Source organism: Halomonas saccharevitans, assembly GCF_900116405.1.
Classification (GTDB): Bacteria; Pseudomonadota; Gammaproteobacteria; order Pseudomonadales; family Halomonadaceae; genus Halomonas; species Halomonas saccharevitans.
In genome coordinates, this window is record NZ_FPAQ01000002.1 from 56131 (window position 1) to 139130 (window position 83000).

At 68.5% G+C, this 83000-nt stretch carries 77 protein-coding genes, 1 pseudogene and 1 riboswitch (1 of these 79 running past the window's edge); of the genes and pseudogenes, 47 read left to right on the plus strand and 31 right to left on the minus strand.

All coding sequences use genetic code 11. From position 1 onward, the window contains the following. From BM388_RS01420 to BM388_RS01475, 12 genes are all read left to right on the plus strand, one after another. Positions 1 to 727, plus strand: partial view of an NnrS family protein gene (locus BM388_RS01420; protein ID WP_089846438.1) — the 3' portion only. The gene continues 485 nt to the left of window position 1, outside the view; only the last 727 of its 1212 coding nucleotides appear in the window; the start codon falls outside the window, past its left edge; its stop codon occupies positions 725 to 727. 33 nt (positions 728 to 760) lie between these two features. Further along, the gene (locus BM388_RS01425) at positions 761 to 1147 is read left to right on the plus strand and encodes a SirB2 family protein (RefSeq protein WP_089846680.1); all 387 of its coding nucleotides are present in this window, start codon (positions 761 to 763) and stop codon (positions 1145 to 1147) included. Between the two features lie 119 nt (positions 1148 to 1266). Then, positions 1267 to 1584, plus strand: a complete 318-nt coding sequence (locus BM388_RS01430) for a carboxymuconolactone decarboxylase family protein (protein WP_089846440.1) — start codon at positions 1267 to 1269, stop codon at positions 1582 to 1584. Positions 1585 to 1711: 127 nt separating this feature from the next. Next, positions 1712 to 2740, plus strand: coding sequence for an amino acid ABC transporter substrate-binding protein (locus BM388_RS01435; protein ID WP_089846442.1), 1029 nt, complete (start codon positions 1712 to 1714; stop codon positions 2738 to 2740). An 86-nt stretch (positions 2741 to 2826) separates the two neighbouring features. Then, complete coding sequence (locus BM388_RS01440) at positions 2827 to 4005, plus strand: amino acid ABC transporter permease (RefSeq protein WP_089846444.1); 1179 nt, start codon at positions 2827 to 2829, stop codon at positions 4003 to 4005. Between the two features lie 34 nt (positions 4006 to 4039). Then, entirely contained in the window at positions 4040 to 5122 is a 1083-nt protein-coding gene (locus tag BM388_RS01445) for an amino acid ABC transporter permease (protein ID WP_089846682.1), read from the plus strand. A 58-nt stretch (positions 5123 to 5180) separates the two neighbouring features. After that, a complete protein-coding gene (locus BM388_RS01450) occupies positions 5181 to 5909 on the plus strand; it encodes an amino acid ABC transporter ATP-binding protein (protein ID WP_089846684.1) in 729 nt (242 codons plus the stop codon). A 190-nt stretch (positions 5910 to 6099) separates the two neighbouring features. After that, positions 6100 to 6552 (plus strand): c-type cytochrome, encoded by a 453-nt coding sequence (locus BM388_RS01455; RefSeq protein WP_089846446.1) that lies wholly within the window; start codon positions 6100 to 6102, stop codon positions 6550 to 6552. 61 nt (positions 6553 to 6613) lie between these two features. Beyond that, on the plus strand, positions 6614 to 7969 hold the full coding sequence (locus BM388_RS01460; RefSeq protein WP_089846448.1) for a cbb3-type cytochrome c oxidase subunit I: 1356 nt from the start codon (positions 6614 to 6616) through the stop codon (positions 7967 to 7969). A gap of 57 nt (positions 7970 to 8026) precedes the next feature. Then, positions 8027 to 8839 (plus strand): CbbQ/NirQ/NorQ/GpvN family protein, encoded by an 813-nt coding sequence (locus BM388_RS01465; protein ID WP_089846450.1) that lies wholly within the window; start codon positions 8027 to 8029, stop codon positions 8837 to 8839. A gap of 297 nt (positions 8840 to 9136) precedes the next feature. Beyond that, positions 9137 to 11083: a nitric oxide reductase activation protein NorD gene (locus BM388_RS01470; protein WP_089846452.1), complete on the plus strand. Its 1947-nt coding sequence runs from the start codon at positions 9137 to 9139 to the stop codon at positions 11081 to 11083. Between the two features lie 65 nt (positions 11084 to 11148). Then, a complete protein-coding gene (locus BM388_RS01475) occupies positions 11149 to 11367 on the plus strand; it encodes a hypothetical protein (RefSeq protein WP_089846454.1) in 219 nt (72 codons plus the stop codon). A gap of 78 nt (positions 11368 to 11445) precedes the next feature. On the opposite strand, the gene BM388_RS01480 is transcribed toward BM388_RS01475, so the two are convergent. The 7 genes from BM388_RS01480 to BM388_RS01510 all read right to left on the minus strand — a co-directional run bounded on the left by BM388_RS01480 (position 11446) and on the right by BM388_RS01510 (position 19138). Continuing rightward, positions 11446 to 11736 carry a hypothetical protein gene (locus BM388_RS01480; RefSeq protein WP_089846455.1) on the minus strand — a complete coding sequence of 97 codons (291 nt, stop codon included), beginning with the start codon at positions 11734 to 11736 and terminating at the stop codon, positions 11446 to 11448. A gap of 102 nt (positions 11737 to 11838) precedes the next feature. Then, entirely contained in the window at positions 11839 to 12420 is a 582-nt protein-coding gene (locus tag BM388_RS01485) for a cytochrome c oxidase subunit 3 family protein (RefSeq protein WP_089846457.1), read from the minus strand. Then, positions 12417 to 12881, minus strand: coding sequence for a DUF4870 family protein (locus BM388_RS01490; protein WP_245781428.1), 465 nt, complete (start codon positions 12879 to 12881; stop codon positions 12417 to 12419). The genes BM388_RS01485 and BM388_RS01490 overlap by 4 nt, the downstream gene beginning before the upstream one ends. Before the next feature lie 217 nt (positions 12882 to 13098). Continuing rightward, the gene (locus tag BM388_RS01495) at positions 13099 to 14481 is read right to left on the minus strand and encodes an MFS transporter (RefSeq protein ID WP_089846459.1); all 1383 of its coding nucleotides are present in this window, start codon (positions 14479 to 14481) and stop codon (positions 13099 to 13101) included. A gap of 163 nt (positions 14482 to 14644) precedes the next feature. Next, the gene (locus tag BM388_RS01500; protein ID WP_089846461.1) at positions 14645 to 16297 is read right to left on the minus strand and encodes an MFS transporter; all 1653 of its coding nucleotides are present in this window, start codon (positions 16295 to 16297) and stop codon (positions 14645 to 14647) included. 275 nt (positions 16298 to 16572) lie between these two features. Then, positions 16573 to 17235, minus strand: coding sequence for a two-component system response regulator NarL (gene narL, locus BM388_RS01505; protein WP_089846463.1), 663 nt, complete (start codon positions 17233 to 17235; stop codon positions 16573 to 16575). A gap of 16 nt (positions 17236 to 17251) precedes the next feature. After that, positions 17252 to 19138, minus strand: coding sequence for a histidine kinase (locus tag BM388_RS01510; RefSeq protein WP_089846466.1), 1887 nt, complete (start codon positions 19136 to 19138; stop codon positions 17252 to 17254). Between the two features lie 150 nt (positions 19139 to 19288). On the opposite strand from BM388_RS01510, the gene BM388_RS01515 reads away from it, so the two are divergent. The 18 genes from BM388_RS01515 (at position 19289) to BM388_RS01600 (ending at position 41148) form a co-directional block, all read left to right on the plus strand. Next, the gene (locus tag BM388_RS01515) at positions 19289 to 20623 is read left to right on the plus strand and encodes an MFS transporter (protein ID WP_089846468.1); all 1335 of its coding nucleotides are present in this window, start codon (positions 19289 to 19291) and stop codon (positions 20621 to 20623) included. Between the two features lie 204 nt (positions 20624 to 20827). Continuing rightward, complete coding sequence (locus tag BM388_RS01520; RefSeq protein ID WP_089846470.1) at positions 20828 to 24610, plus strand: nitrate reductase subunit alpha; 3783 nt, start codon at positions 20828 to 20830, stop codon at positions 24608 to 24610. Further along, entirely contained in the window at positions 24607 to 26181 is a 1575-nt protein-coding gene (gene narH / locus BM388_RS01525) for a nitrate reductase subunit beta (protein WP_089846472.1), read from the plus strand. Before BM388_RS01520 ends, narH begins: the two co-directional genes overlap by 4 nt. Further along, on the plus strand, positions 26174 to 26959 hold the full coding sequence (gene narJ, locus BM388_RS01530; RefSeq protein WP_089846473.1) for a nitrate reductase molybdenum cofactor assembly chaperone: 786 nt from the start codon (positions 26174 to 26176) through the stop codon (positions 26957 to 26959). The genes narH and narJ overlap by 8 nt, the downstream gene beginning before the upstream one ends. Before the next feature lie 12 nt (positions 26960 to 26971). Then, positions 26972 to 27655, plus strand: a complete 684-nt coding sequence (gene narI, locus BM388_RS01535; RefSeq protein ID WP_089846474.1) for a respiratory nitrate reductase subunit gamma — start codon at positions 26972 to 26974, stop codon at positions 27653 to 27655. A 193-nt stretch (positions 27656 to 27848) separates the two neighbouring features. Further along, the gene (locus BM388_RS01540) at positions 27849 to 28670 is read left to right on the plus strand and encodes a peptidylprolyl isomerase (protein WP_089846476.1); all 822 of its coding nucleotides are present in this window, start codon (positions 27849 to 27851) and stop codon (positions 28668 to 28670) included. Positions 28671 to 28785: 115 nt separating this feature from the next. Further along, positions 28786 to 29379, plus strand: a complete 594-nt coding sequence (gene moaB / locus BM388_RS01545) for a molybdenum cofactor biosynthesis protein B (protein ID WP_089846477.1) — start codon at positions 28786 to 28788, stop codon at positions 29377 to 29379. Continuing rightward, positions 29376 to 29795, plus strand: a complete 420-nt coding sequence (locus tag BM388_RS18150) for a molybdopterin-binding domain-containing protein (protein WP_281245165.1) — start codon at positions 29376 to 29378, stop codon at positions 29793 to 29795. The genes moaB and BM388_RS18150 overlap by 4 nt, the downstream gene beginning before the upstream one ends. After that, positions 29711 to 30640: a molybdopterin molybdotransferase MoeA gene (locus BM388_RS18155; protein ID WP_281245166.1), complete on the plus strand. Its 930-nt coding sequence runs from the start codon at positions 29711 to 29713 to the stop codon at positions 30638 to 30640. Before BM388_RS18150 ends, BM388_RS18155 begins: the two co-directional genes overlap by 85 nt. Next, positions 30606 to 31343: a Crp/Fnr family transcriptional regulator gene (locus BM388_RS01555; protein ID WP_089846479.1), complete on the plus strand. Its 738-nt coding sequence runs from the start codon at positions 30606 to 30608 to the stop codon at positions 31341 to 31343. The genes BM388_RS18155 and BM388_RS01555 overlap by 35 nt, the downstream gene beginning before the upstream one ends. A gap of 28 nt (positions 31344 to 31371) precedes the next feature. After that, the gene (locus tag BM388_RS01560) at positions 31372 to 31755 is read left to right on the plus strand and encodes a putative zinc-binding protein (RefSeq protein ID WP_089846481.1); all 384 of its coding nucleotides are present in this window, start codon (positions 31372 to 31374) and stop codon (positions 31753 to 31755) included. 473 nt (positions 31756 to 32228) lie between these two features. Next, the gene (gene hglS, locus BM388_RS01570; protein ID WP_089846484.1) at positions 32229 to 33596 is read left to right on the plus strand and encodes a 2-oxoadipate dioxygenase/decarboxylase HglS; all 1368 of its coding nucleotides are present in this window, start codon (positions 32229 to 32231) and stop codon (positions 33594 to 33596) included. Positions 33597 to 33698: 102 nt separating this feature from the next. Beyond that, positions 33699 to 34469, plus strand: coding sequence for a sulfite exporter TauE/SafE family protein (locus tag BM388_RS01575; protein ID WP_089846493.1), 771 nt, complete (start codon positions 33699 to 33701; stop codon positions 34467 to 34469). A 128-nt stretch (positions 34470 to 34597) separates the two neighbouring features. After that, positions 34598 to 37471, plus strand: a complete 2874-nt coding sequence (locus tag BM388_RS01580) for an HD domain-containing phosphohydrolase (RefSeq protein ID WP_089846496.1) — start codon at positions 34598 to 34600, stop codon at positions 37469 to 37471. A gap of 222 nt (positions 37472 to 37693) precedes the next feature. Then, complete coding sequence (locus BM388_RS01585; protein ID WP_089846498.1) at positions 37694 to 39103, plus strand: serine hydrolase; 1410 nt, start codon at positions 37694 to 37696, stop codon at positions 39101 to 39103. 109 nt (positions 39104 to 39212) lie between these two features. Then, positions 39213 to 40103, plus strand: a complete 891-nt coding sequence (locus BM388_RS01590; protein WP_245781430.1) for a DMT family transporter — start codon at positions 39213 to 39215, stop codon at positions 40101 to 40103. A 177-nt stretch (positions 40104 to 40280) separates the two neighbouring features. Then, positions 40281 to 40559 carry a PepSY domain-containing protein gene (locus BM388_RS01595; protein ID WP_089846500.1) on the plus strand — a complete coding sequence of 93 codons (279 nt, stop codon included), beginning with the start codon at positions 40281 to 40283 and terminating at the stop codon, positions 40557 to 40559. A gap of 13 nt (positions 40560 to 40572) precedes the next feature. Continuing rightward, positions 40573 to 41148 (plus strand): cytochrome b/b6 domain-containing protein, encoded by a 576-nt coding sequence (locus BM388_RS01600; RefSeq protein ID WP_217641028.1) that lies wholly within the window; start codon positions 40573 to 40575, stop codon positions 41146 to 41148. A gap of 145 nt (positions 41149 to 41293) precedes the next feature. Here the strand turns inward: BM388_RS01600 and BM388_RS01605 are convergent, their stop codons facing one another. Then, positions 41294 to 41956: a DUF1826 domain-containing protein gene (locus BM388_RS01605; protein ID WP_089846502.1), complete on the minus strand. Its 663-nt coding sequence runs from the start codon at positions 41954 to 41956 to the stop codon at positions 41294 to 41296. A 101-nt stretch (positions 41957 to 42057) separates the two neighbouring features. Here BM388_RS01605 and BM388_RS01610 point away from each other — a divergent pair, with 101 nt between their 5' ends. From BM388_RS01610 to hisI, 3 genes are all read left to right on the plus strand, one after another. Continuing rightward, positions 42058 to 43383: a TonB-dependent receptor gene (locus BM388_RS01610; protein WP_089846504.1), complete on the plus strand. Its 1326-nt coding sequence runs from the start codon at positions 42058 to 42060 to the stop codon at positions 43381 to 43383. Between the two features lie 115 nt (positions 43384 to 43498). After that, positions 43499 to 44395: a GTP cyclohydrolase FolE2 gene (gene folE2, locus BM388_RS01615; RefSeq protein WP_089846506.1), complete on the plus strand. Its 897-nt coding sequence runs from the start codon at positions 43499 to 43501 to the stop codon at positions 44393 to 44395. Beyond that, complete coding sequence (hisI, locus tag BM388_RS01620; RefSeq protein WP_089846508.1) at positions 44395 to 44805, plus strand: phosphoribosyl-AMP cyclohydrolase; 411 nt, start codon at positions 44395 to 44397, stop codon at positions 44803 to 44805. The genes folE2 and hisI overlap by 1 nt, the downstream gene beginning before the upstream one ends. A 99-nt stretch (positions 44806 to 44904) precedes the next feature. On the opposite strand, the gene BM388_RS01625 is transcribed toward hisI, so the two are convergent. Further along, a complete protein-coding gene (locus tag BM388_RS01625; RefSeq protein ID WP_089846510.1) occupies positions 44905 to 45738 on the minus strand; it encodes a metal ABC transporter permease in 834 nt (277 codons plus the stop codon). After that, positions 45738 to 46511, minus strand: coding sequence for a metal ABC transporter ATP-binding protein (locus tag BM388_RS01630; RefSeq protein ID WP_089846512.1), 774 nt, complete (start codon positions 46509 to 46511; stop codon positions 45738 to 45740). Before BM388_RS01630 ends, BM388_RS01625 begins: the two co-directional genes overlap by 1 nt. Before the next feature lie 144 nt (positions 46512 to 46655). Here BM388_RS01630 and BM388_RS18195 point away from each other — a divergent pair. Next, positions 46656 to 48240, plus strand: a pseudogene (locus tag BM388_RS18195) (metal ABC transporter solute-binding protein, Zn/Mn family). Positions 48241 to 48323: 83 nt separating this feature from the next. Here the strand turns inward: BM388_RS18195 and thiE are convergent. From thiE to dauA, 4 genes are all read right to left on the minus strand, one after another. Beyond that, entirely contained in the window at positions 48324 to 48938 is a 615-nt protein-coding gene (gene thiE, locus BM388_RS01640; protein WP_089846514.1) for a thiamine phosphate synthase, read from the minus strand. After that, positions 48928 to 49734: a hydroxyethylthiazole kinase gene (gene thiM / locus BM388_RS01645; protein ID WP_089846516.1), complete on the minus strand. Its 807-nt coding sequence runs from the start codon at positions 49732 to 49734 to the stop codon at positions 48928 to 48930. Before thiM ends, thiE begins: the two co-directional genes overlap by 11 nt. A gap of 37 nt (positions 49735 to 49771) precedes the next feature. Beyond that, a riboswitch (TPP riboswitch) is annotated at positions 49772 to 49872 on the minus strand. A gap of 41 nt (positions 49873 to 49913) precedes the next feature. Then, entirely contained in the window at positions 49914 to 50180 is a 267-nt protein-coding gene (locus BM388_RS01650) for a hypothetical protein (RefSeq protein WP_089846518.1), read from the minus strand. A 138-nt stretch (positions 50181 to 50318) separates the two neighbouring features. Next, positions 50319 to 52061: a C4-dicarboxylic acid transporter DauA gene (dauA, locus tag BM388_RS01655; protein ID WP_089846521.1), complete on the minus strand. Its 1743-nt coding sequence runs from the start codon at positions 52059 to 52061 to the stop codon at positions 50319 to 50321. Positions 52062 to 52206: 145 nt separating this feature from the next. Between dauA and BM388_RS01660 the strand changes: the two genes are divergently transcribed. After that, positions 52207 to 52401, plus strand: a complete 195-nt coding sequence (locus tag BM388_RS01660) for a CopG family transcriptional regulator (protein ID WP_089846522.1) — start codon at positions 52207 to 52209, stop codon at positions 52399 to 52401. Positions 52402 to 52473: 72 nt separating this feature from the next. Here the strand turns inward: BM388_RS01660 and BM388_RS01665 are convergent, their stop codons facing one another. From BM388_RS01665 to BM388_RS01700, 8 genes are all read right to left on the minus strand, one after another. Then, entirely contained in the window at positions 52474 to 53862 is a 1389-nt protein-coding gene (locus BM388_RS01665; protein WP_089846524.1) for an ATP-binding protein, read from the minus strand. Beyond that, the gene (locus BM388_RS01670; RefSeq protein ID WP_089846526.1) at positions 53859 to 54527 is read right to left on the minus strand and encodes a response regulator; all 669 of its coding nucleotides are present in this window, start codon (positions 54525 to 54527) and stop codon (positions 53859 to 53861) included. The genes BM388_RS01665 and BM388_RS01670 overlap by 4 nt, the downstream gene beginning before the upstream one ends. Positions 54528 to 54545: 18 nt before the next feature. Beyond that, positions 54546 to 55238 (minus strand): tetratricopeptide repeat protein, encoded by a 693-nt coding sequence (locus tag BM388_RS01675; protein WP_217641029.1) that lies wholly within the window; start codon positions 55236 to 55238, stop codon positions 54546 to 54548. Then, a complete protein-coding gene (locus tag BM388_RS01680) occupies positions 55235 to 56077 on the minus strand; it encodes an SDR family oxidoreductase (protein WP_089846528.1) in 843 nt (280 codons plus the stop codon). The genes BM388_RS01675 and BM388_RS01680 overlap by 4 nt, the downstream gene beginning before the upstream one ends. Continuing rightward, positions 56064 to 58256 carry an AMP-binding protein gene (locus tag BM388_RS18200; protein WP_089846530.1) on the minus strand — a complete coding sequence of 731 codons (2193 nt, stop codon included), beginning with the start codon at positions 58254 to 58256 and terminating at the stop codon, positions 56064 to 56066. Before BM388_RS18200 ends, BM388_RS01680 begins: the two co-directional genes overlap by 14 nt. After that, positions 58240 to 58854 (minus strand): thermostable hemolysin, encoded by a 615-nt coding sequence (locus BM388_RS01690; RefSeq protein WP_245781431.1) that lies wholly within the window; start codon positions 58852 to 58854, stop codon positions 58240 to 58242. Before BM388_RS01690 ends, BM388_RS18200 begins: the two co-directional genes overlap by 17 nt. A gap of 199 nt (positions 58855 to 59053) precedes the next feature. Further along, positions 59054 to 59548 (minus strand): C40 family peptidase, encoded by a 495-nt coding sequence (locus BM388_RS01695; protein WP_089846535.1) that lies wholly within the window; start codon positions 59546 to 59548, stop codon positions 59054 to 59056. Then, on the minus strand, positions 59548 to 59892 hold the full coding sequence (locus BM388_RS01700; protein ID WP_089846537.1) for a hypothetical protein: 345 nt from the start codon (positions 59890 to 59892) through the stop codon (positions 59548 to 59550). The genes BM388_RS01695 and BM388_RS01700 overlap by 1 nt, the downstream gene beginning before the upstream one ends. A gap of 294 nt (positions 59893 to 60186) precedes the next feature. On the opposite strand from BM388_RS01700, the gene gloA reads away from it, so the two are divergent. Further along, positions 60187 to 60720 carry a lactoylglutathione lyase gene (gene gloA, locus BM388_RS01705; protein WP_089846539.1) on the plus strand — a complete coding sequence of 178 codons (534 nt, stop codon included), beginning with the start codon at positions 60187 to 60189 and terminating at the stop codon, positions 60718 to 60720. Positions 60721 to 60820: 100 nt separating this feature from the next. Beyond that, positions 60821 to 61792 (plus strand): ABC transporter substrate-binding protein, encoded by a 972-nt coding sequence (locus BM388_RS01710; RefSeq protein WP_089846540.1) that lies wholly within the window; start codon positions 60821 to 60823, stop codon positions 61790 to 61792. A 106-nt stretch (positions 61793 to 61898) separates the two neighbouring features. Here BM388_RS01710 and BM388_RS01715 read toward each other — a convergent pair whose 3' ends face one another. The 8 genes from BM388_RS01715 to BM388_RS01745 form a co-directional block, all read right to left on the minus strand. Beyond that, on the minus strand, positions 61899 to 63032 hold the full coding sequence (locus BM388_RS01715) for a lipocalin-like domain-containing protein (RefSeq protein WP_245781432.1): 1134 nt from the start codon (positions 63030 to 63032) through the stop codon (positions 61899 to 61901). A 47-nt stretch (positions 63033 to 63079) separates the two neighbouring features. After that, positions 63080 to 65632: an ABC transporter permease gene (locus tag BM388_RS01720; RefSeq protein WP_175535012.1), complete on the minus strand. Its 2553-nt coding sequence runs from the start codon at positions 65630 to 65632 to the stop codon at positions 63080 to 63082. Continuing rightward, entirely contained in the window at positions 65623 to 66306 is a 684-nt protein-coding gene (locus BM388_RS01725) for an ABC transporter ATP-binding protein (protein ID WP_089846545.1), read from the minus strand. The genes BM388_RS01720 and BM388_RS01725 overlap by 10 nt, the downstream gene beginning before the upstream one ends. 137 nt (positions 66307 to 66443) lie before the next feature. Next, positions 66444 to 67508 (minus strand): metal ABC transporter solute-binding protein, Zn/Mn family, encoded by a 1065-nt coding sequence (locus BM388_RS01730; RefSeq protein WP_089846547.1) that lies wholly within the window; start codon positions 67506 to 67508, stop codon positions 66444 to 66446. 23 nt (positions 67509 to 67531) lie between these two features. Further along, positions 67532 to 68422 carry a metal ABC transporter permease gene (locus BM388_RS01735; RefSeq protein WP_089846549.1) on the minus strand — a complete coding sequence of 297 codons (891 nt, stop codon included), beginning with the start codon at positions 68420 to 68422 and terminating at the stop codon, positions 67532 to 67534. Next, on the minus strand, positions 68406 to 69140 hold the full coding sequence (locus tag BM388_RS01740; protein WP_089846551.1) for a metal ABC transporter ATP-binding protein: 735 nt from the start codon (positions 69138 to 69140) through the stop codon (positions 68406 to 68408). Before BM388_RS01740 ends, BM388_RS01735 begins: the two co-directional genes overlap by 17 nt. Beyond that, complete coding sequence (locus BM388_RS17780; RefSeq protein ID WP_175535013.1) at positions 69140 to 69289, minus strand: hypothetical protein; 150 nt, start codon at positions 69287 to 69289, stop codon at positions 69140 to 69142. The genes BM388_RS01740 and BM388_RS17780 overlap by 1 nt, the downstream gene beginning before the upstream one ends. 99 nt (positions 69290 to 69388) lie before the next feature. Next, the gene (locus BM388_RS01745; RefSeq protein ID WP_089846553.1) at positions 69389 to 70567 is read right to left on the minus strand and encodes a UbiH/UbiF/VisC/COQ6 family ubiquinone biosynthesis hydroxylase; all 1179 of its coding nucleotides are present in this window, start codon (positions 70565 to 70567) and stop codon (positions 69389 to 69391) included. Between the two features lie 79 nt (positions 70568 to 70646). Between BM388_RS01745 and BM388_RS01750 the strand changes: the two genes are divergently transcribed. Both BM388_RS01750 and BM388_RS01755 read left to right on the plus strand, forming a co-directional pair. After that, a complete protein-coding gene (locus tag BM388_RS01750; RefSeq protein WP_089846555.1) occupies positions 70647 to 71117 on the plus strand; it encodes a TspO/MBR family protein in 471 nt (156 codons plus the stop codon). A 121-nt stretch (positions 71118 to 71238) separates the two neighbouring features. Continuing rightward, positions 71239 to 71784, plus strand: coding sequence for an outer membrane beta-barrel protein (locus BM388_RS01755; RefSeq protein WP_089846557.1), 546 nt, complete (start codon positions 71239 to 71241; stop codon positions 71782 to 71784). A 181-nt stretch (positions 71785 to 71965) separates the two neighbouring features. Here BM388_RS01755 and BM388_RS01760 read toward each other — a convergent pair whose 3' ends face one another. Then, positions 71966 to 73723: a methyl-accepting chemotaxis protein gene (locus BM388_RS01760; RefSeq protein ID WP_245781433.1), complete on the minus strand. Its 1758-nt coding sequence runs from the start codon at positions 73721 to 73723 to the stop codon at positions 71966 to 71968. Between the two features lie 282 nt (positions 73724 to 74005). Here BM388_RS01760 and BM388_RS01765 point away from each other — a divergent pair, with 282 nt between their 5' ends. Genes BM388_RS01765 through cas2e form a run of 8 tightly spaced genes read left to right on the plus strand, consistent with a single transcriptional unit; the run spans position 74006 to position 82864 of the window. Next, complete coding sequence (locus BM388_RS01765) at positions 74006 to 76681, plus strand: CRISPR-associated helicase/endonuclease Cas3 (protein ID WP_089846559.1); 2676 nt, start codon at positions 74006 to 74008, stop codon at positions 76679 to 76681. A 33-nt stretch (positions 76682 to 76714) separates the two neighbouring features. After that, positions 76715 to 78394: a type I-E CRISPR-associated protein Cse1/CasA gene (gene casA, locus BM388_RS01770; protein WP_089846561.1), complete on the plus strand. Its 1680-nt coding sequence runs from the start codon at positions 76715 to 76717 to the stop codon at positions 78392 to 78394. After that, complete coding sequence (casB, locus tag BM388_RS01775; RefSeq protein WP_089846563.1) at positions 78391 to 79044, plus strand: type I-E CRISPR-associated protein Cse2/CasB; 654 nt, start codon at positions 78391 to 78393, stop codon at positions 79042 to 79044. The genes casA and casB overlap by 4 nt, the downstream gene beginning before the upstream one ends. A gap of 40 nt (positions 79045 to 79084) precedes the next feature. After that, positions 79085 to 80158 (plus strand): type I-E CRISPR-associated protein Cas7/Cse4/CasC, encoded by a 1074-nt coding sequence (cas7e, locus tag BM388_RS01780; RefSeq protein WP_089846565.1) that lies wholly within the window; start codon positions 79085 to 79087, stop codon positions 80156 to 80158. 9 nt (positions 80159 to 80167) lie between these two features. Continuing rightward, complete coding sequence (gene cas5e, locus BM388_RS01785) at positions 80168 to 80920, plus strand: type I-E CRISPR-associated protein Cas5/CasD (protein WP_089846567.1); 753 nt, start codon at positions 80168 to 80170, stop codon at positions 80918 to 80920. Next, positions 80920 to 81618, plus strand: coding sequence for a type I-E CRISPR-associated protein Cas6/Cse3/CasE (gene cas6e, locus BM388_RS01790; RefSeq protein WP_089846569.1), 699 nt, complete (start codon positions 80920 to 80922; stop codon positions 81616 to 81618). The genes cas5e and cas6e overlap by 1 nt, the downstream gene beginning before the upstream one ends. Positions 81619 to 81645: 27 nt before the next feature. Beyond that, on the plus strand, positions 81646 to 82566 hold the full coding sequence (gene cas1e / locus BM388_RS01795; protein WP_089846571.1) for a type I-E CRISPR-associated endonuclease Cas1e: 921 nt from the start codon (positions 81646 to 81648) through the stop codon (positions 82564 to 82566). Position 82567: 1 nt separating this feature from the next. Further along, positions 82568 to 82864 carry a type I-E CRISPR-associated endoribonuclease Cas2e gene (gene cas2e, locus BM388_RS01800; RefSeq protein ID WP_089846573.1) on the plus strand — a complete coding sequence of 99 codons (297 nt, stop codon included), beginning with the start codon at positions 82568 to 82570 and terminating at the stop codon, positions 82862 to 82864. Positions 82865 to 83000 lie beyond the last annotated feature (136 nt).

Here is an 83000-nt window from a genome sequence, read left to right on the forward strand (position 1 = left end):
CCTGGCCATGCACCTGGGTGTGCTCAATGGCGATGCCGAGCTGATCCGCCAGGCCGCCTACCTGGCGGTGCTGCTGATTACCCTGCTGATGGTGGTGGTCGGCGGTCGGGTGATCGCCATGTTCACCGCCAACCGCCTGGGCCTCACCCGCCGGCCGGCGATCCCGGCGCTGGAGTATGCAAGCCTGGGTAGCGTGCTGGCCGTGGTCCTGGCGCAGGGGCTCGCCGTGCTCGGCGTGGCGCTGCCGGGCGCGCTCTTCGCCACCCTCCTGGGGCTGGCGGCGTTCGCCAACGCCGTGCGCCTGGCGCGCTGGGGCGGCCAGCACAGCGGGCGAGAGCCGCTGCTCTGGGGCCTCCACGGCAGCTACGCCTTCATTCCCGTGGGCCTCGCGATGTGGGCGCTGGCGGCGCTGGGCCTGTTCCGCGCGGAGCTGGCCGTGCATGCGCTGACCATCGGCGGCATGGGCACCATGATGCTTTCGATGATGTCGCGGGTGGCGCTTGGCCACACCGCGCGCCCCATCCGCACCCTGCCGGGCATCGGCGTGGCGCTCGGCCTGATGCTCGCCGCCGCCGTGCTGCGCTCGCCGGTGCTGGCGCTCGTCCCGCAGATCACCCACTGGACCTACAACCTGGGCATCATCTTCTGGTGCCTGGCCTACGCGATCTTCCTGTTCCACTATGCGGGGCCGCTGCTGTCGGCCCGGGCCGACGGCAAGGATGGATAAGACTCACCGCCCCTGACACCGATGCCGAGCACCATGGAACACTACTCCCTGATCAAGCACCTGCACGTCACCGCCGCCGTCCTGAGCCTCGCCTTCTTCCTGCTGCGGGCCTGGTGGTCGGTGTGCGAGGCGCCGCTGCTGCAGCGGCGCTGGGTGAAGGTGGTGCCTCACCTCATCGATACCGCCCTGCTGGGGCTCGGCGTGACGCTAATGGTGCTGCTCTCCGCCTGGCCCCACCAGCAGCCCTGGCTCGCCGCCAAGCTGATCGCCCTGCTTGGCTACATCGGCCTGGGCACGCTGGCGATCAAGCGCGGCCGCACCCCCGCGGTGCGCGGCGTCGCGGCGCTGGCGGCGCTGGCCACCTTCGCCTACATGCTGGGGGCGGCCGTGACCCACAGCACGCTCTCCTGGCTGGCCTGAGGCCAGGAGCGCCTGCGCTGCGATGTATGTGCTGAGGCCCCATGTGCTGAGTCCCATGTGCTGAGCCCTATATGCAGTCCTATACTGACTCCGCCACTCGTCTGCAGAAGGATAATCTCATGTCGAAACAGGAACTCCCCGCTGGTGCCGGTCAGGTGGCCGAGCAGTATCCAGAGGTCTGGTCGGCCTATGCCGAGCTCGGCCGGGCCTGTGCCGAGTCCGGCCCGCTGGACGCGCGCACGCGTCGCCTGATCAAGCTGGCGCTGGCCGTGGGGGCGCGCTCCGAGGGGGCGGTGCACTCCCACGTGCGTCGCGGCCTGGAGGAGGGCGAGTCCGCCGAGGCCCTGAAGCAGGTGGCCATGCTGGCCATCCCCACCCTGGGCCTGCCCGGCGGCGTCGCGGCCCTGACCTGGATCGAGGACATTACCGAATCCTGATTGCCCGCGGCCCTCGGGCCACTGGGACAAGCGTTTAAACGTGAGTTGGTCACGCCGCTTCGGGGTCTGCTAGGTTCGAGACTGCTGCATCAGCAGTATTCGATCTACCAGACCCCGGAGTCTTATCATGCGCAACAATAACAAGACACTGCTCTCCCTCTCCGCCGCTGCCCTCTGCGTCGGCATGGTCTCCTCCGCCTCAGCGGCCACCCTGGACGAGGTGAAGGAGCGTGGCGAGCTGCGCTGCGGCGTCAACGTGGGCCTCTCGGGCTTCTCCTCGCCCGACGAGGACGGCACCTGGCAGGGGCTCGATGTGGAGACCTGCCGCGGCATCGCCGCCGCGATCTTCGGCGATCCCGAGGCGGTCTCCTTCACGCCGCTGACCGCCAAGGAGCGCTTCACCGCCCTGCAGTCCGGCGAGATCGACGTCCTGTCGCGCAACACCACCTGGACCGCGACCCGTGACAACTCGCTGGGGCTTAACTTCACCGCCACCACCTTCTACGACGGCCAGGGCTTCATGGTGGCCAAGGACCTGGGGCTCGAGGGGCCCAAGCAGTTCGACGGCGCCTCGATCTGCATTCAGTCCGGCACCACCCACGAGCTCAACCTGGCCGACTACTTCCCCTCCCGCGGCATCGACATCCAGACCGTCACCTTCGACACCCCCGACCAGACCGCCCAGGGCTTCGCCAGCGGCCGCTGCGACATCCTGACCTCGGACACCTCGCAGCTCAGCGCCCTGCGCCTGCAGCTGCCTGAGCCCGGCAGCGTCGAGATCCTCGAGACGCTGATCTCCAAGGAGCCGCTCGGCCCCGTGGTGCGCCAGGGCGACGATCAGTGGCTGGACATCGTCAAGTGGTCGATCTTCGCCATGGTCAACGCCGAGGAGCTCGGCGTGAACAGCGATAACGTCGAAGAGATGAAGGCCACCCCGCCCAACCCCCAGGTGGCGCGCCTGCTGGGCGTGGATGGCGACTATGGCGAGCAGATGGGGCTGGAAAACGACTGGGCCTATCAGCTGATCAGCCACGTCGGCAACTACCACGAGGTCTTCGCCAGCACCGTGGGTGAGGATTCGCCCATGCAGATCAGCCGCGGCGTGAACGCGCTGTGGAACGAGGGCGGCATCCTCTACGCACCGCCGGTCCGCTGATCGCTCGGACACCGAACGTTCCCTGAACGGGCATCACGCATGGCGACATGCGTGATGCCGTGTCGTTGACGTCCACGAGGCTCGATATGCTGCGTTCTTCTTCACGGGAGCGGGGGCCGCTGTGGCGCGACCCCACCTTCCGCGCCCTGCTGGTGCAGGGCATCCTGCTGCTGGCGCTGGGGGCCTTCATCGCCATGGTGGTGTCGAACACCCTGGCCAACCTCGAGGCCCGGGGGATCACCACCGGTTTCGACTTCCTCCAGGACCGCGCCGGCTTCTCGATCCCCCAGACCCTGATCGACTACTCCGGCGACAGCACCTATGCCCGCACCTTCGTGGTGGGGCTGCTCAACACCCTGCTGGTCTCCGCCCTGGGCATCGTCACGGCGACCCTGATCGGCTTCGCCGTGGGCATCGCCCGGCTGTCACCCAACTGGCTGCTGGCCCGGCTGGCCACCGCCTACGTCGAGATCTTCCGCAACATTCCGCTGCTGGTGCAGATCCTGTTCTGGTACTTCGCCGTGCTGCAGGCCCTGCCGAGCCCCCGCAACAGCCACTCGCTGTTCGAGGCGATCTTTCTCAACGTGCGCGGCGTGGTGCTGCCCGGCCCCCAGCCGCTTGACGGCTTCGCCGCCACCCCCTGGGCGCTGCTGGCCGCGGTGATCGCCACCGCCGGGCTGGTGCGCTACGCCCGGCGTCGTCAGGCGCAAACCGGGCAGGCCCTGCCGATCTTCAAGCTCGGCGCGCTGATTCTGATCGGCCTGCCGGCGCTCACCTTCGTCGCCACGGGCATGCCGCTCGAGTGGTCCATCCCGTCGCTTGCCGGCTTCAACTTCCAGGGCGGCGTGACGATCCTGCCCGAGCTGATGGCGCTGTGGCTGGCGCTCTCGATCTACACCGCCTCCTTCATCGCCGAGATCGTGCGCTCGGGGATCCAGTCGGTGCCCCAGGGCCAGGTGGAGGCGGCCAAGGCGCTGAGCCTGCCGGGCGGCATCATCCTGCGCAAGGTGGTGATTCCCCAGGCGATGCGGGTGATCGTGCCGCAGCTGACCAGCCAGCACCTCAACCTGATCAAGAACTCGTCGCTCGCCACGGCGATCGGCTACCCGGATCTGGTGGCGGTGTTCTCCGGCACGGCGCTGAACCAGACCGGCCAGGCCATCGAGATCGTCGCCATGACCATGGGCGTCTACCTGCTGATCAACCTGGTGGTGTCCGCGCTGATGAACCTCTACAACGCGCGCACGCTGCTCAAGGAGCGCTGAGATGGCAGATACCATTACCACCACCGAGCCCGAGATGGTCGCCGAGCGGCGTCCCCCCGACCTGCGTCGCGGACTGCTCGGCTGGCTGCATGCCAACCTCTTCAATACCCCGCTCAACGGGGTGGTGACCCTGATCACCGTGACGCTGCTTTCCATGCTGCTGTGGCCCGCGCTGCAGTGGGCGGTGTTCCAGGCCGACTGGCTCGGCGACTCCCGCGAGGCGTGCAGCGGCGAGGGGGCCTGCTGGGTCTTCATCAGCGCGCGTTTCGAGTCGATCGTCTACGGCTTCTATCCCGAGGCCGAGCGCTGGCGGGTGGATCTGGTCTTCGTCCTGCTGGCGGTGCTGATCGCCTGGCTGGTCATCCCGCGCCTGCCCGCCAAGCGCTGGGTGGGGGTGTTCGCCCTGGTGGGTTTCCCCGTGCTGGCCTTCTTCCTGCTGGTGGGCGGCAGTTTCGGGCTCACCCACGTGCCGACCCGCGAATGGGGCGGGGTGATGCTGACCCTGACCATCGCCACCGTGGGCATCGTCGGCTCGCTGCCCATCGGCGTGGTGCTGGCGCTGGGGCGGCGCTCGAAGATGCCGCTGGTGCGGGGCTTCTGCGTGGTGTTCATCGAGTTCTGGCGCGGCGTGCCGCTGATCACGGTGCTGTTCATGGCCTCGGTGATGCTGCCGCTCTTCGTGCCCACCCAGGTGGAGTTCGACAAACTGCTGCGGGCGCTGGTGGGCATCATGTTCTTCTGGAGCGCCTACATGGCCGAGGTGGTGCGCGGCGGTCTGCAGGCCATCCCCAGCGGCCAGGAAGAAGCGGCCAAGGCGATGGGCATGGGCTACTGGCAGCGCATGGGGCTGATCGTGCTGCCTCAGTCGCTCAAGCTGGTCATCCCCGGCATCGTCAACACCTTCATTGCGCTGTTCAAGGACACCTCGCTGGTGCTGATCATCGGGCTCTTCGACCTGCTGGCGATCATCCGCGCGGGACTCACCGACAGCAACTGGCTGGGCTTCGCCACCGAGGGCTACGTCTTCGCGGCCCTGGTGTTCTGGGTGTTCTGCTTTGGCATGTCGCGCTACAGCCAGTACATCGAACGGCGCCTGCATACCGGCCATCGGAACTGACCATCATCAACGGGACCTTCTCATGAATCAGGCAAATGCTGCCCGGGCCGACGCACCCATGGTCGAGATCACCGGGCTCAACAAGTGGTATGGCGACTTCCACGTGCTGCGCGACATCGACCTGACGGTCGCCCAGGGTGAGCGCATCGTCATCTGTGGCCCCTCGGGGTCGGGCAAGTCGACGCTGATCCGCTGCATCAACCACCTCGAGGAGCACCAGGAGGGTCGCATCGTGGTCAATGGCCTGCCCATGACCCGCGACGTGAAGCGCATCGAGCAGATCCGCCGCAACGTCGGCATGGTGTTCCAGCACTTCAACCTCTTCCCCCACCTGAGCGTGCTGGACAACTGCTGCATCTCCCAGACCTGGGTGCAGAAGAAGCCGCGTGCCGAGGCCGAGCGCACGGCGATGGAGATCCTCGAGCGGGTGCAGATCGCCGACCAGGCTCGCAAGTATCCGGGTCAGCTCTCCGGGGGCCAGCAGCAGCGCGTGGCCATCGCCCGGGCACTGTGCATGCAGCCGGAGGTGATGCTCTTCGACGAGCCGACCTCGGCGCTCGATCCCGAGATGATCAAGGAGGTGCTCGACGTGATGGTCGAGCTGGCCCAGGACGGCATGACCATGCTCTGCGTGACCCATGAGATGGGCTTCGCCAAGACCGTGGCCGACCGGGTGATCTTCATGGATCAGGGCCAGATCATCGAACAGGCGCCCCCCGAGACCTTCTTCAACCATCCGCGCTCCGAGCGCACCAAGCTCTTCCTCGGCCAGATCCTCGGCCACTGAGCCCCTCCCGGGCGGCGGCCTCGCGGTCGTCGTCCGCCTTCCTCTTGCCGAAAATTGATCGACGTCAAGGCTCCATGCCGTGCCCTGCTGCTAGGCTTAACATGTATTTCCTATACATCTTAATAAGGGCGCAGGGCCGCTTGCCGTGAGAGGCGACGGCACTGCCACACGAGCAAGGGGGGTATGGTCCATGGCCGACGGTCTCACCAAGTCGGCGGCCCGCAACATCTTCTACGGCGGGTCGCTGTTCTTCTTTCTGCTGTTTGCCGCACTGACGGCCCACAGCCACTGGTACATGGTCACCACGTCCACCGACAGCGAGGGGCTCACCGAGTCCGTCAAGCACGGCAAGGAAGTGTGGGAAAAGAACATGTGCATCAACTGCCACAGCATCATGGGCGAGGGCGCCTACTTCGCGCCGGAGCTGGGCAACGTCTGGGAGCGCTACGGCGGTCACGAGAACCCCGACGCGGCCCGCGCGGGCCTCGCCGCCTGGATCCGCGCGCAGCCGCTGGGGGGCGAGGGACGCCGCCAGATGCCCGCCTACGACTTCAGCGAGGAGGAGATGCAGTCGCTGATCGACTTCCTGGAGTGGACCGACGGCATCGACGACCAGGACTGGCCGCCGCACCCCGCCGGCTGAGCCGCCGGACCGCCGGGACGCCGGACCGCGGATCGCGGATCAATCGAGGAGAACGATACCGATGAAATACGAAACCCAGAAGGTGGCGCTGCCCTTCTTCATGGTGGCCATGGCGCTCTTCGCGCTGCAGGTGGTCTTCGGGCTGCTGGCCGCCACCGTCTATGCCTGGCCCAACTTCATGGCCGAGGTCATGCCCTTCAATATCATGCGCGTCAGCCATACCAACCTGCTGATCGTCTGGCTGCTGATCGGCTTCATGGGCGCCACCTACTATCTGATGCCGGAAGAGGCCGAGCGCGAGACCCACAGCCCCACCATCGCCTATATCCAGCTGGCGATCTTCGCCTTCGCCGGCGCCGCGGCGCTGGTCGGCTACCAGTTCGGGATCCACGAAGGGCGCGAGTTTCTCGAGCAGCCGTTCTGGATCAAGGTACTGATCACCATCTCGTTCCTGATGTTCCTGTTCAATACCAGCATGACCCTCGCCAAGGGGCGGCGAACCGCCATCAACCTGGTGCTGATGCTGGGCCTGTGGCTGGCCGCAGTGTTCTGGCTGTTCGCCTTCTACAACCCCTCCAACCTCGCCGTGGACAAGCTCTACTGGTGGTGGGTGGTGCACCTCTGGGTCGAGGGCGTGTGGGAGCTGATCATGGCGGCGCTGCTGGGTTACCTGCTGATCAAGATGACCGGCGTCGACCGCGAGGTGATCGAGAAGTGGCTCTATATCATCGTCGGCCTGTCGCTGTTCTCCGGGCTGCTGGGCACCGGCCACCACTATTACTGGATCGGCGCGCCGAGCTACTGGCAGCCCATCGGCAGCATCTTCTCCACTCTGGAGGTGATCCCCTTCTTCGCCATGGTGGTGTTCGCCTTCACCATGTTCTGGAAGGGCAGCCGCAACCATCCCAACAAGGCCGCCATGCTGTGGGCCCTGGGTTGCCCGACCGTGGCCTTCTTCGGCGCCGGCGTGTGGGGCTTCATGCACACCCTGCACTGGGTCAACTATTACAGCCACGGCACCCAGGTCACCGCCGCCCACGGCCACCTGGCCTTCTACGGGGCGTACGTGATGTTGATGCTTGGCATCATCACCTTCGCCATGCCGCAGCTGCGCCGCGTGCAGCCCTATAACCAGGTGCTGAACATGTGGGGCTTCTGGATCATGACCGGCGCCATGTGCTTCATGACCTTCACGCTGACCTTCGCGGGTGTCGTCCAGACCCACCTGCAGCGCGTGCTGGGGATGAACTACATGGAGGTGCAGGACCAGCTCGGTCTCTTCTACCTGATGCGCCTGGGCGCCGGCGTGGCGGTGGCCATCGGCGCGGTGATGCTGATCTATGCCTTCTTCGGCCCGGCTCGCGAGCAGGTGCCGGCCGGCGGCACCCAGCTGACCGCGGGGCCCGATCGCGCCTGACCCACCGAGGGCCCCGGTCGGGGCCCTCGTTCGTTCACCCAGACGGGAGTGATCCCCATGCCGCTTTCCTCCGTGGCCGCCGACGCCGACGAGCAGGCGATTCCCTACTACCAGAGCGTCGGCAACGAGTGCGCCCTGTTCGACCAGGCCTTCCAGCAGCGCCTGCCCATGCTGCTCAAGGGGCCGACCGGCTGCGGCAAGACCCGCTTTGTCAGCCACATGGCGGCCAAGCTCGGCAAGCCGCTCTACACCGTCTCCTGCCACGACGACCTGACCGCCGCCGACCTCACCGGACGCTATCTGCTGCAGGGCGGCGAGACCCGCTGGGTCGACGGCCCGTTGACTCGCGCGGTGCGCGAGGGCGGCATCTGCTACCTCGACGAGGTGGTGGAGGCGCGCAAGGATGTCACCGTGGTGCTCCACCCGCTGACCGACGACCGCCGCCTGCTGCCCCTGGAGCGCACCGGCGAGCTGCTCGAGGCGCCGGACGACTTCATGCTGGTGGTCTCCTACAACCCGGGCTATCAGCACATCCTCAAGTCGCTCAAGCCGAGTACCCGGCAGCGCTTCGTGGCGATGTCCTTCGATTTCCCGCCGCCGGCGGTGGAGCGCGACATCGTCGCCCGGGAGAGCGGTCTCGAGCCCGATCGCTGCGCGGCGCTGGTCAACCTGGCGGCGAGCCTGCGCGCGATGAAGGGCCAGGACCTGGAGGAGGGCGTCTCCACCCGGCTGCTGGTCTACTGCGCGACCCTGATCGGCGCCGGCATGCCGATCCTGGAGGCCGCCCGTGCCACCCTGGTGGAGCCGCTCTCCGACGACGCGGACGTTCAGGAAGGGCTGATGGAAGCCATTCAGGCCACTTTCGGCTAAGAAGGTGCTGATGCCTTGCCGCCGAGTCACCGGAAACGGCCCACCGGAGAGGGGCGCCGGGAACAGGTCGAAGAGGAGGTCATTTGCCAGGGGTGAGGAGGATTCCTCCGAACGGGCTGGCCAAGAATGGCCAGCACCGGACCTGCAAGCGGAGCAGGACGCGAGAGCGAAGCAGGGCAAATGTAGCGCCCAGGGACGGGTTCACAGCGCCTCCTCGTAGCCCTGTACCCGGCAAAGCCCCGGTGCTTCACCGGCGTAACGTCAATCCAGCTCGACACATGCACCAGGAGACAAGGGATGCTGGACTTTCTAGAGGTCGAGGAGACCGTCGGCCGCTTCTGGCACCGCTGGGCGTCCGGGGCGGCGAGCTACCCCGACCACCCCGAGGCGGCGGTGACCCTCGAGAGCCTGCGCCCCATGCTCGGCGTCTTCTTCCGCGCCGGCGGCGGCGAGGCGGGGGTCGAGGTGGCCGCCATTGCCCGGCGCGCCTCGGCGCACCGGCTGAGCCTGCGCCAGCGCCTGGGCCTCGATGAGGAGGATCTCGACCAGGCCCGTCGCGACGAGGAGCACCTGCTGCTGCCGCCGCGCCTGGCGCTGTTTCCCGAGGCGACCCTCAACCGCGACCTCTACCTGTGGCTCACCGCCTTCCTGGCCGAGGCCCGGCCGGTAACGCTTGCCGCGGACCCGCTGCAGGCCGATCTCCAATGCCTGCGCGAGGCACGTCGCACCGTGCGGGCGGCGCTGGCGCGCTTCCCGGGTCTGACGGATCGTTACGTGCGGCTGAGCGGCGAACTGCTCGCCATCCGCCCGCGGCGCAAGGGGCTGCCGCCCATGGAGGCCGCCCTGGAGGCTGCCGTGCGCGCGGAGCTGGGCGCGCCCGACCCCGAGGAGGCCTGGGCCCGCGCCATGCAGCGGGCCCTCCGCGAGCCGGACCGCCCCCTGGACGACTTCCGCGCGCCACGCGGCTATCGGCCGCTGCTGCCGGTGCCGCTTTGGGGCCAGGCCATCACCCTGGGCACTCGCGACGAGGCCCGCGAGGCCACCCAGGACGACGACGAGACGCCGACCAGCGCCGCCGCCTCCCCCGAGGACGACCAGGGCAAGCGCAAGGCCGACCGCCGCGAGCAGGACCAGGCAGACCGCGACGACCCGCTGATGCTCAACAACATGGAGAAGATGCTCTCCTGGGCCGAGATGGTGAACCTCAACCGCCTCGTGGACGACGATGAGGAAGAGGAAGCCAAGAAGGCCGCCGATCAGATCGACGAGATCGTGCTCACGCCCAACCGCAAGCGGGCGGCCTCGACGCTCAAGCTCGACCTCGACCTGGCCCCGGACGAGGCCAGCGGCGGCCGGCTGGCGGGGCGCCATACCTATCCCGAGTGGAACCACCGCCGCCAGGCCTACCTTCCCGATCACTGCGTGGTACTCAGCGGCGTGCAGGAGGAGGAGGGCGAGGACTGGACGCCGGACGAGACCACCCGCCGGCGCATCCGCCGGGTGCGCCGCGAGTTCGAGGCCCTGCGCCCGCGGCGCGAGCTCCTGCGCGGTCAGCTCGACGGCAGCGAGCTCGACATGGACGCGGTGATCCGCTCTCGCTGCGACCTGGCCGCCACCGGCGAGTCCAGCGATCGGCTCTACATCGACAGCCGCACCCAGGCCCGCGACCTGGCGGTGTCGATCCTGGTCGACGTGTCGCTCTCCACCGAGGCCTGGCTGCAGGATCGCCGGGTGCTGGACGTGGCCAAGGAGGCGCTGCTGGTGCTGGGCCACGGCCTGGCCGGGTGTGGAGACGACTATTCGATTCACAGCTTCACCTCCCAGCGCCGCCACAAGGTCTGGGTGAATACCCTGAAGGACTTCGACGAGCCCATGGGGGAGCGGGTCTCGCGGCGCATCTCGGCGCTCAAGCCGGGCAGCTATACCCGCATGGGACCGGCCATTCGCCATCTCACCAAGCAACTGAGCGAGCGGCCCAACCGCCATCGGCTACTGCTGCTGCTCACCGACGGCAAGCCCAACGACAACGACTACTACGAGGGGCGCTACGGCATCGAGGACACCCGCAAGGCGGTGCTCGAGGCGCGGCGTCAGGAGGTGAAAGTGTTCGGCGTGACCATCGACCGCGAGGCGGGGCAGTATATTCCCCACCTGTTCGGCCGCGGCGGCTACGCCATCGTGCAGCGCCCGGAGCACCTCTCCCTGGCGTTGCCGGGTATCTATCGCCAGATCATCGCCACCTGAACTTCACCATCAGAACGTCATCACCAGAGCCTCGTCCGGCGAGGCCCAACGCAAGGAGGAGTGCCATGTCTCCCCGTTCTCGATTCGTGCTGGCCGCAGCGACCTGGTGCCTGGCCGCCGTGGCGCTGGTGCTGCCGCTGGTGTGGCTGCTCAACAACCGCGACTGGGGCATCGGCCTGATGCTGCTGACTCCGTTCCTGGTCTACGGCCTGATGCGCCTGGGCCGCGCCCTGGAGGGGTGGGCAAGGGCGACGCCGCCACCCGAGCACTCGCAGCGTCGCTAGCCACCCCCCACGATCTGGAACCACACGACGTCGAAGGGCCTGCGGATGCAGGCCCTTCGGCATTGCGGGCAGTGAGTATCAGGTAAAGCGCGCCGCCAGGTAGCCGCCGGCGATCAGCGCCAGCGTCAGCAGCACCAGGCCCACGAAGGTGCCCTTCCAGGCCGGCGTGGCGGCGCGCAGGTTGAGATAGACCATCAGGAGCCGCTGCGCCTTGAAGCCGGTGGCGGCGATCACCAGGCCCGCCGACCACAGCGGCAGCGCCTGCCAGCTGTGCTGGTCCAGGCGCGCCGAGACCATCGAGAGCAGCGTCAGGGCCATCAGCGTGGCCCAGGTGGTGAGCAGGCGGCGGGTGCCGGGAAGCGTAGTCATGATCACCTCGGGAGAGAGCCTTCAGCTTGATGGAGAGCCTTCAGCTTGATAAAGAGCCCTCAATTAGCTGAAGAGCCCTCAGCGCAATAGGGAGCTATCAGCTCAGCGTAATAGATAGAGCAGCGGGTAGAGCAGGATCCAGATCAGGTCGACCATGTGCCAGAAGGCCGCGGCGGTCTCCACGTTTTCGGTGGAGGTGCGCCACGTCACCAGGGCCAGCAGCGCCAGGCCGAACAGCACGTGGGCGAAGTGGAAGGCGGTTAGCCCGTAGTAGAAACCAAAGAAGGCGTTGGTCTCCGGGGTGATGCCGGCGGCGAACTTGCCGGCATACTCGATTCCCTTGATGACCCCGAACAGCACGCCCAGCGCCATGGAGACCCCCAGCCATTGGCGGGCACGGCGGATCCGGTCGGCGCTCACCGCCTCCACGGCCAGGGCCACGCAGAGCCCGCTGGTCAGCAGCACCAGGGTGTTGAGTCCGCCGACCAGCGGGTCGAGCTGGCGCTGGGAGGCGTCGAACAGCGCCGTCGCCCCGACACGCTGTGCGGCGTAGAGCGCGAAGAAGGCGCTGAAGACCAGCATCTCGCTCAAGATCAGCACCCACATCAGCGGGTTGCCGGGCAGCGCCGAGAGCGGACCCCAGCCGGGGTTGGGCAGCTCGCGTGGCAGGGTGCGCTCGCTCATTCGTCCGCCAGGGTGACCCGGGCGCCACCGAAGGCCAGGCTCGTCGGGTCGCGCACCGGCTCATTGGAGGTCAGCCGGCTGATGCCCACGCCGCAGCGCGCCACCATCCAGATCAGGCAGGCGGTGAAGTAGACGTAGCCCAGCGCCCAGGGCGCCACCGCGGGGGCGCCGACCAGCCCCAGCAGCTGCCAGGCGGCGACGAAGAGCCCCCCGCCCAGCATGCCCAGCCAGAAGGTGCGGATCTGGAACTGCAGGTGACTCTGCACCCAGGGCGCGGCGTGGCGCCGCTTGAGGTGGGCGATCAGCACGCCGATGGGCGCGGTGACCACGGCCAGCACGCTGCCCAGGAACAGCATGTAGACGACGATGGCCGCGCCGCGGCCGCGGGCGGCCTTCTCCGAGTCGAAGTCGCCGTCGTGGGCCGGGGAGTGAAACTGAGTGTGGGACTGGGTTAGGGACATCGGGGAACACCTCGCATCCGGCACTCGGCCGGAGTCCGTATAGAGGGCCGGCCTATTGATGTATTTCACATGCCACTATAGCGCGGGGTGCGCCTGCCTTCCCTAACCTGGATCAAGTCCGCGCCCGTAAACGCGAATGCCGCCCGTGGGCGGCATTCCTGAGTCGGCATTCCTGAAGTGAAGTGAGTGGAGTGAGTGGCGTGAATGGCGGAGCGGATCAGGCCTCGGCCTGCCGACCCGGGCGTGACGGCGCGGCGTCGTCAGCGGCTGCTTTTCCTGCGGCATAGCGGGCCGACGGCTCCTGAAGCTCCGGCAGGTAGCGATAGCGCTCCTCGCCGAGCTCCGGCACCCGGGCGCGCTCCATGCGCCGGATCGCGCCGTGCATCCAGATCAGCGACACGGCCACCAGCACGAAGAGCACCATGTAGGAGCTGGTCCAGACCCCGGTGAGGTCGAGCACGACGCCGAACAGGATGGGCAGGAAGAAACCGCCCAGGCCGCCGATCATGCCGACCAGGCCGCCCACCGAGCCGACGTTCTCCGGATAGTAGACCGGGATGTGCTTGTAGACCGCGGCCTTGCCCAGCGATATGAAGAAGCCCAGCAGCACGGTCAGCACCACCACGCCCCACAGCGGCATGGCGAGCGAGAAGGCGATCTGGCCCTCCTTGCCCTCCACCACGTAGTGGGTCTCGGGATAGGCGAGCAGGAACAGGCAGACCAGCGAGGCGATGAAGGTCAGGTACATGATCGAGCGCGCGCCGTAGCGGTCGGACATCCAGCCGCCGAGCGCCCGGAAGACGCTGGCCGGCAGGGTGTAGAGGGCGGCCAGCGAGCCGGCCACGGCGATGCTGACGTCGTAGGCCCCCACGTAGTAGCGCGGCAGGTAGGAGGCCAGGGCGACGAAGGCGCCGAAGACGAAGAAGTAGTAGAGGGCGAAGCGCCACACCTGCAGGTGCTTGAGCGGGGCCAGCTGTTCCCGGGCGGAGGTGGCCTTGCCGCCCTGGCCGCGCCGGGAGAGCGTCAGCGGATCTTCCTTGGAGAACACCCAGAAGCCCACGGCCACCACGGTCAGCACGATGGCGTAGATCACCGCGGTCTGCTCCCAGCCCAGCGCCAGCAGCAGGAAGGGCGCGGCGAAGTTGGTCACCGCCGCCCCGGCGTTGCCGGCGCCGAAGATGCCCAGCGCCGTGCCCTGGCGCTCCTTCTCGAACCAGTAGGAGGTGTAGGCGATGCCGACGATGAACGAGCCGCCGGCGAGGCCCACGCCGAGCGCCGCGACCAGGAACATCGCGTAGGACTCGACATAGGAGAGCAGAAAGACGCAGGCCGCGGTGACCAGCATCAGCAGGCTGAAGACGCGCCGGCCGCCGAACTGCTCGGTCCAGATGCCGAGGAAGATGCGGCTGATCGAGCCGGTCAGGATCGGGGTGGCCACCAGGATGCCGAACTGGGTCTCGTTGAGGCCCAGATCCTGCTTGATCTTGATGCCGATGATGGAAAAGATCGTCCACACCGCGAAGCAGGTGGTGAACGCCAGGGTGCTGAGTGACAGCGCCCGGATCTGTTGGGGCCGGGTCACCCCTTCGAGGTGTTTCATGTCGTGCCTCCTTCGGCGTGCATGAATGGTCGCTTTCCAGACTGGCAGGCGGAGGGCGGGGGATATTGATGTGCATCAAGTCCGCCGCCCCGCTACCCCTTGATATTCCAGGCCTATCCCTTTGGGAGTAGGGCGCCTGGCGGCGCCCCATCCTCTTGCGGGTTCAGGGGTTCTTCACGTAGGCGCCCGGGCGCAGGTAGAACCACCAGTTGACGACCAGGCAGAGGGCGTAGAAGACCGCGAAGCCGTACATCGCCATCTCCGGGGTGCCGGCCTTGATCTGCTCGCCCATCACCCGCGGGGCGATGAAGGCGCCGTAGGCGGCCACGGCGGAAGTCCAGCCGAGCACCGGGCCTTTCTGCTGCAGGTCGAAGATGAAGCCGATGCTGCGGAAGGTGGAGCCGTTGCCGATGCCGCTGGCGGCGAACAGCACGATGAACAGTCCAAGGAACATCCAGAAGTACTGGTTGGGGTCGGTGGCGTTGTAGGCCAGCATCATCACGTAGCCCACCGCCGCGGAGGCCAGGACCATTACTACGGAGATGGCCTGGGTGACGATGGCGCCGCCTACCTTGTCGGAGATCCAGCCGCCCACCGGACGGATCAGGGCGCCGACGAAGGGCCCCATCCAGGCCCAGGTCAGGGCGCTGGGGGCGTCGGGATTGGCCACGCGGGTGATGGTGCCGTCGGCGGCTACCTCCATCATGTTGCCGAAGATGACGCTGATGGAGAGCGGCAGCGCTGCGGAGAAGCCGATGAAGGAGCCGAAGGTGGCGATGTAGAGCACCGTCATCGCCCAGGTGTGCTTGTTGGAGAAGATCGCGAACTGCTTCTGGATGTTCGGCTTGATGTCACCGGGAATCAGGCGCAGCAGGCCCAGGGTCAGGGCGATGGTCAGCGGCAGGGCGAGCCACATGTTGAGCCAGCCCAGGGCGACCACGCCGATCACCGAGGTGATCAGGCCCACGCCGTAGAGGCCCAGGATCTTGCCGAAGGCCTGCACGGGAGAGCCGGGGTTGGGGGTGATGGCGCGGATGTTGTTCATGCCGAACCAGCCGGCGAAGGCCAGCGGGATCAGAAAGACCAGCCAGATGAAGCCGGCGTTCTGGATCCAGGTGTCGGTGCCCGCCTCGATGCGCCCGATCAGGGTGCCGCTGGCCTTCTGGAGTTCCATGGCATCACCACCCAGCGCGCCGAAGAGGCCGACGGTCATCACCAGCGGGATCAGGATCTGCATGGTGGTAACGCCGAAGTTGCCGAGGCCGGCGTTCATGCCCAGGGCATAGCCCTGCTGCTTCTTGGGGAAGAAGCTCGAGATGTTGCTCATCGAGTTGGCGAAGTTGCCGCCGCCGATGCCCGAGAGCAGCGCCAGGGCCTGGAAGACCCAGAAGGGCGTGCCCGGGTTCATCAAGGCGATGCCGGTGCCGAGTGCCGGAATCATCAGCAGAGCGGTGGTCAGGAAGATGGTGTTGCGCCCGCCGGCGATGCGGATCATGAACGACGCCGGGATGCGCAGGGTGGCGCCGGCGAGACCGGCAATGGCGGTCAGGGTGAACAGCTGATCCACCGTGAACGGGAAGCCGAGGTTGCGCATCTGGGTGGTGATCATGCCCCACATCAGCCAGACGGCGAAGCCCATCAGCAGGCTCGGGATGGAGATCCAGAGGTTGCGGCTGGCAATCTTCTTGCCCTGCGTCTTCCAGAACTCCTCGTTCTCGACGTCCCAGTGTTCGATGTCGGCGTTGCGCCGCCCGCTGGGCGGAAGCGGCTGTCGCTGGCCCTCCCAGCGGGTGGAGTCGGCACTCTCTCTGGTCATGGTGGTTCCCCCTCGCGGTCTCTCGGTGGCGCCCCTCGCGCGATGGCGGTTGACCGACATCAAGCCAGGGGCTTTGCCACGCAAGATACGCCCGGGGAACCGGCGGCGAAACGGCCTAAAAAGGCCGCCAAAACAGCGAGATACCCCTTGAGGGGTAGAGGGGTTGGCGAGGGCTTGCCTGCTATATCAGGGGCTTAGGCTCACCCCCGGGGCGGTGGCGGACCGGGGACGGGCGGCGTGAATCTTTGGAGGTATCCACACAGAGCCCCGCCTGGCTACTTGTCCACACCCTCCTGCACGGCCCACACCGCGGCCTCCACCCGGGAGCGCAGGTTGAGCTTCTTGAGCAGGTGCTTGACGTGGACTTTCACCGTGCCCTCGGTGATGTCGAGCTGGCGGGCGATCAGTTTGTTGGAGAGGCCCGCGGCCAGCTCGCGCAGGATCTCCCGCTCGCGCTGGGTCAGGCTGTGGATATCCGGGGTGGCCGGCTGGCTGCGCTGACTGCGCAGCGCCTCGGCCAGCAGGGCGGTGAGGCTCTCGCTGATCACCATTCGGCCCAGCGCCGCCTGGCGCAGCTGGCGGATCATGTCGTCCGGGTCCATGTCCTTGAGCAGGTAACCATCGGCGCCGGCGCGCAGGGCGGCGACCACGTCCTCCTCGTGGTCGGAGACGGTGAACATCACGATGCGTCCGGCGAAGCCCTCCTGGCGCAGCCGCTTGAGGGTCTCGATGCCGTCCATCCCCGGCATGTTGAGGTCCAGCAGCACCAGGTCCGGGTCCAGCTCGCCGGCCAGCCGGACGCCTTTCTCCGGCTCACCGGTCTCGCCGGCGAGCGACAGGTCGTCCTCCAGCTCGAGCAGCTGGGTCACCCCGCGGCGCAGCAGCGGGTGATCGTCGATGATCAGGAGGGTGGCGGGGTCGTGGGCGTTTCGGGTCATCCGGCAGGGTCCCTGTTCACGGGTTGAAGGCTTTCGGCGGCTCGGCGGGCTGCTGGGCGATCAGACGGTCCGTCTGCGGGGTGAAGGCGATGGCCACGAGGGTACCGCCGGCGTCGCGGTTGCGCACCCGGAAGTCGCCGCCCAGGGTGTCGGCCCGGTCGCGCATGATCACCAGGCCATAGTGCATGGGCGGTGAGTCCTGCTTCTCGAGGCCGATGCCATCGTCCTCGATCATCACCTCGAGGCGGGCCTCGGCGAAGCGCACCGTGACCGCCGCCCAGTGAGCCCGGGCATGCTTGTGCACGTTGGCCAGCGCCTCGCGCACCACCTGCAGCACGTGGATCTCCTCGTTGGGGGTGAGCAGATGCGGCGGCACGTCGACGTAGAGCTCCACCGTGAAGCCCAGGCGCTCGCTGAACTCCAGAGTGGTCTGGCGCAGGGCGCTCGAGAGCCCCGGGCCGTCGAGGCGCAGCCGGAAGGTGGTGAGCAGTTCGCGCAGCTGGCGATAGGCGCTGTCGAGCCCGGTGCGCAGCTCGTCGAACACCGGCCCCTGGGTCTCCCGCGGCATCTCCTTGGCCTGCATGCGCTCCAGGCGCGCCACCTGCATCTTCAGGTAGGAGAGCGACTGGGCCAGGGAGTCGTGGAGTTCGCGGGCGATGATGGTGCGCTCGTTCATCAGCGTCACCTGCTGCTCCTCCTCGATGCGCCGCTGCAGGTAGACCGCCGTGGCCAGCTGGTCGGAGAGGGTGAAGAGCAGCCGGCGGGTGCTGGCGCTGAGCGGCTGTGCGGTGGGGTACCAGACCTCCAGGGTGCCGAGCAGGGTCTCGCCGATGCTCACCGGCAGCATCAGGCACTCCGATCCTTCTTCCTCGGAGAGCTCCAGGGGCTGGGGGTCGATCAGACAGGCGTGGCAGTCGTGGTTGCGACAGTAGGTCGGTCGGCTGGGCGAGTGGGTGGCCAGTATCGACACCTCGCGCTGGTCGAAGGGGTCGTGCAGCGCGAGGCCGATGGGGCCGATGCCGAGCAGGTCCTCGAGGCGGCGCAGCATGGGGGCGGCGCTGGCGCAGAGGTCGTTGCCCCCGCCGTAGAGCTCACGGCTGCCGTCGTGGAGGATCTGCATGGCCTCGTTGCTGCGCGCCAGCTCCTGCTTCTTGCGCGACACCCGCGCCTCGAGCTCCGCGTAGCTCTCGCCGAGCTCCGCGGCCATGGTGTTCAGGGTGTTGCCGAGCAGCGCCAGCTCGTCGCTGCCCGAGAGCCGGGTACGGTGGCCGAAGTTGCGTCGTCCGGCCTCCCGGGCCAGTACCACCAGCTGGTGCAGCGGGCCCACCAGGTTGTGGCGGATGTCGTAGAGGGCGATCGCCACCACCACCGCGGTCAGCAACAGGAAGAGGATCTGCAGGGCGCTTAGCAGGCGGATCTTGGCCTCGCTGTTCTGCTCGAGCCGGGTGACCATCTGGTCGATGTCGCCCACCAGGACGTCGAGGGCCTGGCGCAGGGCCTCGACCTCAAGCCCGCCACCGGCGATGGCGCGGATCACCTGGGGCGCCAGCGCTTCTTCCCAGCGCGTCTGCAGCAGCCGGTACTGCTCGCGCAGGGGGTGGTCCTCGGCCTCGGGCAGCGCCGCGGTCAGCCGGGGGCTGACCAGCCGTTCGTGGAAGCGCTCGCTCAGCGCCTGGATCCGTTCGCGATGCCACGGCGCAGGCTCGCTTTGGTAGCGCTGCAGGGCCGCGACGATCTGGTAGGTGTTCATGCGCAGTGAGCCGGCCACATTGATGGCGGCGGCGTCGCCGCGGCTGCCGTTGGCCACCATCATGGTCACCACGATGCTGATCAGCGCCATGGCGCTGATCGCCAGCAGCGAGGCGCTGATGCGGGCCACCAGGGAGCGCTGCAGCAGCTTCATCGGGGTCTCCAGCCGGACGAACGAGAGGGCGTATGACACTATACCCTAATAGGTAGGCGCCGCTCCCTCAAAGGCGTACCCCGACTGCCTCTTTGACGTCCTCCCCCCGGCTCCCGAGACTTTCAGGTACTCCTTCTCGAGCGTCGGCCCATGTCCTGCGATCCCCCGTCATCCTCGCGCGCCACTCGCGCCTCGCCGCGCGACGCGGTCGAGGCACCGCCGGGCTACCGCGCGCTGGTGGTGGTGGCGCTCTCGCCGCTGGCCTTCGCCCTGGTCTTCGCCTGCTGGACGCTGTTTGCCGTTCTCGGCGTGGAGCTTCGCCGCGACCTGGCCCTGGGCGGCGTCGCCTTCGCCGTGCTGCTCTCCACGCCGATGCTCGCCGGCGCCCTGGCGAGCCTGCCCATGGCGAGGCTGGCCCGAAGCCACGGAGGGCGCCGCGTCATGCTTGGCTGCCTGCTGCTGATCTGCCCCTTCCTGTGGTGGATCGGCCACGCCCAGCACTATGCGGAGTTCCTGCTGGCGGGCCTTGGCCTGGGGCTCGGGGCCGGCTCGCTGGCCGCCGGCCTGGTTTACGTGGCGGAGCTGGGGCCGGCCCGCCATGCCGGCCTGGCGCTCGGGCTCTACGCGGCCGGCATGGTCGGGGCGGGGCTCGGCTACCTGCTGCTGCCGCTGATCAGCCAGGCCTACGGCTGGCGCACGGCGCCGCTGCTCTACCTGCTGCCGGTGGGGCTGGTCGCCGGGTTGCTGTGGCTCTTCGCCGAAGACCGCGATCCTCTCCCGCCCGTGAACGACCCCATGGACGACGAGGAGGCGCCCCCGCCCCGTCCCTCGTGGCGGGCGCACACCGCGCGTCTCGCCCGGCGCCTCGCCGACTGGTCGCCGTGGCGCCTGGCCCTCCCCTACGCTTTCTTCTTCGGTGCCTTCCTGGCCCTGGCGCTGTGGCTGCCCGGCCATCTGGCGGCGCGCTTCGAGCTTTCGTTGCAGGGCGCGGCGCTGCGCGCGATCCCCTTCACCCTGGCCGTCGGGGCGGGCCAGGTGCTCGGTGGCTGGCTGGCCGACCATCGTGACTTTCGCAGTCTGCGCTGGTGGATCTGCGCCTTCGTGCTGATCTGCCTCTTCCTGCTCTCCTATCCGCCCTTCGAGCTGCGCATCGAGGGCACCCAGGGCCCGCTGAGCTGGCACTACGCGGCGCCGCTGTGGGGCTTTCTCGGCCTGCTGGTGCCCATGGGCGTGGCCATGGGAGTCGGGCAGGGCAGCCTGATGCGTCTGATTCACCGCGACCATGCCGGCGACATGGCCCTGGTGGGCGGGCTTTCGCTGACATTGGGCGGGCTCTTCGCCGCCCTGCTGCCGCCGGTCTTCGTGCTGGGCAGCGAGTGGCTGGGGCTCTCCACCGCCGGCTTCATGTTCCTCTACGCCGCCCTGGTCGTCTGCATGCTGGTGATGCTGGCCGACCATGCGCGACACCGCCCTCGGCCGGAGTGACACCACCGGCCTAACCCCTCCTTCGGTGCCGCCTATCCCCTTGGGGGTAGGGACCATGTATATGGAGGTAACCGGGCAGTAATCGGCGTGGCGATCACCCAGAATCGGCTTCAACGACCCTGGCCGCGAGCGATGCAAGGCGGCGGTGCAGGACGGGTGACCCGGTGCGGTCACGCATCTTTTCGAGGAGCCTGGAGAGCGACCATGAGTCACTTCATCGATCGGCTGAACTTCTTCCGCAAGGCCCGCGAGCCCTTCGCCAACGAGCATGGCGAACTCCGTCAGGAGTCTCGCGAGTGGGAGGACGGCTACCGTCAGCGCTGGCAGCACGACAAGGTCGTGCGCTCCACCCACGGGGTGAACTGCACCGGGTCGTGCAGCTGGAAGATCTACGTCAAGAACGGCCTGGTCACCTGGGAGACCCAGCAGACCGACTATCCGCGTACCCGGCCCGACCTGCCCAACCACGAGCCACGGGGCTGCCCGCGCGGTGCCAGCTACTCCTGGTACATGTACAGCGCCAACCGTCTCAAGTACCCGCTGATCAGGAAACCGCTGCTCAAGCTGTGGCGCGAGGCCCTCGAGGCGAAGGGGGATCCGGTCGATGCCTGGGCCTCCATCGTCGAGGACCCTGACAAGGCCAAGCAGTACAAGCGTGCCCGCGGCATGGGGGGCTTCGTGCGCGGCAACTGGGACGAACTCAACGAGCTGGTCGCAGCTTCCAACGTCTACACCGCCAAGCAGTACGGCCCCGACCGCATCATCGGCTTCTCGCCGATTCCCGCCATGTCGATGGTCAGCTATGCCGCAGGCAGTCGCTACCTGTCGCTGATCGGCGGCGTCTGCATGAGCTTCTACGACTTCTATTGCGACCTGCCGCCGGCATCGCCGATGACCTGGGGCGAGCAGACCGACGTGCCCGAGTCCGCCGACTGGTACAACTCCGGCTATATCATCGCCTGGGGCTCCAACGTGCCGCAGACCCGCACCCCGGATGCTCACTTCTTTACCGAGGTGCGTTACAAGGGCACCAAGACCGTCTCGATCACCCCGGACTATGCCGAGGTCTCCAAGCTTACCGACGAGTGGCTCTCCGCCAAGCAGGGCACCGATGCTGCGCTGGCGATGGCGATGGGCCACGTCATCCTCAAGGAGTTCCACCTCGACAAGCCCAGCGCCTACTTCACCGACTACGTGCGCCGCTACTCCGACATGCCGTTCCTGGTCGAGCTCGAGCCCCGCGAAGACGGCAGCTACGCGCCGGGGCGTCAGCTGCGTGCCAGCGATTTCGATGCCAGTCTGGGTCAGAAGAACAACCCGGAGTGGAAGACCGTCGCCTGGGACGAGACCCGCGACCAGCTGGTGGTACCGCGCGGCTCCATCGGCTTCCGCTGGGGCGAGACCGGTGACGAGGTCGGCAAGTGGAACCTCGAGCCCCTCGACGCCGAAGGCACCGAGATCAAGCCGCTGCTGAGCCTCGCCGAGCACCACGACAGCGTGGCCAGGGTCGCCTTCCCCTACTTCGGCGGCATCGAGCACGAGCACTTCGATCATGTGAAAGGCGAAGGCGCGGGGGCGGCGGATGACCTGCTGTTCCACAACCTGCCCGTCAAGAAAATGAAGAAGGCCGACGGCAGCGAGATGCTGGCGGTCACCGTGTTCGACCTGATGTGCGCCAACTACGGCATCGACCGCGGCTTCAGTGGCGATAGCGAAGATGACGGTGCCACGTCCTACGATCAGGTCCGCCCCTACACCCCGGCCTGGCAGGAGAAGATCACCGGTGTGCCGGCGGATCAGTGTGCGCGCATCGCCCGTGAGTTCGCCGACAACGCCGACAAGACCCAAGGGCGCAGCATGATCATCGTCGGTGCCGGCATGAACCACTGGTACCACATGGACATGAACTACCGCGGCCTGATCAACATGCTGGTCATGTGCGGCTGCATCGGTCAGAGCGGTGGTGGCTGGGCCCACTACGTGGGTCAGGAGAAGCTGCGCCCGCAGACCGGCTGGACCCCGTTGGCCTTCGGGCTGGACTGGCAGCGTCCGCCGCGTCACATGAACTCCACCTCCTTCTTCTACAACCACTCCTCCCAGTGGCGCTACGAGAAGCTCGAGATCAAGGAGATCCTCTCGCCGCTGGCCAAGGCCGAGGACTATCCGGGTAGCCTGATCGACTTCAACGTGCGCTCCGAGCGTATGGGCTGGCTGCCCTCCGCCCCGCAGCTCGGCACCAACCCGCTGCGACTGGCGAAGAAGGCCGAGCAAGCCGGGATGTCGACCAAGGACTACGCCGTCCAGCAGCTCAAGAGTGGCGAGCTCTCCTTCGCCGCCGAGGACCCAGACGCCCCGCAGAACTTCCCGCGCAACATGTTCATCTGGCGCTCCAACCTGCTGGGCAGCTCCGGCAAGGGCCACGAGTACATGCTCAAGTACCTGTTGGGCACCCGCCACGGTATCCAGGGCAAGGACCTGGGTGAGGAAGGCGGCACCATACCCGAAGAGGTCAAGTGGCATGACGAGGCGCCCGAGGGCAAGCTCGACCTGCTGGTGACCCTGGACTTCCGCATGTCCACCACCTGCCTCTACTCGGACATCGTGTTTCCCACGGCGACCTGGTACGAGAAGAACGACCTCAACACGTCCGACATGCACCCCTTCATCCACCCGCTGACCGCAGCGACCGACCCGGCGTGGGAGTCACGCAGCGACTGGGACATCTACAAGGGCATCGCCAAGGCCTTCTCCAAGGCCTGCGTGGGGCACCTGGGCGAGGAGACCGACCTGGTCACCCTGCCGCACCAGCACGACTCCCCGGCGGAGCTTTCCCAGGTCGAGGTCAAGGACTGGAAGAAGGGCGAGTGCGAGCCGATCTCGGGCAAGACCATGCCGGCACTGATCGAGGTCAAGCGTAACTACCCCGAGACCTATGAGCGTTTCACCTCCGTGGGCCCGCTGCTCCAGAGCATCGGCAACGGTGGCAAGGGCATCAACTGGAACACGGAGTCCGAGGTCGAGCTGCTCGGCAAGCTCAACCACCGCAAGCTGGACGGGCCGCACAAGGGGCGTCCGCAGATCGAGAGTGCCGTGGACGCCGCCGAGATGATCCTGACCCTGGCGCCGGAGACCAACGGCCAGGTGGCGGTGAAGGCCTGGGACGCGCTTTCCAAGATCACCGGGCGGGATCACACCCACCTGGCGCATCCCAAGGAAGAGGAGAAGATCCGTTTCCGCGACATCGTCGCCCAGCCGCGCAAGATCATCTCCAGCCCGACCTGGTCCGGCCTCGAGGACGAGCACGTCTCCTACAACGCCGGCTATACCAACGTCCACGAGCTGATTCCCTGGCGCACCGTCAGCGGCCGCCAGCAGTTCTACCAGGATCACCCCTGGATGCGCGCCTTCGGCGAGAGCCTGCTGGCCTATCGGCCCCCCATCAATACCAAGGCGGCGCAGGGCTTCACGCTTCCGGCCGACAATGGCTACAAGACCAAGGCGCTGAACTTCATCACGCCGCACCAGAAGTGGGGGATCCACTCCACCTACAGTGAAAACCTGCTGATGCTGACATTGTCACGCGGCGGCCCGATTGCCTGGCTGTCGGAAGACGATGCGCAGTCGATCGGCATCGAAGACAACGACTGGATCGAGCTCTACAACGCCAACGGTGCGATCACCGCCCGTGCCGTGGTCAGCCAGCGGGTCAAGAACGGCATGGTGATGATGTACCACGCCCAGGAGCGGATCACCAATATCCCCGGCTCCGAGGTCAGCGGCACGCGTGGCGGGTTCCATAACTCGGTCACCCGCATCTGCCCCAAGCCGACTCACATGATCGGCGGCTACGCGCAGCTCTCCTACAGCTTCAACTACTACGGCACCGTCGGCTCCAACCGCGACGAGTTCGTCCTGATTCGCAAGATGAAGAACATCGACTGGCTGGATGGCGAAGGCAATGACACCGTGCAGGAGGCCGTCAAATGAAGATTCGTTCGCAAGTAGGCATGGTCCTCAACCTCGACAAGTGCATCGGCTGTCACACCTGCTCGGTGACCTGCAAGAACGTCTGGACCAGTCGTGAAGGCATCGAGTACGCCTGGTTCAACAACGTCGAGACCAAGCCCGGTATCGGTTATCCCAAGGAGTGGGAGAACCAGCAGAAGTGGAAGGGCGGCTGGTTGCGCCGTAAGGATGGCAAGATCGAGCCGCGCATCGGCGGCAAGTGGCGAGTGCTGGCGAACATCTTCGCCAACCCCGATCTGCCGGAGATCGACGACTACTACGAGCCGTTCACCTTCGACTACCAGCACCTGCACACCGCCAAGCAGGGCGAGCATCAGCCCACCGCGCGGCCGCGTTCGCTGATCTCCGGCGAGCGCATGAACAAGGTCGAGTGGGGCCCGAACTGGGAGGAGATTCTCGGCACCGAGTTCGCCAAGCGGCGCAAGGACTCGAACTTCGAGAAGATCCAGGCCGATATCTACGGCCAGTTCGAGAACACCTTCATGATGTACCTGCCGCGGCTGTGCGAGCACTGCCTCAACCCGACCTGCGTGGCGTCGTGCCCGAGTGGCGCGATCTACAAGCGTGAGGAGGATGGCATCGTCCTGATCGATCAGGACAAGTGCCGCGGCTGGCGGATGTGCATCTCCGGCTGTCCCTACAAGAAGATCTACTACAACTGGAAGACCGGTAAGTCCGAGAAGTGCATCTTCTGCTATCCGCGCATCGAGGCCGGACAGCCTACGGTCTGCTCCGAGACCTGCGTGGGGCGCATCCGCTACCTCGGCGTGCTGCTCTATGACGCCGATCGCATCGAGGAGGTGGCGAGCTCGCCGGACGAGCGTGACCTCTATCACCGCCAGTGTGAGATCTTCCTGGATCCTAACGACCCCGAGGTGATCGCCCAGGCCAAGGCGGACGGCATCACCGATAACGTGATCGCCGCCGCCCAGGCCTCGCCGGTCTACAAGCTGGCCATGGACTGGGGCCTGGCACTGCCGCTGCACCCGGAATATCGCACCCTGCCGATGGTCTGGTACGTGCCGCCGCTGTCGCCGATCCAGTCGGCCGCCGAGGCCGGCAACGTCGAGTTCGACGGCGTGATGCCCAAGATCGAGTCGCTGCGCATTCCGGTCAAGTACCTGGCCAACATGCTGACCGCCGGCGAGGAAGAGCCCGTGGTACTGGCCCTCAAGCGTCTGATGGCCATGCGCCTCTACATGCGAGGCAAGCACGTCGAGGGCAAGGCCGAGACCGAGGTGCTGGAGAGCGTGGGCCTCAGCGAGGCCCAGGTGGAGGACATGTACCGGTATCTGGCCATCGCCAACTATGAGGATCGCTTCGTGATCCCGACGAGCCATCGCGAAATGGCCACCGAGGCCTTCCCGGAGCGTGGCGGCTGTGGTTTCAGCTTCGGTGATGGCTGTCACGGCGAGAGCAAGCCGAGTCTGTTCAATGGTCGTTCACAGACCACCACCCTTGTACAGCCGGTGGAGACCTTCGACCCCCAGGCACAGGGCAAGCGACAGAGCGAGGAGGTGCGTCATGGCTGAGGCAGCCATCCAATATCCCGTGGCGGAGCCTGACATGCTGAGCCTGCGTGTGCTGGCTCGACTGCTCGACTATCCCTCCGCGGAGCTCCAGGCCGCCGCGCCGGAGCTGATCGAGATCATCAACGACGAGCGCCGGCTTCCGGCGGCGCTTCGCGCTCGCCTGATGGACTGGTGTCAGCGCCTGCTGGAGGCTGACCTGCTGGAACTGCAGTCCGAGTACGTGGCGCTGTTCGACAAGGGGCGGGCGACGTCGCTGCTGCTCTTCGAGCACGTTCACGGCGAGTCCCGTGATCGCGGCCAGGCGATGGTCGACCTGATGGCCGAGTACCGCGCCGCGGGCTTCGAGCTCGATGCGCGTGAGCTGCCCGACTACCTGCCGATGTTCCTGGAGTACCTCTCGACCCGCCCGGAAGCCGATATCGGTCGCTGGCTGGGCGAGATCCGCCACATTCTGGCGTTGCTCAGTGCGCGTCTCGAGGAGCGTGAGGCCGACCATGCCCTGGTGCCGCTGGCGCTGCTGGCGCTGATCGGCGCCGAGGAAGACGTCGCTGCCCACCGCGACAGCGTCAAGGAGGAGGCGCCCGACGACACCCCCGAGGCGCTGGACGAGGTCTGGGAAGAGGAAGCGGTGCGCTTCAGCGCCGCCTCCGATGAGGACTGCGCGCTGCAGTCAGCCGAAGGTCGCCGACTCGCCGAGCGCAAGAAGGCCGTGCCCAGCGACCCCGTCAAAATCATGCCCGGCAGCGGCCCGGCCGACCGCGGCCCGACCGATCGCTAAAGGAGAACCGTCATGTTTGGCGAATACCTGCAACACCTCATCTATGGCTACTACCCCTACCTGGCCGGCACGGTGTTCCTGGTCGGCAGCCTGTTGCGCTACGACCACGGCCAGTACACCTGGAAGACCGGCTCCAGCCAGATGCTCACCTCGAAGAACATGCGTCTGGCCAGCAATCTCTTCCATGTCGGCATCATCGTGATCTTTTTCGGCCATCTGGTGGGCATGCTGACCCCGCACTGGGTCTACGCACCCTTCCTGCACGCCGGCACCAAGCAGCTGATCGCCATCATCGTCGGCGGGGCGGCAGGCATTGCCTGCCTCGTGGGCGGGGCCATGCTGCTGCATCGCCGGATCACCAATCCGCGGGTTCGCGCCTCTTCCAGCCCGATGGACACCGTGATTCTCGGCTTGATCGTGTTCCAGGCCTTCCTGGGTCTGGTTACCGTCATCTTCTCGCTGGGTCACCTGGACGGCGCGATGATGCTGACCCTCTCCAGCTGGGCACAGTCGATCATCTTCTTCAGCGGCGGGGCGGCCGACTACATGGCCGAAGTCTCCTGGATCTACAAGGTCCATATCTTCCTGGGCATGACCATCATCCTGCTGTTCCCGTTCTCACGCCTGGTGCATGTGTGGAGCGTGCCCTTCGGCTACGTGACTCGTCGCTACCAGCTGGTGCGCAAGCGGGGCTGAATGCCAAGTCAGCACCCATCCCCACAGGCGGTGAGATGAGCGCCGGGGACAAGGCAAAGCGAGGGTCTTTTGCCATGGATGGCAAAAGTAGCGCCCAGGGAAGGGTTCACAGCGCCCTCGCGAAGGCTTGTCGACGGCAACGCTCATCGCATGCCGGACTGAGTGAGTAAGACGCCCTACAGGGGGAAACGACATGCAAAAGATCGATATCGAGATGATTCCCGGGGGCGCGAGCCCGCCCCCGATCCGGGTCGGCGAGGCCACCATCGCCGAGGCCGCCATCGCCGAGGAGATGCAGTACCACCCGGCCGACAGCGCCGGCACCGCCCAGCTCCAGGCGGCCCGCGCCCTGGTGGTGCGCGAGCTGCTGCGCCAGCGGGCGAATGCCCTGGGCCTGGCCGAGGCCGCCTCCGAGGCGATCGATGAGGCCGACGACGCCATTGCCGCGCTGCTGGAACAGGAGCTGGACGTGCCCGAGCCCGACGAGGCCGACTGCCGGCGCTTCCACGCCGCCCACGCCGAGCGCTTCAGCGAGCCGACGCGCCTCAAGGTGCGCCACGTGCTGCTGGCCGCGGCCCCGGACGACGCCCCGGCGCGCGACGCCGGCTATCGCCAGGGCGAGACGCTGATCCGCGAACTCGAGGCGGCGCCCGAGCGCTTCACCGAGCTCGCCCAGCGCCACTCCGCCTGCCCCTCGAAGGAGGCAGGCGGCGAGCTTGGCTGGCTCGCGCCCGGCCAGACCGTCGCCGAGCTCGACCGGGCACTGCAGCACCTGCCCGTGGGGCTCCACGAGCGGCCGCTGGCCTCGCGCTACGGCTGGCACCTGGTCAGCATCGACGAGCGTCAGGAGGGTCGCGAGCTGCCCTTCGAACAGGTGGCCGAGCGGGTCCGCCACAGCCTGCGCGAGCAGGCCACGCGCCGCGCCCTGCGCCACTACCTGCTGGCGCTCGAGGCCGAGATCGGCGTCGAGGGTCTCTCCCTCGATGACGACGGCGGCAACGCCCTGATGCAGTGACGCCGGCCGCGCGAGAGCCCGTCAGCCGAGGCGTGGCGGGATCTCGCGCTTTCTTGATACGCGTCATTCCCCTCGTTTCGGCGCCGCCGCACCATGCATGGCAAGGAGGATCCCCATGTCCCATGTTTCTGCCAATACGCCCTTCGTGCCCCTGGGCATCGCCGTGCTCACCGTCTCCGATACCCGCGGCCTCGCGGAAGACGGCAGCGGCGACCTGCTCGCCGAGCGCCTGACCGCCGCCGGCCATCGCCTGGCGGAGCGCCAGATCGTGCCCGACGACGTCTACCGCCTGCGCGCCGTGGTCTCGGCCTGGGTGGTGCGCGACGACATCCAGGCCATCCTGGTCAACGGCGGCACCGGCTTCACGCCGCGCGACACCACCCCCGAAGCCCTGGCGCCGCTGTTTGACAAGGCCATCGACGGCTACGGCGAACTGTTTCGCCAGCGTTCGCTGGCCACCATCGGTACCTCGACCATCCAGTCCCGCGCCGTGGCCGGGCTGATTGACCGCACCCTGGTGTTCGCCATGCCCGGCTCGCCGAAGGCCTGCGCCACCGCCTGGGACGACATCCTGATCGAGCAGCTCGATGCCCGTACCCGGCCCTGCAACTTCGTCGCCATGGTCCGCCCCCAGGTCGCGCCCTGCGCCTCTCGCCAGGCGACCTCTGACCAGTACGCGGCGAACGCGGCGTCGGGAGCAACGGCATGAACTGCGGCTGCGCGGACGTCGTCACCCCCGGCCTGCTCGACCTGTTCGAGGCCCGGGCGCGGATGATCAAGGCCGCCCGACCGATCGCCGGCCTCGAGCGAGTGGCGCTGGAGGCGGCTGCGGGCCGGGTGCTGGCCGAGCCGGCGCGCTCGACTCTCGACATGCCTGGCGTCGACAACAGCGCCATGGACGGCTATGCCCTGCGCCTCGACGAGCTGGCCGACTCGCCCTCGGGCCTGCCGGTGCGGCTGCGCGTCCCGGCCGGCGCCGGCGTGACGCGTCTGCCCGAGGGGGGCTGCGCCCGCATCTTCACCGGTGCCCCGGTGCCCCGGTGCCGCTGGGGGCCGATGCCGTGGTGCCCCAGGAGCGGGTCAGCCTGGACGCCGCGGGTCGAGTGCACGTCGCGGGCGAGCTAGCCGTGGGCGCCAACATCCGCCGCCGCGGCGAGGAGAGCCGCGCCGGCGCCACGCTGCTGGAGGCGGGCAAGCGGCTCAACGCCGCCGCCATCGCCCTCCTGGCGGGCCAGGGCATCGCCAGCGTCACGGTACAGCGGCGCCTGCGGGTGGCGCTGGTCACCACCGGCGACGAGCTGATCGCCCCCGGACAGGCCTGGCGACCGGGCGCCGTCTACGATAGCAGCGGCCCGATGCTGCGCGCCCTGCTGGCCGACCAGGGCTGCGAGGTGCTCGACCTGGGCCCGGTGCTCGATACCCCCGAGGCGCTGGCCGCCGTACTTGCCGAGGCCCGCGACAACGCCGACCTGGTGCTCTGCACCGGCGGCGTCTCGGTGGGCGAGGAGGATCACGTGCGCCCCGTGCTGGAGCGGCTCGGCGGGCTCGACTTCCACGGCGTGGCCATGAAGCCCGGCAAGCCCCTGGCGCTGGGCTGGCTCGGCGCCTCTATGGATAGCGGGACGCCACTGATCGGCCTGCCCGGCAATCCGGTGGCCTCGCTGGTCGGCTGGCAGCTGCTGGCGTTACCCTTCGTGCAGGGTCGCCAGGGGCGCGCGCCCGCGCCGCTCGAGCGCTTCCCGGTCGCCGCCGGCTTCACGCGCCGCGCGCCTCGCGGCCGCCGCGAGCTTCTGCGGGTGGTTCTGGACTGGAGCGCCGGCGCCCCCGTGGCGCGGCTGGCCGGTGGCCAGGGTTCGCACATGCTCGGCGCCGCCAGCCAGTCCCACGGCTACCTGATCATCGATGCCGATACTCCCGTGGAGGAGGGCCATGCCTATGGATACTGTCCCGGAGCCCAGTTCCTCGTCTGACCTGCTGCTGCGGCCGCGCCACCTCCGCGAGCTGGTGCGCGGCGTGCCGTGGCTCGGCGGCCTCGACGACGAGGCCCTCGAGGTCCTGATGAAGGATGCCGGGGTGCGCACCCTGGGAAGCCGTGAGTGGCTGTTTCGCCAGGACGCCCCGGCCAGGCGAGTCTACATCGTGATCAATGGGCTGGTGCGCCTGGTGCGCAGCGCCCGTGATGGCCGGCTGGCGACCATCCGCTGCGTCGAGCGCGGCGGCACCCTGGGCGAGCTGAGCATGGTCTCGGGGCCGGGGATCTATCTCTACTGCGCCGAGGCGTTGCGGCGTACCCAGGTGCTGTCGATCCCCGCCGCGCGCTGCCGCGAGATCCTGGATCGCCATCCCGAGTGCCGGGCAGAGTTCATGAGTCGACTGGCCCTGGAGCTTACCGATCGTCTCGAGGACATGGCCCTGCTCACACAGGCCGACGCCATGTCGCGGCTGGTCAGCTATATCCTCCGTCAGCTGCCCGTTGGGCACCACAGGGGGCAGCAGGTGGTGCGTCTGACCATTCCCAAGCGCTGGCTGGCCGCGCAGCTCGCGATGACCCCGGAGACCCTCTCGCGCCTGCTGGCCAGGCTGCGCGAGGAGGGCGTGATTACCATCGATCGCCAGCGCCTGGTGGTGCTCGACGAGCACGCGCTGCGCGACTTCATGCTGGACGACGACTGACCCTTACCCCGACATCCAGGGAGGCTGCATGTCCCGAACCGCCAACAAGCCCCGCGCCCTGATCTATGCCTGCTCGGGTTGCTCCGACGTGGCCCAGCTCGCCAACGAGGTCGCCCTGCGGCTGGATCATGGGCAAGAGGCGGAGATGTCCTGCATCGCCGGCGTCGGCGGCGGCGTTCCGGGCCTGGTGCGCACCGCCCGCTCGGGCCGACCCATCGTGGCCATCGACGGCTGCCAGATGCACTGTGCCGAGCACTGCCTGGCTAACGCCGACGTGGCACCCACCGAGCACGTGCGGCTCTATGAGCAGGGCCTGAAGAAGCGCAAGGGCAGGCGCTACGACGAGGCGACCATCGCCGCGGTCACCGAGCGGGTGGGCGAGCTTATCGCCCGGCTGCCGGTGAACGCCTAGCCGGCGTGGTCTCGGTGGATGAGTCGTATCACGTGTGCCCGATGCTGGAGCGCCTCGGCGGCATCGATTTCCACGGCGAGGTCATGAAGCCCGGCAAGTCCTTCGTGCTGGGTCGGCTCGGCGTCTTGCTGGAGGCTAGCACCCCGCGTGTCGGCCTGCCCTTCGAAGCAGGGGCGCCTACGGCGACTGTCCCGGCGCCCAGTTCCGCGACTGACCTGCCGCGGCGGCGCCGGTTCTGCAGGCCGGTGCGCAGGGTGTCGTGGCTCGCCTGGGGCGTGGCCGTAGCGGTGAAGAGATGAAAGAAGGGGTCGCCTTTTCGGTAGGCCGTTCCTGGTGACTCTGCTTAGATGGTCCTGGCCAACGCCCTTCAAAGCCTGTCGGGCCCAACGCTCCTCGGCCGCCTTGATCGTTCGACGCCGACAGTCCCCTCATCAGGGTGCCGCCACCTCGGGCCCCACCGCCAAGGACTTCGCATGAACCCTACTGCAACGGCTCACGTCACCGCGGACGAGATCCGCGACCGCTTCTCCCGCGCCATGTCGGCCATGTACCAGGCTGAGGTGCCTCAGTACGAGACCCTGCTCGAGCTGGTGGCCGACGTGAACCAGGAGGTCCTCGAGCGTGATGCGGCCCTGGCCGAGCGGCTCGCGGCCCACGACGAGCTGAATCGCCTCGGCGTCGAGCGCCACGGCGCCATCCGCGTGGGCACCGCCGACGAGCTCGCTATGCTGCGCCGCCTGTTTGCGGTGATGGGCATGCATCCGGTGGGCTACTACGACCTCTCCGAAGCCGGTGTGCCGGTGCACTCCACGGCCTTCCGCCCCGTCGACGACGCCGCCCTGGCGCGCAACCCCTTCCGCATCTTCACTTCGCTGCTGCGCCTGGAGCTGATCGAGAGCGAGGCGCTGCGCGAACGCGCCGCGGCGATCCTGGCCGAGCGCGATATCTTCACCGCCGACGCCCGCGAGCTGATCGCCCTCCACGAGTCCCAGGGCGGCCTCAGCGATCAACAGGCCGATCGCTTCGTCGCCGAGGCGCTGGAGACCTTCCGCTGGCACCGCGATGCGACCGTGGACCTGGATACCTATGAGGCCCTGCATGCCGAGCACCGCCTGATCGCCGACGTGGTCTGTTTTCGCGGCCCGCATATCAACCACCTGACGCCGCGCACCCTGGACATCGACGAGGTCCAGCGGCGCATGCCGGCGGCCGGTATGAACCCCAAGGACGTGATCGAGGGACCGCCGCGCCGCGACTGCCCGATCCTGCTGCGCCAGACCAGCTTCAAGGCGCTGGAGGAGGTGACCCGGTTCAAGGGCGAGCGCCAGGGTACCCACACTGCCCGTTTCGGCGAGATCGAGCAGCGCGGCGTAGCCCTGACGGCCGAGGGTCGCGCGCTCTATGATCAGTTGCTCAGTGCGTCTCGCCAGCAGACCCAGGGGCTCGATAATGCGGCCCACCAGCGGGTGCTGTCCGAGGTCTTCGCCGACTTCCCCGATGACGAGGCCGAGCTGCGCCGCCAGGGGCTGGCCTTCTTCGAGTACCGGCTCAGTGAGGCCGGGCGCGCCGCTGGCAGGGTCGAGGAGCGCGACCCGGAGGCGCTGATCGAGCAGGGCCTGGCGACGGCACGACCGATCACCTACGAGGACTTCCTTCCGGTCAGCGCGGCGGGCATCTTCCAGTCCAACCTGGGCGGCGGCGAGAACGCGGCCTATGTCGGCAATGCCAACCGCGAGGCCTTCGAGGCGGCACTCGGCGCGGCCGTCACCGATGAGCTGGCGCTCTACGCCGAGCGCGAGCGGGCCTCCCGAGCGGCGGTCCTCGAGGCCCTCGCGGGCTGATCCCCCCCCTCGGGCGGACGACGCGACACGGCCGGTCAATCGACCGGCCGTGTCGCGTCTCGGGTATCCTTGGGCCCTCGCTATACCGTACAGGGTCGTCCCATGCCGCTGCTCGAGAGCCTCTCGCCGCTCGCCGCCTCCCTCAACCTGCTGCTTATCCTGCTCTCCATGCTGACGTCGGCCTTCACCGCGGCGGTGGGCGCCGGGGGCGGGGTGCTGATGATCATGGCGCTGGCCCAGGTGATGCCCGCGGCGGCGCTGATTCCGGTGCACGGCATGGTGCAGCTGGGCTCCAACGTCGGCCGCACGGTGATGACCTGGCGCCATATTGACCGTATGACGCTGGCTGCCTTCCTGCCCGGGGTGGCGCTCGGCGCCCTGGCCGCTGCCTGGCTGCTGATCCGGCTGCCGGCGGGGGTGCTGGAGCTGTGCATCGCCGCCTTCGTGCTCTTTACCCTGTGGGGGCCGGGGCTTTCCGGGCGCGCCCTGGGCCGCGTCGGCACCCTGATCGTCGGCGCGGTGACGACCTTGCTCTCCAGCCTGGTCGGCGCCAGCGGCCCGGTGGTGGCGGCCTTCATCAAGCAGCGCCAGACGGGACGGCTGGCCAAGGTGGCGACCTTCTCCGCCTGTATGGTGGCCCAGCATCTGACCAAGGCCTTCGTGTTCGGCATGGCGGGCTTCGTCTTTCACGACTGGCTGGCGCTGATGCTGGCGATGGTGGCGGCGGGCTTCCTCGGCACCTGGCTGGGGCTGCGCCTGCTGCACCGCCTTTCCGAGCGGCGCTTCGACGCGCTGTTCCGGTGGGCGCTGACGCTGCTCGCCCTGCGCCTGGCCTGGCTCGGCGCTCAGAACCTGGGGCTGGGTCTGGACTGAGGCCGTGACGGCGGCGTCGTTGAAAGCCGGCGCCGCGCCGAGCGGGTGGTTTCTGCGCGCTTGGCATATGCTGAGTGAGGTGGCCGGTGCTGGCCGGCCGCGCCTCAGGCTGCCACCGGGACCCTGCCATGTCGCGTCGCCCTCTTTCCCTCCAGGCGCTGACGGTCCTGGCGATCGTTGCCCTGATGCTGATGATGGCATCAGTGCTGCTATGGCACGGCGCCCGCGGCGCGGATCGCATCCTGGTCAGCGCCATGCAGGACACCAGCCACCAGCTCGCCGCGACGACCGAAGAGCGCTCACAGCGCCTGATCGGGCCGGCTCGGGTGGTGTTGCTGCCCCTTTCCCACGCCAATCTGGGGATACAACAACGCCTTGCTGATCGCCTGACGGTGCTGCCCATGCTGGCGGCGGCGTTGGAGGCCAGTCGGGTGGCCAGTGCCGTCTACATCGGCTACGACAACGGCGACTTCCTGTCGCTGCGTCCCGTGGCCCGCCTGGCGCCGAACTTGCTGCCTGCCATGAACGGGGTCGAGGACGCACATTACCTGGTTCAGGCGATCTTTCATGATCCCGGAAGCGACGTGCGTGTCGGTGAATGGCGTCTCTATGACGCCGATCTGGCGCTGCTCGACCGGCGCGTCATGCCGGACTACGACTACGATCCCCGTAATCGTCCCTGGTACCGCGAGGCGATGGCGTCGGATGGAGAGCACGTGACCGACCCCTATGTATTTTTCACCACTCGCGAGGTTGGCGTCACCCTGACGCATCGCAGCCAGAACGAACGGGCGGTGCTGGGCATCGATGCCTCCCTGGCAGACCTTGGCAACGAGATGGCGGGCTTCAAGCTCACCCCGGGGACACGGCTGGCGGTGGTCTCGAATCAGGGGCGCACGCTGGCGCATCCGGATATCGACAGCCTGTTGATCAACACCGCATCAGGACCTCGGCTGGGGACCCTGGAGGAGTTGGGCGACCCGATACTGGCTCGGCTGGAGGCGTTCGAGGGGAGCGACGAATCGACACGTTTCCAGGGACCTCACGAGGCCTGGTTCGGCATGCGCCTGCCGTTTAAGAGCATGGACGATGTGCAGGCCCATCTGCTGATGGCGGTGCCTGAAAACGAACTGCTGGCCGGTACGCGCCGCCTGCTCTGGCAGCGAGCGGTGGTCGCCGTCGGGCTGGTGCTGGCCCTGCTTCCCCTCGGCATCTGGGTGGGGCATCGCCTCGGCCGACCCCTGCGCTCGCTCGCCGACCAGGTGCGCGCCCTGGCCGAGTTCGATTTCGCCGGCTATCGCGGTGTCGACTCGCCGATTCGCGAGGTCCAGCAGCTGAGCCAGGCGGTCGAGGGCATGGTCGGCAACATCACCGACTTCCAGCGGATGACCCGCACGCTCAGCAGTGACCCGCACCTTGAGACGATGCTCGCCGGCATCCTCGACGACCTGCTGCGCGTCACCACCAGCCAGCATGGCGCCATCTATCTGGTCGATGAGACCGATGCGGACGCCTTCGCCCGCGCGGCCGAGGCGGGCAGCGGCGGGAGCGTGGCCCCGCTGCCCGAGCGCCTGAAGCTCGAGGCGCAGGGGCTGGCGGCGCTGCGCGACGAGTTCGAGGGTCGCGGGTATCTGGCCCAGCCGCTGTGCAATCGTAGCGGACAGCGCCAGGGGCTGCTGCTGCTGGCTCTGCGCGGGGCCGCCGAAGCGTCAGATGATCAGCCGTGGCGGCGCTTCGTCGAGGAGATCTCCGGGGTGGCCGCCGTGGCCATCGAGATGCGCCGGCTGCTGGAGGGAGAAAAGCGGCTGCTGGATGCCATCGTCGAGCTGATCGCCGGGGCCACCGATGCCAAGTCGCCGCATACCGGCGGCCACTGTTCGCGGGTGCCGCAGCTCGCGGAGATGCTGTTGCAGGGCGTAGAGCGCGATCGCACCGGTCCCTTCGCCGCCGAGGCGGTGGGCGAGGACCGGCGCGCGGCCTTCCACCTGGCCGCCTGGCTCCACGACTGCGGCAAGCTGACCACCCCGGACGAGGTCATGGAGAAGGCGACCAAGCTCGAGACGCGTTACAACCGCCTGCATGAGGTCCGCATGCGCTTCGAGGTGCTGTGGCGAGACGCCGACGTCGCCTACTGGCAAGGGTGTGCCAAGGGCGGCGATCCGAATCTTCTCGACGAGGCGCGGGAGCAGCGTCTGGCCGAGCTCCAGGCCGCCTATCGCCTGGTCGCCAATATCAATCTGGGCGGCGAGCATCTCGATGAGGGTCAGGCACAGCGGCTCGAGGAGATCGCGACGTGGCGCTGGTGGCGCCACTTCGACGACCGTCTAGGCGTCTCGCAGGAAGAGGCCCGTCGCCTGGCGCGGGAGCCCGAGTTAGAGCTGCCGGTGGCGGAGCCGCTGCTGGCGGACCGCCCTCGGCATCTCATCGACTGGGCGGTCAAGACGCCGCCAGTGGCGCCGGAAGATCCCGACAATCGCTGGCGTTTCGATATGCGCCCGCCGGCGGTGGCCGGTCATCAGGGGGAGCTCTATAACCTGCGGGTGGCGCGCGGCACCCTCAACGACGTGGAGCGCTTCCGCATCCAGGAGCACATCGTCCAGACCATCATCATGCTCGAGTCACTGCCCTGGCCCGCTCATCTGCGCCGGGTGCCGGCCATCGCCGGCAACCATCACGAGCGGATGGACGGCCAGGGCTATCCGCGACGCCTGGTGCTGGCAGGGGCGAGCCTCGAGGAGCGCATCATGGCGGTGGCCGACGTCTTCGAGGCGTTGACCGCCGCCGACCGGCCCTACAAGCCGGGCATGTCGCTATCGCAGGCGCTGTCGATTCTGGCGGGCATGGCCCGGGAGGGGCACCTGGACCCCGAGGTCTTCCTGCTGCTGCTCGACAGCGGCGTGTGGCGTGATTACGCCGAGCGCTTCCTGAAACCCGAGCAGATCGTGCCCGTGGATATCGCGGCCCTCAAGGCCGAGGCCGGTCTGGTCTCCCCGGCCACCTGACCGGACCGAGACGACTTCCCTGGTATCGCCTGGATCGTCGCCACGTCGCGCGCGTCGTCGCGATCCGGGAAACCCGTAAAACGCTCGCGAATCCTCGCTGTTCGTCGATCCAGGGGAGTCGGTCGAAAAATCGGAGAAAAGTCTGACCTCCGCCCTGTACAGGGCGCGGCGGCTAGCCATAATGTGGGAACGCTACTGGGAAAATACTCGAGGGAACGCATCATGGTGCCTATCACAACAACTATCCGGCGCCGTAGAGGGGGCGCCTGTTCGCTGCTGGCCTGCCTGCTGCTGGCCTTCCTGTTGCTGAACGCTGGCCTGGCCCAGGCCGGCAACCCCCGCTATGCCGGTATCGTCATCGATGCCGACAGCCAGGAGATCCTCTACGCGGAGAACGCCGACCGGCTCCGCTATCCCGCCTCGCTGACCAAGATGATGACGCTCTACCTGACGTTCGAGGCCCTCGAGGATGGCAGCCTGAGCCTGAGCCAGCCGCTGCCGGTCTCCGCCTATGCGGCCTCCAAGCCGGCCTCCAAGCTCTACGTGAAGGCCGGCTCCACCATCCCGGTGGACACGGCCATCGATGCCCTGGTGATCAAGTCGGCCAACGACGTGGCCGTGGTGGTGGCCGAGGCGCTGGGCGGTAGCGACACGCGTTTTGCGCAGATGATGACCGACAAGGCCCGCGAACTCGGCATGCAGGACACCATCTTCCGCAATCCCAATGGCCTGCCCGATGCCGGCCAGGTCACCACCGCCCGAGACATGGCGGTGCTCTCTCGCCACCTGATGCGCGACTTCCCCCAGTACTATTCGCGCTTCTCGCGCACGCGCTTCACCTGGCACGGCAAGACCATTACCGGCCACAACCGCCTGTTGGACAGCTACCCCGGCGCCGACGGCCTCAAGACCGGCTTCATCCGCGCCTCCGGCTTCAACGTCGCCACCTCGGCGGTACGCGGCGACCGTCGCCTGCTGACCGTTGTGATGGGCGGCTTCACCGCCGCCTCGCGGGATGCGCATACCGCTGACCTGCTGAATCGTGGCTTCATGCGCGCCTCGCTGGCCGATGGCCACGGCTGGCTGGCCAACGCGGACATCACCGGTGGTCGCCTCATGCCCGGTGAGCCCCAGGCACCGGGGCAGCCGATCGGTCGCGAGATGCGCCTGGCGAGCCTCAATGCGCCTGCCTCGCGCGCGGCCACCCCGGCCGTCAGCGAGGTCGCGGCTCCGGTCACGGCATCGGCACCGATCTCGGCTGCGCCGCGGATCGCTCGGGTGGAACGCCCCGCCTCGGTCGAGGCGGTGGCCCCGGCGCAGGGATCGGCCGAGGATCCCATTCGCGAGCTGATCGTCGATCGCGCTGCTCCGCCGCGTCCCCTGGCCCAGGGTCGCTGGGGCGTGCAGGTCGGCGCCTTCAGCGATGCCGGCCATGCCCGCAGCCTGGCCGCCCGAGCCGCCGATCGCCTGGCCAGTGAGCTCGCCAACGCCCGGGTCGCCGTGGGCAGCGTCGAGTCCGCCGGCGTCTACCGCGCCCGGCTGGTCGACATGAACGAGGGACAGGCGCATACCGCCTGCCGTCGCCTGGTGGCACAGGGCATGGAGTGCATGGTGGTCCAGGCCAGCCTCTGAGGCCTTGCCCCGGCTCGCGCCACCGACTAGCCTGAGCCATCTGACACCCCGCCGGCCTCCCAGGCCGGCGGGGTGATCGTTTTCGTCGCCGCCAGGGAGGGCCGTCGGCATGTCGTCGATCTACACGTCATCGACCTTCAAGGGAATCGGCTGCATGTGCCTGGGCGTGTTCTGCCTGGCACTGGGCGACGCCATCACCAAGTGGCTGGGCGAGGTGCACTCCCCGCTGCAGATCATCTTCTTTCGTACCCTGGTGTCGCTGCCGCTGATCGCCCTGATCGCGCGCTTCAACGGCGGCCTGCACACCCTGTCGACCCGCCGCCCCGGGGTGCATCTGCTGCGCGGCCTGATCTTCAGCGGCACCATGATCTGCTTCATGTGGGGCCTGACCCTGCTGCCCCTGGCCGAGACCACGGCCATCGCCTTCGCCGCGCCGCTGTTCGTGACGGTCCTGTCGGTGCCGCTGCTCGGCGAGCGGGTCGACGGGCCGACGCTCGCCGCTACGCTGCTGGGCTTTCTCGGCGTGCTGGTGGTGATCCGCCCGGGAGGCGAGAGCTTTCAGCCCGGCGCCCTGGTGGTGGTCGGCGCGGCGGTGTTCTATGCCCTGACCATGCTCACCGCGCGCCGCTACGGCGATCGTGAGCACCTCTGGGCGATGGTCTTCTACACCACCCTGGTGCCGCTTCTGGTCTCGGCGACGACGCTGCCCTGGGTGTGGCAGACGCCGGCACCGCTGCACTGGCCGGCCTTCCTGGTAGCGGGCGTGCTCGGGGTGGGCGCCATGACCGGCCTGACCCTGGCATTTCGCTATGCGCCGGCGGCGCTGGTCGCGCCCTTCGACTACACGGCCCTGCTGTGGGCCGTGGGGCTGGGGTGGTGGTTCTGGGACGAGGTGCCGGACCTGTGGGTCTTCGTCGGCGGCACCCTGATCATCGCCAGCGGCCTGGCGATCGCCCACCACGAGCGGCGCACCACCCTGAAACGCCGGCCCACCGCCTGAGGCCTCGCGGCCTGCGCGCTCCTCTCGACGCCCCCGTGCGTGGTGTTTCTCGCCTCTTAAGTCTCTCGTAAGTTCGATGCTCGATGATGAGCCTGTCCCCTTGCCGGCGGCGGCCGGGGGATGGCTATGGCCACCGCCTGGGTGGCCCTTCGACACCGACTCTCTGGAGATTTAGTCATGAAGCGCACCCTGATCACCGGCATTCTCGCCACCGGCCTGATGACCGCAAGCCTTGCGGCGCTGGCCGGGCCGACCTGCACCGATGCCCCGCAGAGCGACTGGATGAGCGAGGAGGCCATGCAGCAGCAGATCGCCGACATGGGCTACGAGGTCAAGGAATTCAAGACCACCGATGGCAGGTGCTACGAGATCTACGGCTGGGACGACCAGCAGCGGCGCGTCGAGATCTACTTCAATCCGGTCGACGGCGAGATCGTCAAGCAGGAGATCGACTGAAGGAGGCCGCGTCATGAGAGGCAAGGTGAGCAGCCGGCGGGTTCGCGTCTGGGATCCGCTGGTGCGCCTCGTGCACTGGTCGCTGGTGGCCGGGTTCCTGGCCAACTACTTCCTCACCGAGGAGGGCGAGCGCTGGCATCAGTGGATCGGCTACGGCGTGGCGGCGCTGATCGGCGTGAGGATCCTGTGGGGCTTCGTCGGCCCCTGGTCGGCACGCTGGACGAGCTTCTGGCCGACCCCCGAGCGCCTTCGCGCATCGCTGCGTTCCGCGGCCGGCGCCGGCACCGGGGCGGCCCGGTCGAACCCCGGCATCACCCATACCCCGCTGGGGGCGGTGATGATGCTGACGCTGCTGGCCCTGCTGCTGGGGCTGGGGGCCACTGGCTATATGATGGAGGAGACCGACCTCTTCTGGGGCGTCGCCTGGGTCGAGGAGGCCCATGAACTGATGAGCGATGCGATCCTCGCGCTGGTGCCCCTGCACGTGCTCGGCGCGCTCTGGGAGAGCCGCAAGCGGCAGGACAACCTGATCGCCGGCATGGTGCACGGCTACCATCGACCCCCGGGGCCTCCGCGCTCGGACGCCTGATCTCGGCCCGTCCCGATCCACGCCGTCAGCGCGCCTGCCGCGGTGACGGCGTCCTCGTTGGTCAGCGGCGAGGCGGCCTGGCGATCGCCCATCACGATCGGCGCACCACCCTGAAGCGCTGCCCCATCGCCTGAGTCGCGTGCCGCTAGGCGGGGTCCAGCGTCAGCAACAGGCGCGGTTGGCCTGCCGGTACGTCCGGGCTGCGGTGTACCAGGCCGTGCGCCTCGTTGCCGATCCATCCGCTGCCCTTGAGCAGCGCCAGGTCACCGACCTCGAGCCGTTGCACGGCGCCCGGCTCGGTGACGATCTCCGGTTTCTCGGGCGTCGGCGCCCCCAAACCGTGGCGATTCACCGCCCACTCGGGCAGCCACTCGCTGCCGGGGCCGTGGTAGGTCGTGACCAGGCGCACCGGCAGGTTGTCGCAGTGAAAGCGGGGACACATGGCGCCGTCCATCCGGCGCAGGCGCAGACCCACGGTATCGGTGTCGAAGAGGTAGGCCATGGCGTCGGCCAGGGTCACGATATCCTCGATCAGCTCACCGCAGGCGTCGGGCGCATGGAGGTGTTGCGCCAGTTCCGCACGCAGGGCGTCTCCGGCGGGGCCGAGCCAGGCAAAGGAGAGCGCCCGCTCGGCCTGGAGCTGTGTCTTCACGCCGGCCTGGATATCGTCGGGAAGCCGGCGCCGCATGATGGCGATGTTGATGTCATCCTCGAAAATGCGGGGCAGGGTGCTGATCTCCTTGCCCTCCGCATGGCGGGGGATGGCGCGAGAGTCGGATGAATCCTGGCGGCGTGCGCTCGTCGGCATGGCGTGGCCTCAGCGGGTTCGAGGGTTGCTTTAATGTTATGTTATAACGTATCTTTTCTCGCGCTTGAAGCAAAGCCCACCTCATCCGACCGGGAGATAGCATGTCACGCCGCCCCTTCCACCTTCTCACACCGCTCGCCGCCACCCTGTTGATGGGCACGGCGGCACAGGGCCAAGAACACGGCGCCCACCAGCACGATCACGAGGCTCATGGGCATGCCCATGAGACGCATCGTCACGATCGCGGCCATGACAATGACCGTGCTGACGCGGGGCTTGCCGATCGGCGCCTTTCCGCCGCCTTGACCGTGGAGGGCATCTACCACAACCGCGTCTCGGGAGATGAGGGCTCGCCCGCCGGCTTTGGCCATGGCGAAGGTCATGATGAAGGCCACGAGGATCATGACGCTCACGGTCATGAGCATGGCCTCGATGAAGGCTTCAACCTGGGGCACTCGGAGCTGATGCTGCGCGGGCAGACCTCGCTGTTCGAGGGGCAGGCCGTGGTATCGCTTACCGAGGACGACGTCAGTCTCGAGGAGGCCTTCGTGGCGACGCGGGCGCTGCCTCACGACCTGAGGATCAAGGCCGGCCGGTTCCTGTCGGAGATCGGTCACGTCAACAGTCGCCATCCCCATGCCTGGGACTTCATCGAACGCCCGCTGGTCAACGAGTACCTGTTCGGCGATCACGGCCTGCGTGAGGATGGCGTGCAGCTCACCTGGTCACCCTCGCCGCACACCACCCTGGGCACCGAGTGGCTGCAAGGGGACGGCGAGCCTCTCAGCCGCTTCGACGAGGGGGGCAGCGAGGCGCGCGATAGTGGCCCGCGGCTGGTGACGATCTTCGCCAAGCAGCGCGCCGCCCTGGGCGACGGCCAGACCCTCGACTACGGCGCATCCGCCGGCGTCAATCGCCAGTACGTCCGTCTCGATGACCATGGCGAGCATGCCCATAGCCTGGAGGGTGACGGCTGGTTCGCCGGCCTGGATGCCCGCTATCACTACCGCAGCGGCCGGCACGGGGGCCGGGGCGACTGGACCCTGGGCGCCGAATACTTCTACACCGAGCGCGATCTGACCGAGCGGGTCGAGCACCATCATGCCTGGGAGACGCGGGACGACTTCACCGAGCAGCAGGACGGCGCCTATGTCGAGGCCATCTACGGTGTTGCGCCGCACTGGGAGCTCGGGGTGCGCAGTGAGGCCCTGGGCCTGACCAACGAGACCGTCCACGTCCACCCCAGCGAACTGGAATCCGTCGACGCCTCCTACCGCCACAGCGGACAGGCGACCTGGCGCTTTCGAGACCATGCCTTCCTGCGCGCCCAGCTGAGTCACGAGGACTTCGCCGGCCAGGACGAGAGCTGGGTGGCCATGCTGCAGTTCAATGCCACCTTTGGTCACCAGGCCGGCCATGCCCATTGAAGGTGGCACAGCCCCTCGCGGTCGGCGTAGCGACCACCTGACCGAGATCGACCCGTCCGCCAGGGGCGTTGCCAAGCCGGACTCTCCCTTCCCCTTGCTAGAGGAGTCTCGACCCATGCCCCCACACCACCTGCCCGATGTGGCCGATGACAGAACCGTTCGCGACAGCCCCCTCTCCTGGGTCGGCATGGAGCAGGTCGCTCTGCCGCTCCAGCTGGCAGGACGGCCCGTCAACGGCCGGGTCTCGGCGGGGGTCAGTCTGGACGACCCCGCCGCGCGAGGCATTCATATGTCCCGGCTCTATCTGGCACTGGCCGAGCTGCAGGGCCATGAGCTGACGGTCTCGCGGATGGCGGCGGTGCTGGCGTCGTTCCTGGACACCCATCAGGGGCTCTCGGATGTCGCCTTTCTCGACCTGAGTGGCGAGGCGCTGCTGGAGCGGCCCGCGCTGATCAGTTCCCTCTCCGGGTGGCAGGCCTATCCCTTCGCGCTGCGTTGCCGGCGCGATGCCGAAGGCCTGGCGATCACCCTGGACCTGACGGTGGGCTACTCCTCGACCTGCCCCTGTTCCGCGGCCCTGGCCCGTCAGCTGATCCAGCAGGCCTTCGACGAGGACTTCGTCGACATCCCGATCACCCGTGGGGCGGTGCATGCCTGGCTGGGCAGCGAGCAGGGCGTGCTGGCCACGCCCCACAGCCAGCGCAGCCAAGCTCACTTGTCGCTGCGCCTGGGAGAAAATGTCGATGAACTGCCGCTGGCGGCTCTGGTAGAGCGTGTCGAACAGGCGCTCGGTACGCCCCTGCAGACGGCGGTCAAGCGTATCGATGAGCAGGCCTTCGCCCTGGCCAACGGTCAGAATCTGATGTTCTGCGAGGATGCCGCCCGGCGCCTGCATCACGCGCTTTGCGAACAGCCCGGTATCGACGGCTTCTCCCTGCGCGTCGTACATGCCGAAAGCCTGCACGCCCACGACGCCGTGGCACGTAGCCAGTGGAACTGGCAGGAGGCCTGATGGACGTCTGGAGGCAACTGGAAGAGGCCGAGCGCGGTGAGCGCCGCCCGCTCGAAGCCGTCATCGCCGCCATGCCGTGGAACAGCGATGGCCTGGTGACCGCCGTCGCCCAGCAGCATGACAGTGGCGAGGTGCTGATGCTCGCCTGGATGAACCGCGAGGCGCTGCGCGAGACCCTGGACACCGGGCGAGTCTGCTACTGGTCGCGCTCCCGGCAGGCCCTGTGGCGCAAGGGCGAGAGCTCGGGCCACCGGCAGCGGCTCATCGAGGCGCGACTGGACTGCGACGGCGACGCCGTGCTGCTGCTCGTCGACCAGCAGGGGCCGGCCTGCCATACGGGGCGGCCCAACTGCTTCTACAACGCTATTCGCGACGGCTCGGTGGAGGTCATCACCGCTCCCCACGCCTGACGGTGACCATCCTCTGCCTCTGCCGAGAGCGGCCTGCGCCAAGAGTGCGGCCGGCGCCACCGGCACCGCCGCTTCCGGGATGCGAGACGGTACCGGGCATCAGGCTCGAGGCGTTGCCTCGGCAGACGGCTCGGCGCGCGACCTCCGGCGCCTGAGCTGGCCGGCCAGGCTCGAGAGGGCGAACAGGATGGCCGCCAGGCAGACGATGGTGGGGCCGGTGGGGGTGTCGAGCCAGAAGGCAGCCTGCAGGCCGCCGCTAGTCGAGGCGGCCCCGAACCCGGCTGCCAGCCATGCCATGGCTTCCGGGGTGCGACAGAAAGGCCTAGCGGCGGCAGCAGGAATGATCAGCAGCGCGGCGATCAGCAGCGCGCCCACCACCTTCAGCGCTACGGCCACGACCACGGCAAGCGACAGTGTCAGCACCAGCTGCTCGCGCTTGGGGTCGATGCCGCTGGCTCGGGCGAGATCACCATCCAGGGTGGCGGTCAGCAACGCCGACCAGCGCCACCCGGCCAGGCTCACGACCAGCAGCGCCCCGGCACCGATGATGGCCAGGTCGTCCTTGCCAACGGCCAGGATGTCGCCGAACAGGTAGGCCATCAGGTCGATGCGCACCCCGGAGAGGAACGAGACCGCCACCAGCCCGAAGGCGAGCGCCGAGTGCGCCATGACGCCGAGCAGGGTATCCATGGCATAGCCCCGCCCGCTGAGTAGCGAGACCAGGGTGGCCATCAGCAGCGAGACCACCAGCACGCCGGCGAAGATGGAGGTGGAGAGTAGCAGCGATAGCGCCACGCCAAGGATGGCGGCGTGGGCGGTGGCATCGCCGAAGTAGGCCATGCGCCGCCATACCACGAAGCAGCCCAGCGGTGCGGCGGCGAGCGCCACGCCGAGGCCGGCCAGGGTGGCGCGAACCATGAAGTCGTCGAGCATCAGGGGGTGGCCTCCGGATGACTGGCGCCGGCTGCCGACGGTGCGGGCGTGTTGGCAGTGGCATCGTGATGTGAGTGGTCGTGATGATGGCGATATAACGCCAAGGTGTCGGCGGTGTCGGCGCCAAACAGCTCCCGGTAGGCCGGCGAGGAGACCACCCGCTCGGGGGTACCCTGGCAGCAGACGTGGCGGTTCAGGCACACCACGCGATCCGAGGCGCGCATCACCATGTGCAGTTCGTGGCTGACCATCAGCACCGCGCAGCCCAGTTCGCGCCGCACGCTCTCGATCTGGCGATAGAAGTCGGCCGTGCCGCGATGATCGAGGCCCTGTGTGGCCTCGTCGAGGAGCAGCAGGTCGGGCTGCTCCAGCAGCGCCCGGGCGAGCAGGATGCGCTGGAACTGCCCGCCCGAGAGGTCCGTCACCTGCTGTCGGCTCAGCCCGGGAACACCGGCCTGTTCCAGGGCCTGGCGTAACGCCTGCTTGGGGTGGCGACGCGGCAGGTTCAGGAAGCGGGTGACCGTCATCGGCAGGGTGGCGTCGATAGCCAGCCGCTGGGGCACGTAGCCGATGGTGAGGCCCGGCTGGCGGACGAGCCGGCCGCGGGCGGGCTGCACGGCACCGATGATGGTGCGCAGCAGGGTCGACTTGCCCGAGCCGTTGGGGCCGACCAGGGTGACGATCTCGCCGCGGTCGAGGCGCAGATCAATGCTCTCGAGCACGGTTCGCCCGCCTAGGGCGACGTGAAGGTCGTCGAGCGAGAGCAGCGGCATGGTGACCCTCCGGTGTAGTCGTCCTGGTGTTCGAAGCCATTGAAGTCGGATGGAGTTGACACGACCGTTAATGTTATAACATAACATTTCGTGCCACAATCGCTCGTTCACTGCCTGCACGTGTCCTGGATACGGAGAGGAATGATGAGGAACAAGCTGCTACGTCCGCTTTGCCTGCCCTGGCTGCTAGCACCCGCCGTCGCGGTTGCCGAAGTGCCCGCTGTGGCCGTGGACATCCCGCCTGTGCACTCGCTGGTCGACCGGGTGATGGGAAAGTTGGGCTCGCCCGACCTGGTGATCCAGCCGGGCGCCTCCCCGCACGGCTACTCCATGCGGCCCTCGGAAGCCGAGGCGTTGGCCAATGCAGACATCGTCTTCTGGGTCAGCGACGATCTGACGCCGTGGCTGGTTCGGGCGCAAGACTCGTTGGCCGACGAGGCGCTAAAAGTGGAGCTGATGCAGACGCCGGGCACTCGCCGCCTTGCGTACCGTCAAGGCGCCACGTTCGAGGCGCACGACCATGGCCACGACGACCACGGGCACGACGACCATGGGCACGACGATAAGGCGCATGACGATCAGGCTCACGACCAGGGTCACGGTCATGCCCACGACGGCGTGGACCCCCATGGCTGGCTCGATCCGGTGAATGCCCAGGCCTGGCTCGAGGCCATCGCCGGGTCGCTGGCCGATCTCGACCCCGGCAACGCCGACACCTATCGTCGGAATGCGGCCGAGGGGCAGGCCGAGCTGGAGGCCCTGATCGACGAACTGGACGACCACCTCGCGGATGACCGTGGAACGCGTTTCATCGTCTTCCACGATGCCTATCAGTACTTCGAGAACCGCTTCGACGTGCCGGCGGCCGGGGCAATCTCCCTGGGCGATGCCTCCGACCCGAGCCCGGCACGCGTCCGCGAGATCCAGGAACGCGTCGCCGAGCTCGGTGTGCAATGCGTGTTCCGCGAGCCGCAATACAACCCGGCGCTGGTCGAGAGCGTGTTCGAGGGCACCGAGGTCGAGACCTCGATCGTCATCGATCCCCTGGGTGTCGACCTGCCGCTCGGGGCCGGCCTCTATTCACAGCTGCTGCGTGGGCTGGCCGAGGGCGTGACGCGCTGCGCCGCCAACGAGGTATCGCCCAGCGACCACAGTCATGATCACGACCACGACCATGCGCACGACCATGATGAGGACGTCTACGCCGGGTATTTCGAGGACAGCCAGATCGAGGACCGGTCACTGTCAGACTGGGCAGGCGACTGGCAGTCGCTCTACCCCTACCTGCAGGATGGCACCCTCGATGAGGTGCAGGCCCACAAGGCAGAGCGGAGCGCCGAGAAAACGGCCGAAGAGATCAAGCAGTACTACGACAGGGGCTATCGGACCGACGTCGATCGCCTCGTGATCGACGGGAATTCCGTCACCTTCCACAAGAATGGCCAGGCGAGGTCCGGCGACTACGTGTACGACGGCTACGAGGTTCTGACCTACGCAGCCGGCAATCGAGGCGTGAGATACGTCTTCGAGCTCGAAGCCGGCGACGATGCGCTACCGCGCTATATCCAGTTCAGCGACCACGCCATCTTCCCGCCCGATGCCGGTCACTTCCACCTCTACTGGGGGGGACGATCGGGCGGCGCTGCTGGACGAGGTCACGCACTGGCCGACCTACTACCCCTCGCACCTGGACGGTGACGGCATCGTGCGGGACATGCTGGCGCACTGATCCACCTGCCCCTCGTCACGACGACGCCCCTCCCCGAGAGGGGCGTCATGCTGAAGGGGCACATCATCATATGGGGTGCGTCGTCAGCGCCGCGGGAAGGCGCGGGCGGCCGCCTCGGGGTCCGGGGTGCCGCAGATGGCGGAGATCACCGCCAGGCCACCGGCGCCCGCCTGGCGCACCGCCTCGGCATGCTCGACCTTGAGCCCGCCGATGGCCACGCTCGGCAGCGGGCTCGCCGCGACCAGGGCGGCCAGGCCCTCGAAGCCCAGCGGGGTGGCGTGGTCGTGCTTGCTGGGGGTGGCGAACACCGGGCCGAGGCCCAGGTAGTCCAGGGCGCTCGTGTCGAGGCGGGCGAGCTGCTCGTGGGTCTGCACCGAGAGCCCTAGGATCGCCTGGGGGCCGAGTGCGGCCCGGGCCCGGGCCACGTCGCCGTCGTCCTGGCCGATGTGCAGCCCGTCGGCACCCGAGGCGAGCGCCACCTCCAGCCGGTCGTTGATGATCAGCGCCACGCCGGTGCCCTCGAGCGCCGCCTTGAGGCGGCGGGCCTGGTCGATCATCTCGGCATCAGTGGCGTGCTTGTCCCGCAGCTGCACCAGGGTCACGCCGCCCCGGACCGCGGCGACCACGGTCTCCTCCAGGCCATGATCGGCGCAGAGTCCGCCGTCGGTGACGAGATAGAGCGAGAGATCAGGGTGCATCGGCAACCTCCAGTTGGGCCCGCTCGGTGAGGGCCTCGGTATCCAGGTGATAGAGGGCATCGAGGAAGGCGACCGCGAAGCTGCCGGGGCCGCGTGCCACCTCGCCGGCGAGCTCGCCGGCCACGGCGTAGCCGGCCAGCGCCGCCGTCGTCGCCTCGAAGGAGTCGTCGGCGCCGGCCAGGAAGGCCGCCACCACGCCGGTCAGCGCGCAGCCCAGGGTGGTGACTCGGGGCATCAGCGGGTGGCCGCCGTGCACCCGGGCGAGTCGCCGGCCGTCGGTGACCAGGTCCACCTCGCCGGTGACGGCCACCACGCCGCCGGTGTGCGCGGCCAGGCGACGGGCGGCCGCGAGGGCCGCCTCGGCGGGGTCGGTGCTGTCCACGCCGCGTCCGCCGCCGGCGCCGCCCGCCAGGGCGATGATCTCCGAGGCGTTGCCGCGGATCACGGTCGGCGAGAGCGCCAGCAGTCGCGCGCCGGTCTCGCGGCGATAGCGCGTGGCGCCCACCGCCACCGGATCCAGCACCCAGGGGCGCCCCGTCTCTCCGGCCGCCAGCGCGGCGGCCTCCATGGCCTCGACCCAGTGGGGCGAGAGGGTGCCGATGTTGATCGTCAGGGCGCCGGCCAGAGCGGTGAACTCGGCGGCCTCCTCGCGGGCGTGGACCATGGCCGGCGAGGCGCCGATCGCCAGCAGCACGTTGGCCATGCTGTTCATGGCGACATGGTTGGTGATGTTGTGGACCAGCGGGCGGATCTCGCGCACCCGGGCCAGGTGCGCGGCGGGATCGATGTGGTGCATGGGGCCTCCCCGGCGGGGGAGGTGCAGGTCGACGGGAGGCCGGCGCTGCACGACTCCCTACGCCGGCATTGTCCGGGTCAGGTTCCAAGGGTGCATCTCAGCTGCGGCCTGCTCGCCGCGGCGCCCCCGTCGTCAGGCCCCACTATCCTTGTCGTCCGCGCGACTGTAAAGGCCGCGCATCAGGCCAGCAGCTGAATGCCGGCCAGGGTGATCAGGCTGGCCAGGGTCAGGCTGTAGAGGGCCTCCATGACCTCATGCTGCCGGCTCATGCCCGGCGTCATCAGCACCAGGCCCGACGCCCCCAGGGCGACCACTTCGAGGGGCACGGCTACCGGCTGCCAGCCGATCAGCGGCGCGCCGAGGATCAGCAGCAGCAGGCCCGCGACGATCAGTTGGCCGGCCTGTCGCGGGCTCACCGGGATGGCATTCTGGGTGATCGTTTGCATGGTCGTGTCTCCTGGGGGGTGGCCGGGCCGAACATCGGCCCCAGCCCCCCTGACGCTACGGGGGGCGTCTTAACGACCGCTTAAGAAGAGATGACCAATGCGTTTCAGGGGCGTCGACGTGACAGGGGCGTTCGCGCGTCAGGCGGCTCGGTCGAGCCAGCGCTGGGCCAACCTTCGGGCGTGCTGCAGCTCCCTGCACCAGCTCAGCCGCCCGGCCGCGCGGCGGATGCCCGCACGGCGCAGCTTGACGAGGATCCGTGTCGGCAGGCCGACCAGCACCAGGGCGACCCCCTCACGGTGCATCGTGTCGATCAGCGCCTTTAGCGCGACGATGGCGGTGCCATCCATGCTCGGCACGTCGTGCATGTCGAGAATGACGACCCGCACCTGCGGATCCACCCGGTGCAGCGAGGTGAGCGCCTTCTCGGCGGCGCCGAAGAACAGCGGACCGTTGATGTCGTAGAGGGCGATCTCGTCGGGTAGTACGCCGATGCTGGCATGGGGCTCGCCGTCGACGCGCTGGGTCTCGGTCAGCAGCGCCATGCGCCGAATGAACAGCGCGGCGGCGAGCCCCATGCCCACGGCCACCGCCAGCACCATGTCGAAGAGCACGGTCAGGGTGAAGCAGGTCACGAGAATGGCCACGTCTCCCGGCGGGGCCGAGCGCAGGGTGTGCAGAACGTGTCGGGCCTCGCTCATGTTCCAGGCGACGATGAACAGCAGCGCCGCCAGGGCGGCCATCGGCACCCGTCCCAGCAGGTCCGCCAGGGCCACTACCGCCAGCAGCACCGCCAGGGCGTGGACCACCGCCGCGATCGGCGAGCGGGCGCCGCTTCTGATGCTGGTGGCGGTGCGGGCGATGGCCGCCGTGGCGGTGATGCCGCCGAACAGTGGCGCTACGAGGTTGCCGAGCCCCTGGCCGATCAGCTCGGCGTTGGGGTCGTGCCGGGTCCGGGTCAGACCATCCGAGACCACCGCGCACAGCAGCGACTCGATCGCCCCCAGCAGGGCGATGGCGAAGGCAGGGCCCAGCAGGGCGCGAATCAGCGCGAAATCCACCGCCAGCGGCTCGCCATCCGCACCGGGCAGCCGCCAGGGCGCGATGAAGCTCGGTGCGATGGGAGGAATGCCGCTGCCCGTCTCGCCCTGGGCCTCCCAGGTGAAGCGTGAGGCGATGGTCTCCACCTCCGCGCCCGACCCGGCCAGCCAGTGGTTGATGGCGAAGGCGGCCAGGGCACCGGCGACCAGGCCCACCAGCGGCGCGGGCAGCGGCAGCCCCAGGCGCGGCCAGAGCAGCATGACCCCTAGGGCGAAGAGGCCGACCCCCAGCTCGATAGGCTCCACGGTCGGCAACGAGATCGCGATCTGCCCGAGGTTGTCGATGAAATGCTCGCCCAGCTGGCCGACCTCGAGGCCCAGGAAGTCGGGCAGCTGAAGCACCGCGATCACCACCGCGATCCCCGCCGTGAAGCCGAGTACCACCGGGTAGGGAACGTACTGGATCAGGCGCCCCATGCCGGTGATGCCGAGGACGACCAGGATCATGCCGGCCATCATCGAGGCGATCAGCAGGCCGCCCAGTCCGTACTGCTGGACGATGGGGAAGAGGATGACCACGAAGGCCGCCGTCGGGCCCGAGACATTGAAGCGTGAGCCGCCGGTCAGCGCGATGAGCACGCCGGCGACGATCGCCGTGTAGAGCCCGTGCTGGGGAGGAACGCCGGTCGCGATCGCCAGCGCCATGGATAGCGGCACGGCCACGGTGCCGACGGTCAGTCCGGCCAGGATGTCGCGGCGCAGGTCGTCCAGGCCGTAGCCGTCTCGCCAGGCCGCGCGCAGGCCGGTAGCGATGCCGGGAAGGGACGGTCGGTGGCGTGCCATGCTGAGGATCCTCCTTGAAGGTCGAGCCGGTCAGGCATGTTAACGACATTAACATGTCATTATCATTGTCGACAAAGGCGCCAACGCCGTTGCCCCGCAAGGCGGCGAGCATTAACATTTGATGGTAATGTTCTGGAGGATTGTCATGGAAAAGAAGACGGCACGCCTGACCCTGCTGATCGACCCGCACAAGAAGCGCGCCTTCGAGCAGCTGTGTGCGGCCCAGGACCTGACGCCTTCCCAGGTGGTGAGGCAGTTGATCCGCGACTATCTGAGCGATCATGACGTGGCCTACGAGACGCGTCCCGACCTGGCCGGGGGCGCGTCCGAGAAGACCTGAGGCCCCGACCAGCGGCACCTCGATCGACCGTCGTCGTGGGCTCGGCGCTGCCAGCGACCCAGGGCGGCGGCGTTACGTCCCGCCTTGCGTTCTCGGCAGCGTGGCCGTGACGCTCAGGCCCCCGCCCGGGGCGTCGCCGAGCCGCAGCCGGCCGTGGTGGCGCTGCAGCAGGCGGTCGACGATGGAGAGCCCCAGGCCGGCCCCGGCGCCCGGGCCGCCACGGTGGAAGCGTTCCAGCACCTGATGGCGTTCGTTTGCCGGGATGCCGGGTCCCTGATCCTCCACGTCGATCGTCACGGCGTCATGCTCGGCGGTGAGCACGATGCGGATCAGGGCCCCCGTCGGCGAGTGCTGCAGGGCGTTGCCGACCAGGTTCTGCAGCAGTGTATCGATGGCGCCGGGCTCCACCTCTAGCCGCCAGTCCGCCGCCTCGTCGGCCTCCAGCTGCAGCTCCTGGCGACCCTCCACGGCGAGCGGCATCAGCTTGGCCAGCGCCTCGCGCACCTCGGGCAGCAGCGCGATCTCGCGCCCCTGGCCATTGCCCTCCTGCTCGGGCTCGAGGCGGGCCAGGGTGAGCAGCTGCGAGACCATCCGCGTGGCGCGGGCCACGCCGCCGCGCAGCTTGTCCAGCGCCTCGCGACGATCCTCGGGATCGTCGGCGGCCAGGGCGTTCTGGGCGTGCAGGTCGAGCACGGCCAGCGGCGTGCGCAGTTCATGGGCGGCGTCGGCGATGAAGCGCTGCTCCCGGGCGCGCAGGGTGCGGATCCGCTCGAGCAGCCGGTTGAGGGCGCCGGCGATGGTCTCCAGTTCACGGGGCAGCCGGTGCATGATCAACGGCTGCAGGTTCTGGGGGTCGCGGCTGCGGATCTGCTCGGCCAGCTGCGACAGCGGCCGCAGGCCCCAGCCGATGGCCCACCACAGCAGCAGGCCCAGTACCGGCAGCCCCAGCAGGTCCGGCATCAGGGTGCGCAGGGCGATGGCGGTGACCAGCTCGCCGCGCACGTCCTCGCGCTCCGCCACCAGCACCCGCCGCGGGCTGCCCGGGGCGTCCAGGGCGAAGACCCGCCACTCGTAGTCATCGAGGCGCGCGCTGCCGAAGCCGTTGCGCAGCGTCGTGAGCGGGGCCTCGGGGGCCTCGGCAGAGCGCAGCAGCAGGGTCTCGCCACCCCAGGCCTGGAAGATCAGCTTGCTCTCGTAGGGGTGGCGCACCACTGGGCCCAGTGTATCGTCACCGCGCTGCAGCGCCGTGCCGATGCTGGCCAGCAGTTCACGCCGCTGATCCTCGGGGAGCGGAGCGCCCACCAGCCCTTCCAGCAGCCGCGCGTTCTGGGCGAGCCTGGCATCGAAGAGCTCCTCCACCTCGTGGGCGGCGTCGCGATAGCTGGTCAGCCCGATCACCAGCATGCTCAGGCCGAACACCAGCAGCACCACGCCCAGGGTGCGGCGGCGAATCGAGGTCATGAGGGGGGCTTGTCCATCACGTAGCCGATGCCGCGCACGGTGCGGATCAGCTCGGGGAAGAGCTTGCGGCGCAGGTGGTGCACGTGGACCTCGATGGCGTTGCTCTCCACCTCCTCGTCCCAGCCATAGACCAGGCGGGTCAGGGTGTCGCGGGTGAAGACCCGGCCCGGATGGCTGAGGAACTCCTGCAGCAGGGCGAATTCGCGCCGCGACAGCGGCACGGGCGTCTCCCGGCAGCTGACGCTGTGGGTGGCGGGGTCGAGGCGGATGCCGCGCGCCTCGAGCACGCTGCTGGCCTGTCCCTGGCTGCGGCGAAGCAGGGCCCTCAGGCGCGCCTTGAGCTCGTCGACCTGGAAGGGCTTGATCAGGTAGTCGTCGGCGCCGGCGTCCAGGCCGGCGATGCGATCATCGATGCCGTCCCGGGCGGTCAGCACCAGCACCGGCACGCGGTTGCCGCGCCGGCGCACCGCCTCGAGCACCTGCATGCCGTCGAGCCCGGGCAGCCCCAGGTCGAGGATCACCGCATCGAAGGGTTCGTCGCCCTTCAGCGCCGCCAGCGCCTGTCGGCCATCGGCCAGCAGGTCCACGGCGTAGTGTTCGGGCTTGAGCGCCAGGCGAATGCCCGCCGCCAGGCTGGGGTCGTCCTCGACCAGCAGTATGCGCATGTCCTGTCCTTGCGATGATCATGTTCCGAGCGTTTCCAGCAGGGCGCGGACTTCCTCGCGGCGGCCGGCATCGGCCCGCTCGCGTCCCGGTCGCGGCGGTGCCTGAAGGGCTTTCTCAAGCGCCTGGCGGGCCTCGGTGTCGCGTCCCTGCTCATGCAGATAGTCGCCCCAGAAGTAGAGGCTGTCGAGCCCGTCGGGGTCGATGGACAGGGCCCGCTTCAGGTAGTGCTCGGCCTTGTCGTCGTCGCCGAAGGCGAGCGGCCAGCCCGGCACCTGGTAGTAGAGGGCGCCGAGGCTGGTATAGGCCGAGCCGTCCAGCGCCAGCGGGTCGATCGCCAGGGCCTGCTCCAGGTCGCGCCTGGCGTCCTTCACCAGCGACAGCGCGCCGAGGCCGCCGCTGGCGCCGGCCTGGGTCGAGCGCACGATGCCGGCCCAGATCTGCAGCCCGGCGGCCTCGGGGTGGGCGGCCACCCGCCGGTCCGCCTCGGCGGCCAGGGCCTCGAGGGCCGTCGCCTGCTCGTCCTTGGGCAGGGTGTAGTGGATCTCGGCCCAGCGCTGCTGCAGGTGCTCGATCCCCTCGGCCACGCTCTCGTCAGCGGAGGTGGGCGCGTCAGCGGAGGTGGGCGTCGCGGCCAGCAGGGGCGCCGTCGGCAGACCGACGAGCAGGACCAGCAGGGTGGCCCGCAGGGCGGGCGTCACTCGGGGCATCATGGCGTGTCTCCTCGGGGCTTGGTGATGAAGCGGCGAATGGTGGGCAGCTGGCGGCGCAGGGCCCGGTCGACCACGCCCGGCAGCATCGCGTTGAGCCGGGCGAAGAGTCGCTCGGGGCCGCCCAGCTGGGTCTCCTCCCGCCCGGCCTCGATGGCGCGGCGGACCAGGCCGGCGACCCGCTGCGGGGCATCCATGGCGTTGCCCAGGGCCTGGTTCATCGCCTCGATCTCCGGGGCATTCATGCCGGTCCGGGTGGCCCGGGGGGCCACGTGCAGCACATGGACCCGGGTGTCGGCGAGCTCCCGGCGCAGGGCCTGGGTGAAGCCGCGCAGGGCGAACTTGGTGGCGCAGTAGCCGGCCTGACCGGGATAGCCGATGGTGCCGAAGGTCGACCCCAGATTGATCACCCAGCCGTGCTCCGCGGCGAGCAGCCGGGGCAGCAGTGCGCGGGTCAGCTGCAGGGTGCTGGTGAGGTTGAGGGTGATCAGGGCCTCTATCTCGTCGTCGCTCGAGGATTCGAACAGCCCCACCCGGTTCACCCCGGCGGCGTTGATCAGCATGGTGCAGCCCGCCTCAAGGGCCTGCTCGACCAGTCGCCGGCGCTCCTCGGCGCGGGTCAGGTCGGCGGCCATGACCGTCACCCGGCCCGGATGGCGCGCCGCCAGGGCGTCCAGGGTCTGCTGGCGGCGACCGGTGATCAGCAGGCGCGCCCCGGAGCCTGCCAGCTCGTCGACCAGCGCCTGGCCGATGCCGCCGCTCGCCCCGGTGATCAGCACCGACTGGGCGGCCCATCCGCCCTCGGGGAGCTGCCTGGACCAGGGCTTTCTAGACCAGGGCATCGGCCAGCTCCTGGGTCGCGTCGTCGCCGGCGCAGCGGGCGGTGACGCCGCGGAACATGGCGCCATAGAGCCGATAGACCATCCTGGCGGTGTCGATCACCGCCGCCAGATCCTCGTCGTCGAGCCGGTTCACCAGGCCCTCGAAGAAGGCCAGGTGGCCGATATCCAGGCTGCCGTGGGAGGTCAGGTAGCGCACCGCGTCGTCCGGCAGGCCGAGGCTCGCCTGGAGCCCCTCGGCGGCCCGGGTGGCGATCGCCGTGCTGGTGCCCTCGAGCACCTGCACCATGCCGAAGAAGCCCACCGGGTTGCCGTGCTCGATGACGTCGCGCACGTGGGACACCATCAGCGTCGTGGCCGGGTCGGGCGCGGCGGCGGCCGCCGCCTCCGGGTCGCCGCCGGCCGCGCGAATGTCGTCGAGGATCCACTGTTCATGGCCGTGCTCCTCCTCGATGTACTCCACCAGGGCGCTGCGCAGCCAGCCGAGGCGCTCGGGCAGGCGCGCCCCGCAGGCCATCATCAGCGGCACCGTGAAGCGCACGTGATGGTAGGCCTGGCCGAGAAAGGCCAGGTACTCCTCGCGGCTTACCTCACCGCTCTCCTCGCCACCCAGGGCGCGGGTCAGCAGCGGGGTGGCCAGCAGCCAGTCGCGTTCGGCGCGGGTGGCGTCCTGCAGGTGCTGGTAGGGGGTCATGGCGTGTCTCCTTCTGGGAACGGGGGTGTCGGCCGGGCCGGCATCGGGGTGCGGCTGGCGAGAGGCGAGCAGCCAGTCGCGGTAGGTGTCGTGGAGGGTGTCGCGGCGCAGGCGGCCGTTGGCCGTCAGCTGGTGATTGGCGGGGGTGAAGGGCCGGCAGCGGCGCCATTCGCCGACCCGGGCATAGTCGGGAAGGTCGGCGTTGGCGCAGGCGATCGCTGATGCCAGGGCGTGGTCGTCGCACTCGGGGCCGGCGGGCACGATCAGCGCCCGGTTGCGCGACAGGGCCTCGCCGAACACCAGCGCCTGGGCGATGGCCGGCCTCGCGCAGAGCTCGCCCTCCACCCACTGGGGATCGACGTTGCGGCCGTAGGCGGTGATGAAGACGTCGCGGCGGCGTCCGTCGAGCACCAGGTGTTCGCCCTGCCAGTGGCCGAGATCGCCGCTTGGGTGCCAGCCGTCCAGGGGCGGCTCGCCGAGATAGCCCAGCATGGTGGTGCCCCGGACCTGCACCTCGCCGTCGGCCGCGAGGCGCACTTGTGCATGGGGCAGGGGGCGACCCACGCCGAGGGCGGGCTCGCCGGGCCGGTTGAGGCAGACCACCGAGGCGCACTCCGAGAGGCCGTAGCCCTCGACGACCGGCCAGCCGCCGTCTCGGGCCCGATCGAGCAGCGAGGCGGCGACCCGGGCCCCGCCCACGGCGACGGCGCGCAGCCCGGCGGGGGCCTGCGGTGAATGCTCGACCAGCGCCTGCAGCAGCTGGGGGACCAGGATCAGGCTATGCGGGCGAAAGGCCTCGAGAGCCGCCAGGGCCCGGCGGGGATCGAAGCCGCTGCTGCCGGTCCAGCCCAGGTCGGCGGCCCCGGGCAGGCCGGCGGTGGCGCCCAGCAGCAGCGGTACGTAGAGGCCGCCGATGTTCTCCAGCAGGGTAGCCAGGGGCAGCATGGCCAGGTGGCGGTGAATATGCAGCGGCGCCACCGCCTCGGCGAGGCTCTCGGCGACGCGCAGTGGGGCCTCGCGGTCGAGGCACACGCCCTTGGGGTGGCCGCTGGTGCCGGAGGTGAAGGTGATCATGCCGGTGCCGGCATGCAGTGCGGGCGGTGAGGCCACCCGCCGGCGGGTGATCGCCGGGTCGGGGCTTTCCGCGAAGCCGAGCGACGCGCCGCCGGGGCCGATCCAGGCGTCCAGGCCGGCCTTTACCACCAGGTGGCAACGCTGGGTCTCGCTGAAGAAGGCGGGGATCGGCACGTCGACGCGGCCATCGGCCAGCAGGGCGAGGTGCCATAGCGCCCAGTCGAGGCCGTTGTCCAGCGCCAAGCCGACTCGCTGGGCGTCGAGCGCCGTCAGGCGGGCTCGGCGCGCCGCGATCTCTCCCGGCAGTGCGCCGTAGGCGATGCGCCGCCGACCGTCGTCCAGCGCCGGGGTGTCGGGCGTGGCCTCGGCGTGGTGGGCCAGGCGCGCCAGCAGGGCCTCAGTGCCGCGGGACATGGTCGACCTCCACGGGGCGCGCCGGGCCCAGCAGGCCGTGCGCGGTGAGCACCCGGTGGGCCAGGCGCAGGTCGCCGGCCATCACCCGGGGCTGATGCTCGTAGTAGCGGCCCCAGCCGGCCTGCTCGTCGCCCAGCCGCGTCGGGTCGGCGAGTTGCAGCGGATGCAGCTCGATGCCCAGGCGCCGGATGCCGTTGGCCACCGTCGGCGTCGCGGTGAACAGCACCCACTCGAGGCCGTCGTCGACCAGCTGATCGATCAGCGGCACGAAGATGCGCCGCTGCAGGCCGCGGCGCTGACTCGCCAGGTTGCCGATCTCGGCGATCGCCTCGCGGTCTAGGGGCCGGCCGAGGTGGTGGGAGAGGAAGGCTTCGACGGGCTCGTCGAAGTAGTGCTCCTGAAAGAGCGACCCTTCGCTTGCCCGACCCGCCCCGACCGCCGCCAGGGGCGTATCGCCTTCCCAGAGCCCGAAGAGGCGCGGCAGGAAATGGCGGATGCGGGCGCCGTGGTCGAGGGTGAAGCAGCGGCGCACCAGCCGCTCCAGGCGGCGGCGCTCATACCAGTGGCGGCCCTCCCGCCACACGAGCGGGGAGGCCACCACAGTCGGAGCGTTCGGGGTGACAGGGGCGATCGTGGCCAGAGGAGCCGTCGGCGGGCACTGGCCGGAAGCGGTAGCGTGAGCGGGATCGGGGATCGACATTGGGGCGTCTCCATGACGTTTCCCCAATACTGTGGTTGCGGCGACTTAACGATGGCTTAAGGGGCGGGAAGAAGCGCTGCTAGCCACAGGAAAGTGGTCAGGGCGCGGGCGCGGCGGCGCCCAGGAAGTGCTCCTGCCAGTAGTCCAGGGTCAGGGTCGTGGTGGTGACGCGGCGTCCACGTCCCGGGGCGTGGATCATCTCGCCGTCGCCCAGGTAGATGCCGACATGGCTCGCCTTGCGGCCCCCGGCGGTGGCGAAGAACAGCAGGTCGCCGGGTCGCGCCTCATCGACGCGCGTCAGGGCCTTGAACTGCGCCCGGGAGGTGCGCGGCACGCGGATACCGGCGTGGGAGTAAGCGCGCTGGACCAGGCCCGAGCAGTCCAGCCCCCGGTCGCTGGTGCCGCCATAGCGGTAGGGAGTGCCGAGGGAGCGCTTGGCCTCGGCGAGGATCAGTGCCCGGTCGATAGTGAGTTCGCCCGGCGCATCGCGGGTGGCGAGTTCGCGACCCGCGCAGCCGGTCAGCAGCCAGGCGATCAGCAGGCCGATCAGTAGCCTGATCGCGCCATCCGTGGCCGATCGGTGGAGGTGCATCAGCGAAAGGCGATGCGCGTGCCGCTGGCCAGCATCTCGTCCGGCGAGAGGGCATGGCCCGGCACGCCGATCATCTCGTCGCCGCACTGGTCGCCCCAGGTGAGCACGCCGTGGGTCAGGCCGATGCCGCCAAGCAGGTCGCGGATCTCGCCGGTGCCCAGGAAGGTGCGAGTCTTGCCGTGGGCGTCGGAGAGCTCCGAAACGTCATTGGCATGGTGGAAGCGTACGGTATAGATGCCGTCCATGGATTCGACCTCAACGATCGGCGTCAGGCCGTGATGGATGGCGTTGGCGATTTCCTTGAGGGTGACGTGATCACCTAGCTGGTAGGCCGCGATGGACATGAGGGATGCCTCGGTGGTGAATGATGTTGGCGTTGTACAACTAGTGTAGAAGGTTGGCGGGCCACTTCAAGGGGTATTCGCGACTCAATGCCGCCTGGCGCTGTCGGCGCGTCACTTCTGTACATGTTGATCGACGCGAGGCGAGCCGCACGCCTGCCGGGGCTGGAAAAGCCTGCCCGTCGTCCCCACTTCCTACATTCTCGTCAGCAGTCCGGCATCATGCCGCTATTTTTTACCCACCCGTTCTTGTCCATTCGTTACTACACACTCGTTATCACACATGAGGAGCCCCGCATGAGTTTCCAGGGAGAACAGCACCCCGGCGTCCAGGCCCCCACGGCCGAGAGCCACGGCTTTCGCCTCAACCACACCATGCTGCGTATCAAGGATCCCGAGCGCGCGCTGGCCTTCTATACTCGCGTCTTCGGCATGCGGGTGCTGCGTCGGCTCGACTTCGAGGAGATGCAGTTCTCGCTCTACTTCCTGGCACGCCCCGAAGCCGGAGAGCAGATCCCCGAGGCGCGTGACGAGCGCACCGCCTGGACCTTCGACCAGCGCGGCGTGCTGGAGCTGACCCACAACTGGGGCACCGAGACCCAGGACGACTTCGCCTATCACGACGGCAACGCCGAACCCCAGGGCTTCGGCCACATCTGCTTCAGCGTGCCGGATCTCGAGGCGGCCCAGGCCTGGTTCGACGCCAACGAGGTCGAGTTCATCAAGCGCGCCGATCAGGGCAAGATGAAGGATGTGGTGTTCATCAAGGACGTCGACGGCTACTGGATCGAGGTGGTCGAAGCGGCCCGCATGGCCGGCAAGGGCGACTGAGCGCGGGGCCTTTCGTTGGTGGCCAAACATTGATAGGCGGCGCCATGGGGAATAGGGTCATGGTCTGATCTTTAACGGCATGACCTGCCAAGGAGTCCCGATGAATCTGCCTCTTCGTCCCCTGACGCTGGCCCTCGCCGGCACCCTGCTGGCGGCCCCGCTGGCCGTGAGCGTGGCCCAGGCCGCAGAACCCGAACAGGTGCGCTTCTCCGTGCCGGCCTGGCCCGGCGTCACGGTCAAGACCACCCTGGCCGCCACCCTGCTCGAGACCCTGGGCTATGAGCCGCAGCTGCAGGAGCTCGGTGCCACCATCACCTACGAGGCCCTGAATCAGGGCGAGCTGGATGCCTACCTGGCGGCCTGGCTGCCCGCCCAGCAGGGCATGTATGACACCAGCTTCGAGGGCGACGACGTCAAGCTCGTCGACCTGGGCACCAACGTCGACGGTGCTCGCCTCGGCTTCGCCGTGCCGACCTACCTCTACGAGGCCGGCCTCACCTCCGCCGAGGACCTGGACAAGCCCGAGTTCGCCGATAAGCTGGATCGCACCATCTACTCCATCGAGGTGGGCACCGGCATGAGCGACACCCTCAACGAGGGGGTCGAGAATGACACCTACGGCCTGGGGGACTGGGATCTCTCCGAGACCTCCACGCCGGGCATGCTGAGCGCCGTGGACAACGCCCTCAATCGCGAGGAGTGGATCGTCTTCGCCGGCTGGACCCCGCACTGGATGAACATCGAATACGATGTGAAGTACCTGACCGATACCCAGGACATGTGGGGCCCGGAGGGCGGGCGCAGCGACGTGCGCACCCTGGTGACCCAGACCTTCGCCGACGCCAACCCCAATGCCACCCGGCTGATCGATCAGCTCAGCTTCACCGCCGAGGACCAGAGCGCGATGATCCGCGGCTTCAGCTATGAAGAGCAGGAGCCGGAGGAAGTGGCAGTGGGATGGATGCGCGACAACCCCGCCAAGGTCAAGGCGTTCCTCGACGGCGTGACCACCCGCGAGGGTGAGCCGGCCTGGCCGGCCGTGCAGCAGGCGCTGGAGATCCCCGACGCCTGATGCCTGCCGCCTGATCCCTGGCGACAGGCATGATGCGACGAGGCCGCCCCGAAGGGCGGCCTCGTTGTCGTTCGGGCCTTGAAGCCCGCCCGTCAGTCGCCGGTCATCAGTAGCCGGTCATCTCGAGATAGCCCTCGCCGCGCGGAGTGCCGTCGTCGCGGTCGGTGACCCGCACCTCGCCCTCCCAGTAGCTCACCGTGGTGTCCATCCAGCGCTTGGCGTGGGGCGCCGTGACGATCAGGTCGAGCCCTCGCCCCGGGAGCTCAAGCCGCCAGCGGATGGGCATCTCGCGCCCCGCCACCGGGCGTCGTTCCAGCGGGGTCAGGCGCAGGGCGTCGTGCGCGAGCGGCGTGGCCTCCCCGTCGGGCGTGATCCAGGTGCCGGAGAGATAGTCCTCGCCCCGATTGCCGCCCTCGCCGCCGCCGCGCAGGCGAAAGGCCATCAGCTTGTGGCCGTCGGTGAGGTGCAGCGAGAACCAGTCCCAGCCGGTCTGGTCGGGGCCGAGCAGCTGGCTGCTCCACTCGCGGTCGAGCCAGGCGCGGCCGCTGACGCTTTCGGTCTCGCCGGCCAGGGTGACCTCGCCGGCGACCTCGTAGAAGGGCTGGCTGATATAGATCGAGCCCTGGCCGTCGGCGGACTTCTGGCTGAAGCCGGCCTCGCCGTGGCGCACCAGCGGGCCCTTGGCCGTCAGGCTCAGCCGATAGCCGAAGGCGTCATCGCCCGTGCCGGCGCGGGCGCGCACCGTCAGCCGGTCCAGGGCGTCCCGCTGCGGGTCCTCTACCTGGCTCTCCATCGACCAGTCGTCGAGCCAGGCGCGGAAGGGCCGGACGGTGACGCCGGCCTGATCCTGCGCGGGCGAGGCCTCGCCGGAATCGCCCCGGGCGAAGCGCTCGGCGACCCGATGGACCTCGCCCCGGGAGACCGCCATGTGGGCCATCCACAGCTGCTCGGCGGACCAGTGGCCGGGCGACGCCTGGCGCTTGCCGGGTGGCATCTGGGCCTGGCGAAACAGCGTCCACTGCACGCCCAGCGCCTCGCCCTGTGCGTCCTCCAGGTTGGCGGTCAGATACCACCACTCCAGGCGGTGATCGGGGTGGGGGCCATGATCCTCGGGGAAGCGCAGCGGCGTGCCCGGTGAGGCCGGCACGAAGCCGTCGGCCTCGGCGCCCAGCCCGGCGAAGCCCCCGGCGGGAGCGCGGGACGTCTGCTCTTCGCAGCCCGCCAGCAGGGCGACCAGCAACCAAGCCGGCCATCTCCTTATGCTTTTCCCCTGCCTCGCGGCTTGCCTCATGTGGTCTCCTCCTCGGCGAGCAGCGCGCGCGGCGGGGTGCGCCACAGCGTCATGGCCGGCAGGCCGGCCGCCAGCAGCGCCACCCCCAGGGCGGTGGCCAGGGTCAGCGCGATCTCGCCGGGGAAGACGTGCAGCGGCAGGCGCCAGCCGAAGGCGGCCACGTTGATCACCGACACCAGGCTGGCCGTGATGGCGATGCCCAGCGGCACGGCGGCAAGCCCGGTCACCAGCGCCGCGCCGCCCAGCTGGGCCAGCTGCAGAACCACCAGCTCGCGTCTTGGCACGCCCAGCGCCCACAGCGGCGCCAGCCGGCGGCGCCGCTCCCGGGCCTGGGCGAGCAGGCTGGCCAGCAGGGCCAGGGCCGCCACGGCCAGCGTCAGGCCATTGAGGGCACGGGTGATGGCGAAGGTGCGCTCGAAGATCTCGGTGGAGAGCGCCTTGATCTGGCGCTGGTCGAGCACGGCCTCGTCGTCGAGGCCGAAGCGCTCGGTCAACGCTCGGGTGAGCGGGGCGGCGTCGTGTCCCTCGGCGAGCGCGATGCCGAGGGAGTCCGGCGGCGCGTCGAAGCGCTCGCGCAGCCGGGTCGCGGTCAGCAGTACCTCGCCGCGGGGGTTGCCGTAGTCCGGATAGATGCCGGCCACCGTGACCTCCTCGCGGCCTCGGCGTCTGTCCGAGCCCTGGCCGCCCGGCGCCTGCAGGACGAGTCGATCCCCGGGGGCGATGCCCTGCCCCAGGGCCAGCTGCTCGTTGATGAAGGCCTCGCCCGCCTCGAGGGTGGCCCAGGCCGCGTCGCGACCGGCCGCCGTCTGAAGCAGCGGCCAGCTCGGGGTCAGGCGCTCGCCCGGGGTGATGCCGAAGAGCGTCACCGGCACGTTCAGGGACTGGGCTGCGTTCCGGTCACGATGCGCGAGCAGCACCGCCTCGGCGTCGGCGGTGGGCAGCAGCTCGGCGACCTCGTCGCGGCGCGTGAGCCAGGCCTGCACCTCGTCGAAGCGCTCGGGCGGCGGTCGCAGGTAGAGATCGGCGGCCAGCCGCTGGTCCAGCCAGTCGAGGAAGGTCAGGCGAAAGCCGCCGACCATGCTGCCGACGCCCAGGTTGGCGGAGAGCGCGATCGCGAGCGCCATCATGGCGAGCGACAGTCGCGGCAGCTGCAGCTGCAGGTCGGCCAGGGCCCACTGAGTCAGCGGACGACGGCGGGCGAGCCCGGCCAGCCTGGCGAGCCCGATCGCCAGCAGCGGCGACAGCCACAGCGCGCAGGCGAGCATCAGCGCCGCGATCATCACGAAGCCGGCGACCAGGCCCTCGCCGGGCGGCCGGGTGGCAAGCCACCCCCCCGTGGCCAGCGCCAGCAGGGCGGCGAGGCTGCCGGCGATGGCTTGCCCGCGCAGCTGGCGCTGGAAGCCGGCGCGCCAGGCCTGGGCCTGGCCGAGTTCCAGCACGCCGAGTCGGGCGGCCCGCCACAGGGTGCCGCTGCCGGCGATGGTGAGCCCGCCCAGGGTCACGCCGAGCCCGCCGAGCCAGTAGTGCCAGGGCAGCTGGAGCCGGGTGCCCACCGCGGCGCCGTAGAGGCCCTGCAGGGTGGCGGCCACGTCCGGCAGCAGCGCGCGGGCCAGCCACACGCCGCTGGCTATCCCGGCCAGCGCACCGAGAAGACCGAGCAGGGCGAGCTCGAGGGCCAGCACGCCGACCAGGGTGCGCCCCGGCACGCCCAGGGCGCGCAGGGTGCGCAGCAGCCCCAGGCGCTGCTCCAGCGCCAGACCCAGCGCCGCCTGCACGATGAAGAGCCCGACGATCAGTGCCAGCAGCGCCATGGCGGTGAGGTTGAGGTGAAAGCTCTCGGTGAGCTCGCCCGGGTCCGCCAGGGTCTCGGCGCGGATCAGCCGATAGCCCGCCGGGGCCGCGTCCAGCGCGCCCGCCTCGGCCACCAGCCGGCTGACGGCGGCGCCGCTTTCCAGCAGCCGCGCCGCGGCGGCGATGTCCATCACCAGGGTATCCGGTGGCAGCGACGGGGCGAGGTCCAGCGGCGGCAGCGGTCGGCCGTCGGCAAGCATCGGCGTGGCGCCGGGGGCCGTGGAGGCCTCGAGCCCCAGCCGTTCCACGCTGGCCGGAGCCAGGCGGGTCTGCCCGGGCGGCGTGAAGAAGGCGGTCAGCCCGCCGCCGCCGCCGCTGCCGCTGCCGCTGCCGGCGGTGGCGAAGGCGCTGTCGCCGGGCAGGGTCAGCGGATCGATGCCGATCACCGTCAGCCGCTCGCCCTGCACGGTGACCACCTCGCCCTCCAGCAGCGGCGAGACGGCAAGGCCGGCACGGCGCAGGCTCACGAAGTCCGCGTGATCCAGGGCCTCGCCGTCGCGGCGCTCCAGGCGATCCAGGCCGCTGGTGAAGAGCGCCTCGGCCCGAGCGTAGCTGTCCCGGGCGGAGGCGTTGATCGCCTGCACGCCGCTCCACAGTGCGCCGGCGACCCAGAGGCCCAGCAGCAGCATGGCCAGCTGGCCGGGGTGGCGGCGATAGTGGCCGAGCAGCGTGGCCAGGGCGACGAGCGTCAGGCGCATGCGTCCTGCCCCGGCGTGGGTGTCGCCAGCCGGCCATGGGTGAGGTGCAGGCGGCGATCCAGCGGGTCGGCCACCCGCGGGCTGTGGGTCACCATCAGCAGGGCGCAGCCGGTGTCGCGCACCAGCGCCAGCAGCAGGTCGAGTACCTCGTCGGCGGTGTCCTCGTCCAGGTTGCCGGTGGGCTCGTCGGCGAGCAGCAGGGCGGGGCGGGGCGCCAGCGCCCGACCGATGGCCAGGCGCTGCTGCTGGCCGCCGGAGAGCTGTTCGGGATAGCGCTTCTCCAGCCCCGCGAGGCCCAGCCGCGCGATCAGCTCGGCCGTCCAGTCGGGCCGTTCGCGACCCGCCAGGCGCGCCTGCAGGCGCAGGTTATCGAGCACGTTGAGGCTCGCCACCAGGTGGAACTGCTGGAACACCAGGCCCAGGGTCTCGCGGCGCAGCCGCGCCCGGGCCGGCTCGGCGAGCGACGAGATCGCGCGCCCGGCGAGGCGCACCTCGCCGCGGTCGGGCAGGTCGAGCCCCGCCGCCAGGTGCAGCAGGGTTGACTTGCCGCTGCCCGACTCGCCCATCAGCGCCAGGCTCTCGCCGGCCGACAGCGCGAGGTCCACGTCCGCGAGCACCGCGAGCGGCCCCTGGGGCGTGGCGTAGGCCTTGGCGACCTGGAGGAACTCGAGCATGGCGGCGATCCTGGCGAAGGGCGTGGCTCGATATTACACAAAACGGGCGCCCTTCGAAGAGGGCGCCCGTGTCGGTGCGTGCTGCGCGCGGGGCCTGAGTGCGTGGGGCCCAGTGCGTGAAGATGGTGCGTGAAGATTCAGTGCGCGTGGTCGTGCGCCGCTGCTTCCTCGTCGGTGTGGCCGTGAGCGTCGCCGTTCCCCTCATGCCCCGGCGCTTCATGGCCCGGCTCTTTATGGCCCGGCTCTTTATGATTACGGCCCGGTTCGGCCAGGGCATCGTGGAGCACCCGTGCGTTGTGGCGCATCATGCCGAGCCAGCTCGAGGCCTCGCCGTCGTTCGCCAGGGCATCGGCATAGAGGGTGCCGGCCACCGGCAGATCGGTCTCCTCGGCGAGCTGATCGATCATGGCGGGGCTGGTCATGTTCTCGTGGAACAGCGCCCGCACGTTCTGCTCGCGGATCACGTCGATCAGCCGCGCCATGTTGGCCGCGCTCGGCTCGCCCGCGGTGGAGAGCCCCTGGGGCGAGAGGAAGCGCAGGCCGTAGGCGCGGGCGAAGTGGCCGAAGGAGGCGTGGCCGGTGATCACGGCGGTCTCGTCGGGGATCTCGTCGAGCAGGGCGCGAAGTTCGTCGTCGGCGGCGGCGATGGCGTCGAGATAGCGCTCGGCGTTGGCTCGGTAGGCATCGCCGTGAGCCGGGTCGGCGGCGATCAGGCCGTCGCGGATGTTATCCACATAGACCTCGCCCAGCCCCAGGTCCTGCCAGGCGTGGGGGTCGGTCCCGCCATGTTCGTGACCATGGTCGTGGTCGGCGTGTTCGCCGTGTTCGTCATCGTGGCCGTCGTCCTCGGCGGCGCCGAGATGTGCCTCGAGGCCGTCGGTCGCCACCACCAGCGGGCCCGCGAAGTCGCTGGCGTCGATCAGCCGCTCCATCCAGCCCTCGAACTGCAGGCCGTTGAAGACCACCAGGTCCGCCTCGGCGAGCCGGCGGGCATCGGTGGGGCGCGGCGAGTAGACGTGGGCGTCGCTGTCCGGCCCGACCAGCGATGTCACCTCGACGTGCTCGCCGCCGACCTGGTCGATCATGTCGGCGAGCACGCTGAAGCTGGTGACCACCTGGACGCGCTCGGCGGCCAGGGCGGCGGGCAGGGCCAGCAGGGTGGACATCCCGGCGAGCAGGGCAAGAGATCGGGAGAGGCGCATGGAGGCTTCCTTCGTTGGGGGCGTCAGTCGGGTTCGGGGGCGCCCAGCGGCATGGCATGGCGGCGCCGGCGGGCGGTGAGGCTATGGTGGCGGCCGAACAGCGCGGAGAGCACGTAGCCGAGGCCGGCCAGCAGGATGATCGCCGGGCCCGAGGGCAGGCTCAGGTGATAGGAGAGCAGCAGCCCGCCGGTGCTCGCCACCAGCGCGATGGCGATGGCGATGGCGATCAGCCCCTCCAGGCGCTGGCTCCAGAAGCGCGCCGTGGTGGCGGGAAGCATCATCAGGCCCACGGCCATCAGGGTGCCCAGCGTCTGGAAACCGGCGGTGAGGTTGAGCACCACCAGGCCGAGGAAGGTGCCGTGAACGAGGCCGCCGCGCACCCCCTGGCCGCGCAGGAACAGCGGGTCGAGGCACTCCACCACCAGGGCGCGGAAGATTACCGCCAGGGTGATCACGATCAGGCTGCTGATGCCGGCGATCAGGATCAGGGCAGTGGAGTCGACGGCCAGGATCGAGCCGAACAGCACGTGGGTGAGATCGACGCTGCTGCCGCCCAGCGACACCAGCATCACGCCCGCGGCCAGCGAGATGAGGAAGAAGCTGGCCATGGCCGAATCCTCCTTGTGGCCGGTCATCTGCGACACGCTGCCGGCGAGCACCGCGATCAAGAGCCCCGAGAGGATGCCGCCGAGGCTCATCATCGGCAGCGAGAAGCCGGCAGCCAGAAAGCCCAGCGCGACCCCGGGCAGGATGGCGTGGGCCATGGCGTCGCCGATCAGGCTCATGCCGCGCAGCATCAAAAACACGCCCAGCGGCGGGGCGGCCAGCGACAGCGCCAGCCCGGCCACCAGGGCGCGCTGCATGAAACCGTAGTCGAAGGGGGCGATCAGCCAGGCGTCAAGCAGTGCCAGCATGGGAAGCATCCGGAAAGGTCAGGGGCAGGCGCGGTGCGCGGGGCACCAGGCCGCTGTGGTGGTCGAGCAGGGCGTCGGGGCGCACCCAGCGGCCGTGGCCGCCGGAAAGCAGCAGCACGTCGTCGGCCAGGCGGGCTAGCTGCTCCATGTCGTGGAGCACCACGATGATGGTGGTGCCGGCACGGGCCATCTCGCGCAGCACCTCCATCAGCACGTCCACCGTCTCGATGTCGACATTGGCGAAGGGCTCGTCGAGCAGCAGCAGCTCGGCCTCCTGCATCAGGGTGCGGCCGAACAGTGCGCGCTGGCGCTGGCCGCCGGAGAGTTCGCCCAGCGGGCGGTGGGCCAGCGAGGAGATGCCCAGCTTGGCCATGATCTCGCGGCAGCGACGGTAGTGGGGGCCGCAGTAACCCTTCAGGGCGCCGTGGCTCGGCCAGGTGCCGCTCATGATCAGCTCTTCCACGCTCATCGGGAAGGTCAGGTCCAGCGCCAGCTGCTGGGGCAGCCAGGCACGGCGCTCGCGGGGTACCACGCACTCGACTCGCCCGTCGACGGGCGACAGCATGCCCATGATCGCCGCGATCAGGGTGCTCTTGCCGGCGCCGTTGGCGCCGATCAGCGCCGTGATGGCGCCGTCCATGAAGCGCCCGTCGAGGTGCTCGAGGATCGTCTGGCCGCCGCGGGCCAGCTGCAGGTCGTGGAGTTGCAGGCGCGACATCAGGACCACCACCCCGCGGCCCACGAGACCGCCAGCCACAGGGCGGCCAGCGGCGCGGCGACGAGCAGCAGCCGGCGCGTCGCGGAGAGCGACATCAGCGAGAAGTGGCAGGGCCCTTCGGGGCGATGCCGGTGGTGTCGGTGTGCCATGGGGGTACGCCTCCGGGAATGCGGCGAAAGTTATAACATAACAATACGTGCCCGGGCCACCGCCCCGTCGCCTTCCCGCATGCCTGTCATCGTCCGTGGTCAGAGCCCCAAGGCGTGGCGCATCACCTGCCGCTTGGCACTCTCCAGGCGGTCGGCCAGCGCCAGCCCGGCGCCCCCGGCCTGGCGCAGGGGCGCCGCCCCGGTGAATACCCGATGGAAGGTCTCCATGGCGGCGATCATCGCGAGTGTCTGGGGGCGCCGCTCCCGGCCATAGCCGGCCAGCACCCGACGATCGCCCGGATCCTGACCGGCCCGGAAGGCGGCGGTTACTCGGCGACTCAGCGCCTCGGCATCCTGCAGGCCGAGGTTGAGCCCCTGGCCGGCCAGCGGGTGGATCACATGGGCGGCGTCGCCCACCAGCGCCAGGCGCGGGCGCACGTAGCGCTCGGCGTGGCGGCGGCGGATGGGAAAGCTGGCGCGACCCAGCACCGCCTCGACGCCTCCCAGGCGCTCGGGGAAGTCGCGCTCGATGGCCTGGCGCAGCGCCTCGTCGTCGAGCGCCTCGCGGGCTCGGGTGGCCGCGTCGCCGTCATACCACACCAGCGAGGCGTGGTGGCCGGGCAGTGGCAGCATCGCCCTGGGTCCGCTGGCGGTGAAGCGCTGCCAGCTCACATCCTGCTGGGGCAGCCGGGTACGCACATTGATGATCAGGGCGCGCTGGCCATAGTCCTCGTCGCGGGTGGCGATGCCGGCAAGCGCCCGGGTACGCGAGCCGGCCCCGTCGGCCCCCACCACCAGCCGCGCGGCCAGCAGCCGGCCGTCGTCGAGCTCCAGCAGGCCGTGCTGCCCGCCGGGGAGCCAGGCCACCGGGCCGGCGCGGCAGATGACCCTCACCTGCGGCAGCTCGGAAAGGCGCTGCCACAGGGCGCGGCGGATCACCCGATTCTCGACGAAGTGGCCGAAGTCCGGCAGCTCGAGCGCCTCGGCGCCGAAGTGGACATGGCGCTGGCCGGACTCGTCGCTGGCCTCGATATGCCGGAAGGGGCAGCGCCGGGCCTCGGGGATGTGGTCCCAGGCGCCGATCGCCTCCAGCAGGCGCTGGGAGGCGAGGTTGAGCGACGATACCCGCAGGTCAAAGGGGGCGTCATCGGGGATCGCCGCGGGCGGCTCGCCGCCCTCCACCAGCGCCACGCGCATGCCGGCCTGAGCCAGCGCCGCGGCGGTCGTCGCGCCGACCATGCCGCCGCCCACGATGAGGGCATCCAGGATCTCGTCCATGTTTCTCTCCCAGCACATACGCTTCACGGCAGGACAGCCACCGCCTACGATACCGAATTCACCATGACATGGAGTGATCATGACCGCGATGCGTTCCGCCCTGGTGCTGACGGGCTGGCTGGCGCTGGTGGCGCTGGCCGCCCTGACCGGCATCGCCACCCCGCCCGGCGACTGGTATGCAGGCCTTACCAAGCCGCCGCTCACGCCGCCCGACCTCGCCTTCCCCATTGCCTGGAGCACGCTCTACCTGCTGATGGCACTGGCCGCCTGGCGGGTCACCCTGGCGGTACCGCCCGCGGCGCGCTGGCAGACCCTCTGGCCCTTCCTGGCCCAGCTCGTCGCCAACGCGCTCTGGTCGATTCTCTTCTTCGGCCTGCACTGGATGGGCCTGGCGCTGCTCGACCTGCTGCTGCTGTGGGGGCTGATCGCCCTGACGATCCGCCGCTTCGCCCGGGTCTCGCCCGCCGCCGCCTGGCTGCTGGTGCCTTATCTCGCCTGGGTGAGCTTCGCCGCCTACCTCAATGCCGCCACCTGGTGGCTCAACGGCTAGGCAAGGCCCTCCGCGGACGAACATCCCAAGGCTTGCGAGGCGCGCCACGGCCGCGGGCTGTGGTGTCGCCGCGTGGTCGCGTACACTCGCCGCTCCCTGAAAGGCTCACAGGAGTGATGACATGCCTCGGACGTTCTTCTTTCGCCCCCTGATGGCCGCCGGCCTGGCCTCGGCCCTTGCGCTGAGCGCAGCGCCCGCCATGGCCGCCGGCACCGGCTTCTATGTCGGAGCCGGCGCCGGCGAGACCCACGCTGATGGCGACTTCGACGACGAGACGAGCCACTGGAAACTCACCGGCGGCTATCACTTCGGCTGGCTGCCGTTGATCGATCTCGGCGCCGAGGTGAGCTACGTCAACACCGGCGAGCTCGATGGCGAGGTGGGCGGCCGCTCGGCGACCCTCGAGGTCGAGAGCGTCCAGGCCATGGGGCTGGCCGGGCTGAGCTTCGGCCCGCTGGGCCTTTACGCCAAGGCCGGCATGGCCGACTGGGACGCCGAGCGTCGCGGCCGTGGGCTCGGCGACCGCTCCGGCACCGATCCGGTCTACGGCGTGGGCGCGCGGCTGGGGCTGTTCGGCCTGAGCGGCCGGCTGGAGTACGAGCGCATCGACGCCGACGAGATCAATGATCTCGACATGCTCACCGCCGGGGTGATCTACACCTTCTGAGGATGATGACGGCACTGCGCCGCGCACTCAGGAGTGCACGGCGCAGTGTCATGATGCTCTCTCGAGGCGCCGCCGCCGGAGCGGCCGATATTGGCGTTCCGGCGTTCCGGCGTTCCGGCGTTCCGGCGTTCCGGCGGTCCGGCGGTCCGGCGCTGCGGCGATTCGGTTGCCTGCCGGGCGGTTAGAACGACTCCCACTCGGCTACCTCGTCTGCGCGCGAGGTGCTCTTTGCCGCGTGGGACTGGGGTGGCGTGCGCATCGGGGGCGTAGTCTGCGTGCGAGACTCCCTGCTCGCCTGGGGGGCTTCGCTCTCTCCGAGAATGAAGGAGCCGACCAGCTCATTGAGCTTGCCCGCATGCCGGCGAAGCTCCACGGCGGCGGTGGAGGTCTGCTGCACCATCGAGGCATTCTGCTGGGTCATGGCGTCCATCTCGGAGACGGCGGTGTTGATCTGGGTGATGCCGGAGCTTTGCTCACCCGCCCCCGCGCTGATCTCGGTCATCACGCCCGCCATCTGGCTGACGCTGTCGACGATCTCGCGAATCTTATCGCCGGCTCCCGCGACCAGCTGCGTGCCGGTGTCCGTGTGGGTCGTCGACTCGTCGATCAGCGTGCGGATCTCCTTCGACGCATCCGCGCTGCGACTGGCCAGGGTGCGCACCTCGCTTGCCACCACGGCGAACCCTCTCCCGTGTTCGCCGGCTCTCGCGGCCTCGACCGAGGCATTGAGCGCCAGGATGTTGGTCTGGAAGGCGATGCCATCGATCAGGGTGATGATGTCGCGGATCTGGCTGCCCGACTTGGCGATGTCGGTCATGGTCGTCTCGACCTGCTGCATCGCCCCCTGACCCTCCTCGGCCACCGTAGCGGCACTGCGTGCCAGGCTCTCGCCTTGCTTCGCGCCATCGGCCGCGTGAGCCACGTTGGCGGAGATCTGCTCCATGGAAGAGGACGTCTCCTGCAGGTTGGCCGCGGCCTGTTCCGTCCGAGTCGCCAGCTCCTGGCTGCCTTCGGCGATCTCCCCCGAGGCGCTGAAGACCTGGTCGCTGCTGGCGCGGACTTCCTGCAGTGTCTCCTGCATCCGGCTGACGAAGGCGTTGAACTCGATCGACAGCTCTCCGAGTTCGTCGTGCGAGGTGACCTGCAGGCGCTTGGTCAGATCGCCCTTGCCATGGGCAATGTCGCGCATGGCGTCGGCGGTGATGCGTATTGGCCGCACCGTGCGGCGCACCAGCACCAGGGCCAGCAAGGCCACCAGCGCAAACATCACCACCCCGAACACGATATCGGTAATGACGGACTGGCGGAGACCGGCGGTGGCCACCGCCTGGGCGTCTGCCATCGCGGCGTCGATGTCCGTGGTGTAGACACCAGCCCCAACCATCCACTCCCACTCAGGAATGGACATGACATAGCTGACCTTGGGGGAAGGCTGGCCGGATACCGGGTGCTCCCACGTGTAGTCGTAGAACCCTCCCCCGTTCTTGGCGATCTCGAGCATGTCGCTGACGAGCGGCTTACCGTCGGCGTCCTTCGCCGCCAGCATGCTGACCCCCTCGTTCTCCGGGTTGAGTCGCGACGCGACGTTGATGCCCTGGGCGTCGTAGACAAACAGGTAGTTGTCCTTTCCGAACGCGACGCTGCGCAGCGCATCGGCAGCGCGCCGTGTCGCCTGCTGCGTCGTCAGGCCGTCATTCTCGATGATCGGCTGGATCGAGGACACGGCCGTTCGCACGACATCCTGTACGGCGGCCTGGCGGTTCTCCATGAGGGAAGCCCGCTGTTCTTCGAGCAGCGTCTTGGTCTTTTCCTGGCTCACCAGGGCGGCCTTGGTGACCAGGATGGCCGTTGCCAGGAACAGCGGTATCAGCACCAGGGCGAGCACCTTCGTCTGGATCGTCATGGCAAGGCGGGGTTTGGAGCGGGCATCTGATTTCAAGGGGGAGCCTCCTCGGGATTTAACGCAGTAACTCGGTATCGGCCCCGAAAGCTATTCCTTTACCCGTAAGTCGGGCTCCAGGGGCTCAATGCCTGGATGTTGAGGCGCGGAAGAGCTCTCGAGTCCGCAATGCAAGAGCTTTTGCAGTAAGCCTCGTCGGTTGGAGATGAGCCGTGACAGGGCTTGAATCAAACGAGGGCTGGATAGACGTTAAGGGGATGGCAAAGCGAAGTTTGGCGTGCTTGGATGGGTCCTATCGCCTATGAGGAAAGAGAGACAGGGATGTCGTATTACCTCTATTGGGGCAAGGCCAGGCCTGCAGGTGCAGATGGAGCGCCATATCACCTGTTGCCCTATCACAACCTCGATGTGGCGGCCGTTGGTTGGTATCTGCTGTCGCCCGAAAGATCCTTGACCCAGCGCCTGGCCTCACAGTTAGAAATGACGCCCGAAGCGCTTAGGCGCTTCTTCGTCTTCCTGCTGGGGCTACACGATCTCGGCAAGTTTTCGCGGGCATTCCAGGGGCTTGCGCAGTTGCAAGAAAGCCTGCTCGTGCCTGCCCTGCCTCGCTTCGAATACAGCGCGCGCCACGATCGGCTGGGGGCTTTGCTATGGCAAGAGTGCTGGGTCGAATGGCTGAGCGATGGCACTCTTCTCTGGCCGGAAGGGTTGCCGGAGCGCCAGACGCGCCGCCGTTTGATCGAATCGCTGCCCATCTTGCTGGCGCCCATGTTCGGTCATCATGGCCAGCCGGTGACCGGCGCCTCGCTGGATCTGTCGCGCTTCTTCGGGCGTGATGACGGCGCGGATGATGTTGACGTCTCACGGGGATTTGTCGCCGACTGGGCTCGCCTCATCGAGGTTGAGTGGCCCATCGACAACCTGGTCTCTGTCGAATGGCTGCAGGCCTTCCAAACACTGAGCTGGACCATCGCCGGCTGGGCCACCCTCAGTGATTGGTTGGGTTCAAACCAGGCGCATTTTCCCTACTGTCGCGACGAGATATCGCTGGCGTCCTACTGGACACGCCACGCCCAGCCGCGCGCCAAGCAGGCCCTGAGTGACACCGGATTCATGCGGTTGCCCGAGCCGCGACCCTATGCCGGCCTCTCCTCTTGGTTCGATGGTCAAGCGGTCACGCCAACGCCTTTGCAGCATGAGGCCGAGACGCTGGCGCTGTCGCCGGGCCCGCAGCTGTTCATCCTCGAAGACACCACCGGTGCCGGTAAGACCGAAGCCGCCTGCATCCTGACTCAACGACTGCTGGCGGCCGGACATGGTGAGGGGCTCTATTTTGCCCTGCCCACCATGGCGACCTCCAATGCCATGTATGCCCGTCTCGGCGCCCTTCACCGCCGCTTTTATGCCGCCGATTCCTGCCCCTCTTTCGTGCTCGCCCACGGCGCCAGTAAGCTGAATGAAGACTTCACGCTTGCCATCGACCGGCCCCAGCCGGGGGATCGCGACTACGCACCCGGCGAGGCCACGGCGTCCGCCCAGTGCAACCGCTGGCTCGCCGATTCGCGCAAGAAGGCCCTGTTGGCCGACGTCGGCGTCGGCACCATCGATCAGGTGCTGATGGGCCTGCTGCCGTTTCGTCACCAGTCGCTGCGCTTATATGGCCTGGCCCGCAAGGTGCTGATCGTCGACGAGGTCCACGCCTACGATCACTACATGCAGACGCTGCTCGGCCAGCTGCTGAGCCATCACGCCCGACAGGGCGGCAGCGCCATTTTGTTGACCGCCACGTTACCCCAGGCCATGCGCCATGCTCTGGGCGCGGCCTGGCGAGATGGGCTGGGCCTCGCTCCCCAGCGGATGACGAAGGATGACTTCCCGCTGCTGACCCATGTCACCCAGGAGGCGCCTCGCGAGGTCGCCCTGGCGGCCAGACCAGAGGTGTCGCGGGCCGTCGGCGTCGAGTGGCTCACCCGAGAAGATCAGGCCATCGAGGCCGTGATGGCTGCCGTCGAGGCTGGCGAATGTGTCGCCTGGGTGCGTAACACCGTGGATGACGCGATTCGTGCCTTCGAGGCCATTCATCAGCGCCATCCGACGCCGGAGCGCTGCTTGCTGTTCCACAGCCGCTTTGCGATGTGCGATCGCCAGCGGATCGAGTCCGAGGTCATCGGCCGGCTGGGCAAGGCGTCCACGCCCGAGGGGCGTCGTGGTCAGGTGTTGATCAGCACGCAGGTCTTCCAGGAGTCGCTCGATTGCGATGTCGACCTCATGATCAGCGACCTGGCGCCCATTGACCTGCTGGTGCAGCGCGCCGGCCGACTGCAGCGTCACGTTCGCGGGGTTCGGCGCCCGCCGGTGCTTAAGATACTGGCGCCCGAATGGTCGGAAGATCCGGATGAGCATTGGCTGAAGCGCGCCCTGCCGGGCACGCACGCCGTCTATCGCGACACCTCTTTGCTGTGGCTGACCCAGCGCGTCCTGCGCGAGCAGGGAGAGATTCGCATGCCTGAGTGCGCCAGAGCCTTGATCGAAGGCGTTTATGGCGAAGTTGCCGACCTTGTCCCCGATGGACTACAGGGAGCGCGTTGGGAGCAACGCGGCATGCACAACGTGGCCGGCTCGATGGCGAACTTCAACGCCCTGGTGCTCGAGGACGGCTACGTCTGGAATCGGCATCAGTGGCAGGAAGAGCAGGAGATCGGCACGCGGCTGGTCGATGAGCCAACGCTCAACGTGGCGCTGCTGACCCGCGACGACGACGGTGCCCTGACGCTGTGGGCCGATGGCGAGCGCCACGCCGACGTGCTGAGCCAGCTCAAGCTGCGCCAGAGCCAGGCCGGCAAGCTGGCCAGCCTGCCGCAGCGCTACCAGGCCCAGTGGGAGGCTCTGCAGGAGCGTTACAAGGCGCTGCGCTTCGTGCAGCCGTGGCTCGCCAGTGAGGATGGGGGCTGTGAATATCACCGCCAGTGGGGATTGGTATTCGAGTCGAGAGACTGAGTCTTCATATTGTGAACCGCCAGGAGGGCGCTCATGAATCTACTGCATGACCCTTGGCTTCCCTTCCGTGCCCGGGATGGAAGCATCGTCTACCGGCCGCCAAGCGCCATAGCCGACCCCGATATCGTCGATCTGGCCTTGCCTCGAGCCGACTTCCAGGGCGCGGCCTATCAGTTCCTGATCGGCCTGCTGCAGACCGCCTGGCCCCCCGAGGATCATGGCGAGTGGTTGGATCGTCATCTCGAGCCGCCCAGCGTCGAGGCCCTGGAAGCAGCTTTCGCATCCTTCGCGGCGGCCTTCGAGCTGACGGGGGAGGGGCCTAGCTTCATGCAGGACCTCGACCCGTTGGAGGATGCCAAGCCTGGGCCTGTCGCCGGACTCCTGATCGACTCGCCGGGGGCCAACGGCCTCAAGCTGAATACCGATCATTTCGTCAAACGGGGGCGGGTCGATACGATCTGCGAGGACTGCGCGGCGCTGGCCCTTTTCACCACCCAGATCAATGCTCCTGCCGGCGGCGCCGGTTATCGCGTGGGACTGCGCGGTGGTGGCCCCTTGACCACCCTGGTGCTACCCGATCAGGCGGATGCCAGCCTGTGGCAGCGGCTGTGGCTGAATGTGGCTCCCATCGAGACGATCGCGCCCAAAGGCCGCGCTAGCGACAGGCGCGCCGGTGACGACACCCTCTTCCCCTGGATGGGGCCGACGCGCATCAGCGACAAGAAAGGCAGCGAAGTCCTTCCTGAACACATGCATGCGCTACATGCCTACTGGGCCATGCCGCGGCGTTTCCGGCTGGAGATCGAGGAGCGTGACGGCCGCTGTGACCTCTGTGGCCGCCAGGCATCGCACATGGTGAGCGAGATTCGCGCCAAGAACTATGGCGCCAACTACGACGGCCCCTGGCAGCATCCGTTGACGCCCTACCGGCGCGATCCCAAGAAACCCAGCGAGCTACCGCTATCCACCAAGGGCCAGCCCGGCGGACTGGGCTATCGGCACTGGTCGAACCTGGTGCTCGACGATGCCGAGGGCAGCGGTGCCCTGCCGGCGGCCGTGATCCATGACTATCTCACCCACAAGATGGATATCGTGGCCCAGGAGCGCCGTTTCGGCGAGGACATCGAGGCGTTGCTCACGCCGCGCCTGTGGGTCTTCGGCTACGACATGGACAACATGAAACCGCGCGGCTGGTACAGCGTGGAAATGCCGCTGGTCGCGGTGCCGCCCGCCCAGCAGGAGTTACTGCGAACCTGGGTGCAGGCCTCCATTGAGCTTTCCCGCCAGACGGCCTGGATGACCCGGACGCAGATCAAGAATGCCTGGTTCTCGCGCCCCGCCGATGCCAAGGGCGATCTGACGCCCATCGACAGCCAGTTCTACGAAGCGACCGAATCCGCGTTCTTTCGCGCCCTGTTCGCTCTGCAGCAGGCCCTCCAGCGGGGCGAGGGGCCCCATATGCCGTCTCAGGTGGCCAAGGCCTGGTATCTCGCCCTGCGCCGCGAGGCGCTGACGTCGTTCGAAGCCCAGGCGCTGAGCGGTCCCGCCTTTGAGTTGGACATGAAACGCATCACCCGCGCGCACCGTCAGCTTCGGGCATGGCTCTCGGGGCACAGCAAGGGCAGCAAGGTCGTGACGCGGTTCGCCAAGGACGGCGGCTTCGCGCTGACAAACACTCAAGGAACCCCGTCAACCGAGGAGGCAGCGCCATGAGCCAGATGGAAACGCCTGAGGTGGCCGACGCGCCGCCGCTGAAAAAGACACCAGAGCGACTCTTGGCGCTGTCGCCTGAGGAAGCCTTTCAGGTGCGCCACTGGTGGCAGCGCTTGGCCTTGAGCCCAGAGGCATTGGCGACTCACACCAAGGCGCCGCCCTGGCCGAAAGCCATGCGCGCCAGGCTCAAGCGCTGCGAGTCGGCCGAGACCGCCATGCTGAGCGAGGGCTTTCGCCATCTGTGGCAGCGATTGCCGGACGCGCCAGCGGTTCCTCGCGACGCGCGCCTGCAGCAGTGGGCCTGCATCGCCCTGGTGCTGGCCGAGCTGCGTGACGAAACGCCCAGCGCCACCCTGGGCAGCCGACTGGGGCAAGAGAAGAACGGCACCGGCAAGCCCCGCATGAGCGAGCTGCGCTTCCAGCAGCTAATGGACTGCCATTCGCCGGATGAGCTGGTGCAGCGATTGCGCCGTGCCCTGGCGCTGATCGACAAGCGCGATATCAGCGTGGTGCACCTGGCCGACAACATCGCCCTGTGGTGGCGTGAATATCGAGGCCAGCCGGCGGCTCAGCCCTCGAAGCGGCTCGGTTTCGTGTGGGCCAACGACTACTTCGACGCGCTGGCGAAGTACCAGCGCGAGAGCGACTGACCGCTCTTACATTGCCAAGACGACGACAGGGAATTTGACCATGAGCCATTTCATCCAGCTGCATCTGCTGACCTCTTATCCGCCGGCCAACCTCAACCGCGATGACCTGGGCCGGCCCAAGACCGCCATCATGGGCGGCGCCAAGCGTCTGCGGGTGTCGTCACAAAGCCTCAAGCGCACCTGGCGCACCTCGGCACTGTTCGAAGAGGCGCTGGGCGAGCATCGCGGCAAGCGCACCAAGCGTGTCGGCATCGAGGCCTGTGATCGCCTGATGGAGAAAGGCGTAAAGGAGAAAGACGCCAAGGCCTGGGCCACCGAGATCGCCAAGGTGTTCGGCGATGTGGCCAAAAATGAGCTGGCGACCAGTCAGCTGGTGCATATCGGGCCCGAGGAACAGGCCGCGGTGGATGCTCTGGTCGAGACGCTGGCGGCCGACCATCGCGCTCCCGAGAAGGACGATCTGGATCTGCTGCGCCATAAGCCGGCTGCCGCCGATATCGCGCTGTTCGGACGCATGCTAGCCGCCGTGCCGACATACAACGTCGAAGCGGCCTGTCAGGTGGCCCATGCCATCACCGTGCATGCCGCCGAGGTCGAAGACGACTACTTCACCGCCGTGGATGATCTCAATACCGGCGACGAGCACCGTGGTGCCGCGCACGTGGGCGAGGCCGGTTTCGGCGCGGGCCTCTTCTACACCTACATCTGCATCGATCGCGCGCAGCTGGTCGACAACCTTCGGGGCAATAGCGAGCTGGCCGAGCGTGCCATCGCCGCCCTGGTGGAAGCCGCCGTACGCACCTCGCCCAAGGGGAAGCAGAACAGCTTCGGCTCCCGTGCGCATGCGAGCTACGTGCTCGCCGAGCAGGGCGAGCAGCAGCCGCGCTCGCTGTCGGCGGCCTTCCTGCGTCCTGTTCAAAGCCAGGATCAGTCACTGGAGGCCATCGCTCGCCTGGAGCGCCAGGCCAAGGCCTTCGACGCCGCCTACGGCCCGGGGGCCGAGCGGCGTTTCGTGGTCTCCGCCGAGCCGGATTACACGGCCCCCGATCTGGACGGTGAGGTGCATACCGGCAGTCTCGCGTCGCTGATCGAGTTTCTGCATACCGAGCAATAAGGAGCCGACATGAGGGAGTATCTGGTCTTTCGGCTCTATGCCCCGCTCGCCAGTTGGGGCGAGGCGGCGGTGGGCGAGACACGCCCCACCGCGACGCATCCCGGGCGGAGCGCGATCATCGGGCTGTTGGGCGCGGCGCTGGGCATCCGGCGCGACGATGATGCCGGTCAGCAGGCGCTCAACGATAGCGTTCGCATCGCCGTCAAGCAGCGCTCGCCCGGCACCTTGCTGCGGGATTATCACACCGCGCAGGTGCCCTCGACACAGACCAAGGTGACCTATCGCACCCGCCGCGACGAGCTCAACGCGCCGCGCAAGGCCATCAACACCATTCTCTCCAGCCGCGACTATCGCGGCGACGGCCTATGGACCGTCGCGGTCTGGGCCACCGAGGCGGCGACGATCTCGCTGGAAGCCCTACAGGCCGCCCTAGAGCGGCCCCGCTTTACGCTGTATCTCGGGCGCAAGGCCTGCCCCCTGGCGGCCCCGCTGGCACCTCGCCGGATGCCGGCCGAGACGCTGCGGGCCGCGCTCGATAGCGACTTCGCGCCCATCGATCCCGGCGAGCAGCGCCTGCTGCGGCTGTCTGATGACGTGATCTACTACTGGGAAGGGGGCGCCGCGGGGCTGGACGGCGAAGCCAGCGGTGTGGAGTCCAATGATGTCTGGGATCAACCGCTGAACCGTCGCCGCTGGCAGTTCGGGCCGCGCGTCGAATATCGGCGTTTCGCTCGCGATGCCAACCCCAAGGAGGCGCGCTGATGTATCTCTCACGTGTGCGGGTCGATCTCAACGGCCTCTCCCGCGAAAGCCTCTTCGAGATCATGGGCGGCGGCGCGTATGCCGCTCACCAATTGCTCTGGCAACTCTTCCCCGGTCATGACGGCGCGCGCCCTTTCCTGTTTCGCCAGGAGATGGAAGAAGGGGACGCCGGCCTGAACAAGGCACCCAAGGGGCTGCCGCTCTTCTATGTGCTCTCCGATCGTGAGCCGGCCGCGTCCCTGGGGCTTCTGGAGGTGCAGTGCAAGCCCTTTGCCCCGGCGCTCGCCGCCGGCGATCAGCTGGCCTTTCGCCTGCGCGCCAACCCCACGGTGGCGAAATCGGTGGCGGGTAAGCGTGGGCAGCGAGCCGACGTGATGATGGCAGCGAAGAAGCCGTTCTCTCCCGAGCAGCGCACCAGCGAAGAGTGCGCGAGGGCGATGGATCAGGCGGCCCGTGACTGGCTGAAGACAAGGGCCGAGGGCGCCGGTTTTCGTCTGCCGGTAACCCCTGAGATTGGGGCCTATCGGCAGCATGAGCTGAACAAGCCCGGGCGGCGAGACGCCATCCAGTTCTCCAGCGTCGACTACGAGGGGCTTTTGGAAGTCACAGAGCCGGAGCGGCTGATCGAGACCCTGGCGCATGGTCTGGGGCGCGCCAAGGCCTTTGGCTGCGGCCTGATGCTGCTGCGCCGCCCATAACGTCACATCACTGGCAGGGAGGCCACCATGGGCTTTATTCCCCTCAAGCCGATTCCCGAGAAGGACCGCATGTCGATGATTTTCGTCGGCATGGGGCAGATCGATGTGCGTGACGGAGCCTTCGTTGTCATCGATGAGGTGAACGGGGAACGCATGCACATTCCCGTAGGGGCGGTGGCCTGCCTGCTGCTCGAACCGGGCACCCGCATCTCGCATGCGGCCGTCAAGCTGGCGTCGGTCGTCGGGACGCTGTTGATCTGGGTCGGCGATGCGGGGGTGCGGCTCTACAGCGCAGGCCAGCCCGGCGGGGCGCGTTCTGACAAGCTGCTCTATCAGGCGCAGCTGGCGCTGGATGATTCGCTGCGCCTAAAGGTCGTGCGCAAGATGTTCGAGCTGCGTTTCGGCGAACCGCCGCCCTCGCGGCGCAGCGTGGATCAGCTGCGTGGCATGGAAGGCGCGCGGGTTCGCAAGACCTACCAGTTGCTTGCCCGGCAGTACGGCGTTAAGTGGCAAGGTCGGCGCTACGATCCCAGCCAATGGAGTGCCTCTGACGTGGCCAATCAGTGCCTGTCTGCCGCGACGGCCTGCCTCTATGGCATCACCGAAGCGGCGATACTGGCGGCCGGCTATGCGCCCGCGATCGGCTTCTTGCATACCGGAAAGCCGCAGAGTTTCGTCTACGATATTGCGGATATCGTGAAGTTCGAGACGGTGGTGCCCGCCGCCTTTCGGGTAGCGGCACGCAATCCGGTCTCGCCCGAGCGGGAGGTACGCATCGCCTGCCGCGACGCCTTCAAGCAGACCAAGCTGCTGCAGCGGCTGATTCCGATGATCGAGGAGGTGTTGGCCGCCGGTGAGATCGAGCCGCCGCCGCCGGCCCCCGAGGCCATGCCGCCGGCCATTCCCGAGCCGCCTTCCATCGGTGATCAGGGACACCGGAGTCAATGATATGGCGATGCTGGTCGTGGTAACCGAGGCGGTACCGCCGCGCCTGCGTGGGCGGCTCGCCATCTGGCTGCTCGAGATTCGCGCCGGCGTCTACGTTGGCGATGTCACCAAGCGTGTACGCGAAATGATCTGGGAACAGATCGATGCACTGGCCGAAGAGGGCAACGTTGCCATGGCCTGGGCCAGCAATCATGAGTCGGGGTTCGAGTTTCAGACCTATGGCGCCAATCGCCGTGAGCCGATCGATCATGACGGACTGCGGCTGGTGCGTTTTCTGCCCTCTCATCCAACTGATTGATTTTCCTTGATCTTTAACAATGTGACCTGGTTAAAAAATCACCAATATGGCCGGTGGAAATTCCGTTGGCGAATTTCTTCTTGATAAACAAGCGGCTACAATTAGTCCGGTCCCCGCAGCCGCGGGGATGATCCGG

Coding starts and splice junctions, on each gene's coding strand:
- cas1e (WP_089846571.1), top strand. CDS start 81,646: ATGGGCTTTATTCCCCTCAAGCCGATTCCCGAGAAGGACCGCATGTCG.
- BM388_RS01450 (WP_089846684.1), top strand. CDS start 5,181: ATGGTCGAGATCACCGGGCTCAACAAGTGGTATGGCGACTTCCACGTG.
- BM388_RS01745 (WP_089846553.1), bottom strand. CDS start 70,567: ATGGACGAGATCCTGGATGCCCTCATCGTGGGCGGCGGCATGGTCGGC.
- BM388_RS01460 (WP_089846448.1), top strand. CDS start 6,614: ATGAAATACGAAACCCAGAAGGTGGCGCTGCCCTTCTTCATGGTGGCC.
- BM388_RS01585 (WP_089846498.1), top strand. CDS start 37,694: ATGGTGCCTATCACAACAACTATCCGGCGCCGTAGAGGGGGCGCCTGT.
- BM388_RS01680 (WP_089846528.1), bottom strand. CDS start 56,077: ATGCCCTGGTCTAGAAAGCCCTGGTCCAGGCAGCTCCCCGAGGGCGGA.
- BM388_RS01430 (WP_089846440.1), top strand. CDS start 1,267: ATGTCGAAACAGGAACTCCCCGCTGGTGCCGGTCAGGTGGCCGAGCAG.
- BM388_RS01575 (WP_089846493.1), top strand. CDS start 33,699: ATGCCGCTGCTCGAGAGCCTCTCGCCGCTCGCCGCCTCCCTCAACCTG.
- BM388_RS01510 (WP_089846466.1), bottom strand. CDS start 19,138: ATGAAGCTGCTGCAGCGCTCCCTGGTGGCCCGCATCAGCGCCTCGCTG.
- cas2e (WP_089846573.1), top strand. CDS start 82,568: ATGGCGATGCTGGTCGTGGTAACCGAGGCGGTACCGCCGCGCCTGCGT.
- gloA (WP_089846539.1), top strand. CDS start 60,187: ATGAGTTTCCAGGGAGAACAGCACCCCGGCGTCCAGGCCCCCACGGCC.
- hglS (WP_089846484.1), top strand. CDS start 32,229: ATGAACCCTACTGCAACGGCTCACGTCACCGCGGACGAGATCCGCGAC.
- BM388_RS01560 (WP_089846481.1), top strand. CDS start 31,372: ATGTCCCGAACCGCCAACAAGCCCCGCGCCCTGATCTATGCCTGCTCG.
- BM388_RS01435 (WP_089846442.1), top strand. CDS start 1,712: ATGCGCAACAATAACAAGACACTGCTCTCCCTCTCCGCCGCTGCCCTC.
- narL (WP_089846463.1), bottom strand. CDS start 17,235: ATGACCCGAAACGCCCACGACCCCGCCACCCTCCTGATCATCGACGAT.
- narH (WP_089846472.1), top strand. CDS start 24,607: ATGAAGATTCGTTCGCAAGTAGGCATGGTCCTCAACCTCGACAAGTGC.
- BM388_RS01695 (WP_089846535.1), bottom strand. CDS start 59,548: ATGCACCTCCACCGATCGGCCACGGATGGCGCGATCAGGCTACTGATC.
- BM388_RS01660 (WP_089846522.1), top strand. CDS start 52,207: ATGGAAAAGAAGACGGCACGCCTGACCCTGCTGATCGACCCGCACAAG.
- BM388_RS01445 (WP_089846682.1), top strand. CDS start 4,040: ATGGTCGCCGAGCGGCGTCCCCCCGACCTGCGTCGCGGACTGCTCGGC.
- BM388_RS01625 (WP_089846510.1), bottom strand. CDS start 45,738: ATGCTCGACGACTTCATGGTTCGCGCCACCCTGGCCGGCCTCGGCGTG.
- BM388_RS01730 (WP_089846547.1), bottom strand. CDS start 67,508: ATGCGCCTCTCCCGATCTCTTGCCCTGCTCGCCGGGATGTCCACCCTG.
- BM388_RS01465 (WP_089846450.1), top strand. CDS start 8,027: ATGCCGCTTTCCTCCGTGGCCGCCGACGCCGACGAGCAGGCGATTCCC.
- BM388_RS01520 (WP_089846470.1), top strand. CDS start 20,828: ATGAGTCACTTCATCGATCGGCTGAACTTCTTCCGCAAGGCCCGCGAG.
- cas5e (WP_089846567.1), top strand. CDS start 80,168: ATGAGGGAGTATCTGGTCTTTCGGCTCTATGCCCCGCTCGCCAGTTGG.
- BM388_RS01590 (WP_245781430.1), top strand. CDS start 39,213: ATGTCGTCGATCTACACGTCATCGACCTTCAAGGGAATCGGCTGCATG.
- BM388_RS01630 (WP_089846512.1), bottom strand. CDS start 46,511: ATGCCGCTGCTCTCGCTCGACGACCTTCACGTCGCCCTAGGCGGGCGA.
- BM388_RS01490 (WP_245781428.1), bottom strand. CDS start 12,881: ATGTCCCTAACCCAGTCCCACACTCAGTTTCACTCCCCGGCCCACGAC.
- casA (WP_089846561.1), top strand. CDS start 76,715: ATGAATCTACTGCATGACCCTTGGCTTCCCTTCCGTGCCCGGGATGGA.
- BM388_RS01470 (WP_089846452.1), top strand. CDS start 9,137: ATGCTGGACTTTCTAGAGGTCGAGGAGACCGTCGGCCGCTTCTGGCAC.
- BM388_RS01720 (WP_175535012.1), bottom strand. CDS start 65,632: ATGCGCCTGACGCTCGTCGCCCTGGCCACGCTGCTCGGCCACTATCGC.
- cas7e (WP_089846565.1), top strand. CDS start 79,085: ATGAGCCATTTCATCCAGCTGCATCTGCTGACCTCTTATCCGCCGGCC.
- BM388_RS01425 (WP_089846680.1), top strand. CDS start 761: ATGGAACACTACTCCCTGATCAAGCACCTGCACGTCACCGCCGCCGTC.
- BM388_RS01500 (WP_089846461.1), bottom strand. CDS start 16,297: ATGACCAGAGAGAGTGCCGACTCCACCCGCTGGGAGGGCCAGCGACAG.
- BM388_RS01675 (WP_217641029.1), bottom strand. CDS start 55,238: ATGATGCCCCGAGTGACGCCCGCCCTGCGGGCCACCCTGCTGGTCCTG.
- narI (WP_089846474.1), top strand. CDS start 26,972: ATGTTTGGCGAATACCTGCAACACCTCATCTATGGCTACTACCCCTAC.
- BM388_RS01665 (WP_089846524.1), bottom strand. CDS start 53,862: ATGACCTCGATTCGCCGCCGCACCCTGGGCGTGGTGCTGCTGGTGTTC.
- cas6e (WP_089846569.1), top strand. CDS start 80,920: ATGTATCTCTCACGTGTGCGGGTCGATCTCAACGGCCTCTCCCGCGAA.
- BM388_RS01480 (WP_089846455.1), bottom strand. CDS start 11,736: ATGACTACGCTTCCCGGCACCCGCCGCCTGCTCACCACCTGGGCCACG.
- BM388_RS01735 (WP_089846549.1), bottom strand. CDS start 68,422: ATGCTGGCACTGCTTGACGCCTGGCTGATCGCCCCCTTCGACTACGGT.
- BM388_RS01710 (WP_089846540.1), top strand. CDS start 60,821: ATGAATCTGCCTCTTCGTCCCCTGACGCTGGCCCTCGCCGGCACCCTG.
- BM388_RS01740 (WP_089846551.1), bottom strand. CDS start 69,140: ATGTCGCGCCTGCAACTCCACGACCTGCAGCTGGCCCGCGGCGGCCAG.
- casB (WP_089846563.1), top strand. CDS start 78,391: ATGAGCCAGATGGAAACGCCTGAGGTGGCCGACGCGCCGCCGCTGAAA.
- BM388_RS01495 (WP_089846459.1), bottom strand. CDS start 14,481: ATGAAACACCTCGAAGGGGTGACCCGGCCCCAACAGATCCGGGCGCTG.
- BM388_RS01755 (WP_089846557.1), top strand. CDS start 71,239: ATGCCTCGGACGTTCTTCTTTCGCCCCCTGATGGCCGCCGGCCTGGCC.
- narJ (WP_089846473.1), top strand. CDS start 26,174: ATGGCTGAGGCAGCCATCCAATATCCCGTGGCGGAGCCTGACATGCTG.
- BM388_RS01750 (WP_089846555.1), top strand. CDS start 70,647: ATGACCGCGATGCGTTCCGCCCTGGTGCTGACGGGCTGGCTGGCGCTG.
- BM388_RS01555 (WP_089846479.1), top strand. CDS start 30,606: ATGGATACTGTCCCGGAGCCCAGTTCCTCGTCTGACCTGCTGCTGCGG.
- BM388_RS01725 (WP_089846545.1), bottom strand. CDS start 66,306: ATGCTCGAGTTCCTCCAGGTCGCCAAGGCCTACGCCACGCCCCAGGGG.
- BM388_RS01540 (WP_089846476.1), top strand. CDS start 27,849: ATGCAAAAGATCGATATCGAGATGATTCCCGGGGGCGCGAGCCCGCCC.
- BM388_RS01765 (WP_089846559.1), top strand. CDS start 74,006: ATGTCGTATTACCTCTATTGGGGCAAGGCCAGGCCTGCAGGTGCAGAT.
- BM388_RS17780 (WP_175535013.1), bottom strand. CDS start 69,289: ATGGCACACCGACACCACCGGCATCGCCCCGAAGGGCCCTGCCACTTC.
- BM388_RS01455 (WP_089846446.1), top strand. CDS start 6,100: ATGGCCGACGGTCTCACCAAGTCGGCGGCCCGCAACATCTTCTACGGC.
- hisI (WP_089846508.1), top strand. CDS start 44,395: ATGGACGTCTGGAGGCAACTGGAAGAGGCCGAGCGCGGTGAGCGCCGC.
- BM388_RS01670 (WP_089846526.1), bottom strand. CDS start 54,527: ATGCGCATACTGCTGGTCGAGGACGACCCCAGCCTGGCGGCGGGCATT.
- BM388_RS01475 (WP_089846454.1), top strand. CDS start 11,149: ATGTCTCCCCGTTCTCGATTCGTGCTGGCCGCAGCGACCTGGTGCCTG.
- BM388_RS01600 (WP_217641028.1), top strand. CDS start 40,573: ATGAGAGGCAAGGTGAGCAGCCGGCGGGTTCGCGTCTGGGATCCGCTG.
- BM388_RS18150 (WP_281245165.1), top strand. CDS start 29,376: ATGAACTGCGGCTGCGCGGACGTCGTCACCCCCGGCCTGCTCGACCTG.
- BM388_RS01515 (WP_089846468.1), top strand. CDS start 19,289: ATGTCCTGCGATCCCCCGTCATCCTCGCGCGCCACTCGCGCCTCGCCG.
- thiE (WP_089846514.1), bottom strand. CDS start 48,938: ATGCACCCTGATCTCTCGCTCTATCTCGTCACCGACGGCGGACTCTGC.
- BM388_RS01650 (WP_089846518.1), bottom strand. CDS start 50,180: ATGCAAACGATCACCCAGAATGCCATCCCGGTGAGCCCGCGACAGGCC.
- thiM (WP_089846516.1), bottom strand. CDS start 49,734: ATGCACCACATCGATCCCGCCGCGCACCTGGCCCGGGTGCGCGAGATC.
- BM388_RS01485 (WP_089846457.1), bottom strand. CDS start 12,420: ATGAGCGAGCGCACCCTGCCACGCGAGCTGCCCAACCCCGGCTGGGGT.
- moaB (WP_089846477.1), top strand. CDS start 28,786: ATGTCCCATGTTTCTGCCAATACGCCCTTCGTGCCCCTGGGCATCGCC.
- folE2 (WP_089846506.1), top strand. CDS start 43,499: ATGCCCCCACACCACCTGCCCGATGTGGCCGATGACAGAACCGTTCGC.
- BM388_RS01440 (WP_089846444.1), top strand. CDS start 2,827: ATGCTGCGTTCTTCTTCACGGGAGCGGGGGCCGCTGTGGCGCGACCCC.
- BM388_RS01700 (WP_089846537.1), bottom strand. CDS start 59,892: ATGTCCATCGCGGCCTACCAGCTAGGTGATCACGTCACCCTCAAGGAA.
- dauA (WP_089846521.1), bottom strand. CDS start 52,061: ATGGCACGCCACCGACCGTCCCTTCCCGGCATCGCTACCGGCCTGCGC.
- BM388_RS01595 (WP_089846500.1), top strand. CDS start 40,281: ATGAAGCGCACCCTGATCACCGGCATTCTCGCCACCGGCCTGATGACC.
- BM388_RS01605 (WP_089846502.1), bottom strand. CDS start 41,956: ATGCCGACGAGCGCACGCCGCCAGGATTCATCCGACTCTCGCGCCATC.
- BM388_RS01610 (WP_089846504.1), top strand. CDS start 42,058: ATGTCACGCCGCCCCTTCCACCTTCTCACACCGCTCGCCGCCACCCTG.
- BM388_RS01580 (WP_089846496.1), top strand. CDS start 34,598: ATGTCGCGTCGCCCTCTTTCCCTCCAGGCGCTGACGGTCCTGGCGATC.
- BM388_RS18200 (WP_089846530.1), bottom strand. CDS start 58,256: ATGTCCCGCGGCACTGAGGCCCTGCTGGCGCGCCTGGCCCACCACGCC.